The sequence below is a fragment of the Phenylobacterium composti DSM 19425 genome, assembly GCF_059568645.1.
In genome coordinates this window covers 167,639-252,323 of the sequence record NZ_JCANTT010000015.1, presented here as the reverse complement: position 1 = coordinate 252,323, position 84,685 = coordinate 167,639, and the positions used below count along the sequence as shown (strand labels likewise).

The following is an 84,685-nucleotide window of genomic DNA, read 5'->3' as shown; positions in this document are numbered from 1 at the left end:
GCGCTGATCGACGGCTTGCCGCCCGCTCAGGCGCTGGTGGCCGATCGCGGCTACGACGCCCAAGCCGTCATCGACCTCGTCCGCGCCCGCGGCGGCTGCGCCCACATCCCCACCCAGAAGGATCGCAAGGTCCAGCGCTCCGTCGAGCCGGCGATCTACCGCCAGCGCAATCAGGTCGAACGCTTCTTCTGCAAGCTCAAGCACTTCAGGCGGATCGCAACGCGCTTCGACAAGCTCGCCAGGAACTTCCTCGCCGCCGTCCTGCTCGCCTCAACCCGCCTGTGGCTCAGAGCTTATGAGTCCACGACCTAGTCGAGTCCCGAGGCGGGGCCGCCGGGACGGCCAGCCAGGGCGGCGGCCCGGGCCAGGCTGCGACGGATCGCCCGGCCCCCTTCGCCGGCGGCGTCCTCCTCGGAGAGGCGGGCGATGGCCCGGCGGGCGGCGGCGTCCACCCGGTCGAGGTGCAGGTCGCGGCCGAGCCAGACCAGCCGGGCGAAGCGCGGGCGCCGGCGCATCCAGTTGTAGAGCGTCATCAGCGAGGGCAGGGCCGGGTCACGGGCGATGTGGTGCAGGGGCTCGCCCCGGGAGAGGCGCTGGAAGACCTCTTCGGCGATCAGCGGGTCATAGCCGTCGTGGCGGCCGGGGCGGTCGACGCCGCCGATCCGCCGGGCCAGGCGCACATTGGCGGCGAACTGGGGCCTCGCGCGCATCCAGGCCCGCACCTGCTGGGGCGAGGGCATGTCGGGGCGCTCGCCCAGACGGCGCAGGCTGATCCCCCGGGCGAGGCCGTAGCAGACGCGGGCCGCAACGGCCTCGGACCAGCGGACGTAGGGTTTGCGGGGCTTGCGGGGGGCTTCGGGTTCGGGGCGCGGCGCGGACATGCCCCCGCCCTTAAGCCCCCGGTGCGTCAGGGGCGGACGCCGGCCAGGCCATGGCTGATCCTGGAGCGCCGCCCCCGGCCGCCGGCCTAGAACACCGCCAGGGCGGCGCGGACGGCGAGGGCCACCAGCACCAGGGTGGAGAGGGTGAACACCGCCCAGCGGAGCATGATGATGTTCACCGTGGCCTGGACGAGGCTGTGGACCAGCCGCAGGGCCACATAGAGCCAGGCCAGCCAGGCGTTCAGCCCCTCGCCCGCGCCGGCCAGGGCCAGGGCCAGGGCCGTGGCGTAGAAGATGGTCGGCTGCTCCATCAGGTGGTTGTAGTTGTCGGCCTTCCAGCGGACCTGCGGCGGGAGCTGGGCGGCCAACTCCGCCGGGGGCCGGGTCGGGTCGAGGGGAATGTTCAGCCGCTGCATGGCCGGTATGCGGGTGGCGTAGAGCCACGCCCACATGACCAGCGACCAGATCACCAGCGCCACAACGGGCTGCAGGATCGGGGCGGCCGTCGCCTGTTCCATCGCGTTTCCTCCGAGTTGATTGTGATTTTGCGGCGAGCATGGCCGGGAAAGCTGCGCCGTACCAGCGTTCGGATCGGGGCGGCCGAGCGGCGGGCCGAGTGGCGGGCTGGGCGGCGGGAGGGGCGCTGACGGTTGCGTGACCGCGGGAACCGGCGCGCGGTCAAGCTCGTTCCAGAAGGCATGAACAGGGCTGAAATCTATCTCAGACACGCCGCCGAAGCCGAGGCGCAGGCGGCGCGGGCGCAGAGCCTGGCCGGGCGGCTGCGCTGCCTCGATCTTGCGGAAGGCTACCGGGCGCTCGCCCAGCGCATGCAGGCGATCGCCGCCGAGCCGCGGAGCTGGTCGCCGCCGGGCGCGGCCCAGGACCGCCAGACCGCCTAGCCATACCTTCGGACAGGTCGCCGCCCGCCCGGAAGGGCGCCAGGGTGGCGGCCTCATCCCTCCAAGGACGACGGGAGCTTCAAGATGATCCGCAAGGCGAGCGCGGTGTGGCGTGGAACCGGCCGGGACGGGGCGGGCGCCCTGACCTCGGGCTCGGGCGTGCTGTCCGAGACCCCCTACAGCTTCAAGACCCGGTTCGAGGGCGATCCGGGGACCAATCCCGAGGAGCTGATCGCCGCCGCCCATGCGGGCTGTTTCACCATGGCCCTGGCCTTCGGCCTGCAGCGGGCGGGCTTCACGCCCGAGGAGCTGCGCACCGAGGCCGCCGTGTCGCTCGACCAGGACGGACCGGGCTTCAAGATCAGCCGCTCGGCCCTGACCCTGCGGGCCAGGGTCCCGGGGCTGGAGGCGGACAAGTTCGAGGAACTGGCGCGGGATGCGGAGCAGAACTGCCCCATCTCCAAGGTGCTGAACGCCGAGATCACCCTGGACGCGGCCCTGGAGGGCTGAGCGCCGGGTCGCAAGGACCTCCACCGGCCGCCAGTATGGCTGGGAGGCGATTGGCTAGCCTCAAACGCCCTGCGGGCATCCCCGGCCCGCAGGGCTCTTTTTTGCCCGCCGCCGGACGGCGCGGGGCCGGCCCGGCAGATGACCGGAACCTGAACGGCGGGGTTCAGGGGCGGTTCAAGGGGCCTCTTCTAAAACGGCTCCAACACGAAGGAGCTACCCCCATGACGATGCAAGGCAAGACGTCCAAGATCGCGGTCGCGGCGCTGGTCGCGGGGGCGATCGCCCTGCCGGCCGGGACCGCGGCGGCGGGCGAGAAGACCGATCGGGCCATCATCGGGGCCCTGATCGGCGGCGTGGCCGGCGCGGCCCTGTCCAAGGACGACGCCACCGGCGCCCTGGTGGGCGCGGCCGCCGGCGCAGCCCTGGGCGCGGCCACGGCCAAGGACAAGAAGCACTATTCCTACCGGACCAGCCGGCCCTATTCGAACTACAACAGCCGCTACAACGGCTACAGCCGGTACGACCGCTACGGCCGCTACGACACCCGTTACCCGCAGTCGGGCCGCTACTACCGGTAAGCGGGCGTGACCCTGGCGAGCGGGGACGGCCCCGGCGCGGCGTCGCGGGTCCTCGGCAAGTAAAGCCCGGGATCGGCGGCGCCGCGGAAGGTTGCGTAAGACAAGATCAAGTAAGTTTGTGTTCAGCGATCTGCGATTCGCGTGTTGAGCGGGTCGCGTGCTAAGTCGGGACCTGGCCGGTGAGGCGGTCATCTATCGTCGAAGGCGCGCGGAACGCTGCGGATGCAGAAGTTCATCATCCAACAGAACATCCAGCATTTCGAAGACCTGCTGGAGGCCGCCGTCGCCCCCGAGGATCGTCAGCGCCTGGAAGCCCTGCTGGCGGCGGAGCGCGCCAGGCTGCGCGCCCTCGAGGAGGCCGGCGAGGCGGAAGCCGCCCCTAGTCGCGGCCGCTAGTCCAGGACGCAGGCCGCCAGGCCCTGGCCGCGCACGGCGGCGGCGTTGCGGCGGATGCTGCCCGAGCGGCGCTGGACGTAGGGGCCGGGCCGGGCGGCCTTCCACGACAGGGGCTTGGGCACGATGGCCGCGAGCCGGGCCGCCTGGGCGGCGGTGAGGTCCTTGGCCGAGACCCCGAAATTGGCCCGGGCGGCGGCCTCGGCCCCATAGATCCCCGGGCCCCATTCGATGGAGTTCAAATAGACCTCCATGATCCGCCGCTTGCCCCAGCCGATCTCGATGAGGACGGTGAAATAGGCCTCCAGGCCCTTTCGCACCCAGTCCCGTCGCGGCCACAGGAAGACGTTCTTGGCGGTCTGCTGGCTGATGGTGGAGCCGCCGCGGATGCGCTTGCCGTTCTGGTTGTAGGCCATGGCCTTGCGGATGGCGTTGAAGTCGAAGCCGAAGTGCTCGCAGAAGCGGGCGTCCTCGCCGGCCATCACCGCGCGCACCAGGTCGGGGGAGATGTCCTCGATCGGCGTCCACTTGCGCTGGAAGCCCTGGCCCTCGAACACCCGCTGGACCATCAGATAGGTGAGCGGCACGGGCACGAAGCGGTAGACGGCCACGGCCAGCACCGGCCCCACCCAGACCACCAGCAGCAGCGCGGCCAGGACGCCGCTCAACACCTTGCGGACCCTGCCCGCCGCCTTGCCCCGCTTCGCCACGCCGCTCGCCCCGATGGACTTGTCTTGACCTTGGGACCGGATGCTAGTCCCGCCCGCGAACCTCGGAAATCGGGATTGCCGCATCATGAACGTCAGCGAAGCGGTCGCCCGCCGCGTCTCGATCCGGGCCTTCCGCCCCGACCCGGCGCCGGCGGCGACAGTGCGCGAGATCCTTGAACTGGCCGCCAAGGCGCCCTCGGGGGGCAATCTGCAGCCGTGGCGGGTCTACGCCCTGGCCGGGGCGCCGCTTGAGGCCCTGAAGGCCGAGGTCCGGGCCAATCCCCTGGGCGAGCCGCCGGAATACGACGTCTATCCGCCGAACCTGTGGGAGCCGTTCCGCAGCCGCCGCTACCAGAACGGCGAAGACCTCTACGCCACCATCGGCATCCCCCGCGAGGACAAGGCCGCGCGCCTGCGCCAGCTGGCCAAGAACGGCGAGTTCTTCGGGGCCCCCGTGGGCCTGTTCTTCTGCCTCGACCGCAAGCTCGGCCCGCCGCAATGGGCGGACCTGGGCATGTACATGCAGACGGTGATGCTGCTGGCGGTGGAGCGGGGCCTGGACACCTGCGCGCAGGAATACTGGGCGCGCTATCCCAGGACCGTGGCCCGGGCGCTCGACCTGCCCGACGACCACATGGTGTTCTCGGGCATGGCCCTGGGCTATCGGGACGAGACCCACCCGATCAACACCCTGGTCGCCGCCCGCGACCCCTTCGAGACCTGGGCCGAGCTGAAGGGCTTCTGAGCGGCGGACCCTAGCCCGCCACCTCGGCGACGCCGGCCTCGCCCGCCTCGTCGCCCCAGGCCACGCGCCGGGCGTCCGCCGTCATGGCCAGGGCGGTGATGGGGGCGCCCTTCTCGGCCTTGAGGGGAATGACCTTCTGGCCGGTGAGGTCGCAGGCCCAGACCCGGCCGTCCTCCGTGCCGGCGGCGAGCCAGCTGGTGGCCGGGGCCGTGGCCACCTTGGTGACCGTGGTGCTCTCGTCATAGCCGACCTCGGCCGCCTGCTTGCCCATGGGGCCGGCGGGGCCGGAGAACGGCCAGATGACCACGCCGTTGGCGCCCGAGGTGGCGAGCAGCGAGCCCTTGGAGAGGAAGGCGAGGCTGCGCGGCTTGGCGGGATAGCCGCCCATGCGCATGTTCTTCTCGTCGGCCACGCGCCAGCCGTGCAGCTGATTCTCCTGCATGGCGCTGAGCAGGAACTTGCCGTCGGGGCTCCAGACCACAGCCACGTGGCTGCCGGCCCATTTCAGGAGCACCGGCTTCTGGTCGGCGATCCGGGCGTACCAGAGGAAGGCGCCGCCGTAGCTGGCCACCGCCAGGCGCCGGCCCTTGGGATCGAAGGCCACGTCCGCCACCGACTTCTCGTGGGTGAAGAGCCGCTGGAAGGCGGCGTCCCCCGCGTCGCGCACATGCAGCTCGCGCCCGGCCCCGAAGGCGATGAGGCCCGACTGCGGCGAGGCGGCCACGGTCTCGATCCACTTGCCGGGCAGGCGGGCGATCTCCTCGACCGTCCCGTCGGGCCGGACCCAGGCCAGCCGCCCGTCGTCGCCGCCGGAGAGCAGGCCCGAGCCGCCCGGATGCAGGGCGGCGGCGAGACTCGCCCCGTCGTGGACCTCCACCGTCGTCTCGCCCGCCGGGCCGCCGGCGAAACGCACGGTTCCGTCGCCCAAAGCGAATCCGGCGTTCCCCGAATTGTCGAAAAGCGCGGCCGTAACGTAGGCGTCGAAGCTCAAATTCATGGCTTCCCCCTAGATCGGGGGCTCAACGGCTGCAAGGCGCGCGCATTCACGCTTTACAAGCCCAATCCGGCTTGCCAATGGTCCCGACGAACGGGCGAGCGAAGTGGGCGCGCCCGAGGGAAGGATCCAGGACGCATGGGTGCGAAAGTCGGCGGCGGGGGCGGCAGCAAGTTCGACCTCGGCCAGAATTCGGACATGAACGTCACGCCCTTCGTGGACGTGATGCTCGTGCTCCTCATCATCTTCATGGTGTCGATCCCGGTCGCCACGGTGTCGATCAAGCTCGACCTGCCGCCGGCGGTGCCGCCGCCGCCCGGGACGGAAGTGAAGGAACCCACGCTGATCAACATCCAGCGTGGCGGCCTGTTCATCGGCGACCAGCCGACCAAGCTGGAAACCCTGGCGGGCGACCTGACCAAGCGCTTCACCGCTGACGATCCGGGCACGCCGCCCACCGAGCAGCGCGTGTACATCCGCGCCGACCGCGACGTCCGCTACGGCGACTTCATGGCGGTGATGAACGACCTGCAGGGCAATGGCTTCTATCAGGTCGCGCTGATCAACGAAGAGCTCTAAGCCCTTCGGCCAAGTTTCAAGGAAGAGCCCGCCCGGGGAGACCCGCGGCGGGCTTTTTCGTGACCTGAGCCGCCGCCGGGGAACCTCGCCGGCTCCTGCCGATTGTCGAGGCAGGAGAGTCCCATGGCCCAGCACCCCGACCAGAACCTGCAGCACGGCGTCCCCATCGGCGACGGGATGCGCGATTCGGCGACGTCCGGCGCCGGCGAGGTCGCCACGGGCGACCGCCGCGAGGAGGTCCACTATGCCCGCCGGGAGAGCGGCGAGCTGCGCGCCGACCACCTGCGGCGCCCCGATGGCCCCCTGCCGCCGCAGATGGCCACGGTGGAGGGCGCGGCGGCCGCCGAGGGTCAGCCGGTGCAGGACGTGGCCGTGGCCCCCGACGGTCCTTCGGCCTGGGACGCCCGGCCGGTGGACGATGGCCAGGCGCATCCCGGCAAACGGTGAAGCTTGCGATAACGCTGGTTGACAGCGCAAGGCGCTGCCCCCAAGTCCACGCCCTCAAGCAATAACGAACCCCGAGGGAGGGCTTCATGCGCGTCGGCGTGCCTCGTGAGATCAAGCCGGACGAATATCGTGTGGGGCTGACCCCCGCCGCTGTCCGCGAATATGTCGCCCATGGCCATGAGGTGCTGGTGGAGCAGGGCGCCGGCGCCGGCGCCGGCTATGGGGACGAGGCCTATGTGCGGGCCGGCGCCCAGATCGCCCCCAATGCGGCGGCGGTGTTCGCCGAGGCCCAGATGATCGTGAAGGTGAAGGAGCCCCAGGCGGTGGAGTGGGCGCAGCTCACCCCCGACCACATCCTCTTCACCTATCTGCACCTCGCCCCCGACCCGGCCCAGACCGAAGGGCTGCTGGCCTCGGGCTGCGCGGCCATCGCCTACGAGACGGTCACGGATGACGCCGGCGGCCTGCCCCTGCTCGCCCCCATGTCGGAGGTGGCCGGGCGGATCGCCGTCTTCTCGGCCGGGGAGACCCTGCTGAAGCACAACGGCGGCATGGGCCTGCTGATCTCGGGCGTGCCGGGCGTTCCCCCGGCCCGGGTCTGCATCCTGGGCGGCGGCGTGGTGGGCGCCAATGCGGCGGTGATGGCCGCCGGGCTCGGCGCCGAGGTGGTGATCATGGAGCGGTCGATCCCGCGCATGCGCTACATCGACGACATCTTCGCCGGCCGGGTGATCACCCGGTATTCGACCTACGACTCGGTGGAGGAGGAGATCCTCAAGGCCGATGTGGTGATCGGCGCCGTCCTCACCCCGGGGGCGGCCGCGCCCAAGCTGGTGCGCCGGGAGCACCTGGCGCGGATGAAGCCGGGGGCGGTGATGGTGGACGTCTCCATCGACCAGGGCGGCTGTTTCGAAACGTCCAAGCCCACCACCCACCAGAACCCCACCTATGTGGTGGACGGGGTCGTCCACTACTGCGTGGCCAACATGCCGGGCGCGGCGCCGCGCACCTCGTCCGAGGCCCTGGGCCACGCCACCCTGCCGTTCGGCCTGCAGCTGGCCAACCACGGGCTCGAGGCCCTGAGCGCCAACCGGCACCTGGCCAAGGGGCTGAACGTCCTGGCCGGGGAACTCACCCATCCGGCCGTGGCCGAGGCCCTGGGCAAGCCGTTCACGGACCCCTACGGCGTCTGGCGCTGAGCCCGCCGCCGCTCGCCCGCGCTTCCCTTGGCGAAATAACGCCGCAACAATCACCCCGACGCTTTCGGACGAAGAGCCAAAGGGAGAACGCGGCATGTGCGACGAGGACATCAATCCGTGGGCCGAGCCGGTCTCGCGGCGGACGGTCGGCCTGGGCGCCCTGGGCGTGGCCGCCTTCGCCCTGACGGCGGCCGAGGCCGCGGCCCAGGCCGGGGTGGTGGAGACCGACGTGACGGTGAAGACCCCGGACGGGGAGTCCGAGGCGGTGCTGTTCCATCCGCAGGGCCGCGGGCCGTGGCCGGGCGTGCTGGTGTGGCCGGACATCGGCGGCCTTCGCCCGGTGTTCCGGGACATGGGCCGCCGGCTGGCGGCCGAGGGCTATGTGGTCCTGGTGGTGAACCCCTTCTACCGCTCGGCCAGGCAGGCCGAGACCCAGAAGCTGAGCTTCGGCGATCCCGAGGGCCGCAAGGCGCTGATGGCCTATCGGCAGACCCTGGTGTCGGGGGACAATCCGTTCACGGACGCCAAGGCCTATGTGGCCTTCCTCGACGCCCAGCCGCAGGTGGACAAGCGGCGGCCCATCGGCGTGCAGGGCTACTGCATGGGCGGGCCCCTGTCGTTCCAGACCGCCGGGGCGGTTCCCGAGCGCATCGGGGCGGTGGCGAGCTTCCACGGCGGAGGGCTGAACACGCCCGAGCCCAGCAGCCCGCACCTGCTGGTGGCCAGGACCCGGGCCTCGTACCTGGTAGCCGTGGCCAAGAATGACGACGCCCGGGACCCGGAGTCGAAGGAGATCCTCAAGAAGACCTTCGCCGAGACGGGCCGGCCGGCGACCGTGGAGGTCTATCAGGGCGACCACGGCTGGACCGTGCCGGGCAGCCAAGTCTACCACGAGGCCGAGGCCGAACGGGCCTGGGCCGAGCTGCTCAAGCTGTACGGATCGGCGCTGAAATAGCCGGCGCGGGCTGGCGGGGCGGCGGGCTCTAGGCCGCCGCCCAGGCGAGGGCCTCGGGGTCGTCGAGGGCCATTTCGTCCCAGTCGAGGTCCGGGGGCGGGCTCATGGCGGCGGCGACCACGGCGCTCATCTCGGCGGCCGAGCTGACGCCCACCAGCACGGCGGAGGCCTCGGGCCGCGACAGGGCGAAGCCCAGGGCGGCCTGCAGCGGGTCGGAGCGGCCCTCGGCGATCAGGCGTCGGGCGCGGCTGATGCGGCCGGCGGCGGCCTTCAGGTGGCTGGGCGCCCGGTCCGGCGGCAGGAACAGCACGCCGTTGAGGAAGATCGAGCGCAGGTGGACCTCGACGCCCATGCCCGCCAGCTCGGCCAGGGTGCCGTCGATGAGCAGGCGCTGGTCCAGCAGCGAGGCCGGGGCCTGGACGATGTCGGGCTTGAAGCGCTTGGCCACGCCCACGGGATCGTCCGAGGCGTAGACCGAGACGCCGATGCGGGCGCACAGGCCCTCGTCGCGGAGCTTGCGCAGGCGGTCCCACAGCTGCGGCCCGAGGGGCGAGAAGAGGTCGGTGGCCGAGGGCGCCATGAGGGCGTCCACGCGCTCGACGCCCATGCGGGCTATCTGGGCGCGGATCTCGGCCTCCACCAGATCGGGGCCCCGGTCGGGGCGGACGGTGGTGAGGGTGATCCGGAACGGGCAGGGCCGCGGCAGGATCTGACCCAGGAGGCTCTCGGCGTTCTGGCTATGGCGGGCCAGTTCGAACACGCCCAGCCCCGAGCGGGCGGCGATCGACAGGATGTCGCGAGCCTCGGCTTCGCGCGGACGGCCCCGCAGGGCCGGCTGGTCGAGGCCGAATTGCCCGGACGCGAGGCCGAGCTTGCTGAGCGGGGACGTCATGGATGGCGAGGGCTTGTGTAGTCCTTATGGGCCGCCATCTTCACCTGGAAGGCCTAAGAACCGGTGACTGAGACCTTTCGTGAGTCTTAAAAGCGTGAATTCGTCACAGATCGTTCCGCAGCTCGCGCCCTTGCCGGACTGGCCGGTGTTCGGCCTGGCCGACGACGTGCGCCCCGCGCTGGCGGCGGCCCGGGCGGCGGGGGCGCCGTGCGTGCTGGCGACCCTGACGGCGGTGGAGGGCGGCGGGCCCCGGCCGCCGGGGACCCAGATGGTCTTCGCCCCCGAAGGACCGGCGGGCGGGGTCAGCGGCTATTTCTCCGGCGGCTGCGTGGAGGGCGACGTGGCGGGGCACGCCCAGGCCTGCCTGGAGGACGGAACGCCCCGCATCCTGGTCTATGGCGAGGGCAGTCCCTGGCCCGACATCCGCCTGCTGTGCGGGGCCAGGATCGAGATCTTCCTGGAGCGGATCGCCCCGGACGATGCGGCCATCGGGGAGGTGCTGGCCGCCCGGGCCGAGCGGCGGGCGGCGACCTATGTGAGCGACGGGCAGGCCCGGGCCTGCGCCGCCGAGGTCTCCCCCTGGATGGAGGCGGTGGTGGAGCGGATCTATGAGCCCACGCCTCGGCTGGTGGTGATCGGCGGCGATCCCACGGCCCTGGCCATCGCCGAGCTGGGCGCCCGTTCGGGCTTCGAGACCACCCTGGTGCGGCCCAAGGGGCCGGAAACCCCGCCCCCCGTGGCGGGGATCGCCTATCTGCGGGACGAGCCGGCGCAGGCCCTGGCGGCCATCGGCCTCGATCCCTGGACCCATGTGGCGGTGGCCACCCACGACCTGGACACCGACCGGGCGGCCCTGGCGGCGGCCCTGCCTTCGCCGGCGGGCTATGTGGGGCTGCTGGGCGCCCGGCGGCGGCTGGCCGGGCGGCTCGCCGAGCTGCGGGCCCTGGGCATGGACGAGGCGGCCATCGGCCGGCTGCACGCGCCCATCGGCCTCGACATCGGCGGCAAGGCGCCCTTCGAGGTGGCGGTGTCGGTGATCGGCGAGATCACCGCCCTGCGCTACGCCCGGGACAGCGGCAGCACCTCCGCCAGCGACCCGGCCTCGGCCGCGGGGGCGCCCGGCTGACGCCGGAGCAGGGCGTCGGCGGCGGCGAAGACGCTCACCAGGGACGAGTCCTGGTCCCGGAACGGCAGGACGCTCACCGCGCCGTCGGCGCAGGCGAGCCGGGCGCGCATCCAGTGCTCCCGGGGGCCGTTGGCGGGCAGGGGCGTCTCCAGCCGGGCGGGGATCAGGCGGGGCCCGGCCTCGGCGCCCTGCCAGCGGGCCAGGAGCGGGCGCAGGAACAGTTCGGCGCAGACGAAGGCCGAGGCCGGGTTGCCCGGCAGGCCCAGCATGAGACGCCCGTCGGCGAGGCGGCCGAAGAAGGTGGGCTTGCCGGGCCGCACGGCGACGCTGGCCACCTTCAGGTCCAGGCCCAGGGCCTCGCCGGCCTTCCGCACCAGATCGTGGTCGCCCACCGAGGCGCCGCCGATGGTCACCACCAGCTCGGCCTCGGCGGCGCGGAGGGCGGCGATGGTGGCCTCAAGATCGTCGCGCACCGGCCGGGCGCGGACGGGCTCGCCGCCGAAGGCCGCGATCATGGCGGCGAGGGCCGGGGTGGCGGAGTCGTAGATCTGGAACGGGCCGGGCCGGGCCGGGGCCTCGATGATCTCCTCGCCGGTGGAGAGCAGGGCCACGCGGGGGCGGCGGGCGACGGCGAGCTCGGCCCGCCCGGCGGCGGCGGCCAGGGATAGCCGCCAGGGATCGAGGCGCACGCCCCGGGACAGCAGGGCGTCCGCCGCCCGGAAGTCGCCGCCGGCGGGGCGGACGTAGTGGCGGGGCTCCACCCCGGGGACCGTCACCGCATCGCCCTCGCGACGGGCGTCCTCCTGGATGACGACGGCGTCGGCGCCCGCGGGCAGGGCCGCGCCGGTGAAGATCCGCACCGCCTGGCCGGCGCCGAGGACGCCCGCATGGCCGCGCCCGGCGGCGCTCTCGCCCACCACGGCCAGGGTCCCGGGGGTGTCGGCGGCGCGGACGGCGTAGCCGTCCATGGCCGAGGCGTCGAAGGGCGGCTGATGGCGCACGGCCGTCACGTCCTCGGCGAGGACCCGGCCGGCGGCCTTGTCCAGGGGGACGGTCTCGGCGGCGGGGGCCGGGACCTCGGCCAGCATCCGCGCCCGGGCCTCGTCGACGGGGAGGAGCTTCATCCTGCTGTCCTTGCGGGTCTGGCCTTGGGGGAACCTGGGCTGCGGCGGGCTCAGCGCGGACGGGCGGGGGCGCGATAGTCGCCCCCCTTGCCGCCGGTCTTCTCCACCAGGCGCACGGCCTCGATGACCATGCCCTTCTCGGCGGCCTTGAGCATGTCGTAGAGCGTGAGCAGGGCCACGGAGGCGGCGGTGAGGGCCTCCATCTCGACCCCGGTCTGGCCGGCGGTCTTCACCCGGGCGGTGACGGCCAGGCCGCCCTCGGCCGGCTCCACCCGCACCTCGGCCCGGGTGATCGGCAGGGGGTGGCACATGGGGATCAGTTCGGCGGTGCGCTTGGCGGCCATCACCCCGGCGATCTCGGCCACGGCCCGGACGTCGCCCTTGCGGCCCTCTCCGGAGAGCGCCAGGGCCAGGGTCTCGGGGGCCATGCGCAGGAAGCCCTCGGCCACGGCCTCGCGGGCGGTGACCGGCTTGTCCGAGACGTCGACCATGCGGGCGCGGCCGGTCTCGTCGAGATGGGTGAGGCGGGTCACGCTTCCATGAGCCTGGGCATGAGCTCGACCATGTTGCAGGGGCCGTGACGGCTGTCGAGCTGGGCGGAGATGACCTTGTCCCAGCCGTCCTTCACCGCCCCGTTGGAGCCGGGCAGGCAGAAGACGAAGCAGCCCTTCACGATCCCGGCGAGCGCCCGGCTCTGCAGGGTGGAGAGGCCCACCGACTGGTAGCTGATCAGGTGGAAGATGACGGAGAAGCCGTCGATCTCCTTGTCGAACAGGGGGCGGATGGCTTCGGGAGTGACGTCGCGACCGGTGATGCCGGTGCCGCCGGTGGTGACGATGGCCTCGACGCCGGCGTCCACCCAGGCCAGCACCTGGGCGCGGATGGCCTCGATGTCGTCGGGGACGATGCCCTTGCCCGCGAGCTCGTGCCCCGCCGCCCGCACCCGCTCGGCGAGCAGATGGCCCGAGGTGTCGCTCTTCTCGTCGCGGGTGTCGGAAATGGTGAGGACCGCGACCTTCACCGGCTTGAAGGGCTTGCGCTCGTCGATGCGGCCGCCGGGGGTGAAAGCGTTCATCTGTCGGTCTCCTGTTCCCAGCGCGCGCGGTCGGCGTGGTCGGCCGCGGTGGGCTCGATCCAGCGGGCGCCGCCGGGACCGTGCTCCTTCTTCCAGAACGGCGCCCGGGACTTCAAGTAGTCCATCAGGAAGTCGCAGGCCTCGAAGGCCGCCCGGCGGTGGGCGGCGGCGGTGGCCACGAAGACGATGGGCTCGCCGGGGGCGATCTGGCCGACGCGATGCAGGATCATCAGGTCGTCGAGGCCGAAGCGGCGGCGGGCCTGGTCGGCGATCTTGCCGATCTCGGCCTCGGTGAAGCCCGGATAGGCCTCCAGCTCCAGCACGGCGGTGGAGCCCCGCTCGGCCCGGGCGAGGCCGGTGAAGGTGGCCACGGCGCCGGTCTCGGTGCGGCCCTTTGCGAAGTCCGAAAGCAGGGCGCCCGGGTCGAAGGCCTGGTCGGTCAGCCGGATGCTCATCCGCCGCTCATGGGAGGCAGGAAGGCCACTTCCGAGGCCTCGCCCAGGGCCCGGTCGCCGCGCACCAGGGCCTGGTCGACGGCGACCCGGACGCCCTCGGCCTCGAGGGCCCGACCCAGCTCCGGGTCGGCCTCGGCGAGGCGGCTCTTCAGCTCGGACAGGGACGAGGCCGCCACGGCGCGCTCACGCCAGCCGGCGAGGTCGCGCAGGGGACCGAACAGCAGGACCCGGGCCATGGTCAGCCGCCCGTGGTGGACATGTGCCGGGCCACCGCCGGGGCGGGGCGGGCGAGGTCGAAGTCGTGGCCGCGGGGCTTGGCGTCCACCGCCAGGCGGATGGCCTCGATGAGGTCGGCGTCGCTGGCGCCGGCGCGGATCACGGCGCGCAGGTCGGCGCTGTCCTCCTGGCCGAGGCAGGTGTGCAGCGTGCCGGTGCAGGTCAGGCGCACGCGGTTGCAGGCCTCGCAGAAATTGTGGCTGAGCGGGGTGATGAAGCCGAGGCGCCCGCCGGTCTCGGCGATGCGGACATAGCGGGCCGGACCGCCGGTGCTGAGGGGCAGGTCCTCCAGGGTCCAGAAGGCCGAGAGGTCCTGGCGCACCCGGGCCAGGGACAGGAACTGATCGGTGCGGTCGGCGTCCACCTCGCCCAGGGGCATGGTCTCGATGAGGGTGATGTCGCAGCCGCGGCCGTGAGCCCAGGCGATGAGGTCGGGCAGCTCGGCGGCGTTGTTGTCCTTCAGGGCCACGGTGTTGATCTTCACCTTCAGGCCGGCGGCCTGGGCGGCCTCGACGCTCGCCAGCACCCGGGAAAGGTCGCCGCCGCGGGTGAGGACGCGGAAGAGGTCGGGCCTCAGGGTGTCGAGGGAGACGTTCACCCGCCGCACGCCCGCCGCCGCCAGGCGCGGGGCGAACTCGGCCAGGCGCGTGCCGTTGGTGGTCAGCGTCAGCTCGTCCAGGGCGCCCGAGCGCAGGTGGCGGGCGAGGCTTTCCACCAGCTCCATGAAGCCCTTGCGGACCAGGGGCTCGCCGCCGGTGAGGCGCAGCTTGCGCACGCCCAGGGCGATGAAGGCCGAGGCGATGCGGTCCAGCTCCTCGAGGGTCAGCACCTCGGCCTTGGGCAGGAAGGTCATGTGCTCGGCCATGCAGTAAACGCACCGCAGGTCGCAGCGGTCGGTCACCGACAGGCGCAGATAGGTCACCGTCCGGCCAAAGCCGTCCACGAGCCGGTCCGGCCGCGCCGCCCCTTGCGGCGGAATGGGATCGGTGAGCCTCATACGGCGCTGAAGATAGAGGCGATGGCGTCGTGGCGACAGAGGCGGTTGTGCTCGCGGCGGGCGCGGGCTCCAGGTTCGGCGGCGGCAAGCTGCTGACCTCCTATGGCAAGGGCGTGCTGCTGCACGGCGCCCTGGCGGCGGCCTTCGCCGCCCCGGTGCGGCGGGTGACGGTGGTGACCGGGGCGGACGGCTCGCAGGTGGCCGAGGCGGCCCTGGCCTACGACCCCAGCGTCCAGATCGTCGACGCCCACGACTGGGAGGAGGGCATGGCCGCCTCCCTGCGGGCGGGAATCGCCGGCCTGCCGGCCGACACCGAGGCCTGCCTGATCTTCCTCGGCGACATGCCGCGGGTGCCGCATGCGGTGCTGAGACCGCTGTGCGAGGCGGTGGCGGCGGGCGCCCCGGCGGCGGCGCCGGTGTTCGGGGGGCGGCGGGGCAATCCGGTGGCCCTCGGCAGGGCGCTGTTCCCGGAGCTCCTGGCGCTGCGGGGGGACACGGGCGCCCGGGGCGTGCTGGAGGCCCTGGGCGGGCGCCTCGCCCTGGTGGAGGCGCCCGACGACGGGGTGCTGTTCGACGTGGACGAGCCGGCGGACATCGCCTGAACGCCGGTCAGCTTCGGTTCATCCGCGAGGCGTCATCCCAGGCGGGCGCTCTGATCCGTCCTTAGGCAGGGCACGGCCGTCGGACACCGGCGGCATGTGAACGGTGGCGTTCGCCGCCAAGGACGGCTAAGGGGCGCCGGTCGTAAAGACACTTGGGGAAGATTACATGAACCGCGTTTCCGCCCTGGCCGCCCTGGCCGGCGCCCTGGCCCTGTCGTTCGGCGCTCCGGCTCTCGCCGCCGACGGCCAGCAGCTTTTCAACATGCAGTGCAAGATGTGCCACAACGGCGGGCCGATGGGCCCCTCGCTGACGGGCGTGGCGGGCGCCAAGATCGCCTCCAAGGACTTCGCCTATTCCCAGGCCCTGAAGGGCAAGGAAGGGACCTGGACCGACGCCAATCTCGACGCCTTCCTGAAGGCCCCGGGCCAGTTCGCCCCCGGCACCAAGATGCTGGTCGCCGTGCCGTCTGAGGAGAACCGAGCCGCCCTGATCGCCTTCCTCAAGACCCTGAAGTAACCTCGTCCGCATGGACGCCTTCCCCGCCTTCTTCCCGCTCGCCGGCCGCACGGTGGTGATCGCGGGCGAGGGCGAGGCGGCGGAGGCCAAGGCCCGGCTGTTCGAGGGCTCCCCGGCGACGGTGGTGCGACTCTCGGGCGCCGAGGCCCTGGACCGGCGGTCATACGCCGCCGCCACCCTGGCGTTCGTGGCGGCCGACGACGAGCATTTCGCCCGGCAGGCGGCCGAGGCCGCCCGGGCGGCGGGGACGCCGGTGAACGTGGTCGACCGGCCGGCCCTCTGCGACTTCACGACCCCGGCGGTGATCGACCGCGGCGAGGTGGTGGCCGCCATCGGCACCGGCGGCGCCTCGCCCATGCTGGCCACCCTGCTGCGCCATGACCTGGAGGTCCGGGTGCCCGAGGGCGCCGGACGGGTGGCGGCCCTGTTCCGCCAGATGCAGGGCGAGGTGCGCGATGCCCTGCCCGACCTGCACCGCCGCCGGGCCTTCCTGCGGACCGCCCTGACCGGCCCCGCCGCCGAGGCGGCCATGCAGGGCGACATGCAACGGGCGCGGGAGCTGCTGCGCATGGCCCTGGCCCAGGACGCGCCCCTGGAGGTTTCGGTCCGCTACATCGACGCCCGCGGCCCCGCCGACCTTCTGACCCTGCGCGCCGCCCGGGCCCTGGCCGCCGCCGACGTACTGGTGTGCGATCCCGGGGCCCACCCGGAGGTGTTGGCCCTGGCCCGCCGGGACGCCGAGCGTCGCGACGGCCTGTCCGTCGGCGACCTGTCGGTCCTGGCCCGCGACGGGCGGCGGGTGGCGCGGCTGGTGACCGGCTCAAGCTGGCGCACTGAGCAGGCCGAGCTGGAAGCTGCCGGAATCGAGACCGAAGTGCTGCCGATCGCCGGCTAGGGCCCGCACGCCGTTGACCGCCAAGGCGCCGCTTGCCAAGCCTTGGGCCATGAAGACGCTTTTCAGCACCGCCGCCTTCGCCGCCCTGTCCCTCGCCGCCGGCGTCGCCACGGCCCAGACCCCCGGCGCCCCCGGGGAGGCGCCCGACCCGAAACTGGTCGCCCGCGTGGAGCGGGTGCTGGCCAAGACCCCGCTGATCGACGGCCACAACGACCTGCCGTGGGCCATCCGCCAGCGTTTCGAGAGCAAGCTCGACAAGGTGGACCTGGGCAAGGACACCCGCGCCCTGGGGGGCGACCCGCCGCTGATGACCGACATCCCGCGGCTGAGGGCGGGCAAGGTGGGCGGCCAGTTCTGGTCGGTGTGGATCCCCGCCGGCCTCACCGGCCCCGAGGCCGTGCAGGTGACCCTGGAGCAGATCGACCTCGTCAAGCAGATGGCCGCCCGCTGGCCGCGCGACCTGGAGATGGCCTATTCGGCCGACGACATCGTCCGCATCCACAAGGCCGGGAAGGTGGCGTCCCTGCCCGGGATCGAGGGCGGGCACCAGATCAACGACAGCCTGGCGGTGCTCCGCCAGATGTATGACGCGGGCGCGCGCTACCTGACCCTGACCCACTCGCGCACCACGCCCTGGGCCGACTCGGCCACGGACAATCCCAAGCACGACGGCCTCACCGCCTTCGGCGAGGAGGTGGTGCGGGAGCTGAACCGGCTGGGGATGCTGGTGGACCTAGCCCACGTCTCGGAAGCGACCATGAAGGACGCCCTGCGGGTTTCGCAGGCGCCGGTGATCTTCTCGCACTCGGGCGCCCGGGCGGTGGCCGAGCATCCGCGCAACGTCTCGGACGAGGTGCTGGCGCTGGTGAAGCAGAATCGGGGGGTGGTGATGGCCAACTTCGCCCCCGGCTACGCCAGCACCGAGGCCGCCCGCTGGGCCTCCGACCATGCGGCGGAGCGGACCCGCGGCAACGCCCCGCCCTACGCCGGCCTCTACATCGGCCAGCCCGAGAAGGCGAAGGCGGCCCTGGAGGCCTGGGAAAAGGCCAATCCGCACCCGCCGGTGACCCTGTCCATGATCGCCGACCACGTGGAGCACATCGCCAAGGTGTGCGGGAAGGAGTGCGTGGGCATCGGCTCGGACTTCGACGGGATCGGCAGCACCCCCGAGGGACTCAGCGGGGTGGACCAGCTGCCGAACCTGCTGATCGAGATGGCCCGCCGCGGCTGGACCGACGCCGAGCTCGCCGGCCTGGCCGGGGGCAATGTGCTGCGGGTGATGCGCGAGGCCGAGGCGGTGGCCAAGCGCCTGCAGGCCGAGCGCCCGCCCTCCAGCGCCACCATCGCCGAGCTGGACGGCAAGAAGTAGGCCGGATCGAAAAAGGGCCTCCCCGGCGCGAAGCGGGGAGGCCCCTCTGTTCTGGGCCTTGGCCCTGGGCGGTCGTCAGAAGTCGAGCGGCCGGCCCCGGGTCTCGCGCATGAAGAAGAAGCAGGTCAGCACCGAGATGGCGGTGAAGACCACCGGGAACCACAGGCCCGAATAGATGTCGCCCACGGCGGTGACGATGGCGAAGGCGCTGAAGGGCACGAAGCCGCCCACCCAGCCGGTGCCGATGTGGTACGGCAGCGAGAGGGCGGTGTAGCGCACGCGGGTGGGGAACATCTCCACCAGGGCCGCGGCCATGGGGCCGTAGAGAGCGGTGGCGGCGACGGTGAAGACCAGCAGCACGCCGAAGGCGCCCCACAGGTTCATGCGTTCGGGATCGGCCTTTTCGGGATAGCCGGCCTGGGCCAGGCCCTGCTTGATGCGGGCTTCGACGCTGGCCTTCACGGCCTTGGCGGCCTCGGGCGGCAGGCCCGTGGCGCTGGCCGAGACGATGGTGGCCATGCCCACCCGGACCATGGCCGGCTGGCCGGGGGCGCCGGCCTCGTTGCGGTAGGAGACGCCGGCGTTGGCCAGGACGCCCTTGGCGATGTCGCACGAGGAGCTGAACTGGGCCTTGCCCACCGGGTCGAACTGCAGGGAGCACTCGGCCGGATCGGCGATCACCACCACCGGGGTCGAGGCGGTGGCCTCGGCGAGGGCGGGGTTGAGGGTCCGGGTCAGCATCTGGAAGCCCGGGAAATAGGCCACCAGCATCAGGGTCATGCCGCCCAGCATCACCGCCTTGCGGCCGACCCGGTCGGACAGCCAGCCGAAGAAGACGTAGCCGACGGCGCTCACCGCCGTGGCCGACAGCATCAGCAGGGTGATGGCCTCGGGCGGGGCCTTGAGGAACCGCTCCATGTAGGTCTGGACGTAGAAGAAGGCCGTGTACCAGACCGCCCCCTGCGCCGACATGATGGCGAACAGGGCCAGGAGCACGAGCTTGAGGTTGCCCCACTGGCCGAAGGCCTCCCTGTAGGGCGCCTTGGACTGCTGGCCCTCGGCCTTGAGCCGGGCGAACTCGGGGCTTTCCGAGAGCTTGAGCCGCATCCAGACCGAGATGGCCAGGAGGCCGGCGGAGAACAGGAACGGGATGCGCCAGCCCCAGGCGTCGAAGGCCTCGGCGCCGACGAACTCGCCCAGCACCAGGCGGGTGGCGAGGATCACCATCAGGGCCCCGAAGAGGCCGAGGGCGGCGGAGGTCTGGACCCAGCTGGTCGCCCAGCCGCGCCGGTCGGCCGGGGCGTGCTCGGCCACATAGATCGCCGCCCCGCCATATTCGCCGCCGAGGGCGAAGCCCTGGACGATGCGCATCAGGATCAGGAGGATCGGCCCCACCAGCCCGGCCTGTTCATAGGAAGGCAGGAGGCCGATGCAGAAGGTCGCCCCGCCCATGAGGAGCACGGTGGCGAGGAAGGCGCCCTTGCGGCCGGCCCGGTCGCCGATGCGGCCGAAGACCAGGGCGCCCAGGGGCCGGAACAGGAAGCCGGCGCCGAACAGGGCCAGGGCCGCCGCCAGGCCCGCCGTCTCGGGCAGGCCGGTGAAGAAGGTCTTGGAGATCACCCCGGCCAGGCTGCCGAAGACGAAGAAGTCGTACCATTCGAAGGCGGTGCCGGCTGAGGAGGCCGCCACGACGGTCTTCAGCGAGGTTTCCTTCGCCGGCGCGCCGGCGCCGTCAGCGGTGATCTCCGCCATCCCGACTTCTCCCCCTATGTGTTTCGCCTGCTCTAACACCGCTTTGCAAAGCGGGGAAAGGCGGCGCGCTGCGATGGCCGGGCCGCGCCGGCGTCAGGCCACCACGGGTTCGGCCTGCGGCTCGCCCTCCGCCGGCGCGCTGAGGCGGGCGATCTCGGCGAGCAGGGCGGCCGGCGATATGGGCTTGCCCACCACCCCGTCCATGCCGGCGTCGAGATAGGCCTGGCGCTGGTGCGAGAGGACGTTGGCGGTGAGGGCGACGATGGGGGTGGCGGCCACCGCCCCGCCCAGGCCGCGGATGCGCCGGGCCGCCTCCAGGCCGTCGATGCCCGGCATCTGCACGTCCATCAGGATCAGGTCGAAGCCGCCCCGGGCCGCCGCCTCGACGCCGAGGTAGCCGTCGGCCGCGGTCTCCACCGAAGCGCCGAGGTTTTCCAGCAGCTTGGTGGCGATGAGGCGGTTGGTGGCGTTGTCCTCCACCACCAGCACCCGCACGCCCTCCAGCACCGCCTGCGGCCCGGCCTCCACGGCCGCCTGGGGCTCGGCCGGCTCGGCGGCCACCTCCAGCCAGAAGGTGGAGCCCTGGCCCTCGACGGAGGTGAACCCCACCTGGCCGTCCATCATCTCGGCGAGCCGCTTGGTGATGGCCAGGCCCAGCCCCGAGCCGCCGAACTTGCGGGTGGTGGAGGCGTCGGCCTGGTTGAAGCGCTGGAAGAGGCGGGCCTGGGCCGCCTCGGGGATGCCGACGCCGGTGTCCTCCACCTCGAAGCGCAGGACGCCCGGGTCGGCCATGCGGCAGCGGACCTTCACATGGCCGCGCTCGGTGAACTTCACGGCGTTGCCGAGGAGGTTGAACAGGGCCTGGCGCAGGCGGACCGGATCGGAGCGCACCCAGCCGAGGCCGGGGCAGGTGTCGACGATGAGCTGCAGGCCCTTGGCCTCGGCCTGGGGCTTGAGGAGCCGGGCGACGCCCTCGACCAGGGCCGGCGCGTCCACCGGCTCGCAGGCCAGCTCCAGCCGCCCGGCCTCGATCTTCGAGAAGTCGATGACGTCGTTGAGCAGCTCGGCCAGCATCTGGCCGCAGGACAGGGCCTCGTCCAGCAAGGCCCGGCCCTCGTCGGAAAGCTGCTCGTTCTTCAGCAGGTGCAGCACGCCCATGACGCCATTGAGGGGCGTGCGGATCTCGTGGCTCATGTTGGCCAGGAAGGCGGCCTTGGCCTCGCCGGCGGCCTCGGCGGCGCGCTGCGCCTCCTTCAGGGCCAGCTCCTGGCGCTTGCCCTCGTCGCAGTCCTGGATCAGGCCCACGGCCTTCAGCCAGCGGCCGTTGCGGGCGACCTGCAGGTGGTGGTGCATCCGCACCCAGCGCTCGGCGCCGTCCGGACGGACGATGCGGGCCTCGAAGCTTTCGCCCGATTTCTTGTCGCCCCGGTGCAGGGCCCGGAAGGAGGCGCGCACATGGGGCAGGTCGTCGGGGTGGAAGCCGGGATAGCTGAGCTGGACCGCCTCCTCGTAGCTGGAGCCGCGGCGGCCGGTGATGCGCTCGAACTCGGGGGAGGCCCAGAAGGTGCGGGCCACATGGTCGATCTCATAGGCCCCGGCCTGGGCAGCCTTGAGGGCCATCTCCAGGCGGCGGGCGGCGGCCTGGACCTCGCGCCGGGCCTTGCGGGCCTGCTGCTCGCCGTGGCGCGCGGCGTCGCGGGCGGCGGCGAGCTCGGTGATGTTCTCGGAGATGCCCTTCAGGGCGTGGACGCCGCCGGGCCGGGGCTCGGTGGTGACGGTGGCGCGCACCACCATCCAGTGGTCCCGGGCCCAGATGCGGTGCTCGAGCTGGACCGGCGTCCCTTCGCTGGCGGCCCGGGCGAGGGCGTCCATGACCCGGCGGCGGTCGCGGGGATGGATCACGGTCCGGAACCGGTCGGGGGTGTCGACCTCGGACGTCTCGAAGCCGGTCATCTCGAGGATTTCGTCCGACCACCAGATGCGGCCCGTGGCGGGCTCGTAGCTCCAGATGCCGATGCCGGCCGAGGCGCCCAGCATCTTGCGGGTGCGCCGGGCGTCGTCGAGCTCGTGGCGGTGGGCGCGCTGCTCGGTGGCGTCGCGCATGATGACGATGTGGGCGCCGTCGGCCATCATCTGGCGGCGGGCGGCCATCCAGCGGAACGAGCCGTCCTTCAGCCGCAGGCGGGCCTCGGATTCATAGACCATGCCGACCCTGGACTGGGCGAGGCGGGCGGCGATGGGCGCCAGGTCGTCGGGATGGAAGAGGTCGCGGGCCAGGCGGCCGATCAGCTCTTCCTCCGTCCAGCCGGTGAAGTCGAGCCAGGCGGGGTTCACCAGGCGGATGCGATGGTCGGGGCCGACCACATGCATGAGGTCGCAGCTGTTTTCGAACAGCCACGTGACCAGTTCAGCCCTCTCGGCGGCGCCTGTCGCGCTCTTCCGGGCCATAGGTCTCCCCCAGCGAAGCGGGCCACGCTTACACTCAGGGGGTAAACGCAATGTTGTGGAGGGCCGCCCGATCCCGCCTGCGGGGGATCGGGCGGCTCCGGGTCAGAACGCGCTTTCGCCGGTGATGGCGCGGCCCAGGATCAGGGCGTGGACGTCGTGGGCGCCTTCGTAGGTGTTCACGGTCTCGAGGTTCGAGGCGTGGCGCATCACGTGATACTCGCCCGAGATGCCGTTGCCGCCGTGGATGTCCCGGGCGATGCGGGCGATCTCCAGGGCCTTGCCGCAGTTGTTGCGCTTCAGCATCGAGATCGCCTCGGGCACCCAGGCGCCTTCGTCGATCAGCCGGCCCAGGGCCAGGGCGCCCTCGAAGCCGAGGGCGATCTCGGTGGACATGTCGGCGAGCTTCTTCTGCACCAGCTGGCGCGAGGCCAGGGTGCGGCCGAACAGGCTGCGGCTGGCCACATAGTCGCGGCTGGCGTGGAAGCAGAACTCGGCCGCGCCCATGGCGCCCCAGGCGATGCCGTAGCGGGCCTTGTTGAGGCACGAGAACGGCCCGCGCAGACCCTCGACGCCCGGCAGCATCATGTCCTCGGGCACGAACACGTCCGAGAGGGCGATCTCGCCGGTGATGGAGGCGCGCAGGGAGAGCTTGTTCTGGATCTTGGGCGTCTCGAAGCCCTCGGCGCCGCGCTCCACCAGGAAGCCGCGGATCTTGCCGTCGAGCTTGGCCCACACCAGGGCGACGTCGCTGATCGGCGCATTGGTGATCCACATCTTGGCGCCGTTGAGGACGTAGCCGCCGTCCACCTTCCTGGCGACGGTGCGCATGGAGGCCGGGTCGGAGCCGCCGTCGGGCTCGGTGAGGCCGAAGCAGCCGACGATCTTGCCGGCGGCCATGCCGGGCAGGAACTTGCGCTTCTGCTCCTCGGAGCCGAAGGCGTAGATCGGGTACATGACCAGCGAGGACTGCACGCTCATGGCCGAGCGGTAGCCGGAATCGATGGCCTCGATCTCGCGGGCGATCAGGCCATAGGCCACGTGGTTGACCCCGGCGCAGCCATATTCCTCGGGCAGCGTCGGGCCGAGGAAGCCGAGCTCGCCCATCTCGGTCATGATCTCGCGGTCGAAGCGCTCTTCGGCATAGGCCGAGACCACCCGGGGCAGCAGCTTCTCGCGGGCGTACTGGCGGGCGGCCTCCCAGACCATCCGCTCCTCTTCCGAGAGGCGCGAGGTCAGGTCGAGCGGATCGTCCCAGCGATAGGTCTTCTGCGGTGCGCTATCGAGGGCCATGGGCGATCTCCTTGCTTGGCGCGGGGCGGCATACCGGGTTTTCGGTCATCCGTGTAGGCGTCTTTGTGTTACGCCCCCGCAACCTGGGAGACGCAGCTCAGGTCTCGGCCCACATCCGCAACAGGTTGTGATAGCTGCCGGTGAGGGAAATCACCTCGGGGGCGTCGGCGCCGATCCTGGCGGACAGCTGCTGGATGGCGACGTCCATGTTGAACAGCAGCTCGCGGCGGGCGTCCTCGCGCACCAGGCTCTGAATCCAGAAGAAGCTCGACACCCGCGCGCCCCGGGTCACGGGCGTCACCCGATGCAGGCTGGAGGCGGGATAGAGGATCATGTCCCCGGCCGGCAGCTTCACCTCGTGGGTCCCGAAGGTGTCCTCCACGATGAGCTCGCCGCCATCGTAGGCCTCGGGCTCGGTGAGGAACAGGGTGGCCGACAGGTCGCTGCGGATGCGCACCGCCCCGTCGCGGCTCTGGCGGATGGAATTGTCCACGTGCAGGCCGAAGGATTCCCCGCCCGCATAGCGGTTGAACAGCGGCGGGAAGACGATCTGCGGCAGGGCGGCGGCCACGAACAGGGGGCATTTCGACAGGGCGTCGAGGATGGCCTCGCCGGCCTTCACCGCGGCGGGCGAGCCCTCGGGCAGCTGGGCGTTGCGCTTGGCCAGGGCGGCCTGGGCGCCCGAGGTCTCGTTGCCGTCCACCCAGGGGGCGGCGTCGATCAGGGCCCGCAGCTCGGCCACCTGGGCCTTGGTCAACACCTCGGGGATATGGAGCATCATGGCCGCGTCGCCCCGGTTCGCCGTCAGTAGCGGACGTTGAGGGTGAGGATCGCCTGGCGCCCCGGGCCGTAGTCGGCGTGATGCACCCCGTTGGTCCGCGCGATGTAGGCCTTGTCACCCACGTTCTGGACGTTGAGCTGCAGGTCCACCGTGTCGTTGATCCGGTAGGCGGCGAAGGCGTCGAAGCGCCAGTAGGCGGGGGCGTAGACGAGGTTGGTCCCGCCGCCGGCGCCGCCCTGGTTGCCGCCGAAGCTCTTCGAGACATGGTAGGCGCCGCCGCCGAAGCTGAAGGCGTCGGTCAGCTGGTAGGTGGTGAACAGGCTGAGGCTGTGCTTGGGCGTGTTGGCCAGCGGGTCGCCCACATTGGCGCTGTTGTAGGCGCCGCGGACCAGCTCGCTGTCCTGGTAGGTGTAGCCGCCGAACAGATGCCAGCGGGGGGTGAGGGCGCCGGTGACGCCGATCTCCACGCCCTTGACCTGGGCCTCGCCCGCCTGGGCGTAGACGCCGTCGGCGATCTGGATCTGGGCGTTCTTGCGCTTCAGGTCGAAATAGGCTGCCGAGACGGTGAGGCGCTCGTCGAACAGGGCCGCCTTGGCGCCGATCTCGAAGCTGGTGACGTCCTCGGGATCGAGGAGGACGTTGGCGAGGTTGCCGCTGCCCACGCCCGAGCCGGTGTTCTGGTCGCCGGCGGCGATGGTCGGGGGCGTCGAGCTGGTCCCGTAGGAGACATAGACGCTGGAGCCGGCCGTGGGCTTGTAGACGAGGCCAGCCTGGTAGTTGGTGAAGTCCCAGTCGCCCAAACGGGCGGTGTAGGCGGCCCCGGTCTGGACGCCCGCGGCGCTGGTGATGGCCACGTCGGTCCCGTCGACGGAATAGCTGTCGTGGCGGACGCCCAGGTTCAGCAGCCACTTGTCGCCGATGGAGATGGTGTCGAAGGCGTAGACGCCCACCGTCTTGGTGAGGTTGCGCGAGGCCTCGGGCCGGTTGATGACGCCGGTCCAGGGATCATCGGGGTTGGGGGCGAACACCAGGGTGCAGTCCCCGACGCCCGCCGCCGTCACGGTGTTGGTGAAGCCGGCCGGGCAGGGCGAGCCCGCCGCGGTGTAGATCATGTAGGCGGCGTTCTTGTTGCGCTCGCGCGAGAGCTCCAGGCCCAGGTCGTAGCTGTGGCTGACGAGGCCGGCGCCGAACTTGCCGTAGACGTCGGTGACGTTGGCGATGGTGGTGGTGGGGTTCCAGCGCGACTTGGTGCCGCGCTTCATCCAGTACTCGCCGCCGATCAGCTGGGCCGCGCCGCCGTCGCCGGGGTTGGTGACCACATAGTCGTTGAGGGTTCTGGAGGCCCGGAAGACGTTACGGATCTTGAAGGCCTCGGAGACGTCGTGTTCGGCGATGAAGGTCGCGATGTCGGCTTCCGTCTTCTGGAAGTCGCGGGCCTTCAGGCCGTAGTAGCTGCCGCGCGGCACGGGCAGGACGCCGCTGTCGGTGCGGGCCAGGCCCGGGGTCTTGGTGAACAGCGGCACGCCGTAGTCGGGCAGCTCGTCGCTGCGCAGGTGGTAGTAGAGGAGGGTGGCGCGGGTCTCGGTCCCGATGCCCGTGGCGACGCCCGCCAGCACGCCGTACCGCTCGCCGCCGCCGGCGTCGCGGCCGGGCGCCTTGGTGTCCTGGCCCATGACGTTCAGGCGCACGGCGGTGGTGTCGCCCAGCTGATAGTTGGCGTCGATGGCGCCGCGGTAGAAGTCGGCCGTCCCGACCCGGGCCTGGCCGTTGACGAAGCTGTCGAGGCGCGGCCGCTTGGAGGTCAGGTTGATGCTGCCGCCGCCCGAGCCGCGGCCGGAATAGGCGCTGTCGGCGCCCTTGATGACCTCGACCTGCTCGAGGGCGAAGATCTCCCGGGTCTGGCCGCCGCTGTCACGGACGCCGTCGACGAAGACGTTGTTGCCCGAGGACTGGCCGCGGATGAACGGCCGGTCGGCCAGGGGCTGGCCGCCTTCGCCGGCGCCGAAGGTGATGCCGGGCGAGGTGCGCAGGATGTCCGCCAGCGAGGTGGCGGCCGTCTGCTCGATGATCTCCCGGGGGATGACGGTGACGCTGCGCGGGGTGTCCACCAGGGGGGCGGTGAACTTGGGCGATTCCGGCTCCCGCGTCCGGACGGCGGTGACGTCGAGCCCGCTCACCGTCGGCGCGGCCGAGGCGTCGGCGGCCTCGGCCGCGACATCGGCCGCCTGGGCGGCGGCGCCCATCGACAGGCCCGCGACCCCGCCTGCGGCGAACGCCAGCGCCCGCTTCTTGCGCGCGACAACCCCCAAACGCGACATGTGACCTCTCCCTCGGATCGAGATTTGAAAATGCGAGGCGTTCTTAAGTCAGCCTCTGCCGCAGCGCAATGAGAATGATTCTCAAAAAGGTGCTGCGGCCTGTGGTCGCTGGGGGGCAACCATGCCGTCGGACGGGGGTTTACGCTGCAGACCCCAGCCGGATTCCCGCCCATGACCGACGTCGCCGCCGCGTTCCGCCCCTTCCTTTGGCTGGCCGCGTTCGCCTTTCTCGTGGGCTTCGTGAGCTACCTGGCCCTCGGCCGCCCGTCCGTGGCGGCGCCGGCGGACGGCCTGCGCGCGCCTGCGAGCGTCTCGGCGCCGGTCTCGGACGAGTGGAACGTCCCAAAGCGGATCTGACGCCCTGAGCCTCGCAGCCTAGCCGCCGCGGGCGACGAACCAGCCGTTGCGGAAGCCCTTGTCCGCCTTGCCGTAGACGAAGGGCTCGCCCTCGGGCGTCTCCAGCCGCCCGCCCGCCGCGGCGATCAGGGCATGGCCGGCGGCGATGTCCCACTCCATGGTCGGGCCGTGGCGAGGATAGATGTCGGCGGCGCCCTCGGCGATCCGGCACAGCTTGATGGAGGAGTCCATCGCCTCGGTGCGGACGAAGCCGTAGCGATCCTTCAGGTTCTGGACCTGCTCGTCGGTGGCCGTGTGGCTGATGAGGCCCAGGGCCGTGGCCGGGTCCCAGGGGCGCACATGGACGGGGCGGGGCGCACCGCCGTTCACCCGCTTCCAGGCGGTGACGCCCTCAGGCCCGGCCTTGGTGAACCAGGTCTCGTCGGTGGGCGGGGCGGTGACCGCGCCCGCCACGGGCCGCCCGTCAGCGATCAGGGCGATGTTGACGGTGAAGTTGGGATCCCCGCGCACGAAGGCCTTGGTGCCGTCCAGGGGGTCGACGAGGAAGAACACCGGGCCGATGGCGTCGGGCGTCCCGAACTCGCTGGAGTCCTCTTCCGAGACCACCGGCACGCCGGGGAAGGCGGCGGCCAGGCGTTCCAGGATCAGGGTCTCGCCCCGCCGGTCCGCCTCGGTCACCGGGCTCTCGTCGGCCTTGGCGTGGACGGTCAGGCCCGAGCGCCAGAGCGGCAGGATCAGGGCGGCGGCCGCCTCGCAGATGTCGGCGAGGGTCTCGCCCACGTCGAGGCTCTGGAGCCCCTGGATGTCGGAAAGCTTCACGCCGGTCCTCAACTGCCTCGCGGATCCTCGCCGACGTATTCCAGCCGGACGACGGCGGAATCGATCGTCTGCTTGCCCGCGTTCTCGAAATTCACGGTGACCATGCGACCGGCGACGGATTGCACCTGGCCCAGCCCCCAATCGTCCTGCGTCGGGTGCCGCACGAGGACGCCGGGTTCCAGGAAGGGATCCGAGAACCGCTCCATGGCGGCTCTATAGGGAGGCCAGGGCGTTTTCCAAAGGCTCAAATCACGCCAAGGTCCGCCGCCATGACCGATCAGCCCGAGCTGCCCACCGGCCAGGCCGTGCGCCCCGCCGAACTCGCCGCCTATCTGGCGGCGCGGATGTGCCATGACTTCATCAGCCCGGCGAGCGCCATCGTCTCGGGCCTCGACCTCCTGGAGGACCCGTCCGCCCAGGACATGAAGGACGAGGCCATGGGGCTGATCCAGACCTCGGCCCGCAAGCTGTCGGACCTCCTGGCCTTCACCCGGGTGGCCTTCGGCGCCTCGGCCTCGGCCGAAACCTTCGACGCCCGCGACCTGGAGCGGCTGGCCCGGGGCGTGTTCAACCACATGCGCGCCGAGCTGGAGTGGACGGTGGAGACGCCGGCGGTGAACAAGCCGTGCGCCCGCACGATCCTGAACCTCGCCCAGATGGCGGGGGCGGCCCTGCCCACCGGCGGCACGGCCCGGGTGCGGGCGGTGCAGGAAGGGGCCCAGGCAGCCCTGGCGGTGGACGCCATCGGCCCCCGCGCCCGGCTGCGGCCCGAGGTGCTCCGCGGCCTGCAGGGCCAGGCGCTGGAGGAGGGCCTGCACGGCCACTGGGTCCAGGCCTATTACGTCCACCTGCTGGTGGGCGACGCCGGCGGCCGGGTGTTCGCCGATGTCAACGAGGAGCGGATCGTCTTCGCCGCGACCCTGCCGGCGTAAGGGGTGCGTCCAACGGGGCGTTAACCCTCTTGGGCGACAAGTCGCCGCCTAAGGGGGCGACGTAGAACCTTGAAGACCTGCCTCGTGGTCGACGACAGCCGCGTGATCCGCAAGGTTTCGCGCCGGATTCTGGAGGGCCTCGGCTTTGACGTCGCCGAGGCCGCGGACGGCGTCGAGGCCATGGCCTGGTGCCACGCCGCCATGCCCGACGTGATCCTGCTCGACTGGCGGATGCCGGTGATGGACGGGCTGGAGTTCGTGCGCCGCCTGCGGGCCGAGCCCGGCGGCGACCGGCCGCGGGTGGTGTTCTGCTCGGTGGAGAACGACCTCGCCCGCATCCGCGAGGCCCTGGACGCCGGAGCCGACGAATATGTGATGAAGCCCTTCGACGGCGAGATCCTGGCCGGCAAGCTTGCCTATGTGGGCCTGGCCCCGAGGCTGGCGGCGTGATCGGGCCGGCCGACCGCGAACTTGTGGCGGCGCTATGCGCGAGCCGGGCGGGCCTGCGGGTCGATCCGGACAAGGCCTATCTGATCGAGAGCCGGCTTACGCCCGTGGCCCGGCGCGAGAGCTTCGACTCGCTGGAGGCGTTCCTGGAGGCCGTCCGCCGGCGCGGCGAGGAGCGGCTGATCTGGGCGATGGTCGAGGCCATGGCCCCGCCGGAGACCGCCTTCTTCCGCGATCCGCAGGTGTTCGAGACCCTGGCCCGGGACGTTCTGCCCGACCTGGCCGCCCGCACCGCGGGGCCGGTGCGGGTGTGGAGCGCCGCCTGCGGGGCCGGGCAGGAGATCTATTCCCTGGCCATGCTCGTGGCCGAGACGCCGACGCTGGCCGGCCGCGTGGAGCTGTTCGCCTCGGACCTGTCCGAACGCAGCCTGGAGAAGGCCAAGGCCGGCCTCTATTCGCAGTTCGAGGTGCAGCGCGGCCTGCCCGCCCGCAAGCTGGTGACCCACTTCGAACGGGAGGGGGACTCCTTCCGCCTCTCGCCGCGCATCCGCCAGATGGTGCGCTGGCGGCGGGTGAACCTGCTGGACGACCTTTCGGCCCTGGGCCGCTTCGAGCTGGTGCTGTGCCGCAACGTGCTGAGCGGCCTGACCGGCGAGGGCCGCGAGCGGGTGCTGGAGGGGCTGACCGGCGTCCTCGCCCCCGGCGGCTGGCTGGTGCTGGGTCTCAGCGATCCGGGCGAGGCGTGGCTGGACCCTGTGGCCGCTGCGGCGGGGGTCTTCGCCGCGCCCCGGGCGGCCTGAGCCTTGGGAGAGTTCCAATGAGAAAAGCCCCGCCGGGGACGGCGGGGCCTTCCGATCGTGTCGCGGAGTGCGACCTTAGTTCTTGGCGTCCTCGGCGGTCTGGGTGACGGCCTCGCCGGCGGCCTGGACGTCGCGGCCGGCGCCGGAGACGGTGTTGCAGGCGGCGACCGCCATGCTGGCGGCCAGGGCCGCCAGGATCAGAACCTTACGCATTGGGATCTCCCGGGGTGTTTGTCTCGCGACGCCGGAACGGCTACGCCGCAGCCTGGTTCCCCGAAGCGCCGCCCTGGCTCCCCTGACCTGACGTCTGCCCGGCGCCCTGGCCGCCCGGGCCGTGGGGGGCATGGCCGCCATCGGCGCCGGGGGCGCCGTCGGCCGCTGGGGTCGGAAAGATCAGGCGAGCGGTGACCCCGCCCCGGGCGTTGCGGGCAAGTTCCGCCCGTCCGCGCAGCTGGCGGGCGAAGGCCGTCATCAGGGTGCGCCCGACGCCCGAGGCCTGGAGATCCTCGTCCGCCACCGAGCCGTCGTCGGAGATGGCCAGCTCGGCCTCGTCGCCGCGGACGGTGAAGTCCACGGTCAGCACTCCGCCGCGGCCGGCGAAGGCGTGCTTCTGGGCGTTGGTGATGGCCTCCACGGCGAACAGGGCCAGCGGGGCCAGCCGGTCGGGGTCGATGACCAGGGGATCGACCGACAGTTCGGTGCGCACCGCCGGGCCGTGGATCAGCTCGCCGGCCACCAGCTGGGCGGTGAGCTCCTCAAGGAACGGGCGCAGGTCCACCCGCTTCAGGTCCGGCCCCTGGTAGAGGGCGCGGTAGATGAGGGCGAGGGCGGTGATCCGCTGGCGGGTGTCGCTCATGGCCGAGCGGGCGGCTGGGTCGGACAGGGCCCGCTGTTGCATGTTCAGCAGGCTGGAAATGACCTGCAGGTTGTTCTTCACCCGGTGATGGATTTCGCGCATGAGCGCGTCCTTCTGGGCGAGGCTGTCGCGCAGGGAGGCGTCGCGACCGACGATGGCGTCGGCCATGTCCTCCATGGTCTCGGCGAGGTCGCGGATCTCGGGCGGCATCTGCTCGGCCTGGACCGGGCGCACGCTGAGCCGACCCCGGGCGTAGAGGGCGGCGATGCGCTGCAGGTAAGCGATCCAGCGGACCACCACGCGCTCGGTCACCACCGACACCGCCGCCAGGGCGAGGGCGAAGGTCAGAAGCGGGAAGAGGACGCCGGTGAGCGGATTGAGCCAGGCCCAGGACAGGATGCCCGGCGACTTGGCCGACAGCACCACATAGACCTCTTCCCCGACCACCGGGGCGGCGGAATAGACCCGCCGCCGCTTCTCGGCGTCGCGGCCGTACCAGACGAGGGAGCCCTCGGCCGCCACTTTGGCCCGCCAGTCCTGGGGCAGGGGCGGGAAGGCCGTGGGGCTGGTCATGCTGATGTACTGGCCCGTCTTCTCCACCAGCCCGACCTCGGCGCCGGCCGGCAGCGACGGGTCGGTGACGGCGGGCTGCAGGCTGGAGAGGGCGATGACCGCCACGAAGGCGCCGTCGAAGCGCCCGTCGGCGGTGACGGCCCGGGCCGCCGTCAGCACGGCGGGCTCGCGGGCGTAGATGGAGCCCGGATCGCGGGTGATGGCGAGGCTGTCGCCGGACGCCAGCCGCTGGAACCAGGGGCGGGCGGCCCGGGCGTTGTCGGCCGGGACGTCGCCCGCGGCGCAGACCACGCGGCCCTGCCGGTCGAAGCGGATCAGGTTGAGGTAGCCGGGTATGCGGCTCTTCACCTGGGCCAGGCGCTGGGCGCACTGGAAGCCCACCGCCCCGGGGGCGAGGGTCTGAAGCAGGATGTCGGCGCTCTCCATGCGCGCCCGGGCCGTGGCCGCCGAGCGCTCGGCGGCGAAGCCGAGGTTCTCGCGCAGCACGCGGCCCTCGCGCTGGAAGCCGATGACCGACTGCAGCACGCCGAGCATCAGCACCGGCAGCAGGGCTGTCGCCAGCGCGGCGATCAGCCGGACGCGGATGGTGCTCAGCGAGGCTGAGGTCAGGCGTAGCATCGGCGGCCCGTCCGTCCTTATCGGACGGTGCTTAGCCGCTCCGCATCCGCCAGAATAGAGCGCATGGCGTCGCCGGCCGAAGCGCCGTCCCGGTCATACGCGCCCTCGTCGAGGATGGCGTGGAGCGCGCGACGGGCGCGGCTGACGCGGCTCTTCACCGTGCCGACGGCGCAGCCGCAGATTTCGGCCGCCTCCTCGTAGGCGAAGCCGCCGGCTCCCACCAAGATCAGGGCTTCGCGCTGCTCGGGCGGCAGCATGGCCAGGCCCTGCCGCAGCTCGTCCAGGGCGACGGGCGCCTCGGGATCGTCCACGGCCACCAGGGTCCGCTCGGCGGCCTCCTGGTCGAGCTGGCTCTGGCGCCAGGAGCGGCGCTTTTCGGAATAGAACTGGTTGCGCAGGATCATGAAGGTCCAGGCCTTCATGTTGGTGCCCATCTGGAAGCTCGCCCGGGCGTCCCACGCCTTCATCATGGCGTCCTGCGCCAGATCGTCGGCCGCCGCCGGATCGCCGCACAGGGTGCGGGCGAAGGCGCGCAGGTGAGGAATCAGCTGGACCAGTTCACGCTTGAACGCGTTGTCGTCCGCCTCGGTGCGGGGGATATTCGAAGCCGCGCCCATCAGTCGTTCCCCGCGCCACGTTCGTCGGCCTTGCGCAGGATTTCGAGGAATTCCTCTGGAACCTGCTCGTTGACGACCTCATCGAACATCTGGCGCAGGCGCACGCCGATCGCCTGCTGACGCAGGCGGGCTTCGTCCAGGGCCGCGGACGGCCGGGTTCGTTCCGGTGACGGACGCTGTTCTATCATGTCGTCGGCGTTCCGCTCACGCGGTGGCCGCCCCCTCGCTGGTTCCTTGTCGCCGTCCAACGTCTCAACTCACCTTTAGGTTCCCGGGCCAGGTTCCCGGCCGGAGCGCGGGGTGTAACGCGGGGTATAGGGGGCGCCCGCACAAGATGCGGAAAACCGGCCATCAAGGGAACCGGTTCCCAAGGCCGGCGTTTTCGCATCATCATCCGGCCAAGGTCGGGGCGCGGCGTCAGGGGCGCAGCCCCCGCTGATGGCTGTCGCTATCGATCCGTTGAAAACGGGAGGGGTCAATTTGAGTCTTCTAGCCCGACTGGCGCCGCATCTTCCTTACGTGCGCCGCTACGCCCGCGCGCTCACGGGCGACCAGTCCACCGGCGATCATTATGTGCGGGTCGCTCTTGAGGCCCTGGCGGCCGGTGAACGGGTGCTCGAAGCCGACATGACCCCGCGCGTGGCGCTCTATCACGTGTTCCACGCCATCTGGTGCACCTCGGGCGCGCAGCTCGAGGCGCCGGAGGAGGAGGACGCCTCGGCCGACGACACCACCCGCCGGCTGATGCGGATCGCCCCGCGCTCGCGCCAGGCCTTCCTGCTCACCGCCCTGGAGGGCTTCACGCCCTCGGAGGCGGCCCAGATCCTCGACGCGGACTTCAGCGAGGTGGAGCGGCTGATCGCCGAGGCTCAGGCCGAGATCGACGCCGAGCTGGCCACCGACGTGCTGATCATCGAGGACGAGCCGGTGATCGCCGCCGACATCGAGGCCCTGGTGAAGGAGCTTGGCCACACGGTGGTGGACATCGCCGCCACCCGCACCGAGGCGGTGGACGCCGTCGCCCGCAAGACCCCCGGGCTGGTGCTGGCCGACATCCAGCTCGCCGATGGCAGCTCTGGCATCGATGCGGTGAAGGACATTCTGCAGCGGTTCGACGTGCCGGTGATCTTCATCACCGCCTTCCCCGAGAGGCTGCTCACCGGCGAGCGGCCCGAGCCCACCTTCCTGATCACCAAGCCGTTCCAGCCGGAGACGGTGAAGGCGGCCATCGGCCAGGCCCTGTTCTTCCATCCCCGCAAGACGAACCGCCAGGCCGCCTGACGAAGCTCTGACGGCCCAGACGAAGAGAGGGCGCCGCTCCGGCCCGGAGCGGCGCCCTTTTTTCATGTCCGCGTCCGGTCGCGGCTATTGCGGCGTGGAGGGGTTCGGGCGCGGGCCGCCGGCGGGGGCCAGGTTGTCGGGGGCGTCGTTGCCCTGGACCGCCGAGTTGATGGGGGCGGGCTCGGGGGCGTTGAACACGGCGGCGCGGTCTGACGGGCCGTCGTTGACGTTGGCGCGGTTGAGCCCGTCGCTCTGGGACAGATAGGCGATGACGAAGCCCAGGATCACCAGCAGCAGGCCGAAGCCCAGCACCAGGAGAACATGGCGGCCCGAGCGGCCCTGCCGGACCCGGGTGGCGCCGATGGCCGGCCTGGAAGTCTCGCGCGTGGAAAGCGCCATGGAGGTCTCCTCACTGATACGGAAAATAGCTGAAGGGCCCGGTGGCCGGGCCTTCGGGGACGCCGCCGGCGGTGAGCAGCCCGATCGCCGCGCTGACCAGGGCCAGCGCCGCCATGCCGGCCAGCGCCATCCAGCGCCGGCGGGCGGACTGCTGGCGCGCGTTCGGGCTCCGGACGAGCCGGACGCCCCGGTGGTCGGCGAAGGAGCTGCGCATGGCCGGAGCCTTTCGTCCGACCCAGAAACGCGCAGGTCCGAAGCCCTGTTCCGCCCATGCGGCTCAGCTTGGCCAAACAACTGATCCTGCGAGGGTTTCCGCCTCGCGCCGGGGGGCTGGGCCGCGGGCGGGGAAAATGTCGGAAAAAAGTCGGAACGGCCCGGAACGCTTGGCGCGGTCCTGTGTTTATCATCATGCGGAGGCGGCGACGCCCCCCCCGACTTGAGACTGGCGAGCATGCCAGTCTGCCGTCTCCGCACCCCTTTTCTCGATGATGCACACTCGGGCGGACCTCACGGTCCGCCCTCTTTCTTTACGCCGCCGGGGAAGGCGGTTCAGCGCTTCATGTGCAGGGTGACGTCGGCCCGGCGGCGGAGCGGCGCCGTGCGGCCATCGGCGGTCACTGCGCCCTCCTGGCCCGCCGCCGACACCCGGAATTCGGCGGCCGGCAGCTGGGCGGAGACCAGGGCGGCGGTCACCGACTGGGCCCGCCGCTTGGAAAGCTCGAGATTCGCCGCCGCATTGCCGGTGGCGTCGGACAGGCCCACCACGCTCACCCGCTCGACGATGCAGCCGCGGGACTGGCCGGCGGCGGCGGCGATGACGCTGCGGCCCTCGGGGGTGACCTCGGCCTGGTCCGGCTCGAAATAGATATGGACCGTCTGGTCCTCGCAGCGCGGCGGCGCCTTCACCCAGCGATCGCGGGCGTCGCGCACCGTCTGGCAGCCCGCCAGCGCCACAGCGACGCCGGCCATGATCAGCAGCCCGGCCTTGGTCTTCATCGGCCCCTCCTTTTGGGATCCTTCAAATCGGCCACATGGAAAAGGGCGGCCGGATGCCCCGACCGCCCTCGCCATCCATTGTCTGGCGGATCAGCCCGTCAGCGGGGCGCGCCGTTCTCCCAGTAATACCGGCCCGTGCCGGGATCGTAGTAGTAATACCGGCCAGCACGCTCGTCGTAGTACTGGCGACGATTGGGCGACGAGGCCCCGCAGCCGCCATCTTCACGGCAACCCTTGACCGCGCCGGCCACCGCGCCGACGCCGGCGCCGACGGCGGCGCCCGTGCCGACGCCCACGTCCCCCGACACCGCGCCGATGGCCGCGCCCGTGAGGGCGCCGATGGCGGCGCCGCCGATGGCGTTGCCTTCCGTATTGCCGGTGGTGGTGCAGGCTGCAGCCAGCAGGCCGGCGCCCGCGAGGGCGATAATAGGCTTGAGCATTCCTAGGCTCTCCTTCCGTGTCCCCCTAGACCGTCCAAACGCATCCTAAGCTTCACAGTTCCGCGCGCCGCAAGCGGAACCAAGGGGGTGTCGCCCCGTTGCATCGCCGAACGCCGGGGCGCCTTCGGGAGCCTCCGGGGACGAGGCCAAGGAGGCTTGATCGTGGTTGCACGCTCCATCGACGATGACCGCGTCCGCCGGGACGCGGACGACCGGGCCGACCTGCGCGAGGCCTATGAACTGGGCCGCCAGGACGCCCGCGCCGCCCGCCGGCGCCATCCGGTGCTGATGACCCTGCTGGTGATCGCCGCCCTGATCGGCGTGGCGCTGGTGGCGCTCGCCGTCGTGAACGGTTCGTTCGGCGGCGCCGGGCAGGTGGTGGACCAGAACCTCTCCACGGCGGCGGAACGGGCCGAGCCGGTGGTGCGCGGCGCGGCGGGCGACGCCAGCCGCGCTCTCGACCGGGCGACGGACGGCGATCCCGCCACCCGGCCCGCGGGCTGATCCGACGACATGGGGGCGCTCGACAAGATCCGGCGGGTCGAGGTGGTGGCCAATGTCGCCTCGGGCAGCGTGGGCGCGGACGCGCCCGAGGAGATCGCCAAGATCTTCGCCGACTTCGGGGTGAGCGCGAACGTCTGCGCGCCCGAAACCCAGGACCTCACCGACTGCCTGCGACGGGCCGTGGACGCCGGACCCGACCTGCTGGTGGTGCTGGCCGGCGACGGCACCGCCCGGGCGGCGGCCGAACTCTGCGGGCCGGACGGTCCGCTGCTGGCCCCGCTGCCGGGCGGGACCATGAACATGCTGCCGCATGCGGTCTTCGGCGTGCGCTCATGGCAGGACGCCCTGACGGTCGCCCTGGCGGAGGGCGAGGTCCGCGCCATCGGTGGCGGAGAGGTGGAGGGACACCGGTTCATGGTGGCCGCCATCCTGGGCTCGCCCGCCCTCTGGGCCCCGGCCCGGGAGGCCGCCCGCTTCGGACGGCGCAAGCTCGCCTGGATCCGCGCCCGGCGCGCCCTGCGGCAGGCGTTCAGCGGTCGGCTCCGCTACAGCCTGGACGGCGCCGCCCGGGAGAAGGCCGAGGCCCTGGTGTTCATGTGCCCCAGCACCTCGCGGGCCCTCACCGACGAGGAGCAGGTTCTGGAGGCGGCGGTGCTGGACGTCACCGGCGTGGCCGACGTGGTGCGCCTGGGGGTCAACGCCCTGGTCCGCGACTGGCGCGATGACCCCTCGGTGGAGAGCCGCCGGTGCCGGCTGGCCAAGGTGTGGTCGACGCAAGGCGTCCCGGCGGTGCTCGACGGCGAGTCGGTGCGGCTGAAGCCGGCCACCGAGATCCGCTACACGCCCAGGGTGGCCCGGGTGCTGGCGATCCCCAAGGATGTCTGAGGGCCGTGACCATCCGTCTGGCCCACCTCTCGGACATCCATTTCGGCGGTGAGAACGAGGCTGCGGCCGCGGCCGCCGCCGAGTGGCTGGAGCGCGAGGCCTTCGACCTGGTGGTGATCTCCGGGGACCTCACCCGCTTTGGCGAGACGGCCGAGTTCCGCAAGGCCCGGGCCTGGCTCGACGCCCTGCCCGAGCGGCGGCTGGTCACCCCTGGCAATCATGACGCCCCGTACCTGGCCTGGGGCGAGCGCATCTTCGCCCCGTTCCGCCGGTTCGAGCGCTGGATCGGCCCTGCGCCCGTCCAGACCTTTTCGGGCGGCGGCTTTGCGGTGCGCGGGGTGAACACCGCCCGGGGCGCGCAGCCCAGGCTCAACTGGTCCAAGGGCCAGATCTCGGTCCGGCAGGCCCAGGCTGCGGCCGACTGGTTCGACACCCAGCCCCCCGAGGACGTGCGCATCGTGGTGGTCCATCATCCGCTGATCGAGATGATCGGCGGGCCCATGACCGCCCGCGTCTGGGGCGGGCGGCAGGCGGCGGAGCTGTTCGCCCGGGCGCGGGTGGACCTGGTGCTCTCGGGCCATATCCACGCGCCCTTTACCTGGCCCTATCCCTACGGCGACGGGCGCACCTATGCGGTGGGGGCGGGCACCCTGTCGGTGCGCGAGCGGGGCGTCCCCCCCGGCTTCAACATCGTGGAGGTCCGGGAGGACTGCTTCCGGGTGATCGCCCAGGCCTGGACCGGCTCGCGCTACGAGCCCTACCGCACCTGGTCGCTGGACCGGCGGGCGCGGCGGGGCGACTAGGCTATTTGGCCTCGGGCTTGCCCGCGGCGTTGCCGGCCAGGAAGGCGCTGATGATGGCCGTGAGCACGCTGGGATTGCGCACCAGCACGGCCACCACGGCGGCCGCGGCCCCGGCGGCCACCAGCGGCCGGGCCTTGGCCAGTTCGATCAGCCGCTCCACGAGGCCGGTCTCGTCCGCGGGCTCGGGCGGCGGGACCTTGCGGGTGACGAAGGCGGCCACCCCGGCGGCCACGGCGGCGAAGGCCACGGCGACCACGGCCGCCGCTCCCGCCGGCCCCAGCCAGACCCGGGCCACCGCATACAGCGCGAAGGCGGCGGCCACGATGCACACCAGCACCGCGGCGATCACCGTGGCCCCGGCGACGGCCAGGGCGAACAGGCGACGCAGGTTCAACGGCGCGAGCCGGCCTGGGCCAGCAGCAGGCCGATGGCCACGCCCACGCCGAGGGCGAGGCCCGTCGCCGCGAGCGGGCGGGCGCGGACCTGTTCGCTGACGTACTCGCCGGCCTCCTCGATCTGCACCCCGGCGGCGTCGGCGGCCACCCGGGTCTGGGCGCGGAGCTGCTCCAGGCCCTGCTGGACGGCGACCTCGATCTGCCGGGCGGCCTCGGTGAGCATCCGCTGGGCCTCGGCGGCGAGGCGCGCGCTCTCGCGGGCGACGGCGTCGTTGGCGGCGGTTTCGTCGGGCGTGAGCTCGTTGGCCTTGGCCATGGGGGGAACCTCCTGCGGGCGCTCCGGAGAGCTTGAGTGTCGCCGCCAAGATAGGCCGCCCGCGCCGCGACGCAAAGGCAGGCCGACTTGCTGTGCATAGGGCCGCGAAACCGTTCGCGCGTCCGCGAACCTGTGCCTATGCTTTGCGCATGACGCGCCCCGAGGCTCCGCCCCCGGACAGACGACGCCTGGACCTCGCGCTGCAGGCCGCGGGCCTGGGCGAATTTGAATTGGACCTCGTCCGGGACGTGTTCATCGTCAGCGAGCGCATGGGGGTCATCCTCGGCCTGGAGCCGGGCGAGTGGCCGGCCCAGGGCGGCAGCGTGATGGACGCCTTCGTCCATCCCGACGACGTGCCGGGCCTGGCGGCCCAGCGGGCCACGGACCTTGCGTCGCGCGACCGCTTCGAGGTGGAGTTCCGGCACATCCGTCCCGACGACGGGCGGGTGCGGTGCATCCGCTCGGCCGGGATCATCACCCGCGGGCCGGACGGCCGGGCGCGCACCGTCACCGGCATCGTCCAGGACGTCACCGCCCGCCGCCTGGAGGAGGACCAGCGCAACGAGCTGATGAGCGAGCTGGACCACCGGGTGAAGAACGTGCTGGCCACCGTCCAGTCCCTGGCGGTGCAGACGGCCCGGGGGACCACCTCCCTGCAGGCCTTTCTCGCCAATTTCAGCGGCCGGCTGAAGGCTTTGGCCTCGGCCAACGAGCTGCTGACCGCCGCCCGCTGGCGCGGGGCCGCCGTGGAGCACCTGGCGACCGCCGTGCTCAAGGCCATTGCGCCGGCCCAGACGCGGCTCGAGGGGCCGGAGGTGTTCCTGACCCCGCGGGCGGCCAACGCCCTGTCCCTGGCCCTGCACGAGCTGGCGGCCAATGCGGTGAAGTTCGGGGCCCTCTCCACCGAAGCCGGCCAGGTGGACGTGCGCTGGCGGCTCACCTCGGACGGCGGCTTCGAACTCACCTGGATCGAAAGCGGCGGGCCCAGCGTCGCCCCGCCGACCCGCCACGGATTTGGCTCGACCCTGCTGGAGCAGGTCACCGGCCGGGAGCTGAACGGCGAGGCCAGTATTGAATTCCCCCCGGCGGGGGTGCGGGTGCGCCTGCGCGCCGGCCCACAGGCCATAGCGCCGCGTCCCGACACCCTGCCCGACGCGCCGGCCCGGGTGGTGGAGACGGTGGCCGCCTCGGCGGGGCCCGCCAGCCTGAAGGGGGCGAGGGTGCTGATCGTGGAGGACGCCGTGCTGCTGGCGCTGGAGCTGGAGACCGGGCTCTCCGAAGCAGGCGCCGAGGTGCTCGGCCCGGCCTACGAGCTGGAAGAGGCCATGGCCCTGCTGAACCGGCCCATCGACGCGGCGGTGCTGGACGCCAATCTCAACGGCAGGTCGGCGATCCCGGTGGCCGAAGCCCTGGCCCGGCGCGGCATCCCCTTCGTCTTCGCCACCGGCTATGCCGAATCCGGCGGCCCGCCCGGCGGGTTCGACGCCCCGGTGATCCGCAAGCCCTATGATGTGACCGAGGTGGCCGCCGCCGTGGCCGGGCTTCTCGCGGCTTCCTGACGCGCGGCAGTCGGGCCCTGAGACAAGGCGTCGCCTCGGCGCGGTCGAGGCCATGTCCTAGTCATCCCCCACGGAGGCCCGCGGCCATGTCGCGGGGGCCGGTCCGGCGGCCGACGGATATCGCCCGGATCATGCGACCCCACTCCAGGACGAGGTCTGCGGCCCAGTCGCGGACCTCGTCCCAGGCCGCTTCCCCTGCGTGGGGTTCACTTCGGCGTGGCGGAGGCCTAAAGCCGAGGCATGGCCGACTTCGTGTTTCCTCCCGCTTCTATCCCCGCTGTCCCGGTCGAAGGGGAGGCCGCGGCCTTTCCCGTGCGCCGGATCTTCTGCGTGGGCCAGAACTACGCCGCCCACCGCCGCGAAATGGGCGGGGACGACCGCAAGCCGCCCTTCTTCTTCACCAAGCCGGCCGACGCCGTGGTCCCGCCCGGGCGCGATCCGGCCTATCCGCCGCGCACCGCCAACCTGCACCACGAGATCGAGCTGGTGGTGGCCATTGGCCGGGGCGGCGCAGACGTGGCCCCCGAGGCGGCCCTGGACCTGGTGTTCGGCTACGCCGTGGGCGTCGACCTGACCCGCCGCGACCTGCAGGCCGAGGCCAAGGAAGGCGGTCGCCCCTGGGACGCCGCCAAGGGCTTCGACGCCAGCGCCCCGATCTCGGCCATCCGCCGCTGGACCGGCGCGCCGCCGCAGGGCCGCATCGCCCTGTCGGTGAACGGCCAGGTCCGGCAGGACGGCCTGGTGGCGGACATGATCTGGAACGTCGCCGAGATCGTCGCCGAGGCCTCCAAGCTGTGGACCCTGGCGCCCGGCGACCTGATCTTCACCGGCACCCCCGAGGGCGTCGGGCCGCTGGTCCCCGGCGACCGGGTCGAGGGCGAGGTCGACGGCGTCGGCGCCCTGGCCTTCACGGTGACCGGATGAGCCTGACCCTGCACAGCTACTGGCGGGCCACCGCGCCCTACCGGGTGCGGATCGGCCTGAACCTGAAGGGCCTGCCCTTCGATTATGCGCCCGTGAATCTCCTCAAGGCCGAGCAGAACGCCGAGGGCTACAAGGGGCTCAACCGCCAGGGGCTGGTGCCGGCCCTGGAGACCGGCGAGGGCCAGGTGCTGACCCAGAGCCTGGCCATCCTGGAGTGGCTGGAGGAGACCCATCCCGAGCCGCCGCTGCTGCCGGGCTCGGCCTTCGACCGGGCGCGCGTCCGGGCCATGGCCGCCATCGTGGCCTGCGACATCCACCCGCTGAACAACCTGCGCATCCAGCAGCAGCTGTCGGCCCTGGGCGTGGACGACGCCGGGCGCGCCGCCTGGACCCAGCGCTGGATCAACGACGGCTTCCGCGCCCTGGAGCCCCTGGTGGCCGAGTACGGCCGCGGCTTCGCCTATGGGGAGACACCGACCCTGGCGGACTGCCTGCTGATCCCGCAGGTCTATTCGGCCGAGCGCTATGCGGTGGACCTGGCCCCCTATCCGGCGATCCGGGCCGTGGCCGAGCACGCCGCCGGCCACCCCGCCTTCGCCGCCGCCCATCCCGACAACCAGCCCGACGCGGTCAAAGCCTGATGCTGAGCGACCTGCTTGCCAACAACCGCCGCTGGGCCGAGCGCAAGATCTCGGCGGACCCCAGCTTCTTCAAGCGCCTGGTGGGTCAGCAGGCGCCCGAATATCTGTGGATCGGCTGCTCCGACAGCCGGGTGCCGGCCAACGAGATCGTCGACCTCGATCCGGGCGAGCTGTTCGTTCACCGCAATGTGGCCAACCTGGCCCCGCCGCAGGACGCCAACTACCTGAGCGTGCTGCAGTTCTCGGTGGACGTGCTGAAGGTCAAGCACATCCTGGTGGTGGGCCACTACGGCTGCGGCGGCGTGGCGGCGGCGGTGGACGGCAAGCGCCGGGGCCTCATCGATCACTGGCTGCACCCGATCCGCGAGGTGCATCACGACCACCGCCACGAGCTGGAGGCCCTGCCGGACGACCGCGCCCGCTGGGACCGGCTGGTGGAGCTGAACGTGATCCGCCAGGTGCGCAACGTGGCCTCGGACGTGTTCGTCCAGGACGCCTGGGCCCGGGGCCAGGAGCTGAACGTCCACGGCTGGGTCTATTCCATCGCCAACGGCCTGGTGACGGACCTGAACGTGACCGTCTCCAGCACCGAGCAGGCCACGGCCCTGGACCGCTTCCGGAGCATACCGCCGAGCGAGTAGGGCGGACCGCTCAACTTGACGGCGCGGGCGCGGGCGGCTTGTCTCGCCTCAAACGGCGAAGACGCCGATGCAGAAACGCTCAGGATACCGTCAATGAAATCCATGCTGATGGCCGCCGCAGCGGCGGCCGCGCTCGCGGCCGTGGACCCCTCGGCCGCCCAGGGGCCAGCCCAGGGGCCGGCTCAGGGTCCGGCTCCCGCGCCAACCGCCGCCCGGCCCACCGCCGCCCAGGCCAAGGCCTTCGTCGAGGAGGCCGAGGCCCAGCTCGAGAAGGCCAACGCCTTCGCCGCCCGGGCCGCCTGGGTCCGCGCCAACTTCATCACCGCCGACACCCAGTGGCTCGAGGCCAAGGCCAGCGCCGAGCAGAACGAGCTCGCCACGCGCCTGGCCAAGGAAGCCGCCCGCTTCGACGGGGTGGAGGTGGACCCGGTCACCGCCCGCAAGCTGAAGCTGCTCAAGCTCTACATCGTCTCGCCGGCCCCGGACCGGCCGGGCGCGGCCGACGAACTGGCCAGCCTGCTGACCAAGCTCGACAGCATCTATTCGACCGGCAAGTTCGCCTACAAGGGCAAGCAGATCACCCTCAACGACGCCGAGGACGTGCTGCGTGAAAGCCGCGATCCGGCCGAGCTGAAGGCGGTCTGGGAGGGCTGGCACTCCATCGCCCCGCAGATGAAGGCCGACTACGCCCAGTTCGCCAAGCTCTCCAACGAAGGGGCGGCGAGCCTGGGCTACAAGGACACCGGCGCCCTGTGGCGGTCCAACTACGACATGGATCCCGACGCCTTCGCCGCCGAGACCGACCGTCTGTGGAAGCAGGTGGAGCCGTTCTACCGGAACCTGCACTGCTATGTGCGCGCCCGGCTCAACGAGCGCTATGGCGACGCCGTGCAGCCGCGCACCGGCCCGATCCGCGCCGACCTCCTGGGCAATATGTGGGCCCAGCAGTGGGGCAACATCTATGACGTCGTCCAGCCCAAGGGCGTGACCTCCAGCTACGACCTCAACAAGCTGCTGGTGGACAACGGCTACGACCCGGTGAAGATGGTGAAGACCGGCGAGGCCTTCTATTCGTCCCTGGGCTTTTCGCCGCTGCCGCAGACCTTCTGGGAGCGCTCGCTGATCACCCGGCCGCGGGACCGGGAAGTCGTCTGTCACGCCTCGGCCTGGGACATCGACGACAAGGACGACATCCGCATCAAGATGTGCACCAAGGTGAACGCGGAGGACTTCCAGACCGTCCACCACGAACTGGGGCACAACTATTACCAGCGGGCCTACAAGGATCAGCCGGTGCTGTTCCGGGGCGCGGCCAACGACGGCTTCCACGAGGCCATCGGCGATTTCGCCGCCCTGTCGGCCTCGACGCCGACCTACCTCCAGCAGATCGGCCTGCTGGACAAGGTTCCGGGCGAGCAGGAGGACATTCCCTTCCTGCTGAAGATGGCCCTGGACAAGATCGCCTTCCTGCCGTTCGGCCTGCTGGTCGACCGCTGGCGCTGGCAGGTGTTCGCCGGCGAGACCACGCCCGACGCCTACAATTCCGACTGGTGGAAGCTGCGGCTCAAGTACCAGGGCCTGATGCCGCCGGGCGAGCGTCCGGCCGACGCCTTCGATCCGGGCGCCAAGTACCACGTGCCGGGGAACACGCCGTACACCCGCTACTTCCTGGCCCACATCTACCAGTTCCAGTTCCACCGGGCCGCCTGCAAGCAGGCCGGCTGGAAGGGCCCGCTGCACCGTTGCTCGGTCTATGGGCAGGAGGAAATGGGCAAGAAGTTCAACGCCATGATGGAGCTCGGCCAGTCACAGCCCTGGCCGCAGACCCTGGCGGTGTTCACCGGCGAGACGCGCACCGACGCCAGCGCCGTGGCCGACTACTTCAAGCCCCTGAACGCCTGGCTGACCCAGCAGAACAAGGGCGAACGCTGCGGGTGGTGACCTAACCCGGCGGGCAGGCGGGGCCGCATGGCGCCATGCGGCCCCGTTTGCGCAATCAGGCCAGCTTGATCTCGCGCAGGCGCTCCTGGAGGTACTCGTCGGCCGTGATCGGCGTCGGGTAGCGGTCCGGGTGCTCGGCGTCGATGCAGTTGGGCAGGGTGCGGATCGAATAGTCCGCGTTGAAGTGCAGGAAGAACGGCGTCGAGTAGCGCGGGAAGCCGCGACGCTCGGGGGCCGGGTTCACCACCCGGTGGGTGGTGGACGGCAGGCGGTGGTTGGTCAGCCGCTGCAGCATGTCGCCGATGTTGATCACCAGCGCCCCGGGCGGCGGGTTGATCGGGATCCAGCGGCCGTCGTGGTCCTTGACCTCCAGGCCCGCCTCCTCGGCGCCGAGCAGCAGGGTGATGACGTTGATGTCCTCATGGGCGCCGGCGCGGATGTGCGGCCCGTCCTCGGGCACCGGCGGATAGTGCAGGAGGCGCAGGATCGAATTGCCGAAGTCCACCGTCGGATCGAAGAAATGGCGGTCGAGGCCGAGGTAGACGGCGATGGCCTCCAGCACCTTGAGGCCCATCTGGTCGAGGGCCTGGTAGAGCCAGCTCACCCTGGCCCGGAACTCGGGCAGTTCGGCGTCGGGCCAGACATTGTCGGGCATGTGGGCGCGGAACCGATGGCCGGGGGGCAGGTCGCGGCCCACGTGCCAGAATTCCTTGAGGTCGTAGTGGGCGTGGCCCTTGGCGGTCTCGATGCCGAAGGGCGTGTAGCCCCGCTGGCCCATGAGCGGCAGCTTGTACTTGAGCTTGGTCTCTTCCGGCAGGGCGAAGAAGGCCTTGGTCTGCTCGAGGGCGGCGTCCACCCGCTCCTGCGGCAGGCCGTGGTCCTGGAGGACCGCAAATCCCCAGCGCTGGAAGCTGTCGCCCAGGGCCTGGACGAAGGTTTCGAAGTCCTTGTCGACGAGGGTGAAGGAGACCGGCTCGATGCGGTCCGGCAGGGCGGCGGCTTGGCTCATGGGCGGCTTCTACACCCGCGGGCGAGGCGGGAGAACCGGTTCGGGGGCGGGGCAGGGCGTCGCGCCCTTCCCAGGACCCCGCCTGTTGGGCCATGAAGGGGCCCTGAAGTTCGAGGGGGCGGTATGCGTATCGGGGGGATCGTCGCGGCCTTGGCCATTGTCGCCGCGTCGTCATCGCTGGGGGCGGCGGCGGCGCAGGGCGCGCCGGAAGACAGGGGCTCGGCGCCGAAGGACAAGGTGGTCCTCTACCGCGGCGCGACCCTGATCGACGGGACCGGCGCGGCCCCGAGGCCGGGCGTCAGCATCCTGGTGGAGGGGCCGGTCATCCGGGCGGTGGGGCCGGGCCTCGCCGCCCCGGCGGGGGCCGAGGTCGTGGATGCGGCGGGGCTCTATGTCGTGCCCGGCCTGATCGACAGCCACGTCCACATGGCCACCCCGCCCGAGCCGGCCAAGGCCGAGGCGCTGATGCGCCGCCAGCTCTATGCGGGGATCACCGCCGTGCGCGACATGGCCGACGACACCCGCTCCATCGCCGAGCTGCAGCGCCGGGCGCGGGTGGGCGAGATCCCGGCGCCGGACGTCTATTTCGCCGCCCTGATGGCGGGGCCGAGCTTCTTCGATGATCCCCGCACTATCGCCGTCAGCCAGGGCGACACCCCCGGCAAGGTCCCGTGGATGCAGGCGATCACCGACGAGACCGACATGCCGCTCGCCGTGGCCCAGGCGCGGGGAACCTACGCCACGGCGATCAAGATCTACGCCAACCTGCCCGGCCGGCTGGTGAAGAAGATCACCGAGGAGGCGCACCGCCAGGGCGTGCGGGTGTGGGCCCATTCGGCGGTGTTCCCGGCCAGCCCTTCGGAGGTGATCGCAGCCGGGGTGGACGTCAGCTCCCACGTCTGCCCGATGGCCTATGAGCTGAATGACGCCATGCCGCCCACCTACCAGGACCCGACGCCCACGGCCGAGGCGCGGCTGGGCGAGGGCGACCATCCCGTGATGGGCGGCCTGTTCGACCGGATGAAGGCCGGGGGCGTCATCCTCGACGCCACGGTGCGGGTCTATGAGGAGCACGAGAAGGCCTACGCCAAGACGCGCAAGGGCCGTCCGCCCCGCTGCTCAGCGGCGACGGCCTACCGCCTGACCAACCTCGCCTTCCGCCGCGGGGTGGAGATCTCGGCGGGCACCGACGGCGAGGCGCCTTGGACCGATCCCTGGCCCTCGCTGCACGAGGAGCTGGAGCTGCTGCAGGACAGGGCCGGCCTGCCGCCCCTGCAGGTGATCCGCGCCGCGACCCTGACGGGCGCCCGCACCCTGGGCCGCGAGGCCGAGATGGGCACGGTGGAGCCGGGGAAGCTGGCCAATCTGGTGTTCGTTTCGCAGGACCCGTCCAGGGACGTGCGCGCCCTGCGCAGCGTCGCCTTCACCGTCAAGCGCGGGCGGGTGTTCCCGCGCACCGAGTACCAGCCGATCACCGAGGCCGAAGGAGCCGACCGATGAGCGCGTTCAACCGCCGGGCGCTGCTGGCCACGGGCGCAGCCGCCCTGGCGGCGCCCGCCCTGCCTTCGCCCGCCCAGACTTCACCCGCCCTGGCCAAGGTCGATCCGCGGCCCTGGAAGGACGCCGTCATCGTCAACGCCCTGGGCGGCGTCGACAATCCGAACGTGGATGAGAACGGCCGGGAAAGCTCGGTGGCCCGGGGCGTGCGCCAGCCCCTGCGCCTCGACGACCGGGTCCTGGCCGACCTGAAGGCCTCGGGCGTCACGGCCATCAACTGCACCCTCGGCTATGTGGCCGGCGAGGGCGATCCCTATGAGGTGACCATCGCCTCCATCGCCCAGTACGACCGGATGATCCGCGAGCAGTCCGACCACCTGCTGAAGGTCTATGCCGCCGCCGACATCCTGCGGGCCAAGCGCGAGGGCAAGGTCGGGCTGATCTATGGCTTCCAGAACGCCGTGCAGGTGGGAACCAACCCCGAGCGGATCGACGTCTTCGGCGACCTGGGCGTGCGGATCGTCCAGCTCACCTACAACCCGGCGAACCCCCTGGGCGACGGGGCGACGGCCCCCGAGAACCGGGGCCTGACGCCGCTGGGCCGTGAGGTGGTGGACCGGCTGAACGCCAACCGGATCATGGTGGACCTGTCGCACAGCGGCCAGCGGACCTGCCTCGACGCCATCGCGGCTTCGAAGCAGCCGATCTCCATCAATCACACTGGCTGCCGGGCGCTGATCGACCTGCCGCGCAACAAGACCGACGAGGAGTTGCGGCTGGTGGCCGAGAAGGGCGGCTTCGTGGGCATCTACTTCATGCCGTTCCTGAACCCCGAGGGGAAGGTGCGGGCGGCGGACGTGGTGCGCCACATCGAGCATGCGGTGAACGTCTGCGGCGAGGACCACGTGGGCATCGGCACCGACGGGCCGATCACCCAGATCGACGACCTGGAGGGCTACAAGGCCGCCCTCGCCAAGGAGGTGGCCGACCGCAAGGCCCGGGGCATCGGCGCGCCGGGCGAGGGGCCGGAGACCTTCCCCTTCGCCGTGGACCTGCGCGGCCCGACCCAATTCTACGACCTCGCCGGCCGGCTGAAGGCCCGGGGCCATTCCACCACCCGGATCGAGAAGATCCTCGGCGGCAACTTCGTCCGCTACGCCCGCGACGTCTGGGGAGCCTGAGGACCTATGCCGCCTGAAATCGTCACCCTGGTGAACACGGTCATCGTCCCCATCGGCCTGGCCGCCATCATGTTCAGCATGGGGCTGTCGCTGACCGTGGCCGACTTCCGCGAGGTGGTTCGCAACCCCAAGGCCGTGGCCGGCGGCCTGTTCGGCCAGCTGATCTGCCTGCCGCCGCTGGCCCTCGCCCTCGCCTGGGCCTTCCGCCTGCCGCCGGAGATGGCCATGGGCCTCTTCATCCTGGCGGTCTGCCCCGGGGGCATCACCTCCAACGCCATCACCTACGCCGCCAAGGCCAATGTCGCCCTGGCGGTGGTGCTGACCTCGCTTTCCAGCTTGATCACCGTCTTCACCATCCCGCTGCTGGTGAGCTGGGCCCTGGGCTTCTACTTCCAGGGCGGCGAGGCGCCGGTGATGTCGGCGTCCAAGACCATGCTGCAGCTGGGCGAGATGACCGCCATCCCGGTGCTGGCGGGCATGGCCCTGCGCCGCTTCAACACCGCCTGGGCCGACCGGGCGACGGTGTGGCTGCGCCCGGCTTCGCTGGTGGTGCTGATCGCGGTGATCGGCTTCTCGGTGTTCGTGAGCCTGGAGCTGGTGGTCCAGAACGTGCTGCGCGCCGGTCCCGCCGCCTATGTGCTGAACGTGGCCAGCATGGCCCTGGGCCTCGGCCTCGCCACGGCCCTGGGCCTTGTCCGGCAGGACCGCCTGACCATCGCCATCGAGGTGGGCATCCACAACGCCACCATGGCCACCTTCCTGTCGCTGTCGATCCTGAAGGACGTGGCCCTGGCCATCACCCCGACCATCTACGGCATCATCATGGTGGTGAACGCGGGGCTCCTGGTGCGCTGGTTCCGCCGCCGGGTCGCCGCCGCCGCGGCCGCCGCATGATCGTCATCGGCCGCGAGGAGGTCCGCGCCCGCCTCAGCTACGCGGCGTGCATCCCCCTGGTGCGCGAGGCGATGATCGCCCTCTCCCGGGGCGTGACCCGGCAACTGCCCCGGCAGATCATCGACCTCGACGCCGGCCGCGCCTTCGGGGTGATGCCAGGATCCATGGGGCCCGGCGAGGTCTTTGGCGCCAAGCTGATCAGCGTCTTTCCCGAGAACGGCGCGCGGGGGGAGCAGACCCATCAGGGCTTCGTGGCCCTGTTCGATCCGCAGAGCGGGGCCCTGGCCGCCCTGGTCCACGCCGGGGAGGTGACCGCGGTCCGCACCGCCGCCGCCTCGGCCGTGGCCACCGACGTCCTGGCCCGCCCCGACGCCAAGGTGCTCGCCATCCTCGGCTATGGCGAGCAGGCCCACACCCACGCCCACGCCATGCTGCAGGTGCGGCCGGTGTCGGAAATCCGCATCTGGGGCCGCTCGCCCGAGCGCGCGGGCGCGTTCGCCGAGCGGCTGACCGCCGAGCTCGACCGGCCGGTGCGGGCCTGCGCCTCTGTCCGCGAGGCGGTGGCGGGCGCGGAGATCGTCTGCACCACCACGGCCGCCGCCGAGCCGATCCTGCAGGGCGCGTGGATCGCGCCGGGGACGCACCTGAATCTGGTGGGCTCCAGCCGCGCCGGACCTGCGGAGGTGGATGTGGAGCTGGTCGCCCGCTCGCGCTTCTTCGCCGACCACGCCGAGGGCGTGCGCCTGCAGGGGGCGGAGTTCCTCTATGCCCTGGAAGCTGGCCGCATCGGCCCGGACCATCTGCTGGGCGAGATCGGCGAGGTGCTGGACGGGACCCTGCCGGGCCGGGTCTCGCCGCAGGACGTCACCGCCTACAAGTCCCTGGGCAGCATCGTCCAGGACCTGGCCGCGGCCCGCTGGCTGGCGGACGCCGCCCGCCGTGACGGCTTCGGAACCCCTGTCGCCTTCTGAGCGAGCCTGCCCGGAAAACCGGGCCGACTTTTAGTTTTTCTGGCGAGACTCAAATCCCACTCATTCAATAGGCTTTAGTGGCGCGGTGATCATCCTCCCCTGATCGCCGCAGCGGAATGCGGCGCGCCGGCGACATCCCCTCGCCGGCGCGCCCAGGCCGAAAACCGCAGGAGCGACGAGTGATCCTACGTCTGTCCGCCATGCCGGGGCGCTGTAGCCCCTGATCCGCCCGCGCGTCCGTCGCGCACCGCCCTCCATCTCTCGCACATATGACGCCGCCGCCCCGCGGACGGCGAAGGGGGTTGCTTTGCTTTCAGGAAAACTATTGCTTCTCGCCTCGTCGGCCGTGGCCGTCGCGGCCCTGGCCCGCGCCCCGGCCGTCGCCGCCGAGGCGCCCGCCGTCACCGCCATCGCCGCCGACGCCGCAGCCGAGGTGGACGGCCTGGTGGTCACCGCCCGCCGGCGGGCGGAATCCGCCCAGGAGGTGCCCATCGCCCTGTCGGTGCTCGGCGCCGAGACCCTGGAGAAGACCGGGACCTACAACCTCGCCCAGGTCGTCCAGCTGGCGCCCAGTCTCTACCTGGGCTCGTTCAATCCGCGGAACACGACGGTGAACATCCGGGGCCTGGGCAACAACCTGGGCCTGGCCAACGACGGCCTGGAAGCGGGCGTCGGCCTCTATATCGACCAGGTCTATTTCTCGCGCCCGGCGGCGGCGACCTTCGACCTGTCGGACGTGGAGCGGATCGAGGTGCTGCGGGGGCCGCAGGGCACCCTGTTCGGCAAGAACACCACCGCCGGGGCCATCAATGTGACGACGCGGCTGCCGGTCTTCGAGCCGGAGGGCCGGCTGGAGCTGAGCTACGGCGAATACGGCTTCGTGCAGGGCAAGGCCTCGGTGGCGGGGCCGGTCTCGGACGCCGTGGCCTTCCGCCTCTCGGCCGCGGCCACCCGGCGCGACGGCCTGACCAAGCACGTGGTCACCGGCCAGGACTACAACAACCTCGGCAACACCTCGGTGCGCGGCCAGGTGCTGTTCAAGCCCTCCGAGGCCTTCTCCCTGCGCATCGTCGCCGACTGGAACCGGCAGGAGACCGACTGCTGCGTGCTGGTCCACGCCGGCTATGGCCCCACCCTGAAGCCGGCCGCCGCCCAGTATCCGGCCCTGGCGGCGGGACTTGGGTACACGCCCCCCGGCCGCAACGCCTTCGACCGCCTCACCGACATCAGCGCCCAGGCCCACGCCAACCAGACCCTGGGCGGGGTCTCGGCCATCGCGGAGTGGGACCTGGGCTTCGCCACCCTGACCTCGGTCACCGCCTGGCGCTACTGGGACTGGGACCCGGCCAACGACGCCGATTTCTCCCGCCTGCGCATCCTCGAGCGCAGCGAGAACGCCGACCAGCAGGACCAGTACAGCCAGGAGCTGCGCCTCGCCTCAAACGGCGACGGTCCCGTGGACTGGATCGTCGGCCTCTACGGCTTCCGCCAGGCCATCGACGCCCAGGGCGTGGCGCTCTATGGCGCGGACGCGGCCTACTGGCTGCTGAGCCCCACCGTCCCGGCGGCGGTGCTGGACGGCTATCGCGCGGACTTCGGCGCGTCCTCCACCACCAAGAGCTACGCCGTCTTCGGCCAGGCCACCTGGCGGGTCACCGACCGGCTCTCGATCACGCCGGGCCTGCGCTACACCTGGGAGGAGAAGGACGCCGCCTTCGTGCAGGTGGTGTCCGGGGGGCTGGCCAACGCCCCGCCGGCGCTGGAGGCGCTGAAGCTGGCGGTGGCCCGGCCGCAGGCGTGGCAGGCCAGTGAGAGCGACGGCAAGCTCTCGGGCCAGCTGAACATCGCCTATCAGGCGACCCCGGACCTGCTGGTCTATGGCGCCTACGCGCGCGGCTACAAGTCGGGCGGGCTGAACCTGGCCGGCGTGCCCCTGGATGCGGCGGGCGAGCCGATCCTGGCCCGGGCGACGATCGATCCCGAGCGGACCGACGCCTGGGAGGTCGGGGTGAAGAGCCAGCTCTTCGACCGGCGTCTGACCTTCAATGTCGCCGCCTTCTGGAGCGAGACGCGGGACTACCAGGCCAATGTGGTCGACACGGCCGGGACGACCCTGCGCCAGTTCCTCGACAACATCGACAAGGTGCGCTCGCGCGGGCTGGAGGTGGACGCCCGCCTCGCCCCGATCGGCGGCTTCAGCGCCTATGCCTCGGCCGCCTACACCGACGCCGAATATGTGTCCTACGCCAACGGCCCTTGCCCGCTCGAGCTGATCGGGACGACGACCCAGGCCTGCGACCTGTCGGGCCGCCCCCTGCCGGGCGTCTCGAAGTACGTCGTCTCGCTGGGCGCGGAATACCGCAAGCCGGTGCGCCTGGCCGGGCGTGAGGGCGAGGCCTATGTGGGCGCCGACTGGAACTGGCGCTCGGGCTTCTTCTCCACCGCCTCGGACAGCATCTATTCGCGGATCGACAGCTACGGGCTTCTGAACCTGCGGCTGGGCTTCAAGGCGGACGACCGGTGGGACGTGTTCGCCTGGGTGAAGAACGCCACCGACGAGGCGTACTTCCAGTACATCTCCGGCCACCTTGGCAACACCGGGGCGCTGTACGGCAACCCGGGCGACCCGCGCACCGTGGGCGTCACCCTGCGGGCGTCGTACTGAGATGGCCCGCGCCGCCCCCGCCACAGGCGCGCTCACCCTCGGCCCGCCGGCCTGGCGGCTGGGGGCCCTGGCCGGCCCGGCCCTGCCGCTGGCGGCCGCCGGCCTGCCGCTGAGCGTCTATCTGCCGCCCTACTACGCCACCGAGCTCGGCCTCGGCCTGCCGCTGGTGGGGGCGATCTTCATGCTCTCGCGCATCTGGGACGCGGTGAACGATCCGCTGATCGGGGTGCTGTCCGACCGCACCCGCACGCGCTTCGGCCGCCGCAAGCCGTGGATCGCCGCCGGGGCGCCGCTGTTCGTCCTGGCCACCCTGGCGGTGTTTGCGCCCGGGCTGTTCGGGGTGACGCCCGGGGCCGTCTGGCTCGGGGCCTGGCTGTTCGTCTTCTACCTGGGCTGGACGATGATCCAGATCCCGCTGTCGGCCTGGAGCGGCCAGCTCGCCGCCCAGTACCACCAGCGCAGCCGCATCCAGACCTTCATGCACGTCTCGGCGGCCCTCGGGCTCCTGACCGTGCTGGTGCTGCCCGCGGCCCTCGACGCCATCGCCCACCGGGCCGGAGAGGCCGCCGCGGCGGGGCTGAAGACGGCCCTGATGGGCGGTTTCGTGGTGGCGGCCCTGGTCCCGACGGTGATCGCCGCCCTGGCCTTCGCGCCCGAACCGCCGGCGCCGCCCCCGGTCGCCGAGCGCATCCCCCTGCGCCGGGCCTTCGGCCAGCTCGCCCGCGAGCCCCTGCTGCTGAAGGTGCTGGCCTCGGACTTCGCGGTCACACTGGGCCAGTCGATCCGCGGCTCGCTCTTCGTGTTCTTCGTCTCGGCCTACGTGGGCCGCCCCGACCTCGCCGCCGGCCTGTTCCTGCTGCAGTTCGTGTTCGGGGTCTTCGCCGGGCCCATCTGGCTGCGCATCGGCTACCGCCTGGGCAAGCACCGGACGGTGGTGACGGGGGAGCTGGCCCAGGTGGCCATCAACCTCGGCCTTTTGCTGGTGGTCCCGGGCCAGCTGCCGCTGCTCGTCGGCCTGACCATCGCCCAGGGCCTCGCCCAGGGCTCGGGCAACCTGATGCTGCGGGCCATTGTCGCCGACATCGCCGACAAGCAGCGGCTGGAGACCGGCGAGGACCGCACCGGCCTGTTCTTCTCGGTCTTCAGCCTGGCCGGGAAGGCCGGTCCGGCGATGGCGGTGGGCCTGGCCCTGCCGCTGGTGTCGGCCCTCGGCTTCCGGCCGGGCGCGGCCAACACCCCCGAGGCGCTGGAGGCGCTGAAGTGGACCTTCGCCCTGGGCCCGGCCCTGGCCCACGTGCTCTCGGCGGTCCTGGTCGCCCGCTTCGACCTCGACGAGGCCCGCCACCGCCAGATCGCCCGCGCCCTGCAGGCGCGCGACGCGGCCCTCACCCCTTCGGCGGGGCCCGTTTCCGCCCCCGCCGAATAGTCCCCCCGCTCAGATCAGAAGGAGATCCCCATGAGCGCCGACGGTCATGTGCAACACGCCACCCAACTGGACATCGCCCCGGTCGCCGGGGTGATCGGGGCCGAGGTGCGCGGCGTGCGCCTCTCGCCCGACATCAGCGCCGACCAACTCGCGGCCATCGAGGACGCCCTCTACCGCTACAAGGTGCTGTTCTTCCGCGACCAGAGCCACCTGGACGACGCCGCCCAGGAGGCCTTCGCCGCCCGCCTGGGACCGCCGACGCCGCATCCCACCGTGCCTGTGCGGGAGGGCTCGTCCTACCTGCTGGAGCTGGACAGCCACGCCGGCGGGCGGGCCAGCTCCTGGCACACGGACGTCACCTTCGTGGACGCCTATCCCGCCGCCTCGATCCTGCGCCAGGTGGTCAGCCCGGCGAGCGGCGGCGACACCACCTGGGCCAACACGGCGGTCGCCTATGAGCGCCTGCCCGAGCCGCTAAAGGCCCTGGTGGACAATCTCTGGGCCGTCCACACCAACGCCTATGACTACGCCGCCACCCGGGCCGACGTGGACCCGGCGCGGCTGGAGCGGCACCGCAGCGTCTTCGCCTCGACCGTCTATGAGACCGAGCATCCGGTGGTCCGGGTCCATCCGGTGACCGGCGAGCGGACCCTGGTGCTGGGCCACTTCATCAAGCGGTTCGTGGGGCTGTCGAACCACGACAGCCAGGTGCTGCTGAAACTGCTGCAGGACCATGTCATCCGCCTGGAGAATACGGTCCGCTGGCGCTGGCGCGCGGGGGATGTGGCCATCTGGGACAACCGCGCCACCCAGCACTACGCCGTGGACGACTACGGCGACCAGCACCGGGTGATGCGGCGGGTGACCATCGCCGGCGACGTGCCCGTGTCGATCGACGGACGCCGCAGCCGGGTGCTCAAGCCCGAGCCGCGGGCGGCGGCGGCCTGACGGGGAGGCGCGGCGGCGGGATCGACGCCTCCCGCCGCCGCGCCCAACCTGCGGCGGTTGCGCCCGGGCGCCATTGGTCCCCACATAGCCGGGAGACTTTCCCGGAGTGACGATGGCTGAAGCAGCGGCGGGGGTGAACCTGGGCCACGCGGTGGCGCTGATGGGCGCGGCCGTCGTCGCCGTGCCGCTGTTCCGCAAGCTCGGCCTGGGCTCGGTGCTGGGCTATCTGGCGGCGGGTCTGGTGATCGGTCCCTTCGGCCTGAAGCTGTTCGCCGACCCCGAGGCCATCCTGCATGTGGCCGAGCTCGGGGTGGTGCTGTTCCTCTTCCTCATCGGCCTGGAGATGCGGCCGGCGCGGCTGTGGGCGCTGCGCAAGGAGATCTTCGGCCTCGGCGCGGCCCAGGTCCTGTCGTGCTGCGCCCTGCTGTCGGGCGTGGCCATGCTGGCGGGGCTGCCTTGGCAGGCGGCGGTGATCGGGGCCTCGGGCTTCGTCCTCTCGTCCACCGCCGTGATCATGAAGATGCTGGACGAGCGCGGCCAGACCGCCACCGACGCCGGCCAGCGGGCGATCTCGATCCTGCTCCTGGAAGACCTGGCGGTGGCGCCGCTGCTGGCCCTGGTGGCGGTGATGGCCGCGGCCGAAGGCTACGCCGATCCCGAGGCCAGGCCGCTCTGGCTGTCCCTGGCCATCGGGCTCGGCAGCGTGGTCGTCCTGGTGGCTGCGGGCCGGTGGCTGCTCAATCCCCTGTTCCGGGTGCTGGCCCGCTCGGGCGCCCGGGAGATCATGACCGCCGCCGCCCTCATGGTGGTGCTGGGCTCGGCCCTGTTCATGGAATGGGGCGGCTTCTCCATGGCCATGGGCGCCTTCCTGGCCGGGGTGCTGCTCTCGGAGAGCGTCTTCCGGCACCAGCTGGAGGCCGACATCGAGCCGTTCCGGGGCATCCTGCTGGGCCTGTTCTTCCTGTCGGTGGGCATGTCCCTGGACCTCGCGGTGGTGATCGACGAGTGGGGTCAGGTGCTGGCCGGGCTCGCCGCCTTCATGGCCGCCAAGGCCTTCGGCATCTATGTCGTCGCCCGGCTGTTCCGGGCCGGCCCGCGGGAGGCGGTGCAGCGGGCGGCGCTGTTCGCCCAGGGCGGCGAGTTCGCCTTCGTCCTCTACGCCGCGGCCGTGGCGGACGGGGTGATGACCCCGCGGGTCAGCGCCCTGATGACGGCCATCGTCATCCTCTCCATGGCCGTCACGCCGCTGGTGGTGATCCTGCTGAACCGGCTGATGCCGCCGCCCAAGGTTTCGCTGGACGGGGTGGAGCCGCCCGACGGCCTGAACGGGCGGGTCCTGCTGGTCGGCTTCGGCCGGTTCGCCCAGGTGGTCTCCCAGCCGCTGCTGGCCAAGGGCATCGAGATCTCGCTGATCGAGTCCGACGTGGAGATGATCCGCGCCGCCGAAAGCTTCGGCTTCAAGGTCTATTACGGCGACGGCACGCGGCTGGACGTGCTGCAGGCTTCGGGGGCCGCCCGGGCCGAGGCGATCCTGGTCTGCGTGGACAAGCCCGAGGTCACCGACCGGATCGTGGAGCTGATCCGGGCCGAGTTTCCGCTGGTGAAGGTCTACGCCCGGGCCTTCGACCGGGGCCACGCCATGCGCCTCGTCCAGGCCGGGGTCACCTACCAGATCCGCGAGACCTTCGAGTCGGCGCTCAAGTTCGGCCGCCAGGTGTTGCTGGACATGGGGGTGGACGAGGTGGAGGCCGCCGAGGTGATCCGCGACGTGCGCGAGCGGGACAACGAGCGCTTCCAGCTCCAGCTCACCGGCGGGCTGGAGGCCGGGCGCTACCTGATGCGCGGCAACCTGCCGACCCCGACGCCCGAACCCTTCTCGCGTCCGCGCCGGGGCGGCGAGGCGGGCAATCCGCAGGCGGCGGACGTCCTCGCCGGGCGCGATGCTCCCCCCGCGGCCGAGGCGGCGGCCGCCCAGGGCGCGGACTGAGGCGCCTGTTCATCAGCTGATGAATTTTTTCGCCTGACACGGTTCTCAATCCCGCCGTTGCGGCGTATTGGCGGGTCATGGCGGACAAGGTTCGAAACGACGCGGTCGAGGCGCTGGCTGGCCTGCTCTTCGACGGCATGACCATCATGGCCGGGGGCTTCGGCCTCTGCGGCATTCCCGAGAACCTGATCGCGGCGATCCGCGCGGCGGGGACCCGCGACCTCACGGTCATCTCCAACAACTGCGGCGTGGACGGCTTCGGCCTGGGCGTGCTGCTGGAGGGCGGGCAAATCCGCAAGATGATCTCCAGCTACGTGGGCGAGAACAAGCTGTTCGCCGAGCTCTATCTGTCCGGGAAGCTGGAGCTGGAGTTCAATCCGCAGGGCACCCTCGCCGAGCGCATCCGGGCCGGCGGGGCGGGCATCCCGGCCTTCTTCACCAAGACCGGGGTCGGCACCCTGGTGGCCGAGGGCAAGGAGGTCCGCGAGTTCGACGGCGAGCTCTATGTGATGGAGCGGGGCCTGACCGCCGACCTGTCGATCGTGAAGGCCTGGAAGGGCGACCGCGAGGGCAACCTCGTGTTCCGCAAGACCGCCCGCAACTTCAATCCGATGATGGCCACGGCGGGCAAGGTGACGGTGGCCGAGGTGGAAGAGCTGGTGGACATCGGCCAGATCGACCCCGACCACATCCACACGCCCGGCATCTATGTCGATCGCATCGTCCAGGGGACGTTCGAGAAGCGCATCGAGCAGCTCACCGTCCGCAAGCGCGAGGAGGCCTGAGGCATGGCCTGGACCCGTGACCAGATCGCCGCCCGCGCCGCCCAGGAGCTGCGCGACGGCTTCTATGTGAACCTCGGCATCGGCATCCCGACCCTGGTGGCCAACTACATTCCGGCGGGGATGCAGGTGACCCTGCAGTCCGAGAACGGGATGCTGGGCATGGGGCCGTTCCCCTTCGAGGGCGAGGCCGACCCCGACCTGATCAACGCCGGCAAGCAGACGATCACCGAACTGCCGAGTTCGTCCTACTTCAGCTCGGCTGACAGCTTCGCCATGATCCGCGGCGGCCACATCGACCTGTCCATCCTGGGGGCCATGCAGGTGGCGGCCAACGGCGACCTCGCCAACTGGATGGTGCCCGGCAAGATGGTGAAGGGCATGGGCGGGGCCATGGACCTGGTGGCCGGCGTCAAGCGCGTGGTCGTGGTCATGGAGCACGTGGAGAAGTCCGGCGCCTCCAAACTGGTGAAGGCCTGCACCCTGCCGCTGACGGGCGCGGGGGTGGTGGACCTGGTGATCACCGACCTTGCGGTGTTCGACGTCGCCCGCGGCAAGCGCCCTCTGACCCTGCTGGAGCTGGCGCCGGGGGTGAGCCTGGACGAGGTGAAGGCCAAGACCGAGACCCCGTTCGAGGTGGCGGCCGGCCTCGCCGCCTGATCCCGCCGCTCGCCGTTCCCGGAACATTGGCGCCGGACGGCCGTGGGCACATATTGGGGGCATGAAGACGTTCAGCCTCGCGGCCGCCGTCGGCGCCCTGGCCCTGACGGCGACCCTGGCAGCCGGGACCGCCCCGGCCGCCCCCGCCACCCGCACGGCGATCTTCGCCGGCGGCTGCTTCTGGTCGATCGAAAAGCTGTTCGAAGCCAAGGCCGGGGTGGTGGATGCGGTGTCCGGCTATTCGGGCGGAACCTCGCGCAATCCGACCTATGAGCGGCACGAGGGCCATCTGGAGGCGGTGCGGGTCACCTACGACCCGGCCAAGGTCTCCTACGCCCAGCTGGTGGACTACTTCTTCCACAACATCGACCCGACCGATCCCAACGGCCAGATCTGCGACAAGGGCCCGGCCTACCGGACGGCGATCTTCGTGGCCAACGCCGAGGAGCGGCGGATCGCCGAACAGGCCAAGGCCCGGGTCGCCCGGGAGCTGAGGGCGAAGGTGGCCACCCAGGTGCGCGCGGCCGCGCCGTTCTGGAAGGCCGAGGCCTATCACCAGGACTTCGCCAAGAAGAACCCAGCCCACTACGAGCGCTACCGCATCGGCTGCGGCCGCGATCCGTGGCTCAGGAAGATCTGGGGCGGCCGGTCGTAGGATCGCGCGGCTTCGGCGCGAAGCCCTCGCCCACGAACATCTCGATCCGGCGCTTGCGGCGGGCGTCCAGCCAGACGCTGGCGATCTCGAGGCCCGAGTGGGCGCGGAAGTCGCCCTCCATCTCGGCCCGGTAGGCGCCCTCCATGGACACCGCCAGCACCCGCCGGCCCTCGGCGGGGGTGAGGGCGGCGCTGGCCTCGGCCTGGTTTTCGGGCTCGCCGGTGAGCAGCCAGCTGCGCAGGGGCGGGGCCGCGCCGATGGCGTCAGGCCCCAGGACGTCGCGGCCGTAGTAGCTCATGGCGTAGTAGAGGAAGCGGTTGTTCACCGCGATGGCCGACAGGTCGGGCTCCAGGGCCGCCCGGCGCAGGACCATGTCGGTGGTCTCGGCCCAGCCCTTGGCGCGCTTGAAGCTGTTGCCGAGGCCGGTCTTCTCGGAGAGGCGCGGGGAGATGGCCACGGCGAGGAACAGGCCCGCCACCACCGCCTGGATGGCCAGGGCCGCGACCAGCCAGCGCCGGGCCCGCCAGCGGATGAGCCAGGCGCCCACCAGGACCGCCCCGGTCAGATAGCCCGCCCCCGACCAGTTGGCGTTGGCCCGGCTGATGAAGGCCTGGCCGGTCACGATGAGCAGCGGGGGCAGGGTGAAGCAGGCGAGCAGCAGGTCCTCACGCGAGAGCCGCCGCCGGACCGCGGCCAGGACGCAGCCCGTGATCAGCACGCCGAGCGGGATGGGACCGAAGACGCCGAACTGCGACAGCAGGAATTCGCCGAGCTCCGGCAGGTTGAAGAGCTGTCGCCCGCCCCAGGCGGCGTTGGCCGCCGTGTGGTGCAGGGTGGCGAAGCCGTGGGTGGCGTTCCAGACGACATTGGGGGCGAGGATCGCCGCCAGGGCCAGGATCGCCGCGCCCGCCCGGACCGGCGTCCAGGCCGCGCGGGCCTCCCGCGAGGCGGCCAGGTGCACGGCGAGGCCGATGACGAAATAGACTGCGGCGTACTTGGAGAGGAACGCCAGGCCCAGGCCGGCGCCCACCGCCACCGAAAGGCCCAGGGCGCGCCGGGCGTTCTTCGCCCGCGCCGCCTCCAGCAGGGCCACATAGGCGAGGATCGTCAGGCCCAGGAAGAACAGCAGCGGCGCGTCGGTGGCCGCCACCAGGGAGGAAAGCTGCACCCCGGGCATCAGGGCGTAGAGCGTCGCCCCCGAAAGGCCCGTGGCCGCTCCGTACAGCCGCCGCCCGAGGGCGAAGACGACGAGGGTCGCACCCGCCTGGAACAGCACCGCCGAGATCCGCACCCAGGGCTCGGCGTCGCCGCCCAGGGCCGTGGTCGCCCAGATGGCCCAGGCGATCATCGGCGGCTTGGAGTAGTAGCCGAAGTCGAGGGTGCGCGACCAAAGCCAGTACTGGGCCTCGTCCGGGTAGAGCTCCAGCGGGCTGGTGAACAGCGCCACCAGCCGAACCGCGGTGAGAGCCGCCACCAGCAGGATGGCGGCGCGCCAGTCATCCGAGGATCGGTCGCGGGTCGGGTCGGTCATGCGGGTCCTAACGGGCGGCGGACGGTAGCGGGCGATCGTTGCGTATAAAGCACATGGCGCCGCCTTTCGCCGCAGACTGCGGGTCTCTGAGGAACCGTAACAAATGCGTCACCAACAGTCGCAAAATCCGCGCTATAGGGCCGCCAACTCGGGAGCCGCCAAATAAAGGGGTGTCGGCTCACCGGGAACGATCGAGAGGGGTTCCTTTTATGAAACTGCAACTGAGCCGCGCTCTATGCGCGAGCACGGCCCTTGCCACCGGCCTCCTGGTAGCCGGCTCGGCCATGGCGCAATCGACCGGCACCGCGGTCGTCGAAGAACTGGTGGTCACCGGCGCGGTCGGCCCGCGTTCGATGGAAGGCACGATGGTGGCCGAGCGCGAGCCCAAGTCGCGCGCCTCGCTGACCTCGGAGTACCTCAGCACGCAAGTGCCCGGCCAGACCGTGCTCGACACGATCAACATGCTGCCGGCGGTGAACTTCACCAACAACGACGCCTTCGGCTCCTCGGGCGGCGACGTGACCCTGCGCGGCATTGACAGCCAGCGCATCGCCCTGCTGCAGGACGGCGTTCCGCTGAACGACAGCGGCAACTACGCGATCTATCCGAACCAGCAGCTGGATTCCGACCTGATCGACCGCGTCACCGTGAACCTCGGCACGACCGACGTGGACAGCCCGACGGCCGCGGCCGCCGGCGGCACCATCAACTACATCACCCGTCGCGCCTCGCGTGACTTCGGCGTCCGCACCGAACTGGGCCTCGGCACCACCGACTACCAGCGCTACTACGCCACGGTCGAAACCGGCGAGATCGGCCCGTTCGGCACCAAGGCCTGGATCAGCGGCCTCTACACCCGCAACGACATCTTCCGTCCGCATGACGCGACGGTCGACCCGGCGGGCAAGATCCAGAAGAAGCAGTTCAACGCCCGGATCGACCAGGACTTCGGCTCGATCGGTGAAGCCAGCCTGCTGTTCCACTACAACGAGAACCGCAACGCCTTCATCAACCGCATCAGCCTCGCCAACTACCAGAACCACATCGCGCCGGTGAACAACGAGGCGGCCGCGAACATCAACATCAACCCTTCGAACACCGGCAACATCCGCGGTCTGTCGAAGTGGAACCTGTCGGACACCCTGACCCTCACGGTCGACCCGTCGTTCCAGTACACCCTGGCCAACGGCGGCGGCAGCGGCACCTTCAACGAGCGTGACCTGCAGCTGCGCGGCAACAGTGGCGCGGCCGGCGTCGACCTGAACGGCGACGGCGACCTGGACGACACCGTCACCCTGCACCGCCCGAACACGACGAACACCCGCCGCTACGGCGTCACCTCGTCGCTGATCTGGAAGTTCGCGGACAACCAGAGCTTCCGCGTCGCCTACACCTTCGACCGCGCCAAGCACCGTCAGACCGGCGAAATCGCCCGCTTCGAAGCGGACGGTTCGGTCGAGCACGTGTTCGCCGGCAAGGACGGCTACGGCACCCCGATCAGCCTGCCCGACGGCACGATCCTGCGCCGTCGCGACCGTCTGTCGGTCGCCCTGCTGAACCAGGTGTCGGCGGAATACCGCGGCCGCTTCGTGGATGACCGCCTGCTGGTCAACGTCGGCGTGCGGGCGCCCTTCTTCAAGCGCGACCTGAACAACTTCTGCTACCAGCGCGACACGTTCAACGCCTACTGCACCACCCAGACCCCGTTCGAGGTCCCGGGCACGGATGACGGCACCGGCCGTCCGCTGGTGGTGTTCCCGGGCGGCGCGGCTCTCGGCGGCACGGCCTCCGGCTCGCAGGTCCTGTCGGGCGCGGCCCTGGCCGCCTACCAGGCTTTCTACGGCACGACCGCCACGAACAGCCCGTTCTACGGCCGTCCGCGGGAGTTCACCCGCAAGTACGACGACGTGCTGCCGAACGTGGGCGTCAGCTTCGACGTCAACGACGACCTGACCGTCTACGCCAGCTACGCCGAGACCCTGTCGGCGCCGCGGACCGACGACCTGTACGACCGTAACGACGTCGATCCGGGGCCGGAAACCAGCAAGGTCATGGACCTGGGCTTCCGCTACGCCACGGGTTCGCTGATGGCCTCGGGCGCGGTGTGGTTCAACAAGTTCTCGAACCGCATCGAGCGCGTGTTCGACGAGCCGTCGGGCATCGCCTTCTCGGCCAACGTCGGCGACGTGGAGCTGTGGGGCGTCGACCTGCAGGCCAGCTACGACGTCAGCGAAAAGCTGAACTTCTACGCCTCGACCTCGTACATCGAGTCCGAGATCCAGAACGACATCCTGGACGGCGCCACGGTGCGTCCGACCAAGGGCAAGTCGCTCTACGAGACCCCGACCTGGCAGGCGGTGTTCCGCGCCACCTACAAGCCGACGGAGTCGCTGTCGTTCGGCTGGCAGACCAAGTACGTCGGCGCCCGCTGGTCGAACCTGGTCAACACCGAGAAGTTCCCCGACTACGTCCTCACCGACGTGGACGCCCGGGTGAAGCTCGACAAGCTGGGCCTGGAGAACACCTACCTGCAGGCCAACATCCGGAACCTGTTCGACGAGCGTTACCTCGGCGACCTGACGACGAACCTGACCGGCACCGGCCTCGGCCAGCCCGGCTACCGTCGCTCGTTCGTCCTGACCCTGCACGCCGAGTTCTAAGGCGCACGGGGCCAAGACGGCTCGAAACGGAGGGGCGGCTGCGGCGACGCGGCCGCCCTTTCTCTTTGTCGCACATGCTTGACGCAGCCCCCCCGGGGGGCCATCTGCGCCCGGCTTCGAAAACCGAGGGGTCGAATGAGCTTCACCGTTCCCGCCGAATGGGCGCCGCACAAGGCGATGTGGCTGGGTTTCCCGAGCCACGCGGACCTGTGGCAGGAGGACCTGGACGCCGCCCAGGCCGAAGTGGCGGCCCTGGCCAGGGCCCTGGCGGGGCCCGGGGGCGAGCGGGTGCGCCTGATGACCGGCCATCCCGACGGCGAGGCGGTCGCCCGGCGGCTGCTGGGCGACGTGGACGGGATCGAGATCGTCCCCGGCCGTTTCGGCGACATCTGGCTGCGCGACACCGGCCCGATCTTCGCGGGCGGCAAGGCCCACGCCTTCCGGTTCAACGGTTGGGGGGGCAAGTACGACCTGCCGCATGACGACGAGGTGGCGGCCCAGATCGCCGAGGCCTCGGGCGCCGAGCTGGTGCGGCACGACTTCATTCTGGAGGGCGGGGCGGTGGACCACGACGGCTTCGGCACGGTGCTGACCACCGGCCAGTGCCTGCTGAACGTCAACCGCAACGCCGGATGGGACGACGCCAAGGCCGAGGCGGCGCTGGCCGCGGCCCTGGGCGCGAAGAAGGTCATCTGGCTGGGCGACGGCCTGCAGAACGACCACACGGACGGCCACGTGGACAACCTGGCCCGCTTCGTGGCGCCGGGCGTGGTGGCGACGCCGGTGGCCTGGGGCCGGGGCGATCCCAACGCCGAGGCCTATGACGACGCGGCCCGGCGCCTGGCCCGCCAGACCGACGCCCGCGGCGAGCCGATCAAGGTGGTCCGCATTCCTTCGCCCGGCTGGGTGGAGGGCGAGCCGGGCGAAGGGCCGATCCCGGCCAGCCACATGAACTTCCTCATCGCCAACCAGGCGGTGATCGTACCCATCTACGAGCAGCGCCCCGGCGAGTTCGCCATCCAGGCGCTGGAGCATCTGTTCCCCGGCCGCAAGGTGATCGGCCTGCCGTCGACCGCCATCCTGACAGGGGGCGGCTCGTTCCACTGCATCACCCAACAGGAGCCCGCCGCCTGATGACGCGCACGCTGAAGGTCGCCGCCATCCAGACCTCGTACGGCGAGGACATGGCGGCCAACATCAAGAAGACCGAGGGCTTCATCCGCGCCGCCGCGGCCGAGGGGGCGCAGGTGATCCTGCCGTCGGAGCTGTTCCAGGGGCCGTACTTCTGCGTCGCCCAGGAGGAGCGCTGGTTCGCCACCGCCTATCCGTGGCGGGAGCATCCGGCGGTGACCGCGCTGCAGCCCCTGGCCAAGGAGCTTGGCGTCGTCATCCCCGTCTCGATCTTCGAGCGGGAGGGGCCGCACTATTTCAACAGCCTCGTCATGATCGACGCCGACGGTGCCCTGATGGGCGTCTATCGCAAGAGCCACATCCCCGACGGCCCCGGCTACATGGAGAAGTACTACTTCCGGCCGGGCGACACCGGCTTCCGGGTCTGGGATACGAAGTTCGGCCGCGTGGGCGTCGGCATCTGCTGGGACCAGTGGTACCCCGAGTGCGCCCGGGCCATGGCGCTGATGGGCGCCGAGGTGCTGCTCTATCCCACCGCCATCGGCTCGGAGCCGCACGACCCGACCCTGGACACCGCCGCCCCCTGGCGCCGGGCCATGCAGGGCCATGCGGTGTCGAACGTGATCCCGGTGGTGGGCGCCAACCGCACCGGTTTCGAGCCCTGGGAGGGCTATCCCAACGGCGGCCAGCAGTTCTACGGCTCGAGCTTCATCGCCGACCACCGGGGCGACCTGGTGGCGGCCCTGGGGCGCGAGGACGAGGGCGTACTCACCGCCGAGTTCGACCTCGACTTCCTGCAGACCCACCGGGCGGCCTGGGGCTTTTTCCGCGACCGCCGCACGGACCTCTACGGCGCCCTGACCAGCCCGCGCCCGGCCTAAAATAAGGCGGCCTCCCCCGTCACCGGGGGAGGCGCCGGATCAGCAGCCCTGCGCCGGCGGGGCGCTGGCGAGTTCGCGCTTCATCTCGGCCAGGTCGGCGTTGAAGGCCGGCTCGGCGTGCAGGCGGGCGACCATGCCGGCCCCGAGGGTGCGGCCGGCCTCCACGTCGGTGGTGAAGTGGACGCCGCAGATCACCCGGCTCTCGCCGGATTCCTGGCCCAGCCGCAGCAGGGCGTCGGCGCGCTCCGGGGCGGCCTCGGTAAGGACCAGGGCCCAGGCCCAGGCGACCATGGAGTGGCCCGAGGGATAGGAGGCGTTGGTCCGCATCCAGTCCGCCCGCGGCACGCAGACCGGCTTGTCGTTGCCGATCGCCGGGCGGGTGCGGTTGAAATGATCCTTGGGCGGCGTGCCCACGGTGCGCACGTCCAGCTCGATCTTGTGCAGCAGGCGCCAGGCCGCCGGCGTCGACCTGGCGCTGATCTCCTTGCCGATGGCGCAGGCGTAGCGCTTCAGGGCGCCGCCTTCCCAGAGGTCGTTGTCCTGCTGGGCGAGCTTCCAGCGCTCGGTGCCTTCCAGGGCGCGGGTGGCGTCGTAGTTGGCGCGGTCGGCCACGTCATAGGGCGTGCCCGGGGCCGGCGGCCCGGGGAGGATGTCCTTGCCGTTCAGGGCGCTCGCCGCGAGGTAGCCGGAGGTCTGGCCGCCGGGGGCGCTCGGGATGACGACGGGGGCGGGCGCGGCGACCGGCGGCGCGGCCGCGGGGGCGGCGGCGCAGGACGCAAGGGCGGCGACCGCGCAGGCGGTCATCAGCGGACGGATCAAAGTGGTCTTCCTCAGGATCGCAGAACGGTCTTGCCGTTCTTGATAACGGTAACTCCCCGCTCCTTAACCCGCGCCTCGAACGAGATCACGTTCGCATCTCGCCACAGGTCCACCGTGATCACATCGCCGGGGAAGACCGGGGCCGAGAACCGGGCCTCGTGGCTCTGGATGACGGTGGGGTCGAAGTCGGTGATCGCCTGCAGCACCGCCCGGCAGGTGATCCCGTAGGTGCACAGGCCGTGCAGGATCGGCCGGTCGAAGCCGGCCATCTTCGCCACCTGCGGGTCGGCGTGCAGCGGATTGCGGTCGCCGTTCAGCCGGTAGAGCAGGGCCTGGTCCGGGCGGGTGGGGAAGTCCACCGACAGGTCCGGGGCCCGCTCGGGGACCTTATGCGGTTCGGGCGCGCCTTCGCTGGGGCCGCCGAAGCCGCCGTCGCCGCGGGCGAAGGTGGAGCTGGTCAGGGTGGCGACCTTCTCGCCCTCGGAGTCGGTCCAGACCGTCTCGTTGATGATCACCGCGCCCTTGCCGGGGCCCTTGTCATAGGCGCCCACCACCCGCATCTCGGCGGTGAAGGTCCCGTAGTCGGGGAGCGGGCGGTGCAACTCCACCTTCTGCTCGCCGTGGACCACCATCAGGTAGTTGATCTCGCTCTGCCGCCAGCCGTCGCGGGGCGGGGCGCTCTGGGTCCGGCCGGCCGGTCCGACCCCGGCCGAGGAGAGCACCGTGGCGGCGGTGGGCACCACCTTCAGCTCGCGCTCATAGACGAAGGGCAGCTCTCGCGGATCCAGCGGATCGGCGCCCAGGCCGATGCCCAGGGCGTAGAGCATCACCTCCTTGTCGCCGTAGGTGAAGGTCCAGGTGGTGGGCGGGTTTTCCAGGATGTCGGGATAGTAGATCGGCATGGGCGCTCCGCGGGCGGGTCCCAGGCAGATTGAGGGCTTCGCGCCGGGGCAGGCAAGGGGCCGGCGATCGGCCTTCGGCGCGCAAGCCCATTTGCCGGTCTTCCGCGGATCGGCTAGAAGCGGCCCCTTCACGCTAGGCGGGCCAGGGGGCCCCGTCGGCGTTCCTGAGATTCGAAGGTTTATTCGATGTCCGAACCGACCCAACTGCCCGCGGGCGGCGAGCTGACCGGCAACGTCCTGTTCTACAACAAGCCCGAGCCGCTGGCCCGCGAGCTGCACGGCAAGCTCGGCGTCAAGCGCATGGACGGTCCGTTCGGCTTCGCCAAGGCCGGCCACGCGATCCCGCTCACCGTCGGCGAGTTCCCGCTGGCGGCCGTCACCGGCCCGATCATCTTCGTCGGCGAAGAGAAGCTGCCGATCGCCGTCATGGGCCTGAACGCGAACGAGAACATGTTCGTGCAGGACAACGGCCTGTTCGAGCCGGGCGTCTACATTCCGGCCTATGTGCGCCGCTATCCGTTCGTGTTCGCCAACGACACGGCGAACAACCAGATGATCCTGTGCGTCGACCGCGCCGCCGAGTTCGTGGTGGAAGGCGGCGACCTGCCGTTCTTCGACGAGAAGGGCGAGCCCACCGACTACACGAGGAGCTGCATCGAGTTCTGCAACAACTTCGAGCTCGAGCGTCAGCGGACCATGAGCTTCATCCAGCTGCTCAAGGACCTGGACCTCTTCGAGGTGAAGACCGCCCAGTTCACGCCCACCAACCCGGACGGCACCCCCGGCCAGCCCCAGAAGATCGCCGAGTACTTCGCGGTCTCCGAGGAGAAGCTGAACAAGCTGCCGCCGGAGAAGCTGGTGGAGCTGCGCGACAACGGCGCCCTCGGCCAGATCTACGCCCACCTGCTGTCGCTGGTCGGCTGGGATCGCCTGGTGGCCATCGCCCTGGCCCGCGCCGCGAACCAGCAGCCGGTCGCGGCCAACGCCTGAGCCTGACGGCGCCCTCCTGGTTCGCGGGGAGAGGCAAGCCCGAGGCGGCGGAGAGATTTTTCTTTCTCCACCCGGCTCCGGCCCAGCCGGAGCCACAACCCTCCCCTCACGCTTAGGGGAGGGTCTTTTTTTGGCTCAGCGGCTGAAGACGCTGCGGGTCAGGCAGGAGAAGACCAGCCGTCCGGCCTCGTCGAGAAGGTCGTGCTGGGCGATGACGATGCCCTTGCCCTCGCCCACCGGGTCCTTGGCCATGATGGTCATGCGCCCGCGCAGCAGTTCGCCGGGGGGCGGGTTGCGCAGCCAGCGCAGGGCGTCGACCCCCAGGCGCTTGGTCTGCGGCCAGGCCGCGCCGGCGGCGGCGTCCAGCTTGGCCCACAGGGCGTAGATCATGGCGTCGGGGGCGCCCCGGTCGGGCGTCCAGCCGGGGGTGAAGTCGGCGCAGAAGGCCTCCAGGGCGGCGGCGTCCACCGTGCAGGCTCCCAGCGATACGACCTGTCCGATGTCGATGTCGTCGAACCTGGCGGGCACGCGCGCTCCTGTGGCTGGGGACTGCGGCTGAGTCGGGATCGAGAATGGACAACGCCGTCCACCCAAGTCGAGCCCTGCTTTGCGCGCGCCCGCTTTGCCAGCGGGACACACGCAGGCCATATAGCGGGCGTATTCGAGCAGGTTGGGTGTTTCAGGGAGTGACGATGCGGCTGCTGGCGAGCTTCCTTGCCGCCCTGTCTCTTGCGGGGACCCTCGTGGGCCTCGGCGCCGGCGCGGCGGCGGCCGCCCCGGTGAACACCGGCCACCTGACGGCGGAGCTCGCGGCCGAGGCGCGGGGCGTGGCCCCCGGCCAGACCGTCCACGTCGCCCTCGTCCAGAAGATCCAGGACGGCTGGCACACCTACTGGCGCAATCCGGGCGATTCCGGCGAGCCCACCACCATCGCCTGGGAGCTGCCGCAGGGCTGGACCGCGGGCGAGTTCGTCTGGCCCGCGCCGCACCGGCTGCCGGTGGGGCCGCTGGTGAACTACGGCTTCGAGGGGCAGGTGGTGCTGCCCGTTCCGCTCACCGCGCCGCCGACCGCCCGGCCGGGCGAGACCGTCTCGCTGAAGGCCAGGGCGAACTTCCTGGTCTGCGCCGAGATCTGCGTGCCGGAGAGCGCGGACCTGACCCTGGACCTGCCGGTGACCGCGGTCCCTGCGCCCGACGACAGCCGCTGGGCGCCGGTGATCCGCAAGGCCCTGGCCGACACGCCCAAGCCGGCGGGCCTGACCGCCGCCTTTGCTCGCGACGCCGCCGGCCTGAAGCTGGCGATCGTCGGCGGGCCGCTGAAGGGGGCGGACGTCTCCCAGGCCTATTTCTTCCCGTTCTCCGGCTCGGCCATCGATCACGCCGCGCCCCAGGCCATCGAGCGCGGGCCCGAGGGGCTGACCCTCACCCTGGCGCCCGGCGTCGACTTCCAGGCCGGCGAGGGGCCGGACGAGATCGCCGGGGTGATCACCCTGGGCGCGGCCGCCTATGAACTGACGGCCGTCCGCGGCCCGGCGCCGGCGGGCGCCGCGGGCCTCGGCCCGCCGCCGGCCCGGGCGGGCGGCGGCGAGGGCGGCGCCGGCGGCCTTGGCATGGGCCTTGTGGGCGCGGCCGCCTTCGCCCTGCTGGGCGGGCTGATCCTCAACCTGATGCCCTGCGTCTTTCCGGTCCTGGCCATGAAGGCCGCGTCCCTGGCCGGTCACGGCGGCGGCGGGGCCGCCCGGCGCGAGGGCCTGGCCTTCGGCGCGGGCGTGCTGGCGACCTTCCTGGTCCTCGCGGGCCTGCTTATCGCCCTGAAGGCGGCGGGCTCGGAGATCGGCTGGGGCTTCCAGCTGCAGTCGCCGCCGGTGGTGGCCTTCCTCGCCCTGCTGATGCTGGCGGTGGCCCTGAACCTGTCCGGCGTCTTCGAGGTGGGCGGCTCGCTGCAGAACCTGGGCTCGGGCCTGGCCGGCAAGGGCGGCGTCGCGGGCGCCTTCTTCACCGGGACCCTGGCGGTGGTGGTCGCCGCGCCCTGCACGGCGCCGTTCATGGGCCCCGCCCTCGGCTGGGCCCTGACCCAGCCGGCCGCTGCGGCCCTGGTGGTGTTCGCGGCCCTGGCGGCGGGCTTCGCCGCACCCTTCGTGGCCGTGGCCTTCGCCCCGGGGCTCCTCGCCCGCCTGCCGCGGCCCGGCCCGTGGATGGACGCCTTCCGCAAGGCTCTCGCCTTTCCGATGTACGCCGCGGCCGCCTGGCTCGCCTGGGTGCTGACCCAGCAGGCCGGGGCGGACGGCCTCGGCCGCCTGTTCGGCGCGGCCCTCATCCTGGCCCTGGCGGCCTGGCTGGCCGGCATCGCCCAGCGCCGGGCGATCATGGGCGCGCGCCCCCTGGCCCAGGGGCTGGCCGCCGCGGTCCTGGCGGTGGCGGCCGTGGTCGCCGCCGTGGGGCCCCGCTACGCCCTGGCCGAGACCGGGGCCGCGCCCGCATCGGCCGAATACGAGCCCTATACGCCCGAGCGCCTGGCGGCCCTGCAGGCCGAGGGCCGGCCGGTGTTCGTCAACTACACCGCCGCCTGGTGCGTCTCGTGCCAGGTCAATGAGAAGGTGGCGCTCTCCACCAAGGCCGTGGCCGAGGCCATGTCCCGCAACGGCGTCGCCTATCTCAAGGCCGACTGGACCAAGAAGGACGCGGTGATCGCCGAGGAACTGGCCCGTTTCGGCCGGGCCGGGGTGCCGCTCTACCTTGTCTATGGCGCGAACGGCGGGCCGCCGAATATCCTGCCTTCGATCCTCACCGAAGGGGCCGTGGTGAAGGCGCTCGACGCCGCCGCCAGGTCCAGCTGACCCGAACGCCCACGAAACCAAGGAGCCGTCCCATGTTCCGAGCTTTCGCCATCGCCGCCAGCGTCGTCGCCATCTCGGCTCCGGCCTTCGCGGCCCCCGTGATCGGCCAGCCGGCCCCGGCCTTCCAGGTGAAGGACGCCGACGGCAAGACCCGCTCGCTCGCCGAGTTCAAGGGCAAGACCGTGGTCCTGGAATGGACCAACGAGGGCTGCCCTTACGTCCAGAAGCACTACAACTCGGGCAACATGCAGGGCCTGCAGCGGCAGGCGGCCAAGGACGGGGCCGTCTGGCTGACCATCATCTCCTCGGCTCCGGGCACCCAGGGCTACAAGGAGCCCGCCGAGGCCAAGGCCTGGAAGGCCAAGGTCAAGGCCGCCCCGACGGCGATCCTGCTCGACCCAGACGGCAAGGTCGGCCGGGCCTATGACGCCAAGACCACCCCGCATATGTACATTGTCGATAAGGCCGGGACCCTGGTCTACATGGGCGGCATCGACGACAAGCCCACCGCCGATCCGGCCAGCCTGAAGGGCGCCAAGAACTATGTGCTCGCGGCCCTGGCCGATGTGAAGGCGGGCCGCGCCGTGGCCCAGGCCGCAACCAAGCCCTACGGCTGCAGCGTTAAGTACGCCTCCGCCGACTGACCGCTGCCCTCGAGGGGACCTTGACCGACACCGCCGCCGCCTGGCGCGCCCTGACCCGGGCCGCCGAAGCCGCCGCCGCACGACCGATCGCGAGCCTGTTCGAGGCCGAACCCGACCGGCTGGCGCGGCTGACGCTGGAGGCGGCGGGCCTAGTGCTCGACCTGGCCAAGCAGCCGTGGGACGAGGCGGGCCTCGCGGCCGCCCTTGACCTCGCCCGCGCCGCCGGGATCGAGGCCGCCCGCGACCGCCTGTTCGCCGGGGAAATCGTCAACGCCTCCGAGCAGCGTCCGGCCCTGCACATGGCGCTGCGGGCGCCGGACGGGGCCGACTTCCGGGCGGCGGGCCGGCCGGTCTCGCGGGAAGTCGAGGCTGCCCGGGCCCGGATGCGCGCCTTCGTCGAGGCCGTGCGTTCGGGCCGGAAGACGGGAGCCACCGGCAAGCCGTTCCGCGCCGTCGTCCACATCGGCATCGGCGGCTCGGACCTCGGGCCGCGGCTGGTGTGGGAGGCGCTGAAGCCGCTGGCGCCGCAGATCGACCTGCGCTTCGTCGCCAATGTCGATCCCAATGAACTGGCCCAGACGCTCACTGGCCTCGATCCGGCCGAGACCCTGGTGGTCACCGTCTCCAAGACCTTCACCACCCTGGAGACCCTGACCAACGCCGAGGCGGCGCGGGCCTGGCTGCGGGACGCGCTGGGGCCGGCGTCAGACGCGCATCTGGTGGCCGTCTCCGCCGCGCCCGACAAGGCCAGGGCGTTCGGCGCGCCCGACGATCAGGTGTTCGGCTTCTGGGACTGGGTGGGCGGCCGCTACTCGCTGTGGTCGGCGGTGGGCCTCTCCTGCGCCGTCGCCCTGGGCTACGAGGTCTTCGAGCGGCTGCACGCGGGGGCCGCGGCCATGGACGCCCATTTCCAGGCGGCGCCGCTGGAGCGCAACGCCCCGGTGATGCTGGCCCTGGCCCATGTGTTTAACCGAAACGGCCTCGGCCGCCCCGTCCGGGCGGTCGTGCCCTACGCCCAGCGGCTGCGCCTGCTTGCGCCGTTCCTGCAGCAGCTGGAGATGGAGTCCAACGGCAAGCAGGTGACGGCGGACGGCCGGCCCGCGCCGCAGCCCACCGCCGCCGCCGTGTTCGGCGAGGCAGGCACCAACGGCCAGCACGCCTTCTTCCAGCTCCTGCACCAGGGGACCGAGGTCATCCCGGTGGACATCGTCGCCGTAGCCGAGGGCTCGGAGGGCGACCCGGCGGCGCAGCGCAAGCTCCTGGCCAACGCCATCGCCCAGGCCGAGGCGCTGATGGTGGGCCGGCCCATGCCCGAGGATCCCCAGCGGCGCTTCCCGGGGAACCGTCCGACCAGCTTCCTGCTTCTGGAGGCGCTCACCCCCGAGGCCCTCGGCGCCCTCATCGCCCTCTATGAGCACAAGACCTTCGTGGAGGGCGTGCTGTGGGGGATCAACAGCTTCGACCAGTGGGGCGTGGAGCTGGGCAAGACCCTGGCCGCCCGCATCCTTGAGGATCTGGAGGGGCGGGCCGACCATCCGCATGATCCCTCGACCCGCGCGCTGATCGCCCGGCTCAAGGGGGCGCCTCGCGCCTCCGGCGGGTGACTCGCGCCAAGGCCTCGGCTATAGGCCCCCCGTCATGACGCGTTCCGCGCACCATCACGGCCGCCACCACCATCCGACCCCGGCGGGTTCGGACGGCGGTCGCGCGGCCTGACGCGACGCCCCGAAGCCCCGCCGAAGCGGACGGGGCTTGGTTCTTCAGCAGCAAGCGCCGTCCGTCCCTCAGACCTTCCGAGAGACGACGATGAGCGACCTTCCTTCCGATGCTTCCTTGAGCCCGGACGCCGCAGCCGGTAAGCGGCCCGGCATGTCCAGCGATGCTCCCCAACGCCCTGAAGCCCGCACGCCCCGCGGGTTCGTCGATCGCCGCGCCCGTGACGTCGTCGCCGAGCGGCGGATCCTGGCCGCCGTGTCGGGGGTCTATGAGCGATGGGGCTTCGAGCCGCTGGAGACCGGGGCGTTCGAATATGCCGACGCCCTGGGCAAGTTCCTGCCTGACGCCGACCGGCCGAACGAGGGCGTCTTCGCCCTGCAGGACGACGACGACCAGTGGATGGCGCTGCGCTACGACCTGACCGCGCCCCTGGCCCGCTTCGCCGCCCAGAACTGGGAGACCCTGCCCAAGCCTTTCCGCCGCTACGCCTACGGACCGGTGTGGCGCAACGAGAAGCCGGGGCCGGGCCGCTTCCGCGAGTTCGTGCAGTGCGACGCCGACACGGTGGGCTCGGCCCGCCCCGAGGCCGACGCGGAGATCATCGCCATGGCCGTGCAGGGGCTGGAGGCTGCCGGCCTGCCGGCGGGTTCCGCGCTCATCAAGATCAACAACCGCAAGCTGCTGAACGGCCTGATGGCCACGGCGGGGGTCACCGACGAGGCCCAGAAGCTGGCGGTGCTGCGGGCGGTCGACAAGCTGGACCGCCTGGGCGCCGAGGGCGTGCGGCTGCTGCTGGGCGAGGGGCGGCTGGACGAGTCCGGCGCCTTCACCAAGGGCGCGGGGCTGAACGCGACCGCGGCCGACCGGGTGCTGGCCTTCACCGCCGCGGGCGTGGGCGGCCGGTCCGAGACCCTCGCCAAGCTCGCGGACGTGGTCGGCGGCTCGGCCGAGGGCGACGAGGGGCTGGCGGAGCTGGCGGCCATCGATGCGGCCCTCACCGCCCTGGGCGTCGGTCCCGACCGGGCCATCGTCGATCCCTCGGTGGTGCGGGGCCTGGAGTACTACACGGGCGCGGTGTTCGAGGCCGAGCTGCTGCTCGCCACCACGGACGACAAGGGCCAGAAGGTGACGTTCGGCTCCATCGGCGGCGGCGGCCGCTATGACGACCTGGTGGCCCGGTTCACGGGGGAGCGGACGCCGGCCACCGGCTTCTCGTTCGGGGTCTCGCGTCTGGCCGCGGCCCTGCGCGCCGCAGGCCGCGACGCCGCCCAGGCCGTGCGCGGCCCGGTGGTGGTGATCGCCTTCGACCAGGCCCGGATGGCCGACTACTTCGCCCTGGCCGGGGAAATCCGCGCGGCCGGCATTCCGGCCGAGGTCTATCTCGGCCAGTCCGGGATGAAGGCGCAGATGAAGTACGCCGACCGGCGCCTGTCGCCCGCGGCGGTCATCGTCGGCGAGGACGAGCTCGCCGCCGGCACGGTGACGGTGAAGGACCTCGACCTCGGCCGCGAACTGGCCAGCAAGGTCGCCGACAACGCAGCCTGGCGCGAGCAGCGGCCGGGTCAGCAGACCCTGCCGCGCGCCGAGCTGATCCCCGCCCTGCGCCGCATCCTGGAGGCCAGCTGATGCGGGTCGAACCGCCGGTGCCGGCGGAGGCCCTCGCCGCCATCCGCGCGCCCCTGGACGCCGCCGGCGCGACGCCGGCCGACGCGCCGCTGCTGCAGCCGCTGAACCTGCTGCTGGACCTGGCCGGCGAGGCCATGCGCGCCCGGCTGTTCGTGGTCCAGGCCGAGGGCGGGGCCGAGGCGTGCCTGCGCCCGGACTTCACCGTGGCCATCGCGCGCCAGCACATCGAGGCGGGCGCCGCCGAGGGCCGCTACGTCTATCAGGGCGCCGCCTTCCGGGCGTCGGCCGGCGCCGAGCGGCCGGAAGAGTTCCTGCAGGTGGGGCTGGAGCTGTTCTCCCCGCCCGGCGGCGACACGGCGGCCGCCGACGCCGAGATCGCGGGCCTCGCCTGGCGCGCGGCGGCGGCGGGCGGGCGTTCGGACCTGACCCTGCGCCTGGGCGACGTCGGCCTGTTCGGGCCGTTCATCGAGAGCCTGTCCCTGGCCGACGCCCTGGCCGCCCGGCTGAAGCGCGTGGCCGGCCGGCCGCGCCTGCTGCAGGCCGAGCTGTCGCGGGTGGGCGAGGCGGCCGGCGGGCAGGGCGGCAGCCTGGCGAACATCCTCTCGGGCCTCACCGAGGCCCAGGCCGGCGCCCTGCTGGAGGAGGTGTGGAGCCTCGCCGGCGTGCAGCCGGTGGGCGGGCGCGGGCCCGCCGAGATCGCCGCGCGGCTGGTCCGCAAGGCCGAGGCGGCCTCGGCCCCGGCCCTGACCGAGGGCCAGGCGGCCGCCATCCGGGCCTTCATGGCCATCGACGACGCCCCCGACGCGGCCCTGGCCCAGGTGGGCGAGCTGGCCGGGCGGGGGAACGCGGCGCTGAAGGCCGCCCTGGAGGGCTGGGCCGCGCGTCTGGGCGCCCTCGCCAGGGTGGCGGACCCGCACCGGATGTCGTTCGCCCCGGCCCTGGGGCACGCCTTCGACTACTACGACGGCCTGACCTTCGAGGTGGTGAGCGCCGCCCTCGGCCCTGACCGGCCGGTGGCGGTGGGCGGACGGTACGACGGGCTGTTGAGCCGCCTGGGCGGCGCAGGCGGCGGGGCCGTGGGCTGCATGGTGCGGCCGTGGCGCGCCTGGAAGGGGGGCGAGCAATGAGCGAGCTGATCATCGCGATCCCCTCCAAGGGGCGACTGAAGGAACAGGTGGAGGCCTGGCTGGCCGACAGCGGCCTGCCGCTGTCCGTCTCGGGCGGAAGCCGCGGCTACATGGCCAGCCTCAAGGGCCTGGCGGGCGCCCAGGTGCGGCTGCTGTCGGCAGGGGACATCGCCGAGGCTCTGGACGCCGGCGAGGTCCATCTGGGCGTCACCGGCGAGGACCTGCTGCGCGAGCGCGGCGAGGACCTCGGCGCCCGCGTCCTGCTGTTGAAGGCCCTGGGCTTCGGGCGGGCCGATCTCGTCGTGGCCGCGCCCCGCAGCTGGCTGGACGTGGACACCATGGCCGACCTCGAGGAGGTGGCGGCCGAATATCTCGCCCGCACCGGTCGGCGGATGCGGGTGGCCACCAAATACCTGTCCCAGACCCGGGCGTTCTTCGCCCGGCACGGGGTGGCGGACTACCGGATCGTGGAATCGAGCGGCGCCACCGAGGGAGCGCCGGCGGCGGGTTCGGCCGAGCTGGTGGTGGACATCACCACCACCGGGGCGACCCTGGCCGCCAACGGCCTGAAGGTGCTGACCGACGGAGTGATCCTGAAGAGCCAGGCGCAGCTGGCCGCCAGCCTGCGGGCGCCCTGGAGCGAGGTGGCCCTGGCCGCCGCCGAGCGTCTGCTGCGGGGCGTTGAAGGGCGTGCGGCGGCCCTGCGCTCGGCCACCCTGAGCTGGCCGGCCCGGGGCGACGCCGCCGAATCGGCGGTGGTGGACGAGCTGGTCGCCCGGGGCGCGTCCCGGCGTCCCGGCGGGCTGCTGGCGGAGGTGAATCAGATCGCCAACGCCGCTCAGGCCCTGACCGCCGCGGGGCTCGGCCCGGTCACCGCCGTCCGGCCCGAATTCGTGTTCGACGTGAGCTGCCCGGCTTTCGACATCCTGAAGGCGAGTGTTTTTGACTCCTCGGTCAAAAATTAGGCGGCAAAATCATGGTGATCGCGAAATTCTGATCGCGCAGTGCAGCTAAGCGGCGTTGCGCCGTTGACTCGCGCTGAAAATTGCCGTTCTGTCATGGGGCGAGAGACATGACGGCGCTAGTCCTAAGGTCTCCGGCGTTTCGGGGAGGAAACGCCCGCTCAATCAGAGCGACTGCTCAAGACGGCCCGCTGAGATTATCCCCCTCAGCGGGCCGAACTTTTTTCAGCCTCGGTCAAATTTTGACGAATAAGTCAAAATCTGTATCGCCGAGCGTGACGCCGTCCCGCGGCTGCGGGGCTTTCCTGATCGCGTCGATCGGAATCGCCCTCCCCGTGGCGGGGAGGGCGGGTTCTGCGCCCTACCAGATGCGGACGCGCTGCTCCGGCGGGATGTACATGGCCTCGCCCGGCTTCACGCCGAACGCCTGGTAGAAGGCGTCGATGTTCCGCATGGGAACGTCCACCCGAGCCTGGGGCGGCGAGTGCGGGTCCGACACCAGGATCTGTTTCATGAAGTCCTCCCGGTACTTGGCCCGCCAGACCTGGGCCCAGCCGAGGAACACGCGCTGGTCGCCCGTGAGGCCGTCCAGAACGGGCGGCGTCTTGCCCTTCAGCGACAGGTGATAGGCGTCGAGGGCCAGCAGCAGGCCGCCCAGGTCGGCGATGTTCTCGCCCATGGTCAGCTCGCCGTTGATGTGGGCGCCCGGCAGGATCTCCAGGGCCTCGTACTGCTTGCCGAGCCGGGCGGCCTGGGCCTGGAACTTGGCCGCGTCCTCGGCGGTCCACCAGTCGGTGAGCCGGCCGTCGCCGTCGGACTTGCGGCCCTGGTCGTCGAAGCCGTGGGTGATCTCGTGGCCGATGACGCCGCCGATGGCCCCGTAGTTGATGGCCGGGTCGCCCTCGGGATCGAAGAACGGCGGCTGCAGGATGGCGGCCGGGAACACGATCTCGTTCTTGGTGGGCGAGTAGTAGGCGTTGATGGTGGGCGGGGTCATTTCCCACTCGTCGCGGTCCACCGGCTGATTCAGCCGGCCCGCGACCCGGGCCCAGTCGAAGGCGATGGCCCGCTGCACATTGCCGTAGAGGTCGCCCTCCTTGATCTCGAGGCCGGCGTAGTCGCGCCAGGCGTCGGGATAGCCGATCTTCACCCGGAACTTGGCCAGCTTCTCATGCGCCTTGGCCTTGGTGGCCGGGCTCATCCAGTCGAGCCTGTCGATGCGCGCGGCCATGGCCGTCTTCAGGTCGGCGACCAGGGCCTCCATCTTGGCCTTGCTGTCGGCCGGGAAGTAGGCCTCGACGTAGAGCTTGCCCAGGGCTTCGCCGAGGAAGGTGTCGACGGCGGTGACGCCCCGCTTCCAGCGCGGCAGCTGGGCCGGAACCCCCGACAGGGTCTTGGAGCGGAACTCGAAGCGGGCGTCGGCGAAGGCGTCCGAGAGATAGGGCGCGGCCTGGTCGGCCACGGTGAAGGCGAGCCAGGCCTTCAGGGTCTCCACCGGCGTCTGGGCGTAGATCTCGGCGATCTTCGGGAAGGCCGTGTTCTCGGCCACCACCACCCGCCTGGCGGCCGACAGGTCGGCGCCGGCCAGGAAGGCGTTCCAGTCGAAGCCGGGGGCGAGCTCGGCGAGCTTGGCAACCTCATAGGGGTTGTAGGTCTTGTCGTCGTCTCGGCGCTCGGCCCGGGTCCAGGAGACCTCGGCGATCCTGGTCTCCATGGCGAGGATGGCCTTGGCCTGGGCCTCGGCGTCGGGCCAGCCGGCCAGGGTCAGCATCCGGGCCACATAGGCCTCGTAGGCGGCCTTCTGCGGCGCGAAGCGGTCCGCCAGGTAGTAGTCGCGGTCGGGCATGCCGAGCCCGGCCTGGCCGAGATAGACCGTGTATTTCAGCGGGTCCTTGGCGTCGTCATAGACATAGGCGGAGAAGACCGAGCTGCCGAAGCCCTTGGCGCTCTCGCCCATCAGCCGGGCGAGGTCGGCGTGGGTGCGGGCGGCGCGCACCCGGGCAAGGTCCGCGGCCAGGGGCTGGGCGCCCAGGGCGTTCACCCGGGCCTCGTCCATGAAGCTGCGGTAGAAGGCGCCCACCTGGGCCTGGGCGCCTGCGGCCTTGGCGTCGGCCGCAGCCTTCTCGACCACCGCCCGCATCCGCTCGCGGGACAGCTCGTCCAGGGCGTTGAAGGCGCCCCAGGTGGAGCGATCGGCCGGGATCTCAAGCTGCTTCATGTAGCCGCCGTTGGCGTAGGCGAAAAAGCTCTGGCCCGGGCTGACCGAGGTGTCGCGGCCGGCCAGGTCGAAGCCCCAGGTCCCCATCCGCGGAGCCTTGGTCAGGTCCTTGGGCGCGGGGGCGTTGGCGGCCGCCGCATCGGCGGCGAGGGCGGGCTGGGCGGCGATGGCGAGGGCGGCGGCGCAGGCGGCGGCCAGCCAGGCGGTCTTCATGGGCGGTGCTTTCCGTATGACGCAATTGGCGGCGACCTTTGCCGGGGCCGCCGCCGTCACGCTCGTTACATTTTCGTCAGGAAGATCAATGGTGATGGGCGGTCGCGGGCGGCGAGACCCGCACCTCGAAGTCGGCCTTCACCCGCGCCCCGCTGGCGAAGACCAGGGTGGCCGGCAGCCGGTCCCCGGTCTTCAGGGCGGTCTTGAGCCCCATGAACATCAGGTGATGTCCGCCCGGGACGAACTGCACCCGGCCGCCGGGGGGCAGGTCCACGCGGTTCAGCCGCTGCATCGAGCTGACGCCGCCGCTCATGGTGGAGCGGTGGATTTCCACGGCCCGGGCGGCGGGGCTTTCCACAGCCACCAGCGCGTCCGCCGCCTTGCCGGGATTGGCCAGGGTCATGAACCCCGCGCCTGTGGTCCCGGCGGCGGCCGGGCGGCTCCAGGCGGCGCTCACCTGCGGGGCGGCCACGGCGGGCCCCGCCGTCCCCAGCACGACGCCGGCGGCGAGGCCGATCTTCAGTAGGTCCATGTGACGCCTCCGAACACGGAACGCCCGTCGCCGGGCCAGTAGGCGGCGCTGGCGGCCGTGGCCGCGACCTGCGCCTGTACGTTGGAGATATAGGCCTTGTCGGCCAGGTTGCGGACATCCAGGAAGAGCGACAGCCGGTCGCTGGCCCGCCAGCCCGCGCCAAGGTTCCAGACGGCGTAGGACGGCGTCCGGGTGCTGTTCACATAGTCCACCCAGATTTTCGAGGACCATTCCAGCGACGGGGCGATCCACCAGCCCGCCGGGTGCTCGTAGCGCAACTCGGCCCGGTACAGGTGCTTCGGAACGATGGGCAGGCGGTTGTCGCCGTAGTCGCGGTCGCCGTCGAAGCGGAAGTCCGACCAGGTCCAAGTCTGCCGGAGGCGAAGCTCGGGGGTCGCCTGCCAGTCCACGGCGGCCTCGATCCCCTGGTGGATCGTCCGGTCGGCGTTGAAGGTGGCGGCCGGGCGGTCGGCGCTGACGGCGAACTGCAGCATCTCCCCGTCCAGGCGGGCGCGGTAGTAGGCGAGGTCCCACAGGACAGAGCCCGCCCGGCCGCGCGTGCCGATCTCGGCTGTCCAGGCTTCCTGGGGCCGCACGGGGGCAAAGCCCTCGCCGGTGGGCGACAGGGAGCCGTGGTTCGGCGGTTCCACCGAGCGGGTCAGGTTGGCGAAGGCCTGGACGCCGTTTGCGCCTTCCCAGAGGAGGCCCACCCGCGGGGCGAACCAGTCGTATTCCCGAGAAGCTTGAAGGTCGAAGGTGGCGGGCTGGCCGGGGATGGCGAACTGACGATAGTCGCGCTCGGTCCAGCCCCAGGCGGCCCCGCCCACCAGGGCCAGGCCGTGGGTGACGAACAGCCGCCCCTCGCCGAACAGGTCCAGGGCCTGGGCGTTCTGCTGGGTGCGGGACGTGGGCGCGCCCCGGGCGCCCTTCAGATTGACGTAGAAGTTGGAGTCCAGGTCGCCGGTGCGCAGCCAGAGACCGGCGAAGGCGTCGGCCCGGCGGCCGGCCACCTCGCCCTGCCAGTCCAGCCGGCCGAAGGCGCCCCAGTTGCGGCTCTCCTGGTCGATGACCTGGAAGATCGGATGGTCCAGGTCCTTCCAGACCCCATAGACCGCGCCCTCGAAGACGGCGGCTTCGTTCAGCCGCCAGGTGGTGCGCAGCGAGCCGCGCAGGCCCCGCTGGTCCCGCGCCTGGTCGTTGGCGTAGTTGCCCGCCGCCGCCTGCCCGGGATCGGCGTCGAACTGAGCCCGGGTGAGCGCGCCGGGAATCTCCTGCTTGATGTTCGAGCCGTTGAGGATGAACCGCACCTCGCGGTCCTCGCCGAAGCTGCGCCCGACGTTGAGGGTCCCGAACTGGATGTTCTGCTGGCTCTGCGGGCGCCAGCCCTGGCCGGTCTGGTTGGTGGCCGAGGCGTAGATGTCCCAGGCGCCGTGGACCCGGGCGAGGGCCAGGTGCTCGCGCAGCAGGCCGAAGCTGCCGCCGTCCAGTCGGGCCTTGGCCTCGAAGCCGGCGGTGCGACCCGTGGGCGTCGCCATGTTCACCGCCCCGCCCAGCAGCGCGCCGCCGAAGCGCAGGGCGTTGCCCCCGCGCCAGACCTCCACGAAGCGGGTGTTCAGCGGATCGGCCACCTGGCTGTCGCCATAGCCATCGGCCTCGTTCAGGGGCACGCCGTCCTGGGCGATGAGGAGGCCGCGGTTGTGGTTGGCGTTGCCGATCCCCGAGCCGCGGATCGAGAGGCGGATGTCGCCGCCCCACTTCTTCTGGGCATAGACGCCGGGGGCGTCCCGCAGCATGTCGTCCAGGGCCACGGCGAACCGCCGCTGGAAGCTTTCCTGGCTGATCACCGAGACGCCGCCGGGGGTCTCGGCCAGGCGGCGGCGGGCGTCCTGCACCACGGGCGGGTCCTCGGGGTTGGGACGGGCGGTGACGATCACCGCATCGACGGTGGCGGAGGCGCGGGTCGGGGGCTCGTCGGCGTGCGCCGCCAGCGGCCAGGCGACGCCCAGCATCAGCGCGCCCCGCAGGGCGCAGGTCTTGAAGGTCATGTCCTTGAAAATCCGAACGTACTGAGACAAGGCGCACGACGGAGCGCGCGCCGACGCGGTCGTCAGGCGTTCGGGGCGGGCGGGCCCTGGCCGAAGGGGCGTGGCGGCGCCCGGGCGGGGGGCGGCGCGGCCGTGGGATCGGCGGGCCTGTCGTCGAGGACGAGGGCCAGGCGCACGAGCCCGGCCGCGAGCGGCGCCGGCGGCGGGGCCGCCGTCGGCGGGCAGACGCACTTGTCGCAATGGCCGCCGCCCGGGTCGGGCGGCGCATCGCCGGTGGGAACCACCTGCAGCCCGTGGCTGGTGCAGATGGCCGTGACGTCCGGCCCGATGGGCGCTGCGCCCGCCAACGACGGGACCAGGGCCTGAACCAGCAGGGCGAACACCGCCACCAGGGCGATCATCGCCCGGCGTTCGGCGCGCGCGCTCATGGGCTGGTGCGGCAGCGGTTCCACGGGGCGAGGCCTTTAGCCCCGTGGCGGGATTCCGCAAGAGGCCGCGAGGCGCCATAGTGCGCGCTCCAGCCAGGAGAGCGGATGGAAGGCCACGTCGAAACCGGCGCTTACAAGGACGTCGTCCTTTTTCTTGCGACCGCCGGGGTCGTGGTTCCCTTATTTCGCCGCTGGAAGATCAGCCCGATCCTCGGCTTCCTGGTGGCCGGGGTGCTGCTCGGCCCCAGCGGCCTGGCCCCGCTCGCCCGCCAGTTCGAGTGGCTTTCGGCCATCACCATCGAAAAGCCCGAGGAGCTGTCGCAGCTCGCCGAGCTGGGGGTCGTCTTCCTCCTGTTCATGATCGGCCTGGAGCTGTCGTGGGAGCGGCTTCGGGCGCTGCGCCGCTACGTCTTCGGTCTCGGCGCCCTGCAGGTGACGACCTGCCTGTCGGCGGCCATGGGGGTGGCGATGCTGGCGGGGCAGCCCTTGGCGGCGGCCTTCGCCATCGGCGCGGCGGTGGCCCTGTCGTCCACCGCCATCGTCATGCCGATCCTGACCGACCAGAAGCGGCAGCACTCGGTGGCCGGGCGCGCCACCTTCTCGGTGCTGCTGTTCCAGGACCTGGCGGTGGCGCCGATCCTGATCACCCTCACCCTCCTGGGCCGGGGCGCCGGCGAGGACTCGCTGGCCGAGCGGCTGCTTCTGTCCCTGGCGCCGTCGGCGCTAGGCGTCGTGGTCCTGCTGGTCCTTGGCCGTCTCCTGCTGCGGCCGATGCTGCGCTCGGTAGCCAAGGCCAAGAGCGAGGAGCTGTTCGTCGCCGCCTGCCTGCTGGTGGTGATCGGCTCGGGGCTGGTGAGCGCCCTCACCGGCATGTCCATGGCGCTGGGAGCCTTCATCGCCGGCCTGCTGCTGGCCGAAACTGAATTCCGTCACGAGGTCGAGGTGCGGGTGGAGCCCTTCAAGGGACTGCTGCTCGGCGTCTTCTTCATCTCCGTGGGGCTGCAGCTGGACGTGCCCCTGCTGCTGGAGCGGCCGGGCGTGATCCTGGCCGCGGCCGCGGCGATGATCGTCTTCAACACCGCGGTGATCTACCTCCTGGCCCGGCTGTTCGGGCTCAAGCGCCAGTCGGCGGTCGAGGCCGCCCTGCTGCTGGCCGGGGCCGGCGAATTCGCCTTCGTCATCCTGGGCCAGGCCATGAGCGGCGGGCTGGTCGACCCGGTCACCGGCCAGACCGCCCTGGTGGCGGCCACGGTCTCCATGTTCTGCATCCCGCTGCTGGCCATGATCGGCCTGCGCCTCGGCGGACGACGGGTGGCGCCCGGCCAGCTGCCCACCGATCCCGAGCAGGCGCCGCCGGCCGCCGCCGAGGAAGACAAGCCGCCGGCCCCCGTGCTGGTGATCGGCTACGGCCGGGTGGGGCGGCTGGTGGGCGACATGCTCAACCGCCACCAGATCCCCTGGGTGGGCGCCGACCTCGACCCGCGCCACGTGGAGCGCGGCCGCCGGGCGGGCGAGGCGATCTATTTCGGCGACGCCTCGCGGCCCGAACTGCTGGAGCGCTGCGGCCTGGCCGAGGCGCCGGCGCTGGTGGTGACCATGGACAATCCCGAGGGCGTGGAGACCGTCGTGGCGGTGGCCCGGAGCCTTCGGCCGGACCTGACCATTGTCGCCCGGGCCCGCGATGCGCGGCACGCCCAGCGCCTCTACGACCTGGGGGCCACCGACGCCGTCCCCGAGACGGTGGAGGCCAGCCTGCAGCTCTCCGAGGCCCTGCTGGTGGAGATGGGCGTGCCCATGGGCCTGGTGATCGCCTCGATCCACGAACGCCGGGACGAGTTCCGCGCCGCCCTCAACCGTCCGGACGCCATGGGCGGGCGCGCCCGGCGGTTCCGTAGGGCGCGTGGCGAGGCCTGACAGGCCGCGCTCGCCGCCCGGGGCGGCGCCGAAACCTGGGCGCGATTTCGGCGTGGAAAAATTTTGTCAGCTCACGTTCATTGTCGGGAACCAAGCATAAGCGTGGCCGTTGTGGGCCATGGCGCGACTGGGGCGCGCAGCTTGAAGAGGGGATCATGCCGGCGCAGAGCCAGCATTCACGGACGTGGAGCGCGGACCGGCGTCCGCCGTGGCGGCCCGCGTCGATTTCCCTACTTCACAAATATTCTCAACGGCTTCCCCGAGCATTGGACCGGCGTTCGGC

The 84,685-nt window shown here is 71.6% G+C and carries 87 protein-coding genes; 50 read left to right on the top strand and 37 right to left on the bottom strand.

Features of this window, described 5'->3' with window-relative positions; translation table 11 throughout:
- On the top strand, positions 1-312 hold a 312-nt coding region (locus BO64_RS11615; protein ID WP_496403459.1), incomplete at its 5' end, for a transposase.
- Here the strand turns inward: BO64_RS11615 and BO64_RS11610 are convergent.
- Positions 309-881 carry a terminase small subunit-like protein gene (locus BO64_RS11610; protein ID WP_496403458.1) on the bottom strand — a complete coding sequence of 191 codons (573 nt, stop codon included), beginning with the start codon at positions 879-881 and terminating at the stop codon, positions 309-311. The genes BO64_RS11615 and BO64_RS11610 overlap by 4 nt on opposite strands.
- 86 nt (positions 882-967) lie before the next feature.
- Positions 968-1,399 (bottom strand): MAPEG family protein, encoded by a 432-nt coding sequence (locus tag BO64_RS11605; RefSeq protein ID WP_496403457.1) that lies wholly within the window; start codon positions 1,397-1,399, stop codon positions 968-970.
- Between the two features lie 180 nt (positions 1,400-1,579).
- Here BO64_RS11605 and BO64_RS11600 point away from each other — a divergent pair, with 180 nt between their 5' ends.
- The 4 genes from BO64_RS11600 to BO64_RS11585 all read left to right on the top strand — a co-directional run bounded on the left by BO64_RS11600 (position 1,580) and on the right by BO64_RS11585 (position 3,264).
- The gene (locus tag BO64_RS11600; protein WP_496403456.1) at positions 1,580-1,780 is read left to right on the top strand and encodes a hypothetical protein; all 201 of its coding nucleotides are present in this window, start codon (positions 1,580-1,582) and stop codon (positions 1,778-1,780) included.
- A gap of 84 nt (positions 1,781-1,864) precedes the next feature.
- Entirely contained in the window at positions 1,865-2,290 is a 426-nt protein-coding gene (locus tag BO64_RS11595) for an OsmC family protein (RefSeq protein ID WP_496403455.1), read from the top strand.
- A 221-nt stretch (positions 2,291-2,511) separates the two neighbouring features.
- On the top strand, positions 2,512-2,868 hold the full coding sequence (locus tag BO64_RS11590) for a YMGG-like glycine zipper-containing protein (protein WP_496403454.1): 357 nt from the start codon (positions 2,512-2,514) through the stop codon (positions 2,866-2,868).
- A gap of 222 nt (positions 2,869-3,090) precedes the next feature.
- On the top strand, positions 3,091-3,264 hold the full coding sequence (locus BO64_RS11585) for a hypothetical protein (protein ID WP_496403453.1): 174 nt from the start codon (positions 3,091-3,093) through the stop codon (positions 3,262-3,264).
- On the opposite strand, the gene mtgA is transcribed toward BO64_RS11585, so the two are convergent.
- The gene (gene mtgA / locus BO64_RS11580; protein WP_496403452.1) at positions 3,261-3,971 is read right to left on the bottom strand and encodes a monofunctional biosynthetic peptidoglycan transglycosylase; all 711 of its coding nucleotides are present in this window, start codon (positions 3,969-3,971) and stop codon (positions 3,261-3,263) included. The genes BO64_RS11585 and mtgA overlap by 4 nt on opposite strands.
- Before the next feature lie 85 nt (positions 3,972-4,056).
- Here mtgA and BO64_RS11575 point away from each other — a divergent pair, with 85 nt between their 5' ends.
- Complete coding sequence (locus BO64_RS11575) at positions 4,057-4,716, top strand: nitroreductase (protein WP_496403451.1); 660 nt, start codon at positions 4,057-4,059, stop codon at positions 4,714-4,716.
- A 10-nt stretch (positions 4,717-4,726) separates the two neighbouring features.
- Here the strand turns inward: BO64_RS11575 and BO64_RS11570 are convergent, their stop codons facing one another.
- Positions 4,727-5,713, bottom strand: coding sequence for a WD40 repeat domain-containing protein (locus BO64_RS11570; RefSeq protein ID WP_496403450.1), 987 nt, complete (start codon positions 5,711-5,713; stop codon positions 4,727-4,729).
- Positions 5,714-5,848: 135 nt separating this feature from the next.
- On the opposite strand from BO64_RS11570, the gene BO64_RS11565 reads away from it, so the two are divergent.
- The 4 genes from BO64_RS11565 to BO64_RS11550 all read left to right on the top strand — a co-directional run bounded on the left by BO64_RS11565 (position 5,849) and on the right by BO64_RS11550 (position 8,890).
- Positions 5,849-6,289, top strand: a complete 441-nt coding sequence (locus BO64_RS11565; RefSeq protein ID WP_496403449.1) for a biopolymer transporter ExbD — start codon at positions 5,849-5,851, stop codon at positions 6,287-6,289.
- Positions 6,290-6,412: 123 nt separating this feature from the next.
- Entirely contained in the window at positions 6,413-6,736 is a 324-nt protein-coding gene (locus tag BO64_RS11560; protein ID WP_496403448.1) for a hypothetical protein, read from the top strand.
- Positions 6,737-6,822: 86 nt separating this feature from the next.
- Positions 6,823-7,935, top strand: a complete 1,113-nt coding sequence (gene ald, locus BO64_RS11555; RefSeq protein WP_496403447.1) for an alanine dehydrogenase — start codon at positions 6,823-6,825, stop codon at positions 7,933-7,935.
- 94 nt (positions 7,936-8,029) lie between these two features.
- Positions 8,030-8,890: a dienelactone hydrolase family protein gene (locus BO64_RS11550; protein ID WP_496403446.1), complete on the top strand. Its 861-nt coding sequence runs from the start codon at positions 8,030-8,032 to the stop codon at positions 8,888-8,890.
- A 28-nt stretch (positions 8,891-8,918) separates the two neighbouring features.
- Here BO64_RS11550 and BO64_RS11545 read toward each other — a convergent pair whose 3' ends face one another.
- Positions 8,919-9,782: a bifunctional regulator KidO gene (locus BO64_RS11545; protein ID WP_496403445.1), complete on the bottom strand. Its 864-nt coding sequence runs from the start codon at positions 9,780-9,782 to the stop codon at positions 8,919-8,921.
- A gap of 79 nt (positions 9,783-9,861) precedes the next feature.
- On the opposite strand from BO64_RS11545, the gene BO64_RS11540 reads away from it, so the two are divergent.
- On the top strand, positions 9,862-10,908 hold the full coding sequence (locus BO64_RS11540) for an XdhC family protein (RefSeq protein ID WP_496403444.1): 1,047 nt from the start codon (positions 9,862-9,864) through the stop codon (positions 10,906-10,908).
- Here BO64_RS11540 and BO64_RS11535 read toward each other — a convergent pair.
- Genes BO64_RS11535 through moaA form a run of 6 tightly spaced genes read right to left on the bottom strand, consistent with a single transcriptional unit; the run spans position 10,842 to position 14,835 of the window.
- Entirely contained in the window at positions 10,842-12,032 is a 1,191-nt protein-coding gene (locus tag BO64_RS11535) for a molybdopterin molybdotransferase MoeA (RefSeq protein ID WP_496403443.1), read from the bottom strand. The two genes, BO64_RS11540 and BO64_RS11535, sit on opposite strands and share 67 nt — an antisense overlap.
- 50 nt (positions 12,033-12,082) lie before the next feature.
- Positions 12,083-12,565: a cyclic pyranopterin monophosphate synthase MoaC gene (moaC, locus tag BO64_RS11530; RefSeq protein ID WP_496403442.1), complete on the bottom strand. Its 483-nt coding sequence runs from the start codon at positions 12,563-12,565 to the stop codon at positions 12,083-12,085.
- The gene (moaB, locus tag BO64_RS11525; RefSeq protein ID WP_496403441.1) at positions 12,562-13,107 is read right to left on the bottom strand and encodes a molybdenum cofactor biosynthesis protein B; all 546 of its coding nucleotides are present in this window, start codon (positions 13,105-13,107) and stop codon (positions 12,562-12,564) included. Before moaB ends, moaC begins: the two co-directional genes overlap by 4 nt.
- Entirely contained in the window at positions 13,104-13,562 is a 459-nt protein-coding gene (locus tag BO64_RS11520; protein ID WP_496403440.1) for a molybdenum cofactor biosynthesis protein MoaE, read from the bottom strand. Before BO64_RS11520 ends, moaB begins: the two co-directional genes overlap by 4 nt.
- Positions 13,559-13,798 carry a MoaD/ThiS family protein gene (locus BO64_RS11515; protein WP_496403439.1) on the bottom strand — a complete coding sequence of 80 codons (240 nt, stop codon included), beginning with the start codon at positions 13,796-13,798 and terminating at the stop codon, positions 13,559-13,561. Before BO64_RS11515 ends, BO64_RS11520 begins: the two co-directional genes overlap by 4 nt.
- A gap of 2 nt (positions 13,799-13,800) precedes the next feature.
- Positions 13,801-14,835 (bottom strand): GTP 3',8-cyclase MoaA, encoded by a 1,035-nt coding sequence (gene moaA, locus BO64_RS11510; protein ID WP_496403438.1) that lies wholly within the window; start codon positions 14,833-14,835, stop codon positions 13,801-13,803.
- Positions 14,836-14,864: 29 nt separating this feature from the next.
- On the opposite strand from moaA, the gene BO64_RS11505 reads away from it, so the two are divergent.
- From BO64_RS11505 to BO64_RS11490, 4 genes are all read left to right on the top strand, one after another.
- Positions 14,865-15,437: a nucleotidyltransferase family protein gene (locus tag BO64_RS11505; protein ID WP_496403437.1), complete on the top strand. Its 573-nt coding sequence runs from the start codon at positions 14,865-14,867 to the stop codon at positions 15,435-15,437.
- A 166-nt stretch (positions 15,438-15,603) separates the two neighbouring features.
- Positions 15,604-15,954 carry a c-type cytochrome gene (locus BO64_RS11500; RefSeq protein WP_496403436.1) on the top strand — a complete coding sequence of 117 codons (351 nt, stop codon included), beginning with the start codon at positions 15,604-15,606 and terminating at the stop codon, positions 15,952-15,954.
- 10 nt (positions 15,955-15,964) lie between these two features.
- Positions 15,965-16,849, top strand: coding sequence for a precorrin-2 dehydrogenase/sirohydrochlorin ferrochelatase family protein (locus tag BO64_RS11495; protein ID WP_496403435.1), 885 nt, complete (start codon positions 15,965-15,967; stop codon positions 16,847-16,849).
- 49 nt (positions 16,850-16,898) lie between these two features.
- Positions 16,899-18,218: a dipeptidase gene (locus BO64_RS11490; protein WP_496403434.1), complete on the top strand. Its 1,320-nt coding sequence runs from the start codon at positions 16,899-16,901 to the stop codon at positions 18,216-18,218.
- Positions 18,219-18,293: 75 nt separating this feature from the next.
- On the opposite strand, the gene BO64_RS11485 is transcribed toward BO64_RS11490, so the two are convergent.
- The 5 genes from BO64_RS11485 to BO64_RS11465 form a co-directional block, all read right to left on the bottom strand.
- The gene (locus BO64_RS11485) at positions 18,294-19,970 is read right to left on the bottom strand and encodes an MFS transporter (protein WP_496403433.1); all 1,677 of its coding nucleotides are present in this window, start codon (positions 19,968-19,970) and stop codon (positions 18,294-18,296) included.
- Positions 19,971-20,063: 93 nt separating this feature from the next.
- Complete coding sequence (locus BO64_RS11480; RefSeq protein WP_496403432.1) at positions 20,064-22,418, bottom strand: PAS domain-containing protein; 2,355 nt, start codon at positions 22,416-22,418, stop codon at positions 20,064-20,066.
- 102 nt (positions 22,419-22,520) lie between these two features.
- Entirely contained in the window at positions 22,521-23,708 is a 1,188-nt protein-coding gene (locus BO64_RS11475) for an acyl-CoA dehydrogenase (protein ID WP_496403431.1), read from the bottom strand.
- 97 nt (positions 23,709-23,805) lie between these two features.
- Positions 23,806-24,489, bottom strand: a complete 684-nt coding sequence (locus BO64_RS11470; protein ID WP_496403430.1) for a Fe2+-dependent dioxygenase — start codon at positions 24,487-24,489, stop codon at positions 23,806-23,808.
- A gap of 23 nt (positions 24,490-24,512) precedes the next feature.
- On the bottom strand, positions 24,513-26,807 hold the full coding sequence (locus BO64_RS11465) for a TonB-dependent receptor (protein ID WP_496403429.1): 2,295 nt from the start codon (positions 26,805-26,807) through the stop codon (positions 24,513-24,515).
- A gap of 171 nt (positions 26,808-26,978) precedes the next feature.
- Between BO64_RS11465 and BO64_RS11460 the strand changes: the two genes are divergently transcribed.
- Positions 26,979-27,164 (top strand): hypothetical protein, encoded by a 186-nt coding sequence (locus BO64_RS11460; protein ID WP_496403428.1) that lies wholly within the window; start codon positions 26,979-26,981, stop codon positions 27,162-27,164.
- Positions 27,165-27,182: 18 nt separating this feature from the next.
- On the opposite strand, the gene cysQ is transcribed toward BO64_RS11460, so the two are convergent.
- Both cysQ and BO64_RS11450 read right to left on the bottom strand, forming a co-directional pair.
- The gene (gene cysQ, locus BO64_RS11455) at positions 27,183-27,983 is read right to left on the bottom strand and encodes a 3'(2'),5'-bisphosphate nucleotidase CysQ (protein WP_496403427.1); all 801 of its coding nucleotides are present in this window, start codon (positions 27,981-27,983) and stop codon (positions 27,183-27,185) included.
- Positions 27,984-27,991: 8 nt separating this feature from the next.
- Entirely contained in the window at positions 27,992-28,189 is a 198-nt protein-coding gene (locus tag BO64_RS11450; protein ID WP_496403426.1) for a DUF3553 domain-containing protein, read from the bottom strand.
- A gap of 63 nt (positions 28,190-28,252) precedes the next feature.
- On the opposite strand from BO64_RS11450, the gene chpT reads away from it, so the two are divergent.
- The 3 genes from chpT (at position 28,253) to BO64_RS11435 (ending at position 30,162) form a co-directional block, all read left to right on the top strand.
- Positions 28,253-28,915, top strand: a complete 663-nt coding sequence (gene chpT / locus BO64_RS11445) for a histidine phosphotransferase ChpT (protein ID WP_496403425.1) — start codon at positions 28,253-28,255, stop codon at positions 28,913-28,915.
- Positions 28,916-28,984: 69 nt separating this feature from the next.
- Positions 28,985-29,365 carry a response regulator gene (locus BO64_RS11440; protein ID WP_496403424.1) on the top strand — a complete coding sequence of 127 codons (381 nt, stop codon included), beginning with the start codon at positions 28,985-28,987 and terminating at the stop codon, positions 29,363-29,365.
- The gene (locus BO64_RS11435) at positions 29,362-30,162 is read left to right on the top strand and encodes a CheR family methyltransferase (protein WP_496403423.1); all 801 of its coding nucleotides are present in this window, start codon (positions 29,362-29,364) and stop codon (positions 30,160-30,162) included. The genes BO64_RS11440 and BO64_RS11435 overlap by 4 nt, the downstream gene beginning before the upstream one ends.
- A gap of 75 nt (positions 30,163-30,237) precedes the next feature.
- Here the strand turns inward: BO64_RS11435 and BO64_RS11430 are convergent, their stop codons facing one another.
- From BO64_RS11430 to nepR, 4 genes are read right to left on the bottom strand one after another with little or no spacing between them, the layout of a single operon-like run.
- Complete coding sequence (locus BO64_RS11430; RefSeq protein WP_496403422.1) at positions 30,238-30,375, bottom strand: entericidin A/B family lipoprotein; 138 nt, start codon at positions 30,373-30,375, stop codon at positions 30,238-30,240.
- A gap of 40 nt (positions 30,376-30,415) precedes the next feature.
- On the bottom strand, positions 30,416-32,209 hold the full coding sequence (gene phyK / locus BO64_RS11425) for a sensor histidine kinase PhyK (RefSeq protein WP_496403421.1): 1,794 nt from the start codon (positions 32,207-32,209) through the stop codon (positions 30,416-30,418).
- 17 nt (positions 32,210-32,226) lie between these two features.
- On the bottom strand, positions 32,227-32,826 hold the full coding sequence (locus BO64_RS11420; RefSeq protein ID WP_496403420.1) for a sigma-70 family RNA polymerase sigma factor: 600 nt from the start codon (positions 32,824-32,826) through the stop codon (positions 32,227-32,229).
- Positions 32,826-33,074, bottom strand: a complete 249-nt coding sequence (nepR, locus tag BO64_RS11415; protein WP_496403419.1) for an anti-sigma T factor NepR — start codon at positions 33,072-33,074, stop codon at positions 32,826-32,828. Before nepR ends, BO64_RS11420 begins: the two co-directional genes overlap by 1 nt.
- Before the next feature lie 232 nt (positions 33,075-33,306).
- On the opposite strand from nepR, the gene phyR reads away from it, so the two are divergent.
- Complete coding sequence (gene phyR, locus BO64_RS11410) at positions 33,307-34,107, top strand: anti-anti sigma factor/receiver protein PhyR (protein WP_496403418.1); 801 nt, start codon at positions 33,307-33,309, stop codon at positions 34,105-34,107.
- Positions 34,108-34,191: 84 nt separating this feature from the next.
- On the opposite strand, the gene BO64_RS11405 is transcribed toward phyR, so the two are convergent.
- The 4 genes from BO64_RS11405 to BO64_RS11390 form a co-directional block, all read right to left on the bottom strand.
- A complete protein-coding gene (locus BO64_RS11405; protein WP_496403417.1) occupies positions 34,192-34,506 on the bottom strand; it encodes a hypothetical protein in 315 nt (104 codons plus the stop codon).
- 10 nt (positions 34,507-34,516) lie between these two features.
- Positions 34,517-34,720 (bottom strand): hypothetical protein, encoded by a 204-nt coding sequence (locus BO64_RS11400; RefSeq protein WP_496403416.1) that lies wholly within the window; start codon positions 34,718-34,720, stop codon positions 34,517-34,519.
- A 335-nt stretch (positions 34,721-35,055) separates the two neighbouring features.
- Positions 35,056-35,502: an OmpA family protein gene (locus BO64_RS11395; RefSeq protein ID WP_496403415.1), complete on the bottom strand. Its 447-nt coding sequence runs from the start codon at positions 35,500-35,502 to the stop codon at positions 35,056-35,058.
- A gap of 98 nt (positions 35,503-35,600) precedes the next feature.
- On the bottom strand, positions 35,601-35,942 hold the full coding sequence (locus tag BO64_RS11390) for a YMGG-like glycine zipper-containing protein (protein ID WP_496403414.1): 342 nt from the start codon (positions 35,940-35,942) through the stop codon (positions 35,601-35,603).
- Between the two features lie 156 nt (positions 35,943-36,098).
- Between BO64_RS11390 and BO64_RS11385 the strand changes: the two genes are divergently transcribed.
- From BO64_RS11385 to BO64_RS11375, 3 genes are read left to right on the top strand one after another with little or no spacing between them, the layout of a single operon-like run.
- Positions 36,099-36,446, top strand: a complete 348-nt coding sequence (locus BO64_RS11385; RefSeq protein ID WP_496403413.1) for a hypothetical protein — start codon at positions 36,099-36,101, stop codon at positions 36,444-36,446.
- A 9-nt stretch (positions 36,447-36,455) separates the two neighbouring features.
- The gene (locus tag BO64_RS11380; RefSeq protein WP_496403412.1) at positions 36,456-37,331 is read left to right on the top strand and encodes a diacylglycerol/lipid kinase family protein; all 876 of its coding nucleotides are present in this window, start codon (positions 36,456-36,458) and stop codon (positions 37,329-37,331) included.
- A gap of 5 nt (positions 37,332-37,336) precedes the next feature.
- Entirely contained in the window at positions 37,337-38,134 is a 798-nt protein-coding gene (locus tag BO64_RS11375; protein WP_496403411.1) for a metallophosphoesterase family protein, read from the top strand.
- 1 nt (position 38,135) lies between these two features.
- Here the strand turns inward: BO64_RS11375 and BO64_RS11370 are convergent, their stop codons facing one another.
- Positions 38,136-38,528, bottom strand: coding sequence for a hypothetical protein (locus BO64_RS11370; protein ID WP_496403410.1), 393 nt, complete (start codon positions 38,526-38,528; stop codon positions 38,136-38,138).
- Positions 38,525-38,845: a glycine zipper domain-containing protein gene (locus BO64_RS11365; RefSeq protein ID WP_496403409.1), complete on the bottom strand. Its 321-nt coding sequence runs from the start codon at positions 38,843-38,845 to the stop codon at positions 38,525-38,527. Before BO64_RS11365 ends, BO64_RS11370 begins: the two co-directional genes overlap by 4 nt.
- A 149-nt stretch (positions 38,846-38,994) precedes the next feature.
- On the opposite strand from BO64_RS11365, the gene BO64_RS11360 reads away from it, so the two are divergent.
- From BO64_RS11360 to BO64_RS11340, 5 genes are all read left to right on the top strand, one after another.
- Positions 38,995-40,404 (top strand): HWE histidine kinase domain-containing protein, encoded by a 1,410-nt coding sequence (locus BO64_RS11360; RefSeq protein ID WP_496403408.1) that lies wholly within the window; start codon positions 38,995-38,997, stop codon positions 40,402-40,404.
- Between the two features lie 240 nt (positions 40,405-40,644).
- Positions 40,645-41,328 carry a fumarylacetoacetate hydrolase family protein gene (locus BO64_RS11355; RefSeq protein ID WP_496403407.1) on the top strand — a complete coding sequence of 228 codons (684 nt, stop codon included), beginning with the start codon at positions 40,645-40,647 and terminating at the stop codon, positions 41,326-41,328.
- A complete protein-coding gene (gene maiA / locus BO64_RS11350; RefSeq protein ID WP_496403406.1) occupies positions 41,325-41,969 on the top strand; it encodes a maleylacetoacetate isomerase in 645 nt (214 codons plus the stop codon). The genes BO64_RS11355 and maiA overlap by 4 nt, the downstream gene beginning before the upstream one ends.
- Positions 41,969-42,610, top strand: coding sequence for a carbonic anhydrase (locus BO64_RS11345; RefSeq protein WP_496403405.1), 642 nt, complete (start codon positions 41,969-41,971; stop codon positions 42,608-42,610). The genes maiA and BO64_RS11345 overlap by 1 nt, the downstream gene beginning before the upstream one ends.
- 93 nt (positions 42,611-42,703) lie before the next feature.
- Positions 42,704-44,551 (top strand): M2 family metallopeptidase, encoded by a 1,848-nt coding sequence (locus BO64_RS11340; protein WP_496403404.1) that lies wholly within the window; start codon positions 42,704-42,706, stop codon positions 44,549-44,551.
- A 55-nt stretch (positions 44,552-44,606) separates the two neighbouring features.
- Here BO64_RS11340 and BO64_RS11335 read toward each other — a convergent pair whose 3' ends face one another.
- Entirely contained in the window at positions 44,607-45,560 is a 954-nt protein-coding gene (locus BO64_RS11335) for an isopenicillin N synthase family dioxygenase (protein WP_496403403.1), read from the bottom strand.
- Between the two features lie 123 nt (positions 45,561-45,683).
- Here BO64_RS11335 and BO64_RS11330 point away from each other — a divergent pair, with 123 nt between their 5' ends.
- From BO64_RS11330 to msrA, 11 genes are all read left to right on the top strand, one after another.
- The gene (locus BO64_RS11330) at positions 45,684-47,060 is read left to right on the top strand and encodes an amidohydrolase family protein (RefSeq protein WP_496403402.1); all 1,377 of its coding nucleotides are present in this window, start codon (positions 45,684-45,686) and stop codon (positions 47,058-47,060) included.
- On the top strand, positions 47,057-48,238 hold the full coding sequence (locus BO64_RS11325) for a dipeptidase (protein WP_496403401.1): 1,182 nt from the start codon (positions 47,057-47,059) through the stop codon (positions 48,236-48,238). The genes BO64_RS11330 and BO64_RS11325 overlap by 4 nt, the downstream gene beginning before the upstream one ends.
- Before the next feature lie 6 nt (positions 48,239-48,244).
- Positions 48,245-49,132 (top strand): bile acid:sodium symporter family protein, encoded by an 888-nt coding sequence (locus BO64_RS11320; RefSeq protein WP_496403400.1) that lies wholly within the window; start codon positions 48,245-48,247, stop codon positions 49,130-49,132.
- Positions 49,129-50,103: an ornithine cyclodeaminase family protein gene (locus BO64_RS11315; RefSeq protein ID WP_496403399.1), complete on the top strand. Its 975-nt coding sequence runs from the start codon at positions 49,129-49,131 to the stop codon at positions 50,101-50,103. The genes BO64_RS11320 and BO64_RS11315 overlap by 4 nt, the downstream gene beginning before the upstream one ends.
- Before the next feature lie 325 nt (positions 50,104-50,428).
- Positions 50,429-52,768: a TonB-dependent receptor gene (locus BO64_RS11310; RefSeq protein ID WP_496403398.1), complete on the top strand. Its 2,340-nt coding sequence runs from the start codon at positions 50,429-50,431 to the stop codon at positions 52,766-52,768.
- A gap of 1 nt (position 52,769) precedes the next feature.
- A complete protein-coding gene (locus BO64_RS11305) occupies positions 52,770-54,194 on the top strand; it encodes an MFS transporter (RefSeq protein ID WP_496403397.1) in 1,425 nt (474 codons plus the stop codon).
- A 30-nt stretch (positions 54,195-54,224) separates the two neighbouring features.
- Positions 54,225-55,142, top strand: coding sequence for a TauD/TfdA dioxygenase family protein (locus BO64_RS11300; RefSeq protein WP_496403396.1), 918 nt, complete (start codon positions 54,225-54,227; stop codon positions 55,140-55,142).
- A gap of 112 nt (positions 55,143-55,254) precedes the next feature.
- Positions 55,255-57,129 (top strand): monovalent cation:proton antiporter-2 (CPA2) family protein, encoded by a 1,875-nt coding sequence (locus BO64_RS11295; protein WP_496403395.1) that lies wholly within the window; start codon positions 55,255-55,257, stop codon positions 57,127-57,129.
- Positions 57,130-57,206: 77 nt separating this feature from the next.
- The gene (locus tag BO64_RS11290) at positions 57,207-57,914 is read left to right on the top strand and encodes a CoA transferase subunit A (RefSeq protein ID WP_496403394.1); all 708 of its coding nucleotides are present in this window, start codon (positions 57,207-57,209) and stop codon (positions 57,912-57,914) included.
- Between the two features lie 3 nt (positions 57,915-57,917).
- A complete protein-coding gene (locus BO64_RS11285; RefSeq protein WP_496403393.1) occupies positions 57,918-58,571 on the top strand; it encodes a 3-oxoacid CoA-transferase subunit B in 654 nt (217 codons plus the stop codon).
- A 61-nt stretch (positions 58,572-58,632) separates the two neighbouring features.
- Positions 58,633-59,226, top strand: coding sequence for a peptide-methionine (S)-S-oxide reductase MsrA (gene msrA, locus BO64_RS11280; protein ID WP_496403392.1), 594 nt, complete (start codon positions 58,633-58,635; stop codon positions 59,224-59,226).
- On the opposite strand, the gene BO64_RS11275 is transcribed toward msrA, so the two are convergent.
- On the bottom strand, positions 59,198-60,757 hold the full coding sequence (locus BO64_RS11275; protein WP_496403391.1) for a glycosyltransferase family 39 protein: 1,560 nt from the start codon (positions 60,755-60,757) through the stop codon (positions 59,198-59,200). The genes msrA and BO64_RS11275 overlap by 29 nt on opposite strands.
- 284 nt (positions 60,758-61,041) lie before the next feature.
- On the opposite strand from BO64_RS11275, the gene BO64_RS11270 reads away from it, so the two are divergent.
- The 3 genes from BO64_RS11270 to aguB all read left to right on the top strand — a co-directional run bounded on the left by BO64_RS11270 (position 61,042) and on the right by aguB (position 65,429).
- Positions 61,042-63,417, top strand: a complete 2,376-nt coding sequence (locus BO64_RS11270; protein ID WP_496403390.1) for a TonB-dependent receptor — start codon at positions 61,042-61,044, stop codon at positions 63,415-63,417.
- A gap of 135 nt (positions 63,418-63,552) precedes the next feature.
- Positions 63,553-64,551: an agmatine deiminase family protein gene (locus BO64_RS11265; RefSeq protein ID WP_496403389.1), complete on the top strand. Its 999-nt coding sequence runs from the start codon at positions 63,553-63,555 to the stop codon at positions 64,549-64,551.
- On the top strand, positions 64,551-65,429 hold the full coding sequence (gene aguB, locus BO64_RS11260) for an N-carbamoylputrescine amidase (RefSeq protein WP_496403388.1): 879 nt from the start codon (positions 64,551-64,553) through the stop codon (positions 65,427-65,429). The genes BO64_RS11265 and aguB overlap by 1 nt, the downstream gene beginning before the upstream one ends.
- A gap of 39 nt (positions 65,430-65,468) precedes the next feature.
- On the opposite strand, the gene BO64_RS11255 is transcribed toward aguB, so the two are convergent.
- The gene (locus BO64_RS11255) at positions 65,469-66,248 is read right to left on the bottom strand and encodes an acid phosphatase (protein WP_496403387.1); all 780 of its coding nucleotides are present in this window, start codon (positions 66,246-66,248) and stop codon (positions 65,469-65,471) included.
- An 11-nt stretch (positions 66,249-66,259) separates the two neighbouring features.
- A complete protein-coding gene (locus BO64_RS11250; RefSeq protein ID WP_496403386.1) occupies positions 66,260-67,150 on the bottom strand; it encodes a MaoC/PaaZ C-terminal domain-containing protein in 891 nt (296 codons plus the stop codon).
- A 186-nt stretch (positions 67,151-67,336) separates the two neighbouring features.
- On the opposite strand from BO64_RS11250, the gene BO64_RS11245 reads away from it, so the two are divergent.
- Positions 67,337-68,140, top strand: a complete 804-nt coding sequence (locus BO64_RS11245) for a SapC family protein (protein WP_496403385.1) — start codon at positions 67,337-67,339, stop codon at positions 68,138-68,140.
- A gap of 135 nt (positions 68,141-68,275) precedes the next feature.
- Here the strand turns inward: BO64_RS11245 and BO64_RS11240 are convergent, their stop codons facing one another.
- Positions 68,276-68,668: an acyl dehydratase gene (locus BO64_RS11240; protein ID WP_496403384.1), complete on the bottom strand. Its 393-nt coding sequence runs from the start codon at positions 68,666-68,668 to the stop codon at positions 68,276-68,278.
- 164 nt (positions 68,669-68,832) lie between these two features.
- Between BO64_RS11240 and BO64_RS11235 the strand changes: the two genes are divergently transcribed.
- The 6 genes from BO64_RS11235 to hisG all read left to right on the top strand — a co-directional run bounded on the left by BO64_RS11235 (position 68,833) and on the right by hisG (position 77,055).
- Positions 68,833-70,977: a protein-disulfide reductase DsbD family protein gene (locus BO64_RS11235; RefSeq protein WP_496403383.1), complete on the top strand. Its 2,145-nt coding sequence runs from the start codon at positions 68,833-68,835 to the stop codon at positions 70,975-70,977.
- 32 nt (positions 70,978-71,009) lie between these two features.
- Positions 71,010-71,621 (top strand): redoxin domain-containing protein, encoded by a 612-nt coding sequence (locus tag BO64_RS11230; protein ID WP_496403382.1) that lies wholly within the window; start codon positions 71,010-71,012, stop codon positions 71,619-71,621.
- 20 nt (positions 71,622-71,641) lie between these two features.
- Positions 71,642-73,225, top strand: coding sequence for a glucose-6-phosphate isomerase (pgi, locus tag BO64_RS11225; protein ID WP_496403381.1), 1,584 nt, complete (start codon positions 71,642-71,644; stop codon positions 73,223-73,225).
- A 265-nt stretch (positions 73,226-73,490) separates the two neighbouring features.
- A complete protein-coding gene (gene hisS, locus BO64_RS11220; protein WP_496403380.1) occupies positions 73,491-74,963 on the top strand; it encodes a histidine--tRNA ligase in 1,473 nt (490 codons plus the stop codon).
- The gene (locus tag BO64_RS11215; RefSeq protein WP_496403379.1) at positions 74,963-76,090 is read left to right on the top strand and encodes an ATP phosphoribosyltransferase regulatory subunit; all 1,128 of its coding nucleotides are present in this window, start codon (positions 74,963-74,965) and stop codon (positions 76,088-76,090) included. The genes hisS and BO64_RS11215 overlap by 1 nt, the downstream gene beginning before the upstream one ends.
- Positions 76,087-77,055 (top strand): ATP phosphoribosyltransferase, encoded by a 969-nt coding sequence (gene hisG / locus BO64_RS11210; protein ID WP_496403378.1) that lies wholly within the window; start codon positions 76,087-76,089, stop codon positions 77,053-77,055. The genes BO64_RS11215 and hisG overlap by 4 nt, the downstream gene beginning before the upstream one ends.
- Positions 77,056-77,413: 358 nt before the next feature.
- On the opposite strand, the gene BO64_RS11205 is transcribed toward hisG, so the two are convergent.
- The 4 genes from BO64_RS11205 to BO64_RS11190 form a co-directional block, all read right to left on the bottom strand.
- The gene (locus BO64_RS11205) at positions 77,414-79,483 is read right to left on the bottom strand and encodes a M13 family metallopeptidase (protein WP_496403377.1); all 2,070 of its coding nucleotides are present in this window, start codon (positions 79,481-79,483) and stop codon (positions 77,414-77,416) included.
- An 85-nt stretch (positions 79,484-79,568) separates the two neighbouring features.
- The gene (locus BO64_RS11200) at positions 79,569-80,015 is read right to left on the bottom strand and encodes a copper chaperone PCu(A)C (protein WP_496403376.1); all 447 of its coding nucleotides are present in this window, start codon (positions 80,013-80,015) and stop codon (positions 79,569-79,571) included.
- Positions 80,003-82,060, bottom strand: coding sequence for a TonB-dependent receptor family protein (locus BO64_RS11195; RefSeq protein ID WP_496403375.1), 2,058 nt, complete (start codon positions 82,058-82,060; stop codon positions 80,003-80,005). The genes BO64_RS11200 and BO64_RS11195 overlap by 13 nt, the downstream gene beginning before the upstream one ends.
- Before the next feature lie 62 nt (positions 82,061-82,122).
- Positions 82,123-82,512 carry a hypothetical protein gene (locus BO64_RS11190; protein ID WP_496403374.1) on the bottom strand — a complete coding sequence of 130 codons (390 nt, stop codon included), beginning with the start codon at positions 82,510-82,512 and terminating at the stop codon, positions 82,123-82,125.
- 81 nt (positions 82,513-82,593) lie between these two features.
- Between BO64_RS11190 and BO64_RS11185 the strand changes: the two genes are divergently transcribed.
- The gene (locus BO64_RS11185; protein WP_496403373.1) at positions 82,594-84,402 is read left to right on the top strand and encodes a cation:proton antiporter domain-containing protein; all 1,809 of its coding nucleotides are present in this window, start codon (positions 82,594-82,596) and stop codon (positions 84,400-84,402) included.
- The last annotated feature ends 283 nt before the right edge of the window (positions 84,403-84,685 follow it).

Excerpts from the sequence above, each read along its gene's own strand:
- BO64_RS11250 (WP_496403386.1), bottom strand. The coding sequence starts at position 67,150 with ATGCCGATCTACTATCCCGACATCCTGGAAAACCCGCCCACCACCTGG.
- moaB (WP_496403441.1), bottom strand. The coding sequence starts at position 13,107 with ATGAACGCTTTCACCCCCGGCGGCCGCATCGACGAGCGCAAGCCCTTC.
- BO64_RS11320 (WP_496403400.1), top strand. The coding sequence starts at position 48,245 with ATGCCGCCTGAAATCGTCACCCTGGTGAACACGGTCATCGTCCCCATC.
- BO64_RS11275 (WP_496403391.1), bottom strand. The coding sequence starts at position 60,757 with ATGACCGACCCGACCCGCGACCGATCCTCGGATGACTGGCGCGCCGCC.
- BO64_RS11400 (WP_496403416.1), bottom strand. The coding sequence starts at position 34,720 with ATGCGCAGCTCCTTCGCCGACCACCGGGGCGTCCGGCTCGTCCGGAGC.
- BO64_RS11515 (WP_496403439.1), bottom strand. The coding sequence starts at position 13,798 with ATGGCCCGGGTCCTGCTGTTCGGTCCCCTGCGCGACCTCGCCGGCTGG.
- BO64_RS11545 (WP_496403445.1), bottom strand. The coding sequence starts at position 9,782 with ATGACGTCCCCGCTCAGCAAGCTCGGCCTCGCGTCCGGGCAATTCGGC.
- BO64_RS11485 (WP_496403433.1), bottom strand. The coding sequence starts at position 19,970 with ATGGCGGAGATCACCGCTGACGGCGCCGGCGCGCCGGCGAAGGAAACC.
- ald (WP_496403447.1), top strand. The coding sequence starts at position 6,823 with ATGCGCGTCGGCGTGCCTCGTGAGATCAAGCCGGACGAATATCGTGTG.
- BO64_RS11490 (WP_496403434.1), top strand. The coding sequence starts at position 16,899 with ATGAAGACGCTTTTCAGCACCGCCGCCTTCGCCGCCCTGTCCCTCGCC.
- BO64_RS11295 (WP_496403395.1), top strand. The coding sequence starts at position 55,255 with ATGGCTGAAGCAGCGGCGGGGGTGAACCTGGGCCACGCGGTGGCGCTG.
- BO64_RS11575 (WP_496403451.1), top strand. The coding sequence starts at position 4,057 with ATGAACGTCAGCGAAGCGGTCGCCCGCCGCGTCTCGATCCGGGCCTTC.
- BO64_RS11610 (WP_496403458.1), bottom strand. The coding sequence starts at position 881 with ATGTCCGCGCCGCGCCCCGAACCCGAAGCCCCCCGCAAGCCCCGCAAA.
- BO64_RS11360 (WP_496403408.1), top strand. The coding sequence starts at position 38,995 with ATGACGCGCCCCGAGGCTCCGCCCCCGGACAGACGACGCCTGGACCTC.
- BO64_RS11335 (WP_496403403.1), bottom strand. The coding sequence starts at position 45,560 with ATGAGCCAAGCCGCCGCCCTGCCGGACCGCATCGAGCCGGTCTCCTTC.
- BO64_RS11235 (WP_496403383.1), top strand. The coding sequence starts at position 68,833 with ATGCGGCTGCTGGCGAGCTTCCTTGCCGCCCTGTCTCTTGCGGGGACC.
- BO64_RS11605 (WP_496403457.1), bottom strand. The coding sequence starts at position 1,399 with ATGGAACAGGCGACGGCCGCCCCGATCCTGCAGCCCGTTGTGGCGCTG.
- BO64_RS11185 (WP_496403373.1), top strand. The coding sequence starts at position 82,594 with ATGGAAGGCCACGTCGAAACCGGCGCTTACAAGGACGTCGTCCTTTTT.
- BO64_RS11465 (WP_496403429.1), bottom strand. The coding sequence starts at position 26,807 with ATGTCGCGTTTGGGGGTTGTCGCGCGCAAGAAGCGGGCGCTGGCGTTC.
- BO64_RS11215 (WP_496403379.1), top strand. The coding sequence starts at position 74,963 with ATGCGGGTCGAACCGCCGGTGCCGGCGGAGGCCCTCGCCGCCATCCGC.
- BO64_RS11475 (WP_496403431.1), bottom strand. The coding sequence starts at position 23,708 with ATGGCCCTCGATAGCGCACCGCAGAAGACCTATCGCTGGGACGATCCG.
- BO64_RS11500 (WP_496403436.1), top strand. The coding sequence starts at position 15,604 with ATGAACCGCGTTTCCGCCCTGGCCGCCCTGGCCGGCGCCCTGGCCCTG.
- BO64_RS11585 (WP_496403453.1), top strand. The coding sequence starts at position 3,091 with ATGCAGAAGTTCATCATCCAACAGAACATCCAGCATTTCGAAGACCTG.
- BO64_RS11390 (WP_496403414.1), bottom strand. The coding sequence starts at position 35,942 with ATGCTCAAGCCTATTATCGCCCTCGCGGGCGCCGGCCTGCTGGCTGCA.
- BO64_RS11330 (WP_496403402.1), top strand. The coding sequence starts at position 45,684 with ATGCGTATCGGGGGGATCGTCGCGGCCTTGGCCATTGTCGCCGCGTCG.
- BO64_RS11205 (WP_496403377.1), bottom strand. The coding sequence starts at position 79,483 with ATGAAGACCGCCTGGCTGGCCGCCGCCTGCGCCGCCGCCCTCGCCATC.
- moaA (WP_496403438.1), bottom strand. The coding sequence starts at position 14,835 with ATGAGGCTCACCGATCCCATTCCGCCGCAAGGGGCGGCGCGGCCGGAC.
- aguB (WP_496403388.1), top strand. The coding sequence starts at position 64,551 with ATGACGCGCACGCTGAAGGTCGCCGCCATCCAGACCTCGTACGGCGAG.
- BO64_RS11450 (WP_496403426.1), bottom strand. The coding sequence starts at position 28,189 with ATGGAGCGGTTCTCGGATCCCTTCCTGGAACCCGGCGTCCTCGTGCGG.
- BO64_RS11325 (WP_496403401.1), top strand. The coding sequence starts at position 47,057 with ATGAGCGCGTTCAACCGCCGGGCGCTGCTGGCCACGGGCGCAGCCGCC.
- BO64_RS11380 (WP_496403412.1), top strand. The coding sequence starts at position 36,456 with ATGGGGGCGCTCGACAAGATCCGGCGGGTCGAGGTGGTGGCCAATGTC.
- BO64_RS11565 (WP_496403449.1), top strand. The coding sequence starts at position 5,849 with ATGGGTGCGAAAGTCGGCGGCGGGGGCGGCAGCAAGTTCGACCTCGGC.
- BO64_RS11305 (WP_496403397.1), top strand. The coding sequence starts at position 52,770 with ATGGCCCGCGCCGCCCCCGCCACAGGCGCGCTCACCCTCGGCCCGCCG.
- msrA (WP_496403392.1), top strand. The coding sequence starts at position 58,633 with ATGAAGACGTTCAGCCTCGCGGCCGCCGTCGGCGCCCTGGCCCTGACG.
- BO64_RS11265 (WP_496403389.1), top strand. The coding sequence starts at position 63,553 with ATGAGCTTCACCGTTCCCGCCGAATGGGCGCCGCACAAGGCGATGTGG.
- phyK (WP_496403421.1), bottom strand. The coding sequence starts at position 32,209 with ATGCTACGCCTGACCTCAGCCTCGCTGAGCACCATCCGCGTCCGGCTG.
- BO64_RS11480 (WP_496403432.1), bottom strand. The coding sequence starts at position 22,418 with ATGGCCCGGAAGAGCGCGACAGGCGCCGCCGAGAGGGCTGAACTGGTC.
- BO64_RS11270 (WP_496403390.1), top strand. The coding sequence starts at position 61,042 with ATGGCGCAATCGACCGGCACCGCGGTCGTCGAAGAACTGGTGGTCACC.
- BO64_RS11560 (WP_496403448.1), top strand. The coding sequence starts at position 6,413 with ATGGCCCAGCACCCCGACCAGAACCTGCAGCACGGCGTCCCCATCGGC.
- BO64_RS11395 (WP_496403415.1), bottom strand. The coding sequence starts at position 35,502 with ATGAAGACCAAGGCCGGGCTGCTGATCATGGCCGGCGTCGCTGTGGCG.
- chpT (WP_496403425.1), top strand. The coding sequence starts at position 28,253 with ATGACCGATCAGCCCGAGCTGCCCACCGGCCAGGCCGTGCGCCCCGCC.
- BO64_RS11495 (WP_496403435.1), top strand. The coding sequence starts at position 15,965 with ATGGACGCCTTCCCCGCCTTCTTCCCGCTCGCCGGCCGCACGGTGGTG.
- BO64_RS11460 (WP_496403428.1), top strand. The coding sequence starts at position 26,979 with ATGACCGACGTCGCCGCCGCGTTCCGCCCCTTCCTTTGGCTGGCCGCG.
- BO64_RS11245 (WP_496403385.1), top strand. The coding sequence starts at position 67,337 with ATGTCCGAACCGACCCAACTGCCCGCGGGCGGCGAGCTGACCGGCAAC.
- BO64_RS11300 (WP_496403396.1), top strand. The coding sequence starts at position 54,225 with ATGAGCGCCGACGGTCATGTGCAACACGCCACCCAACTGGACATCGCC.
- BO64_RS11590 (WP_496403454.1), top strand. The coding sequence starts at position 2,512 with ATGACGATGCAAGGCAAGACGTCCAAGATCGCGGTCGCGGCGCTGGTC.
- BO64_RS11290 (WP_496403394.1), top strand. The coding sequence starts at position 57,207 with ATGGCGGACAAGGTTCGAAACGACGCGGTCGAGGCGCTGGCTGGCCTG.
- BO64_RS11570 (WP_496403450.1), bottom strand. The coding sequence starts at position 5,713 with ATGAATTTGAGCTTCGACGCCTACGTTACGGCCGCGCTTTTCGACAAT.
- BO64_RS11520 (WP_496403440.1), bottom strand. The coding sequence starts at position 13,562 with ATGAGCATCCGGCTGACCGACCAGGCCTTCGACCCGGGCGCCCTGCTT.
- hisG (WP_496403378.1), top strand. The coding sequence starts at position 76,087 with ATGAGCGAGCTGATCATCGCGATCCCCTCCAAGGGGCGACTGAAGGAA.
- BO64_RS11600 (WP_496403456.1), top strand. The coding sequence starts at position 1,580 with ATGAACAGGGCTGAAATCTATCTCAGACACGCCGCCGAAGCCGAGGCG.
- BO64_RS11355 (WP_496403407.1), top strand. The coding sequence starts at position 40,645 with ATGGCCGACTTCGTGTTTCCTCCCGCTTCTATCCCCGCTGTCCCGGTC.
- BO64_RS11535 (WP_496403443.1), bottom strand. The coding sequence starts at position 12,032 with ATGAAGCTCCTCCCCGTCGACGAGGCCCGGGCGCGGATGCTGGCCGAG.
- BO64_RS11430 (WP_496403422.1), bottom strand. The coding sequence starts at position 30,375 with ATGCGTAAGGTTCTGATCCTGGCGGCCCTGGCCGCCAGCATGGCGGTC.
- hisS (WP_496403380.1), top strand. The coding sequence starts at position 73,491 with ATGTCCAGCGATGCTCCCCAACGCCCTGAAGCCCGCACGCCCCGCGGG.
- maiA (WP_496403406.1), top strand. The coding sequence starts at position 41,325 with ATGAGCCTGACCCTGCACAGCTACTGGCGGGCCACCGCGCCCTACCGG.
- BO64_RS11365 (WP_496403409.1), bottom strand. The coding sequence starts at position 38,845 with ATGGCCAAGGCCAACGAGCTCACGCCCGACGAAACCGCCGCCAACGAC.
- BO64_RS11550 (WP_496403446.1), top strand. The coding sequence starts at position 8,030 with ATGTGCGACGAGGACATCAATCCGTGGGCCGAGCCGGTCTCGCGGCGG.
- BO64_RS11230 (WP_496403382.1), top strand. The coding sequence starts at position 71,010 with ATGTTCCGAGCTTTCGCCATCGCCGCCAGCGTCGTCGCCATCTCGGCT.
- BO64_RS11200 (WP_496403376.1), bottom strand. The coding sequence starts at position 80,015 with ATGGACCTACTGAAGATCGGCCTCGCCGCCGGCGTCGTGCTGGGGACG.
- BO64_RS11595 (WP_496403455.1), top strand. The coding sequence starts at position 1,865 with ATGATCCGCAAGGCGAGCGCGGTGTGGCGTGGAACCGGCCGGGACGGG.
- BO64_RS11345 (WP_496403405.1), top strand. The coding sequence starts at position 41,969 with ATGCTGAGCGACCTGCTTGCCAACAACCGCCGCTGGGCCGAGCGCAAG.
- BO64_RS11420 (WP_496403420.1), bottom strand. The coding sequence starts at position 32,826 with ATGGGCGCGGCTTCGAATATCCCCCGCACCGAGGCGGACGACAACGCG.
- BO64_RS11315 (WP_496403399.1), top strand. The coding sequence starts at position 49,129 with ATGATCGTCATCGGCCGCGAGGAGGTCCGCGCCCGCCTCAGCTACGCG.
- BO64_RS11195 (WP_496403375.1), bottom strand. The coding sequence starts at position 82,060 with ATGACCTTCAAGACCTGCGCCCTGCGGGGCGCGCTGATGCTGGGCGTC.
- BO64_RS11285 (WP_496403393.1), top strand. The coding sequence starts at position 57,918 with ATGGCCTGGACCCGTGACCAGATCGCCGCCCGCGCCGCCCAGGAGCTG.
- BO64_RS11470 (WP_496403430.1), bottom strand. The coding sequence starts at position 24,489 with ATGATGCTCCATATCCCCGAGGTGTTGACCAAGGCCCAGGTGGCCGAG.
- BO64_RS11340 (WP_496403404.1), top strand. The coding sequence starts at position 42,704 with ATGAAATCCATGCTGATGGCCGCCGCAGCGGCGGCCGCGCTCGCGGCC.
- BO64_RS11405 (WP_496403417.1), bottom strand. The coding sequence starts at position 34,506 with ATGGCGCTTTCCACGCGCGAGACTTCCAGGCCGGCCATCGGCGCCACC.